96 protein-coding genes, 2 tRNA genes, 1 rRNA gene and 1 riboswitch (1 of these 100 running past the window's edge) are annotated in these 115,343 nt (G+C 60.3%); of the genes, 48 read left to right on the forward strand and 51 right to left on the reverse strand.

Annotated features, from left to right (window positions below; translation table 11 throughout):
* Positions 1-62: 62 nt before the first annotated feature.
* From MMS95_RS01360 to aceK, 6 genes are all read left to right on the forward strand, one after another.
* Positions 63-138 (forward strand) — tRNA-Thr (locus tag MMS95_RS01360).
* A 45-nt stretch (positions 139-183) separates the two neighbouring features.
* Positions 184-299 (forward strand): 5S ribosomal RNA (gene rrf / locus MMS95_RS01365).
* 381 nt (positions 300-680) lie between these two features.
* Positions 681-1,610, forward strand: a complete 930-nt coding sequence (metA, locus tag MMS95_RS01370; protein WP_004936623.1) for a homoserine O-succinyltransferase — start codon at positions 681-683, stop codon at positions 1,608-1,610.
* Between the two features lie 374 nt (positions 1,611-1,984).
* A complete protein-coding gene (aceB, locus tag MMS95_RS01375; RefSeq protein ID WP_015379256.1) occupies positions 1,985-3,583 on the forward strand; it encodes a malate synthase A in 1,599 nt (532 codons plus the stop codon).
* 41 nt (positions 3,584-3,624) lie between these two features.
* Entirely contained in the window at positions 3,625-4,932 is a 1,308-nt protein-coding gene (aceA, locus tag MMS95_RS01380; protein WP_004936630.1) for an isocitrate lyase, read from the forward strand.
* A gap of 69 nt (positions 4,933-5,001) precedes the next feature.
* Positions 5,002-6,756 (forward strand): bifunctional isocitrate dehydrogenase kinase/phosphatase, encoded by a 1,755-nt coding sequence (gene aceK, locus MMS95_RS01385; RefSeq protein ID WP_033631950.1) that lies wholly within the window; start codon positions 5,002-5,004, stop codon positions 6,754-6,756.
* Position 6,757: 1 nt separating this feature from the next.
* Here the strand turns inward: aceK and MMS95_RS01390 are convergent, their stop codons facing one another.
* The 5 genes from MMS95_RS01390 to iclR all read right to left on the reverse strand — a co-directional run bounded on the left by MMS95_RS01390 (position 6,758) and on the right by iclR (position 12,323).
* Positions 6,758-7,399: a bifunctional 4-hydroxy-2-oxoglutarate aldolase/2-dehydro-3-deoxy-phosphogluconate aldolase gene (locus MMS95_RS01390; RefSeq protein ID WP_004936635.1), complete on the reverse strand. Its 642-nt coding sequence runs from the start codon at positions 7,397-7,399 to the stop codon at positions 6,758-6,760.
* A 54-nt stretch (positions 7,400-7,453) separates the two neighbouring features.
* The gene (gene edd / locus MMS95_RS01395) at positions 7,454-9,268 is read right to left on the reverse strand and encodes a phosphogluconate dehydratase (RefSeq protein WP_015379254.1); all 1,815 of its coding nucleotides are present in this window, start codon (positions 9,266-9,268) and stop codon (positions 7,454-7,456) included.
* Positions 9,269-9,366: 98 nt separating this feature from the next.
* The gene (gntU, locus tag MMS95_RS01400; protein WP_015379253.1) at positions 9,367-10,704 is read right to left on the reverse strand and encodes a gluconate transporter; all 1,338 of its coding nucleotides are present in this window, start codon (positions 10,702-10,704) and stop codon (positions 9,367-9,369) included.
* Entirely contained in the window at positions 10,701-11,240 is a 540-nt protein-coding gene (gntK, locus tag MMS95_RS01405; protein ID WP_004936645.1) for a gluconokinase, read from the reverse strand. Before gntK ends, gntU begins: the two co-directional genes overlap by 4 nt.
* A 252-nt stretch (positions 11,241-11,492) precedes the next feature.
* Positions 11,493-12,323, reverse strand: a complete 831-nt coding sequence (gene iclR / locus MMS95_RS01410) for a glyoxylate bypass operon transcriptional repressor IclR (RefSeq protein ID WP_021505158.1) — start codon at positions 12,321-12,323, stop codon at positions 11,493-11,495.
* A gap of 196 nt (positions 12,324-12,519) precedes the next feature.
* On the opposite strand from iclR, the gene metH reads away from it, so the two are divergent.
* Positions 12,520-16,215, forward strand: coding sequence for a methionine synthase (gene metH / locus MMS95_RS01415; protein WP_242141334.1), 3,696 nt, complete (start codon positions 12,520-12,522; stop codon positions 16,213-16,215).
* Positions 16,216-16,253: 38 nt separating this feature from the next.
* Here the strand turns inward: metH and MMS95_RS01420 are convergent, their stop codons facing one another.
* The gene (locus tag MMS95_RS01420; RefSeq protein ID WP_015379250.1) at positions 16,254-16,964 is read right to left on the reverse strand and encodes a UTRA domain-containing protein; all 711 of its coding nucleotides are present in this window, start codon (positions 16,962-16,964) and stop codon (positions 16,254-16,256) included.
* 193 nt (positions 16,965-17,157) lie between these two features.
* Here MMS95_RS01420 and MMS95_RS01425 point away from each other — a divergent pair, with 193 nt between their 5' ends.
* From MMS95_RS01425 to MMS95_RS01450, 6 genes are all read left to right on the forward strand, one after another.
* On the forward strand, positions 17,158-18,219 hold the full coding sequence (locus MMS95_RS01425) for an ABC transporter substrate-binding protein (RefSeq protein WP_033631954.1): 1,062 nt from the start codon (positions 17,158-17,160) through the stop codon (positions 18,217-18,219).
* Between the two features lie 11 nt (positions 18,220-18,230).
* The gene (locus MMS95_RS01430) at positions 18,231-19,040 is read left to right on the forward strand and encodes an alkaline phosphatase family protein (protein ID WP_044030312.1); all 810 of its coding nucleotides are present in this window, start codon (positions 18,231-18,233) and stop codon (positions 19,038-19,040) included.
* Complete coding sequence (locus MMS95_RS01435; RefSeq protein ID WP_004936665.1) at positions 19,037-19,882, forward strand: ABC transporter permease subunit; 846 nt, start codon at positions 19,037-19,039, stop codon at positions 19,880-19,882. The genes MMS95_RS01430 and MMS95_RS01435 overlap by 4 nt, the downstream gene beginning before the upstream one ends.
* Positions 19,883-19,899: 17 nt before the next feature.
* Positions 19,900-20,685 carry an ABC transporter permease gene (locus MMS95_RS01440; RefSeq protein ID WP_015379246.1) on the forward strand — a complete coding sequence of 262 codons (786 nt, stop codon included), beginning with the start codon at positions 19,900-19,902 and terminating at the stop codon, positions 20,683-20,685.
* Between the two features lie 4 nt (positions 20,686-20,689).
* On the forward strand, positions 20,690-21,682 hold the full coding sequence (locus MMS95_RS01445) for an ABC transporter ATP-binding protein (RefSeq protein ID WP_033631956.1): 993 nt from the start codon (positions 20,690-20,692) through the stop codon (positions 21,680-21,682).
* A 207-nt stretch (positions 21,683-21,889) separates the two neighbouring features.
* Complete coding sequence (locus MMS95_RS01450) at positions 21,890-23,539, forward strand: Na/Pi cotransporter family protein (protein ID WP_004936675.1); 1,650 nt, start codon at positions 21,890-21,892, stop codon at positions 23,537-23,539.
* A 45-nt stretch (positions 23,540-23,584) separates the two neighbouring features.
* Here MMS95_RS01450 and MMS95_RS01455 read toward each other — a convergent pair whose 3' ends face one another.
* The 5 genes from MMS95_RS01455 to MMS95_RS01475 all read right to left on the reverse strand — a co-directional run bounded on the left by MMS95_RS01455 (position 23,585) and on the right by MMS95_RS01475 (position 35,111).
* Entirely contained in the window at positions 23,585-28,408 is a 4,824-nt protein-coding gene (locus MMS95_RS01455; protein ID WP_242141335.1) for a hemagglutinin repeat-containing protein, read from the reverse strand.
* 45 nt (positions 28,409-28,453) lie between these two features.
* A complete protein-coding gene (locus MMS95_RS01460) occupies positions 28,454-30,133 on the reverse strand; it encodes a ShlB/FhaC/HecB family hemolysin secretion/activation protein (RefSeq protein ID WP_242141336.1) in 1,680 nt (559 codons plus the stop codon).
* 385 nt (positions 30,134-30,518) lie between these two features.
* Positions 30,519-31,436 (reverse strand): ketopantoate/pantoate/pantothenate transporter PanS, encoded by a 918-nt coding sequence (panS, locus tag MMS95_RS01465; RefSeq protein ID WP_033631960.1) that lies wholly within the window; start codon positions 31,434-31,436, stop codon positions 30,519-30,521.
* 144 nt (positions 31,437-31,580) lie between these two features.
* Positions 31,581-32,948, reverse strand: coding sequence for a lysine-sensitive aspartokinase 3 (gene lysC / locus MMS95_RS01470; RefSeq protein WP_004936686.1), 1,368 nt, complete (start codon positions 32,946-32,948; stop codon positions 31,581-31,583).
* Positions 32,949-33,055: 107 nt separating this feature from the next.
* Positions 33,056-33,250, reverse strand: a riboswitch (Lysine riboswitch).
* A 52-nt stretch (positions 33,251-33,302) separates the two neighbouring features.
* Positions 33,303-35,111, reverse strand: a complete 1,809-nt coding sequence (locus MMS95_RS01475; RefSeq protein WP_004936687.1) for a sodium:proton antiporter — start codon at positions 35,109-35,111, stop codon at positions 33,303-33,305.
* 229 nt (positions 35,112-35,340) lie between these two features.
* Between MMS95_RS01475 and pgi the strand changes: the two genes are divergently transcribed.
* Positions 35,341-36,987: a glucose-6-phosphate isomerase gene (gene pgi, locus MMS95_RS01480; RefSeq protein ID WP_004936690.1), complete on the forward strand. Its 1,647-nt coding sequence runs from the start codon at positions 35,341-35,343 to the stop codon at positions 36,985-36,987.
* Positions 36,988-37,048: 61 nt separating this feature from the next.
* Here pgi and MMS95_RS01485 read toward each other — a convergent pair whose 3' ends face one another.
* Positions 37,049-38,485: a capsule assembly Wzi family protein gene (locus tag MMS95_RS01485; RefSeq protein ID WP_033631963.1), complete on the reverse strand. Its 1,437-nt coding sequence runs from the start codon at positions 38,483-38,485 to the stop codon at positions 37,049-37,051.
* Between the two features lie 224 nt (positions 38,486-38,709).
* Between MMS95_RS01485 and psiE the strand changes: the two genes are divergently transcribed.
* Positions 38,710-39,117 carry a phosphate-starvation-inducible protein PsiE gene (psiE, locus tag MMS95_RS01490; protein ID WP_015379238.1) on the forward strand — a complete coding sequence of 136 codons (408 nt, stop codon included), beginning with the start codon at positions 38,710-38,712 and terminating at the stop codon, positions 39,115-39,117.
* A gap of 211 nt (positions 39,118-39,328) precedes the next feature.
* Here psiE and malG read toward each other — a convergent pair whose 3' ends face one another.
* From malG to malE, 3 genes are read right to left on the reverse strand one after another with little or no spacing between them, the layout of a single operon-like run.
* Positions 39,329-40,219: a maltose ABC transporter permease MalG gene (malG, locus tag MMS95_RS01495; protein WP_118891639.1), complete on the reverse strand. Its 891-nt coding sequence runs from the start codon at positions 40,217-40,219 to the stop codon at positions 39,329-39,331.
* An 11-nt stretch (positions 40,220-40,230) separates the two neighbouring features.
* On the reverse strand, positions 40,231-41,808 hold the full coding sequence (gene malF / locus MMS95_RS01500; protein WP_242141337.1) for a maltose ABC transporter permease MalF: 1,578 nt from the start codon (positions 41,806-41,808) through the stop codon (positions 40,231-40,233).
* A 57-nt stretch (positions 41,809-41,865) separates the two neighbouring features.
* The gene (gene malE, locus MMS95_RS01505) at positions 41,866-43,059 is read right to left on the reverse strand and encodes a maltose/maltodextrin ABC transporter substrate-binding protein MalE (protein WP_016930286.1); all 1,194 of its coding nucleotides are present in this window, start codon (positions 43,057-43,059) and stop codon (positions 41,866-41,868) included.
* A gap of 358 nt (positions 43,060-43,417) precedes the next feature.
* Between malE and MMS95_RS24260 the strand changes: the two genes are divergently transcribed.
* The 4 genes from MMS95_RS24260 (at position 43,418) to malM (ending at position 47,816) form a co-directional block, all read left to right on the forward strand.
* Positions 43,418-44,389: a hypothetical protein gene (locus MMS95_RS24260; protein WP_015379234.1), complete on the forward strand. Its 972-nt coding sequence runs from the start codon at positions 43,418-43,420 to the stop codon at positions 44,387-44,389.
* Positions 44,382-45,491 carry a maltose/maltodextrin ABC transporter ATP-binding protein MalK gene (malK, locus tag MMS95_RS01515; RefSeq protein WP_049241402.1) on the forward strand — a complete coding sequence of 370 codons (1,110 nt, stop codon included), beginning with the start codon at positions 44,382-44,384 and terminating at the stop codon, positions 45,489-45,491. The genes MMS95_RS24260 and malK overlap by 8 nt, the downstream gene beginning before the upstream one ends.
* Positions 45,492-45,523: 32 nt before the next feature.
* Complete coding sequence (locus MMS95_RS01520; protein ID WP_277951776.1) at positions 45,524-46,813, forward strand: maltoporin; 1,290 nt, start codon at positions 45,524-45,526, stop codon at positions 46,811-46,813.
* Between the two features lie 97 nt (positions 46,814-46,910).
* Entirely contained in the window at positions 46,911-47,816 is a 906-nt protein-coding gene (gene malM, locus MMS95_RS01525; RefSeq protein ID WP_242141339.1) for a maltose operon protein MalM, read from the forward strand.
* A 55-nt stretch (positions 47,817-47,871) separates the two neighbouring features.
* Here malM and MMS95_RS01530 read toward each other — a convergent pair whose 3' ends face one another.
* Genes MMS95_RS01530 through MMS95_RS01540 form a run of 3 tightly spaced genes read right to left on the reverse strand, consistent with a single transcriptional unit; the run spans position 47,872 to position 51,286 of the window.
* Positions 47,872-48,855, reverse strand: a complete 984-nt coding sequence (locus MMS95_RS01530) for a nucleoside hydrolase (RefSeq protein ID WP_242141340.1) — start codon at positions 48,853-48,855, stop codon at positions 47,872-47,874.
* Between the two features lie 22 nt (positions 48,856-48,877).
* Positions 48,878-49,879 carry a LacI family DNA-binding transcriptional regulator gene (locus MMS95_RS01535; protein ID WP_154871706.1) on the reverse strand — a complete coding sequence of 334 codons (1,002 nt, stop codon included), beginning with the start codon at positions 49,877-49,879 and terminating at the stop codon, positions 48,878-48,880.
* 24 nt (positions 49,880-49,903) lie between these two features.
* On the reverse strand, positions 49,904-51,286 hold the full coding sequence (locus MMS95_RS01540) for an MFS transporter (protein ID WP_016930279.1): 1,383 nt from the start codon (positions 51,284-51,286) through the stop codon (positions 49,904-49,906).
* A gap of 392 nt (positions 51,287-51,678) precedes the next feature.
* Between MMS95_RS01540 and ubiC the strand changes: the two genes are divergently transcribed.
* Together ubiC and ubiA are read left to right on the forward strand one after the other, a co-directional pair.
* Entirely contained in the window at positions 51,679-52,194 is a 516-nt protein-coding gene (ubiC, locus tag MMS95_RS01545) for a chorismate lyase (protein WP_015379228.1), read from the forward strand.
* A gap of 17 nt (positions 52,195-52,211) precedes the next feature.
* Positions 52,212-53,084, forward strand: a complete 873-nt coding sequence (gene ubiA / locus MMS95_RS01550) for a 4-hydroxybenzoate octaprenyltransferase (protein WP_015379227.1) — start codon at positions 52,212-52,214, stop codon at positions 53,082-53,084.
* A 66-nt stretch (positions 53,085-53,150) separates the two neighbouring features.
* Here ubiA and plsB read toward each other — a convergent pair whose 3' ends face one another.
* Positions 53,151-55,616 carry a glycerol-3-phosphate 1-O-acyltransferase PlsB gene (gene plsB / locus MMS95_RS01555; RefSeq protein WP_015379226.1) on the reverse strand — a complete coding sequence of 822 codons (2,466 nt, stop codon included), beginning with the start codon at positions 55,614-55,616 and terminating at the stop codon, positions 53,151-53,153.
* A gap of 148 nt (positions 55,617-55,764) precedes the next feature.
* Between plsB and MMS95_RS01560 the strand changes: the two genes are divergently transcribed.
* The 4 genes from MMS95_RS01560 (at position 55,765) to MMS95_RS01575 (ending at position 58,810) form a co-directional block, all read left to right on the forward strand.
* Positions 55,765-56,133: a diacylglycerol kinase gene (locus MMS95_RS01560; RefSeq protein ID WP_015379225.1), complete on the forward strand. Its 369-nt coding sequence runs from the start codon at positions 55,765-55,767 to the stop codon at positions 56,131-56,133.
* A 102-nt stretch (positions 56,134-56,235) separates the two neighbouring features.
* Positions 56,236-56,844 carry a transcriptional repressor LexA gene (gene lexA / locus MMS95_RS01565; RefSeq protein ID WP_004936736.1) on the forward strand — a complete coding sequence of 203 codons (609 nt, stop codon included), beginning with the start codon at positions 56,236-56,238 and terminating at the stop codon, positions 56,842-56,844.
* Positions 56,845-56,947: 103 nt separating this feature from the next.
* The gene (dinF, locus tag MMS95_RS01570; RefSeq protein WP_242141341.1) at positions 56,948-58,285 is read left to right on the forward strand and encodes an MATE family efflux transporter DinF; all 1,338 of its coding nucleotides are present in this window, start codon (positions 56,948-56,950) and stop codon (positions 58,283-58,285) included.
* 315 nt (positions 58,286-58,600) lie between these two features.
* The gene (locus MMS95_RS01575) at positions 58,601-58,810 is read left to right on the forward strand and encodes a CsbD family protein (RefSeq protein WP_004936743.1); all 210 of its coding nucleotides are present in this window, start codon (positions 58,601-58,603) and stop codon (positions 58,808-58,810) included.
* 102 nt (positions 58,811-58,912) lie between these two features.
* Here MMS95_RS01575 and zur read toward each other — a convergent pair whose 3' ends face one another.
* Positions 58,913-59,425 carry a zinc uptake transcriptional repressor Zur gene (gene zur / locus MMS95_RS01580; protein ID WP_015379223.1) on the reverse strand — a complete coding sequence of 171 codons (513 nt, stop codon included), beginning with the start codon at positions 59,423-59,425 and terminating at the stop codon, positions 58,913-58,915.
* 245 nt (positions 59,426-59,670) lie between these two features.
* Between zur and MMS95_RS01585 the strand changes: the two genes are divergently transcribed.
* Positions 59,671-60,243, forward strand: a complete 573-nt coding sequence (locus MMS95_RS01585; protein ID WP_004936750.1) for a sugar O-acetyltransferase — start codon at positions 59,671-59,673, stop codon at positions 60,241-60,243.
* 30 nt (positions 60,244-60,273) lie between these two features.
* Here MMS95_RS01585 and MMS95_RS01590 read toward each other — a convergent pair whose 3' ends face one another.
* Together MMS95_RS01590 and MMS95_RS01595 are read right to left on the reverse strand one after the other, a co-directional pair.
* Positions 60,274-60,819, reverse strand: a complete 546-nt coding sequence (locus MMS95_RS01590) for an RNA polymerase sigma factor (protein ID WP_021505140.1) — start codon at positions 60,817-60,819, stop codon at positions 60,274-60,276.
* Positions 60,820-60,837: 18 nt separating this feature from the next.
* Positions 60,838-61,371, reverse strand: a complete 534-nt coding sequence (locus tag MMS95_RS01595; RefSeq protein WP_049278424.1) for a tetratricopeptide repeat protein — start codon at positions 61,369-61,371, stop codon at positions 60,838-60,840.
* Between the two features lie 202 nt (positions 61,372-61,573).
* On the opposite strand from MMS95_RS01595, the gene dusA reads away from it, so the two are divergent.
* Positions 61,574-62,584, forward strand: coding sequence for a tRNA dihydrouridine(20/20a) synthase DusA (dusA, locus tag MMS95_RS01600; RefSeq protein WP_019453217.1), 1,011 nt, complete (start codon positions 61,574-61,576; stop codon positions 62,582-62,584).
* A 155-nt stretch (positions 62,585-62,739) separates the two neighbouring features.
* Complete coding sequence (gene pspG, locus MMS95_RS01605; RefSeq protein WP_242141342.1) at positions 62,740-62,958, forward strand: envelope stress response protein PspG; 219 nt, start codon at positions 62,740-62,742, stop codon at positions 62,956-62,958.
* Between the two features lie 299 nt (positions 62,959-63,257).
* Here pspG and MMS95_RS01610 read toward each other — a convergent pair whose 3' ends face one another.
* Positions 63,258-64,241: a quinone oxidoreductase gene (locus tag MMS95_RS01610; RefSeq protein WP_015379219.1), complete on the reverse strand. Its 984-nt coding sequence runs from the start codon at positions 64,239-64,241 to the stop codon at positions 63,258-63,260.
* A 167-nt stretch (positions 64,242-64,408) separates the two neighbouring features.
* Between MMS95_RS01610 and dnaB the strand changes: the two genes are divergently transcribed.
* Together dnaB and alr are read left to right on the forward strand one after the other, a co-directional pair.
* Positions 64,409-65,833 carry a replicative DNA helicase gene (dnaB, locus tag MMS95_RS01615; protein WP_025160134.1) on the forward strand — a complete coding sequence of 475 codons (1,425 nt, stop codon included), beginning with the start codon at positions 64,409-64,411 and terminating at the stop codon, positions 65,831-65,833.
* Between the two features lie 17 nt (positions 65,834-65,850).
* On the forward strand, positions 65,851-66,930 hold the full coding sequence (gene alr, locus MMS95_RS01620; protein WP_164095428.1) for an alanine racemase: 1,080 nt from the start codon (positions 65,851-65,853) through the stop codon (positions 66,928-66,930).
* Between the two features lie 44 nt (positions 66,931-66,974).
* Here alr and MMS95_RS01625 read toward each other — a convergent pair whose 3' ends face one another.
* Positions 66,975-67,742, reverse strand: coding sequence for a transporter substrate-binding domain-containing protein (locus MMS95_RS01625; RefSeq protein ID WP_242141343.1), 768 nt, complete (start codon positions 67,740-67,742; stop codon positions 66,975-66,977).
* A 215-nt stretch (positions 67,743-67,957) separates the two neighbouring features.
* On the opposite strand from MMS95_RS01625, the gene MMS95_RS01630 reads away from it, so the two are divergent.
* The 5 genes from MMS95_RS01630 (at position 67,958) to maa (ending at position 71,304) form a co-directional block, all read left to right on the forward strand.
* On the forward strand, positions 67,958-68,425 hold the full coding sequence (locus MMS95_RS01630; RefSeq protein ID WP_004936775.1) for an Lrp/AsnC family transcriptional regulator: 468 nt from the start codon (positions 67,958-67,960) through the stop codon (positions 68,423-68,425).
* 83 nt (positions 68,426-68,508) lie between these two features.
* Positions 68,509-69,702, forward strand: coding sequence for an amino acid aminotransferase (locus MMS95_RS01635; protein WP_041922290.1), 1,194 nt, complete (start codon positions 68,509-68,511; stop codon positions 69,700-69,702).
* A gap of 125 nt (positions 69,703-69,827) precedes the next feature.
* The gene (locus MMS95_RS01640) at positions 69,828-70,244 is read left to right on the forward strand and encodes a secondary thiamine-phosphate synthase enzyme YjbQ (RefSeq protein WP_004936779.1); all 417 of its coding nucleotides are present in this window, start codon (positions 69,828-69,830) and stop codon (positions 70,242-70,244) included.
* Between the two features lie 4 nt (positions 70,245-70,248).
* Entirely contained in the window at positions 70,249-70,602 is a 354-nt protein-coding gene (locus MMS95_RS01645; RefSeq protein WP_004936783.1) for an MmcQ/YjbR family DNA-binding protein, read from the forward strand.
* Between the two features lie 144 nt (positions 70,603-70,746).
* The gene (gene maa / locus MMS95_RS01650) at positions 70,747-71,304 is read left to right on the forward strand and encodes a maltose O-acetyltransferase (RefSeq protein WP_044030338.1); all 558 of its coding nucleotides are present in this window, start codon (positions 70,747-70,749) and stop codon (positions 71,302-71,304) included.
* 30 nt (positions 71,305-71,334) lie between these two features.
* Here the strand turns inward: maa and MMS95_RS01655 are convergent, their stop codons facing one another.
* Positions 71,335-72,387: an NAD(P)-dependent alcohol dehydrogenase gene (locus MMS95_RS01655; protein WP_004936787.1), complete on the reverse strand. Its 1,053-nt coding sequence runs from the start codon at positions 72,385-72,387 to the stop codon at positions 71,335-71,337.
* A gap of 229 nt (positions 72,388-72,616) precedes the next feature.
* Positions 72,617-75,445, reverse strand: coding sequence for an excinuclease ABC subunit UvrA (gene uvrA / locus MMS95_RS01660; protein WP_015379213.1), 2,829 nt, complete (start codon positions 75,443-75,445; stop codon positions 72,617-72,619).
* 277 nt (positions 75,446-75,722) lie between these two features.
* Between uvrA and ssb1 the strand changes: the two genes are divergently transcribed.
* A complete protein-coding gene (ssb1, locus tag MMS95_RS01665) occupies positions 75,723-76,253 on the forward strand; it encodes a single-stranded DNA-binding protein SSB1 (RefSeq protein WP_004936793.1) in 531 nt (176 codons plus the stop codon).
* Between the two features lie 85 nt (positions 76,254-76,338).
* Here the strand turns inward: ssb1 and MMS95_RS01670 are convergent, their stop codons facing one another.
* From MMS95_RS01670 to MMS95_RS01680, 3 genes are all read right to left on the reverse strand, one after another.
* Complete coding sequence (locus tag MMS95_RS01670; protein ID WP_049189118.1) at positions 76,339-77,295, reverse strand: cyclase family protein; 957 nt, start codon at positions 77,293-77,295, stop codon at positions 76,339-76,341.
* A 219-nt stretch (positions 77,296-77,514) separates the two neighbouring features.
* A complete protein-coding gene (locus MMS95_RS01675; RefSeq protein ID WP_004936800.1) occupies positions 77,515-77,727 on the reverse strand; it encodes a DUF1471 domain-containing protein in 213 nt (70 codons plus the stop codon).
* A gap of 234 nt (positions 77,728-77,961) precedes the next feature.
* Positions 77,962-78,711, reverse strand: a complete 750-nt coding sequence (locus MMS95_RS01680) for a 3-oxoacyl-ACP reductase family protein (protein ID WP_088381956.1) — start codon at positions 78,709-78,711, stop codon at positions 77,962-77,964.
* Between the two features lie 127 nt (positions 78,712-78,838).
* On the opposite strand from MMS95_RS01680, the gene MMS95_RS01685 reads away from it, so the two are divergent.
* Positions 78,839-79,756, forward strand: coding sequence for a LysR family transcriptional regulator (locus MMS95_RS01685; RefSeq protein ID WP_099982348.1), 918 nt, complete (start codon positions 78,839-78,841; stop codon positions 79,754-79,756).
* A gap of 55 nt (positions 79,757-79,811) precedes the next feature.
* On the opposite strand, the gene MMS95_RS01690 is transcribed toward MMS95_RS01685, so the two are convergent.
* Positions 79,812-80,072 (reverse strand): YdgH/BhsA/McbA-like domain containing protein, encoded by a 261-nt coding sequence (locus tag MMS95_RS01690; RefSeq protein WP_004936809.1) that lies wholly within the window; start codon positions 80,070-80,072, stop codon positions 79,812-79,814.
* A gap of 195 nt (positions 80,073-80,267) precedes the next feature.
* Between MMS95_RS01690 and MMS95_RS01695 the strand changes: the two genes are divergently transcribed.
* The 5 genes from MMS95_RS01695 to MMS95_RS01715 all read left to right on the forward strand — a co-directional run bounded on the left by MMS95_RS01695 (position 80,268) and on the right by MMS95_RS01715 (position 85,373).
* Positions 80,268-80,711, forward strand: a complete 444-nt coding sequence (locus MMS95_RS01695) for a lipocalin-like domain-containing protein (RefSeq protein WP_015379208.1) — start codon at positions 80,268-80,270, stop codon at positions 80,709-80,711.
* The gene (locus tag MMS95_RS01700) at positions 80,708-81,376 is read left to right on the forward strand and encodes a glutathione S-transferase (protein WP_004936814.1); all 669 of its coding nucleotides are present in this window, start codon (positions 80,708-80,710) and stop codon (positions 81,374-81,376) included. Before MMS95_RS01695 ends, MMS95_RS01700 begins: the two co-directional genes overlap by 4 nt.
* Before the next feature lie 47 nt (positions 81,377-81,423).
* Positions 81,424-81,831 carry a glyoxalase/bleomycin resistance/extradiol dioxygenase family protein gene (locus tag MMS95_RS01705; protein ID WP_015379207.1) on the forward strand — a complete coding sequence of 136 codons (408 nt, stop codon included), beginning with the start codon at positions 81,424-81,426 and terminating at the stop codon, positions 81,829-81,831.
* Between the two features lie 333 nt (positions 81,832-82,164).
* Complete coding sequence (locus tag MMS95_RS01710) at positions 82,165-83,526, forward strand: NCS2 family permease (protein WP_004936819.1); 1,362 nt, start codon at positions 82,165-82,167, stop codon at positions 83,524-83,526.
* A gap of 197 nt (positions 83,527-83,723) precedes the next feature.
* Positions 83,724-85,373 (forward strand): Na+/H+ antiporter, encoded by a 1,650-nt coding sequence (locus MMS95_RS01715; RefSeq protein WP_004936822.1) that lies wholly within the window; start codon positions 83,724-83,726, stop codon positions 85,371-85,373.
* A gap of 73 nt (positions 85,374-85,446) precedes the next feature.
* On the opposite strand, the gene MMS95_RS01720 is transcribed toward MMS95_RS01715, so the two are convergent.
* A complete protein-coding gene (locus MMS95_RS01720; RefSeq protein ID WP_004936826.1) occupies positions 85,447-86,334 on the reverse strand; it encodes a LysR family transcriptional regulator in 888 nt (295 codons plus the stop codon).
* A gap of 139 nt (positions 86,335-86,473) precedes the next feature.
* On the opposite strand from MMS95_RS01720, the gene MMS95_RS01725 reads away from it, so the two are divergent.
* On the forward strand, positions 86,474-86,896 hold the full coding sequence (locus tag MMS95_RS01725; protein WP_004936830.1) for a CidA/LrgA family protein: 423 nt from the start codon (positions 86,474-86,476) through the stop codon (positions 86,894-86,896).
* On the forward strand, positions 86,889-87,578 hold the full coding sequence (locus MMS95_RS01730) for an LrgB family protein (protein WP_004936833.1): 690 nt from the start codon (positions 86,889-86,891) through the stop codon (positions 87,576-87,578). Before MMS95_RS01725 ends, MMS95_RS01730 begins: the two co-directional genes overlap by 8 nt.
* A 41-nt stretch (positions 87,579-87,619) precedes the next feature.
* On the opposite strand, the gene MMS95_RS01735 is transcribed toward MMS95_RS01730, so the two are convergent.
* From MMS95_RS01735 to lpxO, 4 genes are all read right to left on the reverse strand, one after another.
* Complete coding sequence (locus tag MMS95_RS01735) at positions 87,620-91,558, reverse strand: amino acid adenylation domain-containing protein (RefSeq protein ID WP_242141344.1); 3,939 nt, start codon at positions 91,556-91,558, stop codon at positions 87,620-87,622.
* Between the two features lie 702 nt (positions 91,559-92,260).
* Positions 92,261-92,956, reverse strand: a complete 696-nt coding sequence (locus MMS95_RS01740) for a CTP synthase (RefSeq protein WP_171404461.1) — start codon at positions 92,954-92,956, stop codon at positions 92,261-92,263.
* A gap of 115 nt (positions 92,957-93,071) precedes the next feature.
* The gene (gene lpxP / locus MMS95_RS01745; protein WP_242141345.1) at positions 93,072-93,992 is read right to left on the reverse strand and encodes a kdo(2)-lipid IV(A) palmitoleoyltransferase; all 921 of its coding nucleotides are present in this window, start codon (positions 93,990-93,992) and stop codon (positions 93,072-93,074) included.
* A 299-nt stretch (positions 93,993-94,291) separates the two neighbouring features.
* Complete coding sequence (lpxO, locus tag MMS95_RS01750) at positions 94,292-95,197, reverse strand: lipid A hydroxylase LpxO (protein WP_004936848.1); 906 nt, start codon at positions 95,195-95,197, stop codon at positions 94,292-94,294.
* Positions 95,198-95,445: 248 nt separating this feature from the next.
* Between lpxO and MMS95_RS01755 the strand changes: the two genes are divergently transcribed.
* Both MMS95_RS01755 and MMS95_RS01760 read left to right on the forward strand, forming a co-directional pair.
* Positions 95,446-95,787, forward strand: coding sequence for a hypothetical protein (locus MMS95_RS01755; RefSeq protein WP_004936850.1), 342 nt, complete (start codon positions 95,446-95,448; stop codon positions 95,785-95,787).
* Positions 95,788-95,939: 152 nt separating this feature from the next.
* Positions 95,940-96,170, forward strand: coding sequence for a hypothetical protein (locus tag MMS95_RS01760; protein WP_131165448.1), 231 nt, complete (start codon positions 95,940-95,942; stop codon positions 96,168-96,170).
* A 74-nt stretch (positions 96,171-96,244) separates the two neighbouring features.
* Here MMS95_RS01760 and fis read toward each other — a convergent pair whose 3' ends face one another.
* The 16 genes from fis to MMS95_RS01840 all read right to left on the reverse strand — a co-directional run bounded on the left by fis (position 96,245) and on the right by MMS95_RS01840 (position 112,272).
* Positions 96,245-96,541: a DNA-binding transcriptional regulator Fis gene (gene fis / locus MMS95_RS01765; protein ID WP_000462905.1), complete on the reverse strand. Its 297-nt coding sequence runs from the start codon at positions 96,539-96,541 to the stop codon at positions 96,245-96,247.
* Positions 96,523-97,527, reverse strand: coding sequence for a tRNA dihydrouridine synthase DusB (dusB, locus tag MMS95_RS01770; RefSeq protein ID WP_004936856.1), 1,005 nt, complete (start codon positions 97,525-97,527; stop codon positions 96,523-96,525). Before dusB ends, fis begins: the two co-directional genes overlap by 19 nt.
* A gap of 393 nt (positions 97,528-97,920) precedes the next feature.
* Complete coding sequence (prmA, locus tag MMS95_RS01775) at positions 97,921-98,802, reverse strand: 50S ribosomal protein L11 methyltransferase (protein ID WP_242141346.1); 882 nt, start codon at positions 98,800-98,802, stop codon at positions 97,921-97,923.
* Positions 98,803-98,813: 11 nt separating this feature from the next.
* The gene (gene panF, locus MMS95_RS01780; protein WP_004936863.1) at positions 98,814-100,259 is read right to left on the reverse strand and encodes a sodium/pantothenate symporter; all 1,446 of its coding nucleotides are present in this window, start codon (positions 100,257-100,259) and stop codon (positions 98,814-98,816) included.
* Positions 100,249-100,491: a YhdT family protein gene (locus MMS95_RS01785; RefSeq protein ID WP_004936865.1), complete on the reverse strand. Its 243-nt coding sequence runs from the start codon at positions 100,489-100,491 to the stop codon at positions 100,249-100,251. The genes panF and MMS95_RS01785 overlap by 11 nt, the downstream gene beginning before the upstream one ends.
* A 219-nt stretch (positions 100,492-100,710) precedes the next feature.
* Positions 100,711-100,787: transfer RNA gene (locus MMS95_RS01790), tRNA-OTHER, on the reverse strand.
* A gap of 197 nt (positions 100,788-100,984) precedes the next feature.
* Positions 100,985-102,190 (reverse strand): MFS transporter, encoded by a 1,206-nt coding sequence (locus MMS95_RS01795; protein WP_085337195.1) that lies wholly within the window; start codon positions 102,188-102,190, stop codon positions 100,985-100,987.
* Between the two features lie 47 nt (positions 102,191-102,237).
* A complete protein-coding gene (locus tag MMS95_RS01800) occupies positions 102,238-104,469 on the reverse strand; it encodes a hypothetical protein (RefSeq protein ID WP_242141347.1) in 2,232 nt (743 codons plus the stop codon).
* Positions 104,469-105,422: a hypothetical protein gene (locus MMS95_RS01805; protein WP_015379200.1), complete on the reverse strand. Its 954-nt coding sequence runs from the start codon at positions 105,420-105,422 to the stop codon at positions 104,469-104,471. The genes MMS95_RS01800 and MMS95_RS01805 overlap by 1 nt, the downstream gene beginning before the upstream one ends.
* A 25-nt stretch (positions 105,423-105,447) precedes the next feature.
* Positions 105,448-106,530, reverse strand: a complete 1,083-nt coding sequence (locus MMS95_RS01810) for a cupin domain-containing protein (RefSeq protein WP_238545836.1) — start codon at positions 106,528-106,530, stop codon at positions 105,448-105,450.
* Between the two features lie 404 nt (positions 106,531-106,934).
* On the reverse strand, positions 106,935-108,284 hold the full coding sequence (accC, locus tag MMS95_RS01815) for an acetyl-CoA carboxylase biotin carboxylase subunit (RefSeq protein WP_004936886.1): 1,350 nt from the start codon (positions 108,282-108,284) through the stop codon (positions 106,935-106,937).
* A 12-nt stretch (positions 108,285-108,296) separates the two neighbouring features.
* Positions 108,297-108,764, reverse strand: a complete 468-nt coding sequence (gene accB, locus MMS95_RS01820) for an acetyl-CoA carboxylase biotin carboxyl carrier protein (protein WP_004936889.1) — start codon at positions 108,762-108,764, stop codon at positions 108,297-108,299.
* Between the two features lie 32 nt (positions 108,765-108,796).
* Positions 108,797-109,249 (reverse strand): type II 3-dehydroquinate dehydratase, encoded by a 453-nt coding sequence (gene aroQ / locus MMS95_RS01825; protein WP_004936891.1) that lies wholly within the window; start codon positions 109,247-109,249, stop codon positions 108,797-108,799.
* Between the two features lie 287 nt (positions 109,250-109,536).
* Positions 109,537-110,136 carry a protein-methionine-sulfoxide reductase heme-binding subunit MsrQ gene (gene msrQ / locus MMS95_RS01830; RefSeq protein WP_048325609.1) on the reverse strand — a complete coding sequence of 200 codons (600 nt, stop codon included), beginning with the start codon at positions 110,134-110,136 and terminating at the stop codon, positions 109,537-109,539.
* Positions 110,137-111,138 (reverse strand): protein-methionine-sulfoxide reductase catalytic subunit MsrP, encoded by a 1,002-nt coding sequence (msrP, locus tag MMS95_RS01835; RefSeq protein WP_049278415.1) that lies wholly within the window; start codon positions 111,136-111,138, stop codon positions 110,137-110,139. It abuts the gene before it with no gap.
* A gap of 156 nt (positions 111,139-111,294) precedes the next feature.
* Positions 111,295-112,272, reverse strand: a complete 978-nt coding sequence (locus MMS95_RS01840; RefSeq protein WP_242141348.1) for an MDR family oxidoreductase — start codon at positions 112,270-112,272, stop codon at positions 111,295-111,297.
* Positions 112,273-112,475: 203 nt separating this feature from the next.
* Here MMS95_RS01840 and csrD point away from each other — a divergent pair, with 203 nt between their 5' ends.
* Both csrD and mreB read left to right on the forward strand, forming a co-directional pair.
* Positions 112,476-114,410: an RNase E specificity factor CsrD gene (gene csrD, locus MMS95_RS01845; RefSeq protein ID WP_015379197.1), complete on the forward strand. Its 1,935-nt coding sequence runs from the start codon at positions 112,476-112,478 to the stop codon at positions 114,408-114,410.
* A gap of 413 nt (positions 114,411-114,823) precedes the next feature.
* On the forward strand, positions 114,824-115,343 hold the 5' portion of the coding sequence (gene mreB / locus MMS95_RS01850) for a rod shape-determining protein MreB (RefSeq protein WP_003855260.1). The gene runs 524 nt beyond the window's last position; only the first 520 of its 1,044 coding nucleotides appear in the window; its start codon is at positions 114,824-114,826; the stop codon falls past the right edge of the window.

A 115,343-nucleotide genomic window follows, 5' to 3' on the forward strand; every position in this document is an offset into this window, starting at 1 on the left:
CGATGGTAGTGTGGGGTCTCCCCATGCGAGAGTAGGACACTGCCAGGCATCAAATTAAGCGTGCTGATATGGCTCAGTTGGTAGAGCGCACCCTTGGTAAGGGTGAGGTCCCCAGTTCGACTCTGGGTATCAGCACCACTTTATTTAAAGTGGGTTTAGAAGTTCGGCAGAAAAAAGAATTTGCCTGGCGGCAATAGCGCGGTGGTCCCACCTGACCCCATGCCGAACTCAGAAGTGAAACGCCGTAGCGCCGATGGTAGTGTGGGGTCTCCCCATGCGAGAGTAGGACACTGCCAAGCATCAAATAAAACAACAAGCCTCATGCGAAAGCATGGGGCTTTTTGTTTTGTCTGTTATTTGGTGTTCTGCTCGAGCATGGGCATGCGAAAGGCCCGTCGGGAACGGGCCTTAACGCCGCTTGCGGCGGCCCCGCAGGGGAGAGTCTCAGGATGAGACGAATACTGTAGGACACTGCCAAGCATCAAATAAGCCAAGAGGCCATCCGAAAGGATGGCCTTTTTGCTTTTAGAGCTTCTCATCTCCCGCGCCGATATCCTGGTGATCCTCGCGCAATGAAACATTTTCACCTTTCCGCTGAATGCTCGACAGCGACGAAAAAAAACGCTATCTTCGGGCATCTAGAAGTCTAAACGTATAAATGGATGTGTGAGGGTTAAGCAATGCCGATTCGTGTTCCTGATGAGTTACCTGCGGTCAATTTCTTGCGCGGTGAGAATGTCTTCGTGATGACATCCTCGCGGGCAAAAACACAGGAAATCAGGCCACTGAAAGTGCTGATCCTCAACCTGATGCCAAAGAAGATCGAAACGGAAAACCAGTTTCTGCGTCTGTTGTCCAACTCGCCGCTGCAGATTGATATCCAGCTGCTGCGCATCGACAGCCGCGAATCGAAGAACACGCCGGCCGAGCATCTGAACAACTTCTACTGCGACTTCGAGGATATCCAGAATGAGAACTTCGATGGCCTGATTGTCACCGGCGCGCCGCTGGGGCTGGTTGATTTCTGCGATGTTGCCTATTGGCCGCAGATCGAACGGGTGATTGACTGGGCCAAAAACCACGTCACCTCCACGCTGTTCGTGTGTTGGGCGGTACAAGCGGCGTTGAACATCCTGTACGGTATTCCCAAGATGACGCGCGAAGTGAAGCTCTCCGGCGTTTATCCGCACCAAACGCTGCAGCAGCATGCGTTGCTGACGCGCGGCTTCGACGAAAGCTTCCTGGCGCCGCACTCACGCTATGCCGATTTCCCGACCGAGGTGATTCGCCAATATACCGACCTGGATATTCTGGCCGAATCCGAGCAGGCCGGCGCCTACCTGTTCGCCAGCAGGGATAAGCGCCTGGCGTTTGTCACCGGCCATCCTGAGTATGATGCCCTGACCCTGGCCGGGGAGTATTGTCGCGACAACGAAGCTGGCCTCGATCCTGCCGTACCGCTCAACTACTTCCCCGATGACAACCCCGCACTGACACCGAAAGCCACCTGGCGCAGCCATGGCCACCTGCTGTTTTCCAATTGGCTCAACTATTACGTCTACCAGATCACGCCTTACGATCTGCGCCATATGAATCCGACTCTCGACTGATCTTTTCTGCCTGCCGGCGGCTGAATCGAGGCCGCCGCGCTGTTGATCCTCCGCACGATCCCCTTTTTACCGGTCACTTTCCCCAAAAAACCATTGGCCAACAACGCGTTAGCCTATCTTTGCGATTCTATTGGAACCAATTTCCTTACCTGTTGGTTATGTTATTTGTTCTAACTAATTGATAATAAAGTGTTAATAAAATATTTAATAATAAAATGGAAATGGTTTTTGATTTTTATTTTTTGTTGAGTATTCTTAGAGCTATCGGGATGAGATCTGACCAGTTTAGGATCGTTTCATCCGCCCTGATCCACAGTGATTTCTGATGAAAATGCGCCGGTCGCTCGGGCGCAATGATGGGAAGGAGCAAGGTCATGACGCAACAGATAGCAGGCACGGAGTTAAGGTTTACCCAGGGTTTCGCCGCTGCGGAGCGCCAGGTATTAACGGATGAAGCGGTTGAATTCCTGGCGGAACTGGTGGGGAAATTCACGCCGCGGCGCAATGAGCTGCTGGCGGCGCGTGCCCGCTGGCAGCAAAATATCGATCGCGGCGAGCTGCCTGGATTTATTTCGGAAACCAATTCCATTCGTGAGGGCGACTGGCAGATCCGCGGCATCCCGCAAGACCTGCGCGATCGCCGGGTCGAGATCACCGGGCCGGTAGAACGCAAGATGGTGATCAATGCGTTGAACGCCAACGTAAAAGTATTTATGGCGGACTTCGAAGACTCCCTGGCGCCAAGCTGGGACAAAGTCATCGATGGTCAAATCAACCTGCACGATGCGGTTAACGGCACCATCTCCTACACCAACGAAGCCGGCAAGATCTACCAACTGAAACCGAATCCGGCGGTGTTGATCGCTCGCGTGCGCGGCTTGCACCTGCCGGAGAAACACGTCTTGTGGCGTGATGAAGCCATCCCCGGCGGCCTGTTCGATTTCGCGCTGTACTTCTACCACAACTATCGTCAGCTGTTGGCCAAGGGCAGCGGCCCGTATTTCTACCTGCCGAAAACCCAGTCCTGGGAGGAAGCGGCCTGGTGGAGCGATGTCTTCAGCTTTACCGAGGATCGTTTCGATCTGCCACGTGGCACCATCAAGGCGACCGTGCTGATCGAAACCCTGCCGGCGGTGTTCCAGATGGACGAGATCCTCTATCACCTGCGCGATCACATCGTCGGCCTGAACTGTGGCCGCTGGGATTACATCTTCAGCTACATCAAAACGCTGAAGAATCACGGCGATCGCGTGCTGCCGGATCGTCAGTCGGTGACCATGGAGAAACCTTTCCTCAGCGCCTATTCACGTCTGTTGATCAAAACCTGTCATAAGCGCGGCGCCTTCGCCATGGGCGGCATGGCGGCGTTTATCCCGAGCAAAGACGCTGAGAAAAACGCCTGGGTGCTGAACAAGGTGCGGGCGGATAAAGAGCTGGAGGCCAACAATGGCCACGATGGCACCTGGGTGGCGCACCCAGGGCTGGCGGACACGGTGATGGAGGTGTTCGGCAAGGCATTGGGCGATCGCCAGAATCAGCTGGACGTGATGCGTGAGCAGGATGCGCCAATCAGCGCCGCGCAGCTGTTGGAACCATGCGACGGCGAACGCACCGAAGCGGGGATGCGCGCCAATATCCGCGTGGCGGTGCAGTACATCGAAGCCTGGATCTCCGGCAACGGCTGCGTGCCTATCTATGGGTTGATGGAAGATGCCGCGACGGCGGAGATCTCCCGTACCTCTATCTGGCAGTGGATCCACCACGAGAAGAGCCTGAACGACGGGCGCCCGGTCACCAAGGCGCTGTTCCGCCAGATGTTGCAAGAAGAGATGTTGGTGGTGCGTGAAGAAGTAGGGGAAGCGCGCTTTAACGCCGGCCGGTTCGAAGAGGCGGCGCGCCTGATGGAGCGCATCACCACGCAAGATGAATTAATCGATTTCCTGACGTTGCCCGGCTATGAGCTGCTGGCCTGAACTTTCCCAATCAACCCTACATGACTGAAAGGATAAAAATTATGTCTACCTCTCGCTCTCAACAGATCCAGCAGCTGGAACAGGAATGGAAATCGGCCCGTTGGGAAGGCATCACCCGCCCTTACAGCGCCGAAGACGTGATCAACCTGCGCGGTTCGGTCAACCCGGAATGTACCCTGGCGCAAAACGGCGCCGCCAAACTGTGGGCGTTGCTGAACGGCAAGGCGCGCAAAGGCTACGTGAACTGCCTGGGCGCGCTGACCGGTGGCCAGGCGCTGCAGCAGGCTAAAGCCGGCGTCGAGGCTATCTACCTGTCCGGCTGGCAGGTGGCGGCCGACGCCAACAGCGCGGCGGCCATGTACCCTGACCAGTCGTTGTATCCGGTGGACTCGGTGCCGAAGGTGGTCGAGCGCATCAACAACACCTTCCGCCGCGCCGATCAGATCCAGTGGGCGAACCAGATTGAGCCGGGCAGCAAAGGCTACACCGATTACTTCCTGCCGATTGTCGCCGATGCGGAAGCCGGCTTCGGCGGCGTGCTGAACGCCTTCGAGCTGATGAAAGCGATGATCACCGCCGGCGCCGCCGGGGTGCACTTCGAAGACCAGTTGGCGGCGGTGAAGAAATGCGGCCATATGGGCGGCAAAGTGCTGGTGCCGACGCAAGAAGCGATCCAGAAGCTGGTCGCCGCGCGCCTGGCGGCCGACGTGCTCGGCGTGCCGACGCTGGTGATCGCCCGTACCGACGCCGATGCGGCCGACCTGCTGACGTCCGATTGCGATCCGTATGACAGCGCCTTCGTCACCGGCGAGCGCACGGCAGAAGGCTTCTTCCGCACCCATGCAGGCGTCGAGCAGGCGATCAGCCGCGGCCTGGCCTATGCCCCTTACGCCGATATGGTGTGGTGCGAAACCTCAACGCCGGATCTGGATGCCGCTCAGCGCTTCGCCGACGCCATTCACGCCAAATACCCGGGCAAGCTGCTGGCCTACAACTGCTCGCCGTCGTTCAACTGGAAGAAGAACCTCGACGATCAGACCATCGCGCGCTTCCAGCAGGCGCTGTCGGACATGGGCTACAAGTATCAGTTCATCACGCTGGCGGGCATCCACAGCATGTGGTTCAACATGTTCGACCTGGCGCACGCCTATGCGCAGGGCGAGGGCATGAAACACTACGTCGAGAAGGTGCAGCAGGCGGAGTTCGCCGCGGTGGATCGCGGTTACACCTTTGCGTCGCATCAGCAGGAGGTGGGCACCGGCTACTTCGACAAGGTCACCACCATCATTCAGGGCGGCGCCTCTTCGGTCACCGCGCTGACCGGTTCGACGGAAGAACAGCAGTTCTGATGCGGCAAGCTTGAAGACGTTTCACCCGGAGCCTGCATGCGCAGGCTTCTTTTTCTGGCGGGGGTAAGGATGGCGGCAAAACTGGAGTTGTTGATCGCACAGACGATCCTGCAGGGCTTCGATGCGCAGTACGGCCGCTTTTTGGAGGTGACCGCCGGCGCGCAGCAGCGCTTCGAGCAGGCGGACTGGCCGGCGGTGCAGCAGGCGATGAAAAAGCGCATCCATCTGTATGACCATCACGTCGGCCTGGTGGTGGAGCAGCTCAAATGCATCACCGGACAGAAATATTTCGACGCCGACTTCCCCAGCCGGGTCAAAGCGGTTTATATCGATCTGCTGCCGGACTACCCGCGTTTCGAGATAGCCGAAAGCTTTTTTAACTCGGTCTACTGCCGGCTGTTCAAGCATCGCGATCTGACGCCGGACAAGCTGTTCGTGTTCAGTTCGCAGCCGGAACGGCGCTTTCGCGACATTCCGCGTCCGCTGGCGCGCGATTTCACCTCCAATGGCGATCTGCCGGCGATGCTGCGCAGCGTGCTGAGCGATCTGCCGCTGCGGTTGCCGTGGGAAGATTTGACGCGCGATATTCGCTACATCACTCAGGCGCTGCAGCGGGCCTTCAGTCCGCAGCAACTGGCGGGGGCCACCTTTCAGATCGCCAACGAACTGTTCTATCGCAACAAGGCCGCCTGGCTGGTCGGCAAGCTGCGCCTGGCTGACGGCGTTTATCCGTTCTTGCTGCCGATCCACCACAGCGAGTCGGGCGCGCTGTTTATCGATGCCTGCCTGACCGGTAAGGCCGAGGCCAGCATCGTCTTCGGCTTCGCCCGCTCTTATTTCATGGTCTACGCGCCGCTGCCGGCGGCGATGGTCGAGTGGCTGCGCGAGATCCTGCCGGGCAAGACCACCGCCGAGCTGTACATGGCGATCGGCTGCCAGAAGCACGGCAAAACTGAATGCTACCGCGAATACCTGACCTTTATGGCGCAGTCGCAGGAGCAGTTCATCATCGCGCCGGGGGTGAAGGGCATGGTGATGCTGGTGTTTACCCTGCCGTCCTTCGATCGGGTGTTTAAAGTGATCAAGGACGAATTCGCCCCGCAAAAAGAGGTGACGCAGGCGCAGGTGATGGCCTGCTATCAGCTGGTGAAAGAGCACGATCGCGTCGGGCGTATGGCGGATACCCAAGAGTACGAAAATTTCGTCGTCGACAAGGCGCGCCTCAGCCCGGAACTGTTGGCGGAGCTGCGGCGCGAAGTGCCGGGCAAACTGGAAGATCTCGGCGATCGCATTGTGATTAAGCACCTGTATATGGAACGGCGCATGACGCCGCTGAATCTGTATCTGGAGCAGGCCAACGACCAGCAGATGCGCGATGCGATTGAAGAGTACGGCAACGCGATCAAGCAGTTAGCCGCCGCCAATATCTTCCCCGGCGACATGCTGTTCAAGAACTTTGGCGTGACGCGCCACGGGCGGGTGGTGTTCTATGACTACGACGAGATTTGCTACATGACCGAGGTCAACTTCCGCGATATCCCGCCGCCGCGTTATCCGGAAGATGAGTTGGCCAGCGAGCCGTGGTACAGCATCGCGCCCAACGACGTGTTCCCGGAAGAGTTCCGCCACTTTCTGTGCGGCGATCGGCGCATTCGGCAGGTGTTTGAAGAGCTGCACAGCGATCTGTTTACCGCGGAGTATTGGCGCGGGTTGCAGCAGCGCATCCGCGAAGGGCATGTGGAAGACGTATTTGCTTATCGCAAGAAGCAGCGGTTCAGCCAGCGCAGCGGGGCGGCGCTGCCGGCCGCCACCGCTGCGATGTAAATCAGGCCTCGGCGCCCGCGACGGCGGCGCGCGCCAGTTCAGTGATGCGCGCGTAGTCGCCGCTTTCGAGCGCGTCCGCCGGCACCAGCCAGGAGCCGCCGATGCACAGCACGCTTTTCAGCGCCAGATAGCTGCGGTAGTTGTCCGGTGAGATGCCGCCGGTCGGGCAGAAGCGCACCTGCGGGAACGGGCCGCCGATCGCCTGCAGCGCTTTTACGCCGCCGTTGGCTTCCGCCGGGAAGAATTTAAACTCGCGCAGGCCGTAATCCATGCCCTGCATCAGTTCGGAAACGGTGCTGATGCCCGGGATCAAGGGAATGGAACCTGCGGTGGCGGCTTTGAGCAGCTCGTCGGTCAGGCCTGGGCTGATGGCGAACTGCGCACCGGCTTCGGTCACTTCCCGCAGCTGCTGCGGATTGATCACCGTACCGGCGCCGATGATCGCTTCCGGCACCTCTTGGGCGATGGCGCGAATGGCGTCCATGGCGCAGGCGGTGCGCAGCGTCACCTCCAGCACCCGCACGCCGCCGGCGACCAGCGCTTTCGCCAACGGCACCGCATGTTCCAGCTTGTTGATCACGATGACCGGCACCACCGGCCCCGCCGTCAGGATCTGCTCGGCGCTTGTTGTCCACTTGTTCATGCTGACGTTCTCCTCTGTGGCCGCCGCCAGGCGGCGATGCGGCCAGGCTATCGATTAAAATTTGATACAGCAGGCGCCCTGCTCGGCGCCGGACAGCTGGCTGCGCAGCGCGCCGAACAGCTCGCGGCCGCAGCCGATGTGTTCCGCGCTCAGATCGGGTTGGCATGGCGTGCGCCGGGCCAGTTCGTCGGCGTCGACCAGCACCTGCAGCTCGCCGCTGCGGCCGTTGACGCGGATCGGATCGCCGTCGCGCACTTTCGCCAGCAGGCCGCCGGTATAGGCTTCCGGGGTGACGTGGATGGCGGAAGGCACCTTGCCGGAGGCGCCGGACAGGCGGCCGTCGGTCACCAGCGCCACTTTGAAGCCGCGATCCATCAGCACGCCCAGCGGCGGCATCAGCTTGTGCAGCTCCGGCATGCCGTTGGCCTGCGGCCCCTGGAAGCGCACCACCACCACGCAATCGCGATCCAGCTTGCCGGCTTCGAACGCCGGCACGATGTCGTGCTGGCTGTCGAACACTACCGCCGGCGCTTCGATGATCTGGTTGTCGGCGGGCACCGCCGAGGTTTTCATCACCGCGCGGCCCAGATTGCCGGCCATCACTTTGGTGCCGCCGTGATGTTCGAACGGCTGGGCCACGCTGGCGATCACGCTGGCGTCGAGCGAGCCGGCCACGCCTTCGCGCCACACCAGTTGGCCGTTGTCCAGCCACGGTTCCTGGGTGTAGCGGCGCAGGCCGAAACCGGCCACGGTATGCACGTCTTCGTGCAGCAGGCCGTGTTGCAGCAGCTCGCGCACCACCAGCGGCACGCCGCCGGCGGCCTGGAACTGGTTGATGTCGGCCGGGCCGTTCGGATAGATACGGCACAGCAGCGGCACCGCCTCCGACAGCTCCGAGAAATCGTCCCAGGTAATGATGATGCCCGCCGCCCGCGCCATCGCTACCAGATGCATGGTCAGGTTGGTTGAGCCGCCGGTCGCCAGCAGCGAGACGATGCCGTTCACCACCACTTTCTCGTCCACCAGGCGGCCGATCGGCAGGTAGTTGCCGGCGGTGTCGGTCAGTCGGGTCACCTGGCGCGCGGCGGCGTCGTTCAGCGCGTCGCGCAGCGGCGTGTCCGGATGAACGAAGGAGGCGCCCGGCAGATGCAGACCCATCACTTCCATCACCATCTGGTTGGTGTTGGCGGTGCCGTAGAAGGTGCAGGTGCCGATGCCGTGATAAGAGGCAGCCTCGGCCTCCAGCAACGCTAGGCGGTCGGCCTTGCCCTCGGCGTACAGCTGGCGCACGCGCACTTTTTCCTTGTTCGGCAGGCCGCTGCTCATCGGGCCGGCCGGCACGAACAGCGCGGGCAGGTGGCCGAAGGAGAGGGCGGCCATCACCAGCCCCGGCACGATCTTGTCGCAGATGCCGAGGAACAGCGCGCCGTCGAACATATTGTGCGACAGGCCGACGGCGGCCGACATGGCGATCACGTCACGGCTCATCAGCGAAAGCTCCATGCCGTCCTGCCCCTGCGTCACGCCGTCGCACATCGCCGGCACGCCGCCGGCCACCTGGCCCACGGCGCCCACCGCCTTCAGCGCCTGTTTCAGCCGCTGTGGGTAATGTTCGTACGGCTGGTGGGCCGACAGCATGTCGTTGTAGGCGGTGATGATGGCGATATCGCTGCGCACCATGTTTTTCAGCGACGCCTTGTCATCGGGCTGACAGGCGGCGAAACCGTGGGCCAGGTTGCCGCAGGCGAGCTGCGCGCGGTGGACGGTTTGGGAGCGGGCCGCCTCGATACGCGCCAGATAGGCGGCGCGGCTGGCCTGGGAACGGTCGATGATGCGCTGTGTGACACGGGACAAGGTTGGATTAATCATGCCTTCCTCACATTGCTGTTGTTATAGTCGCCGCCTGTGGCGGTGCCCCCGGGGGTGATTTGCAGCCCTGGTGTGCAAGGCCGGGGGCGATTTGGGATTTAAAACATCGTGAATGCAATCATGCCGATGGCGCCGCCGACGCTGCCCAGAATGGTTTCCATCACCGTCCAGGTTTTCAGCGTTTGCAGTTCGTTGGCGCCGGTGAATTTGCCGAACAGCCAGAAGCCGGCGTCGTTGACGTGGCTCAGCACGATGGAGCCGCCGGCGATGCAGATGGCCAGCGCGGCCAGTTGCCCGCCGCTGAGCCCGAGCTGGCTGGTGACCGGCAGCACCAGGCCGACGGTGGTCAGGCAGGCGACGGTGGCCGAGCCCTGGATCACCCGCACCATGGCGGAGAGCGCAAAGGCGGCCACGGCGATCGGCAGGCCGGCGCCGATCATGGCGTCACCCAGCGCCGGCCCGACGCCGGAATCCACCAGGATCTGCTTGAACACCCCGCCGGCGCCGGTCATCAGCAGGATGATCCCGGCCGGCTGCACCGCGGCGGAGCAGATGGCCAGCGTCTGTTCGTTGCTCATGCCGCGCGGCTTCGCCAGACCGTAAATCACGATCAGGCAGGCCAGCAGGATGGCGGTGAACGGGTGGCCGATAAACTCCAGCCACTGCTGCAGCTGCGAGCCGGGGGTGACCAGCCGCGCGCCGATGGTTTTCATGCCGACCAGCACCAGCGGGCACAGCACCAGCGCCAGGCTGAAGCCGAACGACGGCAGATTGCCCTTGGTCAGCGTCGGCTCATTCTCTTCCGGCGGCATAGGCCAGTTGACGAAACGGCTGATAAAGCTGCCGTACAGCGGGCCGGCGATCAGCATGCCGATCACCGCCGCTACCAGGCCGATGGCGATCATCCAGCCGAAATCGGCCTTCATCTGCGACGCCAGCAGCATAGGCACCGGCCCCGGCAGCAGGAAGGAGGCGGCGGCGGCCACGCCGGCGAACAGCGGAATAGCCAGCTTGACGATATTGCCGTCGGTGCGGCGCGCCACGGCGAACACGATGCCGATCAGCAGCACCACCGCCACGTCGAAGAACAGCGGCAGCGCGCAGATCAGCCCGGCGATGCCGAGCGCGTAGTGCGCCTTGCTTTGTCCGAATCGTTTCAGCAATTGCGCCGCAATTTGGTCGAGCGCGCCGACCTCATGCAGGATCTTGCCGAACATCGCCCCCAGCGCCACCACGATCGCCAGGAAGCCCAGCGTGTCGCCCATGCCTTTTTGCATGGTGTCGGCGATGTGTTCCAGCGGCATGCCGGAGAAAATGCCGGCGGCGATGGACACCAGCATCAGCGCGACGAAGGCGTGCATGCGCGCCTTCATCACCAGGAATAACAGCAGTAAAACCGAGCCGACTGCGGTACCGACCAGCGTTACGGTACTCACGCGCACACGTCCTGCGGCAGGAAGCTCTGGATATGGCGCACGGTATCGGCGATCACCGCGTCCAGCGGCTGATTGATGTCGATCGCCATCACGTCGTTCTCGTCGGCGCCCGGCTGCTCCAGCGCGGCGAACTGGGTGACCAGCATCTGCGGCTTGAAGAAGTGGCCGTTGCGCGCCGCCAGGCGGGATTCGATCACCGGGAACTCGCCGTGCAGATAGATGAACGACAGGTTGCCGTTGCCGGCGCGCAGGCGGTCGCGATACTGCTTTTTCAACGCCGAGCAGACGATGATCGACACGTTGTTGGTGCGCTGCATGGCGAAGGCGGCGTCGTTGAGCGCGGCCAGCCACGGCGCGCGATCGTCGTCGTTCAACGCCTCGCCGGCGGCCATCTTCAGGATGTTGCTGCGCGGGTGCAGGAAGTCGCCGTCGAGGAAGCCGGCGGAGAGTTGGCGGGCCGCGGCGGCGGCGACGGCGGACTTGCCGCTGCCGGAAACGCCCATAACGACGTAAATGCGATTTTGATTGTTGGTCATGGCTTGGCTCCAAAACACCGGGTGACGTTACCTTCGTTCATCTTGATTGTTACCGGTAACATGTTATCGGTAACATTGTCGAAGGAAGTTTGAGCGGTTGCAATGGGCTTTCGCCGTGAGGATCGTTAACTGTGATCGGCTTCAAGCTTTTTTCCTGTGCGCTAAACAGGATGCCGACAGCCTGTTACATGCTGACAACAGAACAGAGCGGGGGAACAAGGGCGCGCTGCGGCGCCCCTCGGATGGACAGGATTAGCGCACGCCGCCGTAGGCCAGGCTGATCTCTTTCGACGCGTGGATCACCAGCGCGCCCAGCTCGATCACGCGATCGTCAGTGATGCGCGACACCGGGCCGGAGATGGAAATGGCGGCGAAGGCTTCGCGGTGTTCGTCGAAGATGCAGGCCGCCACGCAGCGCAGGCCGAGCGCGTGCTCTTCGTCGTCAAAGGAGAAGCCCTGTTTGCGGATCTGCGCCAGCCCCTCTTTCAGGTTGTGCGGCGTCAGGGTATGCGGCGTGTAGGTGTGCATGCCTTTCTTATGCAGCAGTTTGGTCACCTGATCGTCCGGCAGGGTGGCGAGGAACGCTTTGCCGGCGCCGGAGGCGTGCATCGGCAGTTTGCCGCCGATCGGCGCCGACATGCGCATCAGCGCCGTGCACTGCACCTGATCGATGATGATCGCCTGGTACTCGCTGGTATCCAGCACCGCCAGGTTGACGGTTTCGCCGGACTCCTCCATCAGGCGGCGCAGCGTCGGATGCACCATCGCCAGCAGGTTGCGGCTTTGCAGGAAGCTGCTGCCGACCACAAAGGCGTGCGAGCCGATGGTCCACAGGCCGAGATCGCCGACCTGGCGCACGAATCCCTGCTGCTGCATGGTGGTGAGCAGGCGGTGAGTGGTGGAGTTCGGCAGGCCGGCCTGCTGGGCCAGATCGGTCAGCGCCACGTTGCCCTGGGCTTCCGAAATGTATTCCAACAGTTTCAGGCCACGGGTCAACGATTGTACCTGACCGGTCGCCGCACTGGCGGCGGGGGCTGCTGCGCGGGGCTTCTTGCCGCGCTTGGCGGGAGCAGGGGTGGCCATGGGTGAGATTCCTTTTTCCGTATGATGGAATTCATTTTCGTTTTTTGTCGATGAATTGCAAGCCGCCGTCAGCTCATCGGAGGTGTTGGCGCACAACCTGAAAAACTCTCAATTGTCGCCTGGCCCTTTGTCCTTACAAGCTGTGCTAGGATGACTCGTTGGTGTTTGCGGCAGTTGAGCAATGGGCTGGATGGCAATGGAAGGGGTTACAGTGACGAATCGAGTAGAACAACTGCGCCGCCAGTTAGCGCAGCGCATTTTGGTGTTGGACGGCGGCATGGGCACCATGATCCAGAGCTATCGCTTGGACGAGCGCGATTTCCGCGGTGAGCGTTTCGCCGATTGGCGCAGCGATCTGAAAGGCAATAACGATCTGCTGGTGCTGACCAAGCCGGAAGTGATCACCGCCATTCATTACGCCTATCTCGAGGCGGGCGCCGATATCCTTGAGACCAATACCTTCAACGCCACCTCCATCGCCATGGCCGACTACCATATGGAGTCGCTGTCCGCCGAGATTAACTATCAGGCCGCCTGCCTGGCGCGCGCCTGCGCCGACGAATGGACGGCGCGCACGCCGGAAAAACCGCGCTACGTCGCCGGGGTGCTGGGGCCGACCAACCGCACCGCGTCCATCTCGCCGAACGTCAACGATCCGGCGTTCCGCAACATCTCGTTCGATGAACTGGTGGCGGCTTACCGCGAATCGACCCGCGCGCTGGTGGAAGGCGGCGTCGATCTGATCATGATCGAGACCATCTTCGACACCCTCAACGCCAAGGCCGCCGCTTTTGCGGTGGAAACCGAATTCGAAGCGCTGGGGGTGGAACTGCCGATCATGATTTCCGGCACCATCACCGACGCCTCCGGCCGCACCCTGTCCGGCCAGACCACCGAAGCGTTTTACAATTCGCTGCGCCACGTCAAGCCGCTGACCTTCGGCCTGAACTGCGCCCTGGGGCCGGATGAGCTGCGTCAGTACGTCGCCGAGCTGGCGCGCATCTCGGAGACCTACGTCACCGCGCACCCGAACGCCGGTTTGCCGAACGCCTTCGGCGAGTACGATCTGGATGCGGCCGAGATGGCGCGCCAGGTTGGGGAGTGGGCGCAGGCCGGCTTCCTCAATATCATCGGCGGCTGCTGCGGCACCACGCCGGAACACATCGCCGCGATGGCCAAGGCGGTTGAGGGCGTGCCGCCGCGCCGGCTGCCGGAGATCCCGGTCGCCTGCCGTCTGGCCGGTCTTGAGCCGTTAACCATCGACGCCAACACCCTGTTCGTTAACGTCGGCGAGCGCACCAACGTCACCGGTTCGGCGCGTTTCAAACGCCTGATCAAAGAAGAGAAATACAACGAAGCGCTCGACGTGGCGCGCCAGCAGGTGGAGAGCGGCGCGCAGATCATCGACATCAACATGGACGAGGGGATGCTCGATGCCGAGGCGGCGATGGTGCGCTTCCTCAATCTGATCGCCGGCGAGCCGGATATCGCTCGGGTGCCGATCATGATCGACTCCTCCAAGTGGTCCGTTATCGAGAAAGGCCTGAAATGCATTCAGGGCAAGGGCATCGTCAACTCGATCTCGATGAAGGAGGGCGAAGAGGCCTTTATCCACCACGCCCGGCTGGTGCGCCGCTATGGCGCCGCGGTGGTGGTGATGGCGTTCGACGAAGTGGGCCAGGCGGACACCCGCGAGCGCAAGTTCGAGATCTGTCGCCGCGCCTATAAAATTTTGACCGAACGCGTCGGTTTCCCGCCGGAAGACATTATTTTCGACCCGAACATCTTCGCCGTCGCCACCGGCATCGAAGAGCACAACAACTACGCCGTCGACTTTATCGAAGCCTGCGCCGACATCAAAACCCACCTGCCGCACGCGATGATCTCCGGCGGCGTGTCCAACGTGTCGTTCTCGTTCCGCGGCAACGATCCGGTGCGTGAAGCGATCCACGCGGTGTTCCTGTATCACGCCATTCGCAACGGCATGGACATGGGCATCGTCAACGCCGGGCAGCTGGCGATTTACGACGATCTGCCTGGCGAGCTGCGCGAGGCGGTAGAGGACGTGATCCTCAACCGTCGCGAGGACGGCACCGAACGCCTGCTGGAGCTGGCGGAAAAGTACCGCGGCAGCAAAGACGGCGAAGCGGCGGTGCAGCAGGCGGAGTGGCGCGGCTGGCCGGTGGAGAAACGGCTGGAGTATTCGCTGGTGAAGGGCATCACCGAGTTTATCGAGTTGGACACCGAAGAGGCGCGGCAGCAGGCCGAACGGCCGATCGAAGTGATTGAAGGGCCGCTGATGGCGGGGATGAACGTGGTCGGCGATCTGTTCGGCGAGGGCAAGATGTTCCTGCCGCAGGTGGTGAAATCCGCCCGCGTGATGAAGCAGGCGGTGGCCTACCTGGAACCGTACATCGAGGCCAGCAAGCAGCAGGGCACCTCCGCGGGGAAAATCCTGCTGGCGACGGTGAAGGGCGACGTGCACGACATCGGCAAGAACATCGTCGGCGTGGTGCTGCAGTGCAACAACTATGAAATCGTCGATCTTGGCGTGATGGTGCCGACGGAGAAAATCCTGCGCACCGCGCGCGAGGAGAACGTCGACATCATCGGCCTGTCGGGGCTGATCACGCCGTCGCTCGACGAGATGGTCAACGTGGCCAAAGAGATGGAGCGCCAGGGCTTTACGCTGCCGCTGCTGATCGGCGGCGCCACCACCTCCAAGGCGCACACCGCGGTGAAAATCGAGCAGAACTACAGCGGCCCGACCACCTACGTGCAAAACGCCTCGCGCACCGTGGGCGTGGTGTCGGCGCTGCTGTCCGCCACCCAGCGCGATGAGTTTGTGGCGCGCACCCGCAAAGAGTATGAAACGGTGCGCATTCAGCACGCGCGCAAAAAACCGCGCACGCCGCCGGTCGATTTGCACAAGGCGCGCGCCAACGCCATGGCGCTGGACTGGGCCGACTATCAGCCGCCGGCGCCACGGCAGCTTGGCGTATTCCCGGTGTCGGCCGGCATCGAGACGCTGCGCCACTATATCGACTGGACGCCGTTCTTCATGACCTGGTCGCTGGCGGGCAAATACCCGCGCATCCTGGAAGACGAGGTGGTGGGGGAAGAGGCCAAGCGCCTGTTCCACGACGCCAATCAGATGCTGGATCGGCTGGCCGCCGAGCGCAGCCTCAACCCGCGCGGCGTTTACGGCCTGTTCCCGGCCAACCGCGTCGGCGACGACGTGGAAGTGTACCGCGACGAACAGCGCAGCGAGGTGCTGGCGGTGAGCTGCCATCTGCGTCAGCAGACGGAAAAAACCGACTTCCCGAACTACTGCCTGGCGGACTTCGTGGCGCCGAAAAGCAGCGGCAAGGCCGACTACTTCGGTGCCTTCGCGGTGACCGGCGGGCTGGAGGAGGACGCGCTGGCGGCGGCGTACGACGCACAGCACGACGATTACAACAAAATCATGGTCAAGGCGCTGGCGGATCGTCTGGCGGAGGCTTTCGCCGAATACCTGCACGAACAGGTGCGCAAGTTGCACTGGGGTTATGCCGCCGACGAGAACCTGAGCAACGAAGAACTGATCCGCGAAAACTATCAGGGCATCCGGCCGGCGCCGGGCTACCCGGCCTGCCCGGAGCACACCGAAAAAGCGACCATTTGGCAGCTGCTGGACGTCAATCGCCACACCGGCATGGAACTGACGGAGTCCTTCGCCATGTGGCCGGGGGCGGCGGTGTCCGGCTGGTACTTCAGCCATCCTGAGAGCAAGTACTTCGCGGTGGCGCAGATCCAGCGCGATCAGGTGGAAGACTATGCGGCGCGTAAAGGGATGAGCGTGAGCGAGGTCGAACGCTGGCTGGCGCCAAACCTCGGCTACGACGCCGACTGACTTTCCTCTTTAAGGGCGCAGCGATGCGCCCTTGTCATTTACAGCGCTTCCACATCGATGTGCAGCGCGTCGTACCGCCAATACTCCAGGTCGCAATCGATCACCCGGTCATGTTGATCGCGATTCACCCGCGTAATGAACAGCGCCGGGCTGCCGTAGGTCACCTTCAGCATGGCGGCGGCCTGCTGCGGCAGCAGGGTGGGCAGCATGTCGAAACGTACCCGGCCGTAGTGAATGCCGTAGCGTGCGGCGTACAGCGCGGTCAGCGACTGGGTCAGATCTTCGTCCAGAATACCGGGGAAATAGGCCGGATTGAGGTAGTGCTCGCAGTACAGCACCGCGCGCCCGTCGATGTAGCGCAGCCGGCGAATGCGATAGGCCTGCGCGCCGGGAGGCAGCGCCAGGCGGCCGGCCAGCGGCGCGTCGAGCGTGACGACCGCGCTGTCGATCGCTTCGGTATGCGCGGCGCGCCCCTGCTGCTGCGCCATGGCGTGAAAATGGCTGCGCTGCAACGGGTTGTAGATCAAACGTGGAGGCGAGATAAACCAGCCGCGCCGCACCTGGCGGTAGATGACGCCCTGCGCCTCCAGCTGGCCGAGCGCCTCCTGCAAGGTAATGCGGGTGGTGGCGAACTGTTCGCTCAGGGCGCGCTCGGAGGGCAGCTTGCCGCCCGCGGCGAACTCGCCGGCGGTGATGCGGGCGCTCAGCGTTTGGCAGATGGTGGCGACGGTCGTCGGTGCTTCACTCATACAGCGGGTGTCCCGTTTAAGTGCGTTTGGCCTTCCTTAAGGTAGACCAGCGTCGCGTTTTCGCCGTTGCAATGGGTGATAAAACTGTCGCTTTTTTAAGCTGACATATAATTATCACATTCGTCCGTTAGATTGGTTTGGTCCTTGCTGGACTAGTCCAGCCATCCCCACACTACCACTTGGAGCATCAGTTATGAAACGTTTGTGCGCTTCTGTGTTAACCAGTGCCATCGTGTTATCCAGCCAGATGAGCTGGGCCGCGGATACCGATCTGGCGGCGCTGGAGCAGGCCGCGAAGAAAGAAGGCGAAGTCAACAGCGTCGGCATGCCGGACAGCTGGGCCAACTGGAAAGGCACCTGGCAAGATCTGTTGAGCAAGTACGGCCTGAAGCATGTCGATACCGACATGAGCTCCGCACAGGAGATCGCCAAATTCGATGCGGAAAAGAACAACGCCACGGCGGACATCGGTGACGTCGGCGCGGCCTTCGGCCCGGTGGCGGTGCAGAAGGGCGTAACGCAGCCGTACAAACCGTCTACCTGGGATCAGGTGCCGGAGTGGGCGAAAGACAAAGACGGCCACTGGGCGCTGGCTTACACCGGCACCATCGCCTTCATCATCAACAAGCAGCAGGTGAAAGACATCCCGCACAGCTGGGCCGATCTGCTCAAGGGCAGCTATCAGGTCACCATCGGCGACGTCGGCACCGCGTCGCAGGCGGCCAGCGGCGTGCTGGCGGCCACCTACGCCATGGGCGGCAACGAGAAAAATCTCAAGCCGGGCCTGGAATTCTTCGGCAAGCTGGCCAAGGCCGGCCGCCTGAGCCTGAGTAACCCGGTGATCGCATCGCTGGAGAAAGGGGAAGTGCAGGTTGGCGTGGTGTGGGACTTCAACGGCCTGAACTACCGCGATCAGATCGACAAAACCCGTTTTGAAGTGCTGATCCCGTCGGACGGCTCGATCACCTCCGGCTACACCACCATCATCAACAAATACGCCAAGCACCCGAATGCCGCCAAGCTGGCGCGCGAATACATCTTCTCCGACGCCGGTCAGATCAATCTGGCGCGCGGCTATGCCCGCCCGATCCGCGCCGAACATCTGACGCTGCCGGACGACGTCAAGGCCAAGCTGCTGCCGGCCGAGCAGTACAAGAATGCGCACCCGATCGCCGATCCGGCGGCCTGGGAACAGAGCGCCAAAGCGCTGCCGCGCCTGTGGCAGGAAAACGTCATTATGTTTATGCAGCAGTGAGTTAACGCACCATGAAAACGATCCTCGTGCTGCTGGACGGCCTCAACTACCGGGTGGCGCACGACGCTATGGGGTATCTGCAGGCCGAATGCGCGGCGGGACGCGGGCGGTTGTACCTGCTGGAGAGCGAGTTGCCCTCGCTCTCCCGGCCGCTGTATGAATGCATTCTCACCGGCGTCACGCCGGTGGAGAGCGGCGTGGTGCACAATCACGTCTCGCGCCTTTCTCATCAACAAAGCGTGTTTCATTATGCGCGCGCCGCCGGGCTGAGCACCGCCGCCGCCGCTTACCACTGGTTCAGCGAATTGTATAACCGCACGCCGTTCGACGCCGCGCGCGACCGCCATACCGACGCCCCCGAGCTGCCGATTCAACACGGGCATTTCTATTACGACGACGGCTATCCCGACAGCCATCTGTTCGACGACGCCGAAAGCCTGCGCCAACGTCATCAGCCGGATTTCCTGCTGATCCACCCGATGAACATCGACGACGCCGGGCACCGCTTCGGTCTCTCTTCGCCGCAGTACCGCAACGCGGCGCGGCGCGCCGACGGCTCGTTGTCGCGCTATCTGCCCGAGTGGCTGGCGGCCGGTTATCAGGTGCTGGTCACCGCCGACCACGGCATGAACGACGATCGCAGCCACGGCGGGGTGTTGCCGGAAGAGCGCCAGGTGCCGCTGTTCGTGTTCGGTGCGGGCTTCAGCCTGGATGACGCCGATCCGCAGCAAACCGAGCTGTGCGGCACGATCTGCGATCTGCTGCAGGCGCCGCACGACAAGCCGCGCTGCCGGGCGTTGCTGGCGCAGGATGCGCGATGAACAGCAAAACCAAATGGATCGCCGCACTGTGCCTGCTGCCGTTTATCGTGCTGTTCGGCGCGTTTCAGATCGCCCCGCTGGTGTGGATCGCCATTCACAGCTTTTTCAGCGAGACCAGCGGCTGGGGCTGGGGCAACTATGTCGATATCCTCACCTCGCCGTTCTACCTGCAGGCGTTTCAGTTCTCGCTGGAGATCTCGCTATGGTCGAGCGTCTACGGCTTGCTGATCGCATTAGTTGGCAGTTACTCACTGCGCCAGCTCGGCCAGACCCGGTTTCATGACTTCGTGATGTCGTTCACCAACATGACCAGCAACTTCGCCGGGGTGCCGCTGGCGTTCGCCTTCGTCATTCTGCTGGGGCTGAACGGTTGCCTGACGTTGCTGCTGCGCAAATACGGCCTGATGGAGAGCTTCAACCTCTATTCGAAGAGCGGCCTGATCGTGCTGTATACCTACTTCCAGATCCCGCTCGGGGTGCTGCTGCTGTATCCGGCATTCGACGCGCTGCGCGCCGACTGGCGCGAATCGGCGGCGCTGCTCGGCGCCGGCCCCTGGCGCTACTGGCGGCATATTGGCCTGCCGGTGCTGGCGCCGGCGCTGATGGGCACCTTCGTCATCCTGCTGGCCAACGCGCTGGGCGCCTACGCCACGGTGTATGCGCTGACCACCGGCAACTTCAACGTGATCCCGATCCGCATCTCGGCGCTGGTGGCGGGGGACATCTCCCTCGATCCGAACCTGGCCAGCGCGCTGGCGATGCTGCTGGTGGTGATGATGGCGTTTATCACGGTGATCCACCAATGGATGCTGCGCAGGAGCTACCTCAATGCGCGCTCATAACCGGCTGGAGAATGCTCATGTCGCGTGTTGAACGCTTGTACCACCGCACGGTGACCGGCCTGCTGCTGTTGATCCTGCTGCTGCCGCTGGCGGCGACGCTGATTTACGCGCTGGCTACCCAGTGGGGCGCCACCATTTTGCCGGACGGTTTTACCCTGAAGTGGCTGACGGCGCTGTGGAGCGACCCGCGCTTTTTGCAGGCGCTGTGGCACTCGCTGCTGATCTGCTTCGGCACGCTGCTGCTGTCGGTGGTGGTGATCCTGCCGGCGATGTTTGTGATCGCTTACTACTTCCCCAAGCTGGACGCGGTAATGAACGTGCTGATTCTGCTGCCGTTCGCCGTGCCGCCGGTGGTGTCGGCGGTGGGGCTGATGCAGCTGTTCGCCGCCGATCCGCTGCCGCTGCTCGGCACCCCCTGGATTTTGGTGGGCTGCTATTTCACCATCGCGCTGCCGTTTATCTACCGCGCCATCAGCAACAACATGCAGGCGATCAACCTGCGCGATCTGATGGACGCCGCGCACTTGCTCGGCGCCAGCACCTGGCGGGCGGCGCTGTGGGTGGTGCTGCCAAATTTGCGCAAGGGCGGAACGATCGCCGTGTTGCTGTCGTTCTCGTTCCTGATCGGCGAGTTCGTGTTCGCCAACCTGCTGGTGGGCAGCCAGTATGAAACGCTGCAGGTCTACCTGTTCAACATGCGCAACGGCAGCGGGCATTTCACCAGCGCGCTGGTCATCTCCTATTTCGCCGTGGTGCTGCTCGTCACCTGGCTGGCGAACCTGCTGAATAAAAACAAGGGTTAACCCGATGGCTTATCTCAACGTCACCCGCCTGAACAAACACTATGGCCAAACCCAGGTGTTTCAGGATATCGATTTCACCGCCGAAGAGGGGGAGTTCGTCACCCTGCTCGGGCCAAGCGGCTGCGGCAAGTCGACGCTGTTGCGCTGTCTGGCCGGCCTGACTCCGGTCGACAGCGGGCAAATTTTACTGCAGGGCCAGGATCTGGTGCCGCTGGCGCCGCAAAAGCGCGGCATCGGCATGGTGTTCCAAAGCTATGCGCTGTTTCCCAATATGACGGTGGAAGGCAACGTGGCCTTCGGCCTGAAAATGCAGAAGCTGGCGGCCGGGCAGATCGGCCAGCGGGTGCAGGAGGTGCTGGCGCTGGTGGAGCTGAGCGATCTGGCGAAGCGCTATCCGCACCAGCTGTCGGGCGGCCAGTGTCAGCGCGTGGCGCTGGCGCGATCGCTGGTCACGCGCCCGCGTCTGCTGCTGCTCGACGAACCGCTGTCGGCGCTGGACGCGCGCATCCGCAAACATCTGCGCGAGCAGATCCGGCGCATTCAACGCGAGCTGAACCTGACGGCGATCTTCGTCACCCACGATCAGGAAGAGGCGCTGACCCTGTCGGATCGCATCGTACTGATGAACAAGGGGCAGATCGTGCAGAGCGGTGATGCGGAAACCCTGTATACCCAGCCGGCGGACGCCTTCGCCGCCGGTTTTATCGGCAACTATAACCTGCTGAGCGCCGAACAGGCCGGCCGGCTGACCGGGCGCAGCTATGCCGGCAAGGTGGCGATCCGCCCAGAGTCTATCGGGCTGTTGCCGGCCGGACAGGGGATCGGCGGGGTGATCCTTGGCCACAGTTTGCTCGGGAATGTGGTACGCTATCGGATTCAGGTTCGCGAGGTAGAGTTGCTGGTTGACGTGCTCAACCGTTCAGTGGCCGATCTGCGGCCCGACGGCGCGGAAATTGGGCTACACTTGGAACCTGTTGTATTGCGGGAAGTTGCATGACTTCGCAGCGCGGCGCCGGGGCTCTCCCACCGCCGCCTTAACCCTTCTCTTCTGCGGTCTGCCGCCCGCCCGCTGTCCTGCCAGACCCACGCCCGGCAGGCGGGACCGCGCGCTGTACCCGTCATCCTTTGGCTCGCCTCTCTGCGTCGCGTGACAGGCATCGGGTATCAGCCTCCTTTGGCCGGGCGTTAATGGAGCGTATCTTCCGTGCTGACCCTTCTTCACCTGCTTTCGTCCGTGGCGCTGTTGGTGTGGGGCACCCACATCGTGCGCACCGGGATCATGCGGGTTTACGGCGCCAATCTGCGGCGCGTGTTGAGCGACAGCGTTGAGAAAAAACCGCTGGCGTTCGTTTCCGGCATCGGCGTGACCGCGCTGGTGCAAAGCAGCAACGCCACCGCGCTGCTGGTGACCTCTTTCGTCGCGCAGGGGCTGGTGGGGCTGGCGCCTGCGCTGGTGATCATGCTGGGCGCCGACGTCGGCACCGCGCTGATGGCGCGCGTGCTGACCTTCGATCTTTCCTGGCTGTCGCCGCTGCTGATCCTGGTCGGTGTCTTCCTGTTCCTCAGCCGCAAACAGATGCGGATCGGCCAGATCGGACGCGTTCTGATCGGTCTGGGGCTGATCGTGCTGGCGCTGGAACTGATCGTGGCCGCCGCCACGCCGATCACCCAGGCGGCCGGGGTGAAAGTGCTGTTCTCGTCGCTGACCGGCGATGTGATGCTGGACGCCCTGACCGGCGCGCTGTTCGCCATCGTCAGCTATTCCAGCCTGGCCGCGGTGCTGCTGACCGCCACCCTGACCGCCACCGGCGTGATTTCGCTGAAGGTGGCGCTCTGTCTGGTGATCGGCGCCAACCTCGGCAGCGGCCTGCTGGCGATGATCAACGCCAGCGGCCAGAACGCCGCCGGGCGGCGCGTGGCGCTCGGCAGCCTGCTGTTCAAATTGGTGGGCTGCATCCTGGTGTTGCCGTTCGTCTCCTATCTGGCGGATGTGATGGCTCAACTGCCGGGCGGCAGCGAAGAGCTGGTGATCTATTTCCACGTGTTCTACAACCTGATCCGTTGTCTGGTGATGATCCCGCTGGCCGGGCCGATGGCGACGCTGTGCGAACGGCTGATCGTCGACGTGGCGGCCGACGACCCGCGCATGCGGCCGCGTCATCTGGACGCCAGTGCGCTGGATACGCCGACGCTGGCGTTGGCCAACGCGGCGCGCGAAACGCTGCGCATGGGCGACGTGGTGGAACACATGATGATCCTGCAGCGCGAAGTGCTGCACGGTAAGCAAGGCGTGGATAAAGAGGTGCGGCGACTCGACGATGACGTCGACGTGCTGTACACCGCCATCAAGCTGTATCTGGCGCAGATCCAGAAGGAGGATCTGGGCGAGGAAGACTCGCGCCGCTGGGCGGAAATCATCGAAATGGCGCTCAATCTGGAACAGGCGGGCGACATCATCGAGCGCATGGCCGGCGATGTGGGCGCCAAATCGCACGCCGCGCGCCGCGCCTTCTCGGCGGAAGGATTGGCGGAACTGGACGGGTTGCACGAACGGCTGATCGGCAACCTGCGTCTGGGGCTGTCGGTGTTCCTGTCCGGCGACGTCACCAGCGCCAAGCGCCTGCGCCGTTCCAAGCACCGTTTCCGCATTCTGGATCGCCGCTACGCGCACGCGCACGTCGATCGTTTGCACCAGCAAAACGTGCAGAGCATCGAGACCAGTTCGCTGCATTTGGGATTGTTGGGGGACATGAAGCGCCTGAACTCGCTGTTCTGCGCCGTGGCCTACAACGTGTTGGATCAGGATGCCAAGGACGACGATCGCGACTGGGAAGACACCCCAAGCACGCTGTAAAAAAACGCCCCCGGAAAACCGGGGGCGTTGCGTAGGGGAGGCGCGTTATTTGCCGCTGAACACGCCGGCTTTGGCGTCCGCCTGCTGAGTTGAGGCATGGCCGCTGGCGAACGGCACGTTGCCGTCGACGCTTTGCTTCGCCGCGCCGCCTAACAGTCCACCTACCGTGGCCGCCGCATCGACGCGGCCGCCGCCCTGATAGCGCAGGCCGCTGACGTCCTGCTGGCTGACCTGGCTACCGCCCAGTTCCACCTTGCCCTGCTGGCTGCGGATTTCGCCGCCGGTCAGTTGGGTTTGGCCGCCGACCTGCAGCGCCACGCCGTGCTTACCGGCAATCGCCGATTGCTCGCCGACCGCATTGTTGTTCACCACGTCGGCATTGACCTTGAGCTGCCCCTGGCGACCCGCCGGCCCGGTGATGCTGTCTTTCACCGCGCCGCCGACGGTGCGTGCGCCGCGATCCCACAGTGGGCCCTGCGGTTTTTCGCCGGCCGGCGTTTCCGGCAGCGTGACTTTGCCGTCAGCCTTGCTGAAGCTGACTGCACCGGTGGTATCCTGCTGCGGATCGAGGCGACGCGCCACGCTGTTGTACTTGTCGGTGGTGGCGTCGGCCACTTTGTTCACCCCGGCTTCCAGTTTCTCTTTCACTTTACCGGCGTAGCGCGGCGTGCCGACCTTCGACAGCTTGGAGGTGATGCTGCTGCCCGGATCGTTGCTGTGGCTCAGACCGGCATCCACATCCACCTTCACGCCTGTCTCGACGTCTTTGCGGCTTTCAACGCGCAGATCGCCGCCCACCTTGCCCTGTACGCTGTCGGCGTCGACGCGCGCGCCGGCAAGGCGGGTGTCTTTGCCGCTGTTGAGCGCCACGTCGCCCGCGGTGATGCCGGTGTTGGCGTGGGTGGTTTTATCCTGCTGCTCCACGCCGACTTTCAGACCTGCGCCCAGCGTGTGGGTGTCTTTGCCGGTGTTCGGATCGACCTTGCCGCCGGCGTCCTTGTTGAAGGTTTGACCGCCTCTGGCGTTGGCTTTGATGCCCAGATTCCAGTTGTCCTTATGCTGCTCGTTCTTGGCGGACTCCAGCAGGATGCCGCCGTTTTTCGCTTCGAGCGCGGCGCTGCCGCCGCTGACTTTGGCCCCCTGCAGATGCAGCGCGTCATCGCCTTTGCCGTTGGCGGACAGGGTGACCTTGCCGTCTGAGGCGATAGTGACGCCCTGGCGTTCTGTCGTGGACTCATTGACCTTGGCGATGTCGAAGGCGCCGCCGGCGGAGAGGCTGCCGCCGGTTTTTTCCTTGCTGTCGCTGCTGCCGGCGCCCAGATCGATATTGCCGGACAGCTTGCTTTCCTTACGCGTTTGGGTCGATTCCGCCGCCTGCAGCGCGACCTTGTTGCCCGCGTTCAGGCTGACGTCGCCCTGGCTCTTGACGTTGGTGCCCTGCAGCGTCAGATCGCGGCCCGCCTTCAGCGCCACGCCCTGGCCGCTGACGTTGCCGACCTGCGCCGTGCTGCTGCTGCTTTCACCGTTGTTGGTGCCGCCGCCGAAACCGGCGCCGAAGTTTTTGCTGTCGGCGGTGAAGCCACCTTTGGCGGACGCTTTGACGTTAAAGCCGCTGTGGTTCTCGCTCTGTTTGTCGCTGGCCTGATCGAAGCGGATATCGCCGCCGGCGTTGACGGCGGTTTTACCGCTGCCGCCGTTCAGCGCGGTACCCTGATAGACCGCGTCTTTTTTCACGTTGACGTTGATGCCGTTGGCCGCGTCGATCGAGCCGGTCACCGCCTGGCTGGCGCTGCTGTTGCTGCGCTGGGTGCCGCCTTCGCCCTTGGCGTCCACGGTCAGATCGCTGCCGGTGGTGGTGTAGACGCGCACGCCGGCACTGCCGCGGGTGTCGCGGCTCTGCTCGTCCTGACGGTTTGCCGCGGTTTCGCTGCGGTGGCTGTCCGCCGTCAGGTTGACCGCGCCTTTGCTCGCCTGGTACTGCGTGCCCTGATCGCGCACTTCGCCTTTGGCATTGATGTCGATGCTGCCGGCTTTCACCGAGCTGACCACCGCCTGCGAGCTGCTGCTGTGTTTTTCGCTGCCGCCGCCCTGTGCGCCGATATCCAGGCCGACGTTAGGCGCGCCGATGCCGCCGATGTCGTTGATAACGCCGGTAGCGTCCAGCTTGGCTGCCTTGCCGACCGCGCGCTCGACCGGACGGGTCACGGCGCTGTAATCGACGTTGGCGCCGATGTTCACGCCGACGTCGGTTTTGGTGGTGGTGGTGCTGGCGGTGTCGGCAGCGGCAAGGTGATCGACGCCGGCGGCGTTTTCTTGATAGGCGCCGCCGACGCTGTGCTGCGCGCCTTGCTGGGTCAGCTTGTCGCGGGCGTTGATCGTCAGGTTGCCTTTGACGTCGCTGCCGGAGGTGATCGCCTTGCTGCTTTGCGTCTGGGTTTTGCTGTTCTCGTAGCCGGCTTCCACGCCGCTGCCGAGTTTGTCGATGCCGCCGGTGTAATAGAAACCGCCGCCGATCTTGGTTTGCTCGGTGTTTGAGACCGTTTTGTCGTCGGCCGCCAGGAACGAAACCTTGTTGCCGCTGACGCTGGCGTCGCCTTTGTCGGCGACCAATTGAGAACCGCTGAAGGTCACGTCCTTCTCCGCCTTGAGCTTCACGCTGCCGCCGCTGAGGCTTGAGGCGCTATTCTCGGTGCGGGTGGTTTTCTCGCTGTCGCGGGTGTGCTCGATGCGCAAACCGGCGCGGTACTGCTTGTCACCGGCTTCTTTGGCGTAGCCGTTAACGGTGAGCGCGGTCTTTTGCTCGTCGATGTTCTGCTGCCGCTCGGCCGCCTTGACGTTGATGTTGCCGGTCTTCGACTCGACGCTCAGCTCACCGCCGCTGGCGACCTGGCTGCCGATCACGTCGGCATCCTTGTGGCTGACCAGCGTCAGGTTGGTGTCGGACTTCAGCTCGCTGGCGGTGCTGCTCTGGTAGCTGTTGTCGGCCTTGTGCGAACTGCTGGTGATGTTGAAGGCGGTGCCGGTGCGCGCGTCGATTTTGTCCACGGTGGTGCTCAGCGCGTTGTCGATGCGCAGGCCGCCGTGGGTGGCGGTGACTTCGCCGCCTTTCTGGCCGCGCGCCTTGCTGCCGGTAATGGTGACGCCTTGCTGGCCGTTCAGGCGCAGGGTGCCGCCGCTGGTCAGCTCGGAAGCGTGGCTGATCTCGCGGCGATTGCTGTTGTTTTTGTTGTCGCCGCCGCCGATGCCGCCCCAGGAGGTTTTGTCATCGCGTACCGCTTTGGCGTTGGCGGTTTTCTGCACCCCGACCTGGATCTGGCTGTCTGCATCGATCGTCAGATCGCGCTGGGCATGGATCTTGGCGCCCTGAGTCGATACATTGCGACCGGCTTTCAACGTCAGTTCGCCCTGGCTGCGCAGTTCGCTGGCCTTCAGGCTTTCGCTTTCGTCGCTGCTGCTCCATCTGCCGGTGCGCAGGCTGGAGGTGTGATTGCGCTGGTAGCCGCGCTCGCTGGATTTATCCTTCTCCACCAGCCCGGCAAGGTGTACGTCGCGCGCCGCTTTGACGCTCAGCGCACGGTCGGCGCTGACATTGGCGCCCAGCAGCTTCACGTCTTCCTGGGTGCTGATGAGTTTGGCGCTGCCGCTGGCGGCGACGGTGCTGCCCGCCTGCTGCAGCTGCTCGCGTTCGCGGGTGACGTCGTATTGCCAGGAGTAGAACCAGCGATCGTCGGTATGGCCTTGCGTCTGCTTCAGCTGCTGGCCGTCGAGCGTCAGCTTACCGCCCTGCAGCGTAATGTCTTCGCCGCGGATATCGGTGGCGGTGAGGTGCGCATGATTATCCGCCACCAGGCTGATGTTCTTGCCTTTCAGCTCGGTGCGGGTCAGCTTCTGGCTGCTGCTGCGATCGTTGACGTAGATGCCGCCACGGTAATTTTGATAGTTATCGCCGCCGTTTTTGTTGCTGCTGGCGTCGTCGACGCGGCTTTCGCTGCGGATATCATAGGCTTTCACCTTGAGTTCATCGCCGGCGTTCAACGAGCCGGCCAGTTTCACGCCGCTGCCCTGCGCGGTGTTGATGATGTTGATGCGCCCGGCCTGCATGCTGCCGAGGTAGTAGCTGTCCAGCGCGGTCGGCGTCTGTTGGCTGGCCTGCACCGTGCCGTCGCGCGCTACCCGGTTAAGGCCGCTGATGGCGTTGATCGTCGCCGAGGTCACTTTACCATTCGAATGTTTGAAATCTTGCACGATCACTTCGCCGCGGCTGTCGATCTTCGGCGCGATCAGATCCAGTACGCCGCCGGCGTTCAGGGTGCCATTGAGGCTCAGCGTGTTGCGGTTGCCGAAGGTGCTGTAACCCTGCAGCACGCCGTTTTCCACCAGCGGGTTGCCGACCACCAGTGAGGAATGGCTGGTATTGATGAATCCGCAGCCCTGACAGCTGATGCCGTTCGGGTTGGCCAGCACGTAGTCGGCCGCCATGCCGAAGATCTCTTGCTGGCCATGCAGTAGCGACGGGTTACGGCCGATCACCTCGTTGAGGATCACGCTGGCTTCGCGTCCGCCCAGATTGGGGTTGGCGCCCAGTTGGCCGGCCAGCTGCGACAGCCCCGCCTCGCGGGAGTTGTTCAGCACCGCGCCGGGCTGGTTGACGTTGAAGTCCTGATATTGGTTGTGCGACAGCCCGTTGCCGTTCGGCGCGACGATATCGACCACCTGTGCGCCGGTGGCGGCGGTGGAGACGCCGGGGCCGTTGGCGCCGTTGGCCGCGACGATCTCTGCGGCGTAGGCGCCGGCGGAAGCGGCGAGAATAATCGCCAGCGCGGCGGCCAGTTTGCCTGCCGCCGAAAGTCTGAAGTTATTATTTTTCATCCATGTATCTCCGTATATTGCCGTGGGGTCCTGCAAAACTGTTGATTAAAAGGTGTAAGAAAAGCGGGCCAACACCTGAACGGGATCTTCAGGCGTGGCGTGGTTAGACAAAATCCAGCCGCGGCTGACCTCCAGATCGACCAGCGCCTGCCGGTAGCGTAACGTGGCACCGCTGCTCACCCCGGCGCTGCTGCGCCAGCCCGAGTTGTCCTGACGCGGCAGAATGCGGCCAACGTCGGCGCCAAGGCGCGGCGTCAGCGTGGTGGCGCCCAGATTGAAACTGCGGGACAGCGTATTTTGCAGATACCAGCCGTTGTCGCCGGACTGGGTGCTGCGGCTAAAGCCGCGTACGGCGCTGCGATCGGTGAGGCTAAGCCACTCCACGCCGGGCAGCGGGTCGCGGCTGTACTGGCCGTAGAACAGATTGTTGAGCTGATAGGTGGCGCCACCCAGCTGGAGGCGCTGGCTCAGGTTGGCGAACAGCTTGCCCTTGGTGAACTGGCTGTCGAGGTGCACCGAACTCGGGTGGCGATCGGCGCCCAGCCAGGGCAGGCCCTGCTCGACGCTGAGGTTGGCGCTGAACACGCCATTGGGCAGAATTTGCAGGTGGCTGGCGCTCAGCTCGGCCAGGGTCAGCGTTGGGCTGCTGACCTCAAGACGCACGCTTTCGAAGTAGTTGTCGATGCGTTTGTAGGTCAACTGGCCGCTCAAGCTGTCTATCTGATCGTGGTCGCGATAAAACACGTAGTCGCTGCGCAGCCCGTACTGTTGGGTCTGACCGTGCAGTTTGACCACGTTGTGCGGCAGCTGCTGGTGGTTCTCATAGGACGAGAAGCTGGCGAACCCGCTGAAGGTGAACGCGCCGTACGGCAGCGAATAGAGCAGGGTGTAGGCGCGATTGTAGCGGTGAGCCGGGTTTTCCAGCGTGCTGTTGGCGTTCAGGCTGACAAAGTCCGACAGGCCAAACGGGCTGTCCAACGTGGCAGTGGCGCGCGCCAGCCACCGGCCGGTGCTTTTTTGGCCGTAATTATCCGTGCCGGCGGTAATCAGCCAGGGCTTGGCATGCTGATTGCGCAAACGAATAACCGAACCGCCAACCTGGCGGCCGGGCAATATATCCAGCTTGGTGGTATTCGATTGCAAACGATTGGCCTGATCCAATCCCTGATCGAGCTCGGTTAATTTCAACGGCTTGCCTTCCAGCCCCGGAAATAATAAACGGCTGTTGACCCAGCGATCGCCGCCTTCTATTTTCTCGATAAATCCTTCCGTCACGCTTAACCCCAATTCTCCTTGTGAATTAGGGCGAACAATTTGCACGCGCGCGGTGATATAGCCCTTTTGCACATAAAGACGCGTTAATTCACGGGTCAGGCGATTGATATCGTTGCTGCTGATGCACTGTTCCGGCAGCGCGCTCAGGGCCGACAAATCGGCCGGCGAGAGTAGGGTGACTCCCTGCAGATAAACGCCGGCGATCGGCAGGCACTGCGCGGACTGCGGCAGTGCGGGCGCGGCCGGTTCCGGTTCCGCCAGCAGGCGCTGTTGCTTCAGCTGCTGGTAGCGGCGTTGCTCAATCAACTGGTTGACTTCACGCGTGCTGTCTTGCAACGCGCGGCGCGACTCCCCCATCGACATATCCCGCATCATGTGGGAGTCCGGCAGGGTTTCGGCGGAAAGGGCCGTGCTGACCAGCAGCGTCAAGGCGGTGATTTTTTTTATCATTGTAATCCATTCTGAGAGGCCGCCGGGGCAGCCAGCCCAATCCATGAGGTTAACCACGGGCGGCCGACGGCCGGCCCGAAATAATGAGCGACATGCACATTGCGAGGTATCTTGATTTGCCGCAGCAAATAAGACGGTGGGTATATATCTAAATAATAATTAGGCTGCTTCTTTTATGGCGGGCAACCCTGGTGACTTAATTAATTAAAAAAAGTGGAGCGTCTCTTCCTCTTGCCAACATTATCGGCATGGATAGGAAGAATCTGAATTTTTATTTTTCACGGATGATAGGGGATGAGGGGAATTATGACAATCCGACCAGTGGGAAATACGAAATTTCGCAGGAAAGAAAAGGGACGCAATTGTTTGCGTCCCTACAGGCGGTTTATTTCTTCTTGATAGGGCGGCCGGACCAATAACCCGCCAGCAGTGAACCGGAGAGGTTGTGCCAGACCGAGAACAGCGCGCCTGGCAGCGCGGCCAGCGGCGAGAAGTAAATTTTGCCCAGCGTGGCCGCCAACCCGGAGTTCTGCATGCCCACTTCGATCGCCAGCGTGCGGCAGGTGGACTCGTCGAAGCCGAACAGTTTGCCGCCCCAATAGCCGCTCAGCAGACCGATGCCGTTGTGCAGGATCACCGCGATGATAACGACCAGGCCGACCGAAGCGATATGGCTTTGGCTGCCCGCCACCACCGCGCTGATGATCGCCAGAATGCACACCATCGACAACGCCGGCAACAGTGGCTCGATGCGCTTCACCACCTTGGTCAGGGTATGGTGGACGATCAGGCCCAGGCCGATCGGGATCACCACAATCTGCAGAATGCTCAACAGCATGCCCATGATATCGACGCTGATCTCGGCGTCGACGTACAGACGGGTCAGCAGCGGCGTGGCGAACACGCCCACCAGCGTCGAGACCGCCGAGATGGTCACCGACAGCGCCACGTCACCCTTGGCCAGATAGATCATCACGTTGGAGGCGGTGCCGCTGGCCACGCTGCCCACCAGCACCATGCCGGCGGACAGATCCGGCGGCATGCGGAACAGCATCGCCAGGATCCAGGCCGCCAGCGGCATGATCAGATAATGCAGGAAGATGCCTGCCGCCACCGGGCCGGGGCGCGCCAGCACGCGTTTGAAGTCGTCGAGCCGCAGCGTGACGCCCATGGCGAACATGATCAGCATCAGCAGCGGGCTGACGTAGGGGCCGATAGCGGTAAAGGTGGTCGGCGTGTAATAAGCGGCGACGGACAGCAGTATCGCCCACAGGGGAAATAAGCGCGTGAGTAGTGCCAGCATGCAGGTTTTCCTTAGCCAGATTGAGAACGGTGGATGTGGTTGTGTTTTTATTGCGGGCTCAACATGCTGAACCCCTGCAGGTTTTGAACGGATTTTTTAGACGCAGGGGCGCAGCATGCTGCGCCCGCAATCAGGGATAATGACTTATTCGAACAGGTTGTGATGCAGGGTACGCACCACCTGCTCGGCTTCTTCGCCCGGCACCAGGAAGCACAGGTTATAGCTGCTGGCGCCGTAGCAGATCAGGCGGATATTGAACGGATCGAGCACGCCGAACACCTCTTTGCCCACGCCGCAGGCGCGCGACAGCTGGTTGCCGATGATCGCCACCAGCGCCAGGTTTTCTTCCACTTCCACCCGGCACAGCGACGACAGTTCGGTCAGCAGTGAGGTGGTCAGCAGGCTGCCGCCGACGGAGGTGGCGCCGGTGGTGTCCATGGTCAGTGCGATGCTGACTTCCGAAGTGGTGATCAGATCGACGGAGACATTATGGCGCGCCAGGATGTTGAACACCTCGGCCAGGAAACCGCGCGCGTGCAGCATGTTCAGGCTGTGCAGCGTCAGCAGCGTTTGCTTGCGGCGCAGCGCCAGCGCGCGGAACAGCGGCGGGTTCTCGGTGGTGTTGCACACCAGCGTGCCACCGGCCGCCGGATCCTTGCTGGAGCCGACGAACACCGGAATATCGCTGCGCACCGCCGGCAACAGGGTGGCCGGATGCAGCACTTTAGCGCCGAAGGTGGCCATTTCCGCCGCCTCTTCGAAACCGATTTTGTCGATGCGCTTGGCCGCCGGCACCACGCGCGGATCGGTGGTGTAGATGCCCGGCACGTCGGTCCAGATATCCACCCGGCCGACGCCGAGCGCTTCGCCGAGCAGCGCGGCGGTATAGTCGCTGCCGCCGCGGCCGAGCGTGGTGGTGCGGCCCTTCGGCTCGCTGCCGATAAAGCCCTGGGTGACCACCAGCGCTTCCTGCAGGCGCGGCTGCAATTGCGCCCGGGCCAGTTCGCTGAGCGCGGCGCTGTCCGGCACGGCGCGGCCGAAGTGATCGTCGGTGCGCATCACTTTGCGCACGTCGAACCATTCGGCCTGCACGTTGCGGGCGCGCAGGATTTCAACGAACAACAGGGTGGACATCAGCTCCCCATGGCTGACCAGTTCGTCGGTCAACGCCGTCGAGGTGGCCAGCGACGCGGCTTCCGACAGCATGGCGATGTTTTCCAGCAGGCGGTCTATTTCGTCGCGGATCACCGCCGGCGCCGCGAGGCGATCGAGGATGGCGTACTGGATACGCCGGATTTCATCAAGCTGGTAATTGCGTTTGTCGGCCTCGCAACCCTCGGCCAGGGCGACCAACAGGTTGGTGACGCCCGCCGAAGCGGACAACACCACCAGGCGGACCTGCGGGTTGGCCAGCACGACGTCGGCGCTGCGGTTCATGGCTTCAAAGTCGGCGACGCTGGTGCCGCCGAACTTGGCTACCACGGTGGAATTCTGGGGTGCTGCTTGGTTCATCTAGAAACCTCGTGTCAGGGATGCCCGTTTGGGGCACTGTAATTCCATAGCCTTGGCACAAGGGGAGAGCGGTAAACAGGGGGCAGGCGTAGAGGTCAGGCTACGATACACCCAGAAGCGCCCCACCTTGTCGATCGCCCTGCGGGCGATCCCCTGGTGACAACCCAGGGGATTCAGCCCCTGTAGTCGATACGATAATGGCCGGCCATTACCCTACCTCGGCGTCGCTCCCCCTCGGGTGCCGTCAACGGAGAAACGGCTCCTCTGACACTCTACCTGGGCGACGCGCCTCTTCTGGCTTGCGCACCGGGTGCGCAAGTAGGCTGTTAGGAATAGCCGGTTATCACCATTCTGTCAACGTACAGACGGTGAGGGATTTTCATCTTGCACCAGCGCGATAAGCGTACAGGGCATCGCGGGCGTGGAACCGGCGCCAATCGGTTGCAGAGAACCGTCTTCCTTTTGGCTGAATAGCGGAATAACGCCCTGATGTTTCTCCAAATACTCCAGCCAACCGAAATTTTCGTTCAATTTGGTCGCTTTGATGGTGGCCCCTCTGGCGAGCAGGCTGCTCAGGCGGCCGTAGGTGGCTTCCTGATTAAATAAAATTTCATGCCGGCGGAAACGCGAACTTTCCGCGCTGGCGCCGCGCCCTTTCAACGGCGCCCCCGAACGGATGGCGAACACGTGATCTTCGCCGAAGAGGTGACCGAAGTGATAAACCGCCAGCGCGTTCTGGTGGCGATTGGGCGACAGCGCCAGCACCTGGGCGATATTGCTCAGATCGAGGTAGTTCTCGGCGTGTTCGGAGTAGGCGTGGCCATAGTAGGCCGGAATGCCGTCCATGCGCGCCTGACGGTAGTATTCCCAGCTGCTGTCGGTGACGATCACCGGCACGTTCAGCTTGATCAGCGCCTGCGCCAGCATGCGCGCCACGCTGTTGGCGCCGACGATCAGCACGCCGCGCGGTTTCTGCTGTTGCACCCGCAGCCAGCGCGCCATCATGCCGCTGGTCAGGCTTTGCAACACCACGGTGCCGATGATGATGGCGAACACCACGGTCACCAGCCGGTCGGCGCCCTGATAGCCGCTGCGCTGCAGCGTCAGCGCGAACAGCGAACTGACCGCCGCGGCCACGATGCCGCGCGGGGCGATCCAGCACAGCAGCAGCCGATCGCGCCAGTGCAGGGAAGAGCGCCAGGTCGAGACCGCGATGCACAGCGGCCGGGCGATGAACTGCACCGCCAGCAGCAGCAGGAGCAGCGGCCAGCCCATGTTCCACAGCGCCTGGATGTCGAGCCGCGCCGCCAGAATGATGAACAGCGCCGAGATCAGGATCGCCGACAGCTCCTCTTTGAACGCCAGAATATCGCTGGTGTCCACGTCGCGCATGTTGGCCAGCCAGATGCCCATCACCGTGACGGTCAGCAGGCCGGATTCGTCGGCGATGGCGTTGGAGACGCCGAAGGCGGTCAGCATAATAGCCAGCACCGCCAGGTTCTGCAGGTAGCGCGGCAGCCAAACGCGGCGCAGCGCCAGGCCGAGCAGGTAGCCGAACAGCGCGCCGGCGATCAGGCCGACGGCGGCGGTCACGCCCAGCGTCCAAAACAGGTGGGTATAGGACTCCGCATTCTGCTTCAGCACGATAAACTCGAACACCAGCAGGGTGAAGATGGCGCCGACCGGATCGATGACGATCCCTTCCCAGCGCAACACCTGGTTAATGTTGGCGTTCGGCCGCACCACGCGCATCAGCGGGGCGATCACCGTCGGCCCGGTCACCACCGTCACCGCGCCGATCAACGCCGCCAGCTCCGGCGGGAAATCCAGCAGCCACCAACTGGCGAGGCTGATGACCAGAAAGGTGACCAGCATGCCGACGGTGACCAGGTTGCGCACCACGCCGCCGAGGCCGCGTATCTCCTCGAAACGCAGCGTCAGCGCCCCCTCGAACAGGATGATCGCCACCGACAGCGACACCAGCGGAAACAGCAGATCGCCGAACAGCAGATCCGGCTGCACCAGATGCACCGTCGGGCCGAGCACGATGCCGAACAGCAGCAGCGGCAAGATGGCCGGCAGGCGCAGCAACCAGGCCAGCCACTGCGCCAGCAGCGACGCCAGGCCGATAAGCACCAACATGAGCGGGGCGGATAATTCCATAAGCGAGATCCCTTTCAAATGACGAAATAAACGACGATGACACAGCCTGATGACAATTCGGCAACTCCGATAACAGGCCGTTAGCCAAAAGTATAGAGTGAAAGCTGAAACGAGGCGGCAATGCGTTGACAGTTAGCGCCTATCGCAAGAAAAGCGATCATAATCACAGTCGAACAGGCTACAATCGGACAAACGCGTCATTTTTATTCTCAAGCCTAAGAGTGTTGCTATGAAAAATATCAATCCTAGTCAAACCGCTGCTTGGCAAGCCCTGCAGCAACATTATGCACAGATGAAAGACGTACGGATCGCTGACCTGTTCGCCGAGGACAGCGATCGTTTCTCCAGGTTCTCCGCGACCTTCAATGACCAAATGTTGGTGGACTATTCCAAGAACCGCATCACGCAGGAAACTCTGGAGAAGCTGCAGGCGCTGGCGAAAGAAACCGATCTGCAAGGCGCCATCAAATCGATGTTCGCCGGTGAGAAGATCAACCGCACCGAAGATCGCGCGGTGCTGCATATTGCCCTGCGCAACCGCAGCAACAGCCCGATTCTGGTCGACGGCAAAGACGTGATGCCGGAAGTGAACGCGGTATTGGCCAAGATCAAACAGTTCTGCGCGCGCGTCATCGGCGGCGAGTGGAAAGGCTACACCGGCAAGCCGATCACCGACGTGGTGAACATCGGCATCGGCGGTTCGGATCTCGGCCCTTACATGGTGACCGAAGCGCTGCGCCCTTATAAAAACCACCTGAACATGCACTTCGTCTCCAACGTCGACGGCACCCACATCGCCGAAACGCTGCAGCCGCTGAATCCGGAAACCACGCTGTTCCTGGTGGCCTCCAAAACCTTCACCACTCAGGAAACCATGACCAACGCCCACAGCGCGCGTGACTGGTTCCTGAGCAGCGCCGCCGATCAACAGCACGTGGCCAAGCACTTCGCCGCGCTGTCCACCAACGGCAAAGCGGTAGCCGAGTTCGGCATCGATACCGACAACATGTTCGAATTCTGGGACTGGGTCGGTGGCCGTTACTCCCTGTGGTCGGCGATCGGCCTGTCGATCGCGCTGTCCATCGGTTATGACAATTTCGAGCAGCTGTTGAGCGGCGCGCACGCTATGGACAAGCACTTCGCCGAAACGCCGGCGGAGAAAAACCTGCCGGTGCTGCTGGCGCTGATCGGTATTTGGTACAACAACTTCTTCGGCGCCGAAACCGAAGCCATTCTGCCGTACGATCAGTACATGCACCGTTTTGCCGCTTACTTCCAGCAGGGCAACATGGAATCCAACGGCAAGTACGTCGATCGCAACGGCAACCCGGTGGATTACCAGACCGGCCCGATCATCTGGGGCGAGCCGGGCACCAACGGCCAGCACGCGTTCTACCAGCTGATCCACCAGGGCACCAAGCTGGTGCCGTGCGATTTCATCGCGCCGGCCATCAGCCATAACCCGCTGGGCGATCATCACGCCAAACTGCTGTCCAACTTCTTCGCTCAGACTGAAGCGCTGGCGTTTGGCAAGTCGCTGGAAGTGGTGGAAGCCGAGTTCGCGGCGCAGGGCAAAACCCCTGAGCAGGTCAAGCACGTGGCGCCGTTCAAGGTGTTTGAAGGCAACCGGCCGACCAACTCGATCCTGCTGCGTGAAATCACCCCGTTCAGCCTGGGCAGCCTGATCGCGCTGTACGAGCACAAGATCTTCACCCAGGGCGCGATCCTGAACATCTTCACCTTCGATCAGTGGGGCGTGGAGCTGGGCAAACAGCTGGCTAACCGCATCCTGCCGGAGCTGGCGGGCAGCGAGAAAATCAGCAGTCACGACAGCTCGACCAATGCGCTGATCAACCGCTTCAAGGAATGGCGCTAAGCGTCTGAGCTGAAGCCAATAAAAAACCCGCCGCGGCGGGTTTTTTTACGTCTGCAAAAAATTACAGGTTGATCGGCACTTCGAAGCTGACGCCAGCGCCCACGTCGTCGGCGGTGCTGTGATCGTTGTCGGTGTACCACAGGCTGGTATCGAACTTAACCTGGGACGGGAAGGTGTAACCCCAACCGACCTGGACGCCCTTCAGCGTATCGGATTTCGGGAACGCCTGGTTGATGCTTTGGCTCAGCGGGTTCACCTTGGCGTATACCAGACGGGTGCTCCAGCGCTGACTGTCGTCCAGCACCAGCTCGACGCGGCCGGACAGCATCTGGCCGTCGCCGCCCATCGCGTGACCCAGCGGGTAGCCCTGCTGATAGTAGCCGCCTTTGTAGATGTAGTGGTTGTACACGTAGTTTTTACGGCTCATATCCGAACGGGTATCGGAACCTTCAATATACCAGTTGATGGTGGTCGGGCCCCATTCCGGGTGACCTTCCAGACCGAGCAGATAGGTGTTTTTCGACGGCAACATGCCGGCTTCATCTTCGCCGACCAACTGGCCATAGAGGCTGACCGGCAGGCCGATCAGCGGCTGCATTTTCAGCTTGAAGTCGAAACCGGCGAGCTGGTTGCCCGGATCGTTGCCCTGACCTGAGTCATCGTTATCGTTACCGCTAAAGGCATCCCAGAATGAACTCCATGACTGCGGACGGCCTTTCCCCCCCCACTGCATGATGCGCGATGCGCCCAGCTCGACGAAGTCGGTAGGCATCATGGTGAAACGGCCGCCGATCAGTTTGGTGTGCGGTACAGAACTGTACTGCGACAGCTGGCCGGCGGACAGCTGGTATTGCCAGCGGCCGATCCACGACAGCCACGGGGTTTCAAACGGCGATTGGTCGGCGCGCTGCAGCATAAAGCCGGCGACCGGGCGCGCGGCGTCGGAGCGGATCAGGCTGCCGTCGTAACCCGGGCCCCACCACTGGGAAACCTCGCCGAAGGAGAGCCATTGGTTCCAGATCTTCACCGCGCCGTAGGAGCCGTTCATGTTGAATTTGGAACCGTCGCTGACACGCTGATCGCCTTCCACCGAGCCCTGCAGACGCACGTCCCAGAACTCGCCGTTGGCGCCGGCGCCGATGGTCAGGCGATCGTCGGCGTACTCGTTTTGGCCGAAGCCCTGCGGGGTGCCGGGTTTATCGGTCGAGGCGTAACCGCTGACGCGGATGTTGGCTTTCAGGGCGTCAACGCGGCGTTGCACGCGGTCGATGACGTTTTTCTCGGTGTTGGTCACCGGTTTGGCCTGCGCGATAACGGAACTGATCTCTTCCTGACTCAGCGGCCAGGTGGACAGGCTGACGTTGATGACGCCGCGGTCAGACAACCAGGCGAGATCGTTACGCAGATCGTTGTCAGGGGCTACCAGGCCGGCGGCGTGGCCGGACAATGCACAGGTAAACAGGCCTGCAGCGACCAGTCCGTTAAGTTTAGCGCGCATAAAGAATTCCCTTGTTAATTCGAGGTTATTGGTTTTATGTAAAGATCTCTGTGACCCATGATAGTTGACATTTCGATTTGCTACAAATCTATAAGCCAGAAACATCTTATTATAACGTGATGAATTAAATGGGGTTTAAAGTGCTTTCGCGAAGGGCGGAATTTTTAGGACAATGCCTATATTGGCACGGTTGAATCATATAAGCGGTATTCAGGAGAGGTTTTATGGCAAAAACGTCGCGTTCGATCATGATAGCGAAGGGGCTGCAGCGGGTGCTGAACGTGGGCTTGTTGCTGCTGGCGGCAATTCTGGTGGTGTTTCTGGTCAAGGAGACCATCCATCTGGCGAAGGTGTTATTTATTAACAGCGAAGAGTCGTCCTCTTACCTGTTGATTGAAGGCATCGTGATTTATTTTCTGTACTTTGAATTTATCGCCTTGATCGTCAAGTATTTTGAGTCGGGTTATCATTTCCCGCTGCGCTATTTTATTTATATCGGCATTACCGCGATTATTCGTTTGATTATCGTGGATCACAAAAATCCCATCGACACCCTGATCTACGCCGCGGCGATATTGGTGCTGGTGGTGACGCTCTATCTGGCCAACACCGACCGGCTGAAACGGGAGTAGCTGAGATAAAAATGGCGGCCAAAGGCCGCCAAAGACACAGGATATAATTACCCGTCATCTTTCAAGCGACAGCGTTGTTGACTGCACTCGCTAACCCCAGTTACTTACTGAAGTAAGCGCCTGGGCTTAGCGAGCTGGTCGCCTAGCTGTAACTTGAAATCCATAGGGTAAAAGATAAGGAAAAACATCAAACGCACTGCAGTGGCACAAATTACCCCTTCACGCCGCCGGCCGTCAGGCCGCCCACCAGCCAGCGCTGCGCCAGCAGGAACACGGCGGTAATCGGTATCGCCGACAGCACCGCAGCAGCGGCGAAGTCGCCCCACAGGTAGTTCTGCGGGTTGAGATATTGCTGCATCCCCACCGCCAGCGTGTAGCTGTTCACATCGCGCAGCAGCAGCGACGCCACCGGCACCTCGGTGATGGCGGCAATAAACGACAGAATGAACACCACCGCCAGAATTGGCACCGACAGCGGCAACAGCACCAGACGGAACGCCTGCCACGGCGTGGCGCCATCCAGCGCCGCCGCTTCTTCCAGCGAATTGTCGATGGTTTCGAAATAGCCTTTGATAGTCCAGACGTGCAGCGCAATGCCGCCCATGTAGGCGAAAATCACGCCGCCGTGGGTGTTCAGGCCGATAAACGGAATGTACTGGCCCAGGCGGTCGAACAGGGCGTACAGCGCCACCAGCGACAGCACCGCCGGGAACATCTGGAAGATCAGCATGCTCTTCAACAGCGCGCTCTTGCCGCGAAAACGCATGCGGGCGAAGGCGTAGGCGCAGGTGGTGGACAGCGTCACGATGCCGATGGCGGTGATCGCCGCGATCTTGACTGAGTTCCACAGCCACAGCAGCACCGGGAACGGCGGCGGCGTCACGCTGCCGTCGGCGTGGGTGACGCTGAAGCCGAGCGCCAGCCGCCAGTGATCCCAAGAGAGGGTTTCCGGTATCAAGCTGCCGGTGGCGAAGTTGCCGGCGCGCAGCGAGATGGCCACCACCATCAGCAGCGGGAACATGATCAGGGCGATAAAGCACAGCATCAAGATATGGGTGATCCACAGGCGCAAGCGCTGGGATTTGGGTTGAACCATGGCCATCGTTATTCTCCCTAATCGAAGTTCATCTTGCTGGCTTTCAAATTCAGGATCGCCAGCGCGCCCACCAGCAGGAAGATCAGCGTGGCGATGGCGGCCGCCAGGCCGAAGTCTTGCCCGCCGCCGCCTTCGAAGGCGATGCGGTAGGTGTAGCTGACCAGCAGATCGGTATAGCCGGCCGGCGTGGTGGTGCCGATCATGTCCGGGCCGCCGTTGGTCAGCAGCTGGATCAGCACGAAGTTGTTAAAGTTGAAGGCGAAGCTGGCGATCATCAGCGGCGTCAGCGGCTTGATCAGCAGCGGCAAGGTGATGCGGAAGAAGTTTTGCCACGGGTTGGCGCCATCCATCGCCGAGGCCTCGTACAGATCGTCCGGGATCGCTTTCAGCAGCCCCATGCACAGGATCATCATGTACGGGTAGCCGAGCCAGGTATTGACGATCAGGATCATGCTCTTGGCGGTGAGCGGATCGCTGAACCAGGCGGGTTTGATGCCGAACAGATGGCTGAGCATCATGTTGATTTCGCCGAAGCTCTGGTTGAACAACCCTTTGAAGATCAGGATCGAGATGAACGACGGCACCGCATAGGGCAGGATCAGCAGCACGCGGTAGATCGCCTTGCCTTTCAGCGCCTCCCACTGCACCACGCAGGCCAACACCATGCCGACCGCCACGGTGAGGATCACCGTCATTACCGAGAACACGATGGTCCAGATGAAGATCGACACGAACGGTTTCTTGATGCCTTCGTCCTGCAGCACCCGCAGGAAGTTTTTCCAGCCGGTGGTGACGGTATAGCCGGGGCTCAGGGTTTCCTGCGCCCAGCCGCCGTCGGCGTTGATCGCCTGATAGAAGCCGATGTCGCCGTTCGGCCGATAGCGCACCTGGGTCTGGTTATTGGTCAGCGTGCTGCCGTCTTGGTCCAACGCATACAGCGGGCGGGTGCCGGAGAATTGGCGAAGAGAGCTCATGCGCAATTCACCGCCGTCGGGCAGTTGCGCCACCAGCTGGCTCAGCGCTTGCCGGTTTTGGGTGATCACTCGCAGCGTGGCGCGTTCGCCCTGCGGCGCGGCGCTCTGCGTGGTCAATGTCAGGGTTTGCGGCGCAGCGGCGTCGAGGCGGAAAGGCTCGGAAATCAACGGCTGTTCACTGTCCGGCGAGGTTAATTGCAGGCGCCATTGCTGATTTTCCGCCGGGTAGAGGCCGAAGGTGAAGGTTTTGCCGCTCTGGAACTGGCGTTGCATCAGCACCGATTGCGCGCGCTCAAAGGTCAGCTGGTTGGTGCTGCTGTAGTTGGTAAAGGCGATGGCGATGGTGCAGATCAGCGGGAACAGGACGAACAGTCCCATGCCGGCGACGCCGGGATACACATAGCGCCAGGCGTAGGCGCGGCGGTTGGCGAAGACGTAAAGTCCGGCGCTGACCAGGATCAGCGTCAGGATGGCGAACAGGTATTCACCCTGTGCATACATCAACACAATCAGGTAGCAGGTCACCAGGCTGAACAGGCCGACCACCAGCCATTTCAGCGCGTCGCTTTGCCACCACTTCGATTTTTTACGCGCAGGCGTCCCGGCGTGAGCGAATTGCATAGGGCGTTCCTTTCTGTGAAGCAATGGCGGGGCGCCACGGCGCCCCGCACGACGTCGTTACTTGGTGATGCGGGTCTGCACGTCGTCCAGCGCGGCTTTCACCGTCTGACGGCCGCTGACGGCGTTGATCACTGCACTGCGTTCGGCGTACCAGAAGGCGCTCATCTGCGGGATGTTCGGCATGATTTCCCCATTTTGCGAGTTCTGCATGGTGGCGGCGATCTTCGGATCTTTGGCCAGCGCCTCCTGGTAGGATTTCAGCGCCACCGCGCCCAGCGGTTTGTCTTTGTTGACGTCCGCCAGCCCTTCGTTGGTCAGCAGGTAGTTTTCGAGGAACTCGGTCGCCAGCTCCTTATTCGGGCTGGCGGCGTTGATGCCGGCGGTCAGCACGCCGACGAACGGCTTGGACGGTTTGCCTTTGAAGGTCGGCAGCAGCGTCACGCCGTAGTTGATTTTACTCTGCTCGATGTTGTTCCAGGCCCATGGCCCGTTGATGGTCATCGCGGTCTGGCCTTTGTTGAACGCGGCCTCGGCGATCGAGTAATCGGTATCGGCGTTGATGTGTTTGTTTTTCACCAGATCGACGATGAACTGCAGGCCGGCCTGTGAACCGGCGTTGGCGACGCCGACATCCTTGATGTTGTATTTGCCGTTTTCATACTTGAAGGCATAACCGCCGTCGGCGGCGATGATAGGCCAGGTGAAGTAAGGTTCCTGCAGGTTCCACATGATGGCGCTCTTGCCGCCGGCGCGCAGCTGTTTGTCCAGCGCCGGGATCTCTTCCCAGGTCTTCGGCGGCTGTTTGACCAAGTCCTTGTTGTAAATCAGCGACAGCGCTTCGACGGCGATCGGGTAGCCGATCAGCTTGCCGTCATAGCGCACGGCGTCCCAGGTGAACGGGAACAGCTTGTCCTGGAAGGCTTTGGACGGGTGGATTTCGGCCAACAGGCCGGACTGCGCATAGCCGCCGAAGCGGTCGTGGGCCCAGAAAATGATGTCAGGACCGTCGCCGGTGGCGGCCACCTGCGGGTATTTTTCTTCCAGTTTGTCCGGGTGCTCGACGGTGACCTTGATGCCGGTGTCTTTTTCGAATTTCTTGCCGACTTCCGCCAGGCCGTTATAGCCCTTGTCGCCGTTGATCCAGATAACCAGTTTGCCTTCCTCAATCTTGGCGAAGGCGGAAGAAGAGAGCACCAGGGTGGCCAGTGCCGAGAGCGCCAGCGTGCGGGCGAGGGTAATGCTGCGAGTCATAATCCAGTCCTTCTTTTTGTGGGCACATAAATCAAGGAGAGACGTTTCGCGGTAATAGTGGGTCACAACGCGACATATTCTCATCCTCCCCCCCTCTACGCCCCTAAGATGAGGAGTGTGATCCAGTTAACGTTGTGCTCTATTCTGTGGCGTCAGGCACAAAATAGGGGGGCGATTTTTGCCAGCCGGATCACAGATTTGCCTTAAGCGCGGAACTTCTCATCGCCGCGGTCGTTCTCTCATCCTCCCGCCTCCTCCCCCATGAAAAATCCTGTTACGGATGATTACCCTTTCCGGTGACTCCCGCACTATCGGCACATCGATTTTTAACGCCACGCGCAGCAGGGATACCGGATTTATGTCGTCAATGCCTATCGCCACTCAGCCCACCCTGTACCGGATCCATCCGGCCAGTTTCCGTGACGGAAACGGGGACGGCGTGGGCGACGCACACGGCATGCTTGCGGCGCTGCCGTACCTGAAAGCGCTGTCGATCGACGGCCTGCTGCTGCCGCAGACGCTGGCGCCGGAGGCCGAGGCGACGGTGACGGGCGAAGGGCTGACGCTGTGGTACGGCGATGAAGCCAACCGCGTTCGCAATGCCGTCGCGCCGCAGCGGTTCGCCCACGGCGCGCTGGCGCTGGACGTGATGCCGTTCAGCGCGGAGAAGCTGGCGGCGGTGTTGCACGCCCGCCGCGCCACGTTAGCGGACAGCCTGTGGAGCACCGGGGACGCCGAGCAGCCAAGAGTGGTCAGCCGCTGGGGGCAAGGCGATTTGCGTTCCGCCGCCGCCTTTTTGACGCTGTTGGCGATGTTGCCGGCGCCGATCTGCCTGTATCAGGGCGAAGAGCTGGGGCTGCCGCATGCCGCCGGCCTGCAGGATCCGCGCGGCGCGCAAACGCCGATGCCGTGGCATGAAGCCCCCGAACAGGTCACCGCCGGGGAGATCAGCTGGTATCAGCAGGTGGCGATCGAACACCGCGCATTGGCCATCAGCCGCCAACAGCACGACAGCCACTCCACCTTACGTTACTGCCAGGCGCTGTTGGCCCTGCGCCGTTCGCCGCTCATCCAGCGCGGCGAGCTGAACGCGGTCAGCCAGCGGGACGGCGTGGTGCGCTTACTTATTACCCATCAGGATCAATGCCTTGAAGCGCTGATAAACCTGCAGCCTTATACTCAGGCGGCCGCGCCGTCTGAGGCGACCTTGCCGTTGGCATGGCAGCACGGCGCGCAGCAAGAGGGTCATCAATGGGTTTTGGCGGGCTTTGCCTCCGCCATTTTCACACGACATGTTAACTGCGAAAGCAGGGGAGTAACGCATGGCTAGCGTGACACTGCGCAGCGTTTATAAGGCCTTCGGTGAGGCCGTGATTTCCAAAGACGTCAATCTGACCATCGAAGACGGCGAGTTTGTGGTGTTTGTCGGGCCGTCGGGCTGCGGCAAATCGACGCTGCTGCGCATGATCGCCGGGCTGGAGGACATCACCTCCGGCGACCTGCTGATCGGCGAGAAACGGATGAATGAGGTGCCGCCTTCCGAGCGCGGCATCGGCATGGTGTTCCAGTCCTACGCGCTGTATCCGCACCTGTCGGTGGCGGACAACATGTCGTTCGGCCTGAAGCTGGCCGGCGCCAGGAAAGCGGAAATCAATCAACGGGTGAACCAGGTCTCCGAGGTGCTGCAGCTGGCGCACCTGCTCGATCGGCGGCCGAAGGCGCTGTCCGGCGGGCAGCGTCAGCGCGTGGCGATCGGCCGCACGCTGGTGGCCGAGCCGGACGTGTTTCTGCTCGACGAACCGCTGTCCAACCTCGATGCCGCGCTGCGGGTGCAGATGCGCATCGAGATCTCCCGTCTGCACAAGCGCCTGCAGCGCACCATGATTTACGTCACTCACGATCAGGTCGAAGCGATGACGCTGGCCGACAAGATCGTGGTGCTCGACGCCGGTCGCGTGGCGCAGGTCGGCAAGCCGCTGGAACTGTACCACTACCCGGCCAACCGCTTCGTCGCCGGGTTTATCGGCTCGCCGAAGATGAACTTCCTGCCGGTCAAGGTGACCGCTGCGCAGGCGCAACAGGTGCAGGTCGAACTGCCCAACCGTCAACTGGTCTGGCTGCCGGTGGAAGGCGCGGGCGTTCAGCCCGGCGCCAATCTGTCACTGGGCATTCGCCCCGAACATTTGCTGCCCGGCGAAGCCTCTGAAGTGCGGCTTACCGGCGACGTACAGGTGGTGGAGCAGCTCGGCAACGAGACGCAAATCCACATCCAAATCCCGGCCATCCGTCAAAACCTGGTGTACCGCCAGAACGACGTGGTGCTGGTAGAAGAAGGTGCCACATTCGCCATCGGCCTGCCGCCTCATCGTTGCCACCTGTTCCGTGAAGACGGTACGGCATGTAAACGGCTGCACCAGGAGCCGGGCGTTTAAAGCATCAAAGTCGGTATAACAGGAGAATAATGATGACTACTCTGCGCAAACTTCCTCTGGCACTGGCTGTCGCCGCCGGTGTTCTCTCTACTCAGGCGCTGGCCGTGGATTTTCACGGTTACGCCCGTTCCGGCATCGGCTGGACCGGCAGCGGCGGTGAGCAACAGTGCTTCAAGGCCACCGGCGCCGCGAGCAAATACCGTCTCGGCAACGAATGTGAAACCTACGCCGAACTGAAACTGGGGCAGGAAGTGTGGAAAGAAGGCGACAAGAGCTTCTATTTCGACACCAACCTGGCCTATTCGGTCTCGCAACGTTCCGACTGGGAAGACGTGACGCCGGGCTTCCGCGAAGTGAACGTGCAGGGTAAAAACCTGATCGACTGGCTGCCGGGCTCCACGCTGTGGGCCGGTAAGCGTTTCTATCAGCGTCATGACGTTCACATGATCGACTTCTACTACTGGGATATCTCCGGCCCGGGCGCCGGTCTGGAAAACATCGATCTGGGCTTCGGCAAGCTGTCCGCCGCCGTGACCCGCAACTCCGAATCCGGCGGCTCTTACGGCTATCTGGATAACGAATGGAAACAGCGTCCGACCGTCAACGACACTTTCGACCTGCGTCTGGCCGGCCTGGAGCTGAACCAGGGCGGCACCCTGGAGCTGGGCGTGGACTACGGCCGCGCCAATGCGCAGGATAACTACCGCCTGGCGGACGGTGCCAGCAAAGACGGCTGGATGTTCACCGCCGAACACACGCAAAGCATCCTGAACGGTTACAACAAATTCGTGCTGCAGTACGCCACCGACTCGATGACCTCGCAGAACAACGGCCGCAACGAAGGCGCCACCATCGATAACAACGGCAAGATGATCCGCGTGCTGGATCACGGCGCCATCGACTTCAACGATCAGTGGGCGCTGATGTACGTCGCCATGTTCCAGGACATCGACCGCGACAACAACAACGGCACCACCTGGTACACCGTGGGCGTGCGCCCGATGTACAAATGGACGCCGATCATGAGCACCTTGCTGGAAGCCGGCTATGACAACGTCAAATCCCAGCGCACCGGCGATCGCAACGGCCAGTATAAAGTGACCCTGGCGCAGCAATGGCAGGCGGGCAACAGCATCTGGTCGCGTCCGGCCATCCGCCTGTTCGCCACCTACGCCAAGTGGGATGAGAAGTGGGGCTACGCCACCGGCGATGATACCGGGTATAACGCCGGCACCGCTTACAACGACACCAGCATGCATACCTTCAGCCGCGGCAAGGATGACGAAGTCACCTTCGGCGCCCAGATGGAAATTTGGTGGTAACGACAGGACGGGGAGGGCCGCAGGCTCTCCCCCAATCGCATTCGCCGCGGCCGGATCTCTTGCCTGAACCATCGCGGCGCTGAAAGAGGATATAACGATGAAAAAGAATCTGCTGTCACTCTGCCTGTCGCTGGCGCTGACCGTCGGCGCGCCTTTGGCGGCCAATGCCGATACGCCGGCCAACGTTTCCGTCGCGCCGGCCATCAGCGCCGCCACGCTGCAAAGCCTGCCGTGGCAGCCGTTGCAGCCGCCGGTGTCGCAAGAGGTGAAGCTCGACGCCGTCAGCCCGCAGCTCAATCAGGGCGAGATCCAGGGGGCGATCGCCGCCTATACGTTGCCGGCCGATCGCGGTTCGCTGGAAGTGACGCTGAGCAGCCTCGCCAAAAACAATTCGCTGTACGCGCCGAGCGTGCTGGTGCTGGACGAGCATCTGCGCCCGGCGGCGTATTACCCGAGCAGCTATTTCCCTTACCAGCCGCCGGGGGCGATGTCCTCCGATCGTCTCGAAGGCACGCTGAAGCTGACGCCGGCGCTCGGTCAAAAACAGATTTACCTGCTGGTGTACACCACCCGTCAGGATTTGGCGAAAACCACGCAGCTGACTAACCCGGCCAAGGCCTACGCGCAGGGCGTGGGTAATGCGGTGCCGGATATCCCGGATCCGATCGCCGGCCACGCGACGACCGGCACGCTGAAGCTCAAGGTGACCGCGGAACAGGGCACCGGCAACGTGATGATCGGCATGCTGCAGCCTGCGCCGACCGTGGCGCCGGTGGTGGTGGGATCAAGCGCACCGGCCGCCGTGTCGGCGCCTGCGCCGACGCCGGAGAAACCGGCGGAGCCGATGCTCAACGACACCGAAAGCTACTTCAATAACGGCATCAAGCAGGCGGTGAAGGCGGGCGATATCGACAAGGCGCTGAAGCTGATGAATGAGGCCGAGAAGTTGGGCTCTACCACTGCGCGTAAAACGTTTATCAGCAGCGTTAAAGGCAAGGGGTAACACCCGGCGCTGCCGATGCTGGCTCGATGATTGGTGCGCCTTGGCGCACCTTTTTTCATCCGCGCGCCAGCGTTGCGCCGATCAACGCCAGCAGACGGGCGTTGTCCACCTGCTGCATGATGCGCACCGGCTTGCCCTGCGGCGGCGGCATACCGACCGTCAGGCGCAGGCCGCCCGGCCGCCAACGGCGTGAGCTGCCGCGCGTCAACGCCCCTTCCAGCGCCACATCCACATGGAACATTTCGGTCGTGACCAACTGCGGTTCCAGCAGCCAGGCGATCACCAGCGCATCATGGATCCAGCAGCCCGGCAGGTGCCGCGTATGGCGCGAATAGTCGATCCACGGCTGCGTGGTGGCGCGCAAATAACGGCACAGTGGGGTATCCGGCTGGGTCAGCGCGGCCAGATCCGCCTGGGTCAGCATGGTCTGGGTGGTGACGTCCAGCGGCGCCAGCGTGATATTGGCGCCGCTGTTTAACACCAGCCGCGCCGCTTCCGGATCCAAACCAAAATTGGTGTCCTTGATGTATCCTTCGACGTTGAACACGCCGCCCATGATCACGATCTCTTTCACCGCCTGCGCCATCTGCGGGTACAGCTGCATGGCGTGCGCAACGTTGGTCAGCGGGCCGATCGCCGCCAGCGTGATCTCGCCGGGATGCCGGCAGATCAGTTCGCCGATGGCGATGGCGGCGTCCGGTGCGGGCGCGTTGGCCAGCGAGGGGGCGGGCAAGTCGCGCCACAGCGCCGCCAGCTGAGGATCGGCGATCGGGCGGTCCAGATGGGCGCGCCACGGCTCCGGCGGCTCGCTCAGGGCGCGCGCCGCGCCGAGGGCGACCGGTACCCGGTAGCCGCTCTGCGCCAGCAGATCGGAGGCGACGGCGAAGCCCACTTCACGCGGGGTATTGCCGGCCACGATGCTGATCAGCTCCAGTTGCAGCTGCGGTTTGGCCGCCAGCGCCAGGGCCAGCGCCAGACCGTCATCGACGTTGGCGCCGGGAACGCCGTTGCCGGGATCGCAATCAATGATTAAACGCATAGTAAGGTGTCCTGAAAAACCGCTAACAGCCGCATGAGTGGCGGATGCGCAGTTGAAAAGCGAATTCATGCAGCTCGGCGGGCGCGGCGCCGGCGGCCAGCATGGCGATGGCCCGCTTGGCCATGGCGTCGATCGGCTGCTCGACCGCGCTGAGCGGCGGCACGCTGAATTCGGATTGCTGCGTGCCGTTAAAACAGATCAGCGCCAGATCGTCCGGCGCGCGCAGCCCATGCTCCGCCAGCGCCGACAGGCAGCCGAGCGCCTGCTGTTCATTAGAGGTGAAAATGGCGCGTGGACGCGGGCCTCGCACCAGGCGTTGTGTGGCCTGGTAACCGCCCTGGCGGGTGTAGGGCACCTCGAAAATCCACTCGTCGCGCGGCGCGATGCCCGCCTCCAGCAGCGCATCGCGCCAGCCGTTCAGGCGATCCTGCGCGTTGAGCATGGTCAGCGGGCCGATAAAAATGCCGATGTCGCGATAGCCGTGCTGCAGCAGATGGCGGGTCGCCTGGCAGGCGGCGTCGCGCTCGTCGACGCGAATGGCGCAGACCCCGGCCTGGCTGTCGATGGTATCTATCATCACGCAGGGCGTGCCGGAGGCGCGGATCAGATCGAACCACGGATGGCGATCGACGCTGGTGTACAGCAGGCCGTCGACCTGGCGGCGCAGCAGGTTGTTGATCAGCTCATATTCGCGCTGCCGGTCGTCGCCGGCGTCGCCCAGCAGCAGCACGCGGCCACGGCTGAAGGCTTCCTGCTGCAGCGCCCGCGCCAGCGTGGCGAAGAACGGGTTGGAAATATCCGGCACCACCAGCCCGTAGGTTTGCGTGCTGCCGGAGGCCAGCGCTCGCGCGATGTCGTTCGGCCGGTAGCCGGTCTGCTCGATCGCCGCCAGCACGCGCAGCCGGGTGGCTTCCGCCACCGGGCGCGGGCCGTTGTTGATCACGTAGCTGACCACGGCGACGGAGGTGCCCGCTATGCGAGCCACGTCGGCGCGGGTAACGCGGCGCGCGGAGTGATTATCCAAATTGAGGTCCTGTTCGCCTTCCCGCTACGCGGCATCCTGCGGCAGGTTGAGATCGCGGCCGCGGGTTTCGGGAGCAAAGAAGGTGGTGATTAAGCCGATGGCCGCCATTACAACAAAATAGCAGGCGACAGGCCACCAGTGACCGAAACCGGACAGCAGCGCGGTGGCGATCAGCGGCGCGGTGCCGCCGGAGAGGATCGACCCAAGCTCCTTGGCGAACGCCATTTTGGAGTAGCGGTTCTTCACGCCGAACAGTTCGACGCCATAGGCCGCCTGCACGCCGAAGATCCCCAGCGATGCGATGCACATGCCGACCACGATCACCGAGATGACGATCGCCGGCTCACGGCTGTCGAGCAGCCAGAACGCCGGGAAAGCGTACAGCACCAGCAGCAGGCAGAACCACCGGTAGGTGATGCGGCGGCCGAAGCGATCGGAGAGCCAGCCGGCCAGCGGGATCACCAGAAAACCGCACAGTGAGGCGATCAGCACCGCCAGCGCTGGCACTGATTTATCGACCATCAGCACCTTGGCGACATAGCCGACGATAAAGCCCTGGCACAGGTAGGAGGGGCCGTTTTCGCCGATGCGCAGGCCGAGCATCACCCAGAACGCCTTGGTGCGTTGCAGGTAGCTGCGTGAGTCCGGCGCGGCCTGGGCGGCGTCGAGCATGCGCTGGTGGTTTTGCTGCAGCTCGCGTTCGAACACTGGCGTTTCCCGCACGTGGCGGCGCAGGTACAGCGCCGCGCCGGCGATCAGAATGCTGGCGAGGAACGGAATGCGCCAGCCCCAGCTCATCAGGTCTTCCTTGTCCAGCTGCAGCACCAGCAGCCATACCAGCGACGCCAGCAGGGTGCCGCTGTTGGAGCCGATGGCGATGATCGACGCGACCAGCCCGCGCCGCTTGGCCGGCGCGTATTCCGCCAGCATCACCGCCCCGCCGGACAGCTCCGCACCGGCGCCGAACCCCTGCGCGAAGCGCAGGATCACCAGGCAGGCGGGCGCCCAGACGCCGATTTGCGCATAGGACGGGATCAGACCGATCAATGTGGTGGAGAGGCCCATCAGCGCCACGGTGGTGATCAGCACCACGCGGCGGCCTTTGCGGTCGCCGATCCAGCCGAACACCAGCGCGCCGATCGGCCGCGCGACGAAGCCGACGGAGTAGGTGGCGAAACTGGCCAGCAGCGCCACCAGCGGCGTGGCTTCGGGGAAGAACACGTCGCCGAACACCATGCCGGCCGCCAGGCCGTACAGCGCGAAGTCGACGTATTCCATGGCGGTGCCGAGCCAGCAGGAGAAGGTGGCGCGCCAAAATTGGCTGCGCCCCTCTTTGGTTGCCAGGCGTTCATCGGCCGCCAGCGCGGCGTCGGCGGTCTGTGAAGGGGCAAGCGTTGTTTCGCTCATGGCAGTGCTATCCTCTTTTGTTCTGCGCCTGGAGGAGCGCGGTTAAAGATGGTTTCCCTGGTGCCGGCAACAAAGGTGTGCCGACAAATCATGTCGGACGCATGGCGATTCAACGCTGCCGTATCAGGGTATCTACGCGCGTAGATAACACAACGCGAGGAAGCTGAAACTTTGCGGGCGATCACAGAATCGTCAGCGCGCCGGGAAATGAAGATAGAGAATGCGGATGGCAAAAAGATGACAGAACCCCGGTTTTTCCGGCCGACAGACCTGCCGTTTTCGCCACGAATCAGCCTGCCGCTTTCGCATTTCTGCGCTACAATGGGGGCCTGTTAACAGTTTGTATCGTCTGGCGCGCCGTACCGGCTGCGGTTCAGGCGAGGAGTAAAGCAATGTCTGGCATCAGGGATTCCATCCTGCCGCCGCTGGAGTGGTTATCCGAACAGGATCCTCCGGCGCCCGCCGCCGTCAGCGACTGGCTGATGGAGTTAGGCTCCATGACCCGCCGATTTGAACGCCATTGCGCCCAGGTGCGCGTTGAACCGCAGCGCGAATGCTTCGTCACGCGCGAGGCGCTGGGCGACGAGGCGAACCACCTGCCCGATAGCCCGCGCTACTGGCTGCGCGAAGTGGTGCTGCTGGGCGACGGCCAGCCCTGGCTGCTGGGGCGCACGGTGATCCCGGAACATACGCTGACCGGCCCCGACCAGGCGCTGGTGGATCTGGGGACGCTGCCGCTGGGGCGCTATTTGTTCAGCAGTGGCGATCTGACCCGCGACTATATCCATATCGGCCGACAGGATGCGCTGTGGGCGCGTCGTTCACGGTTGCGGCTGGCGGGCAAGCCGCTGCTGCTGACCGAACTGTTTTTACCGGCTTCGCCGCTGTATTCAGCGGTCCCCGCATAAGAGAGGAGAGCAAGACGTTGGAGGGAAGCGTGACTCAAAGTAAATGGCGGGCTTACAGCCATTTGATGCGCATTGATAAACCGATTGGCACGCTGTTGCTGTTGTGGCCGACGCTGTGGGCACTGTGGCTGGCCGGAAAAGGCGTGCCGCCGCTGTCGATTCTGGTGGTGTTCGTGCTCGGCGTGTTCCTGATGCGCGCCGCCGGCTGCGTGGTGAATGACTACGCCGATCGCGCGGTGGACGGCTACGTGAAACGCACCGCCGGGCGGCCGATGCCGAGCGGCCGGGTGAGCGCGAAAGAGGCCAAGGTGCTGTTCGTGGTGCTGGTGCTGATCTCGTTCTGCCTGGTGTTGACGCTGAATGCGATGACCATCTGGCTGTCGCTGGCGGCGCTGGCGCTGGCCTGGGTGTATCCGTTTATGAAGCGGGTGACCAACTTGCCGCAGTTCGTGCTGGGCGCCGCGTTCGGCTGGGGCATTCCGATGGGCTATGCGGCGGTCAGCGAATCGCTGCCGCTCAGCTGCTGGCTGCTGCTGCTGGCGAACATCTGCTGGACGGTGGCCTATGACACGCTGTATGCGATGGTCGATCGCGATGATGATCTGAAAATCGGCATCAAGTCCACCGCTATCCTGTTCGGGCGTTATGACAAGCTGATCGTCGGGCTGTTGCAGTTCGCGACGTTGTTGCTGCTGGTGTGGGTCGGTTATCTGGCGCAGCTCGGCGGCGCGTTTTACTGGTCGCTGCTGCTGGCGGGCGCACTGTTCATTCACCAGCAGAAGCAGATCGCCGGGCGCGAGCGCGACGCCTGCTTCAAGGCCTTTCTGCAGAACAACTATGTCGGGCTGGTGGTGTTTATCGGCATCGCGCTGAGCTATCTGCCGGCGTAACGGTTTCCTGCAGCAAGAAAAAAGGCACCCCAAGGGGTGCCTTTTGTGTTTCCGCGCCGGGCGAAATCACTCGTCTTTCTCTTCTTCCGCATCGGTTTTCGGCAGAGCGTTGGTCTCTTCCGGCATGTTGACGCTTTCGATGGTCAGCTTGATTTCCGGCGTGATCAGATCGCTCAGCATGCTGTACACCTCGAGGGTGTGCTCGCGGATCGCATCGCCGCTGTCGTTGATGTAGCCTTCTTCACGCAGCGTCGCCACCAGGGTGGAGAACACCGCCTTGTCGAAGAACTCCGGCGCATTGATGCCGTGCAGCACCGACAGACGTTGCGCCATGATGCGGCTCTCTTTCTCCAGCGCGCCGCGGTTGATGCTCGGGTTGGCGCTGAGGATCGACATGGTGATGGCGTAGCGTTGCAGGGTTTCGCGCACCCCGGCGGCCAGCAGCTGCAGCGGGCGAATGCGCGCCGGGTTGAGCACCAGATCGTCGCCTTTGTCGCAGATCAGCTGTTGACGGATCAGCTCGTCGATCATCGGCCGCAGCACCTCCGGCAGCTGTTCCTTGTCGTTATGCAGGAACAGCTCGGCTTTCAGCATCGGGTAGATCATGCCGATCTGGCGCAGCAGCTCGGCGCGCGACACCCGGCGATGATGCATCACGATGCTGGCGATCAGCGACGGCAACACCAGCAGATGGTGGATGTTGTTGCGGTAATAGGTCATCAGCACCGCCTGCTCGCGCGGCAGGATGATGATGTCGCCGATGCTGTCCTTCTCCACCTCGAACTTGTTCATGTTCAGCGCGTGATCCAGCAGCTCATCCGGCGTTTGCGTCGGCACGGTGACGTCACGCGCGTAAGGCGCGTTGCGCATCAGCTGCAGGTAGCACTCGAGCTGCTCGACCAGCTGCTCGCGGGTCAGCGAACGCTGACGCGAGGCCAGCAGCGCGGTGGAACACAGGTTCATGGCGTTGGCTGCGGCGGCATTGTTGATGCGCACCATGATCTGGCCGGCCAGATCGTTGACCGTCGGCGTCAGCCAGCTTGGACGCTGAGCCTCGATCGGATCGATCGATTCGCGCCACTGCGGCACGTTCTGGTTGAGGTAAGCCGTCAATGGCAGCGGTTCGCCGAAGTTGACGTATCCCTGGCCCAGGTTGCGCAGCTTGCGCAGGCCGCGCAGCATCTGCGGCAGGCTCTCTTTTTCCTTGGTGGCGCCGCGCAGCTCTTTGGCGTAGGTACCCACTTCCATCACGTGTTCGTAACCGATGTAAATCGGCACCAGCGTGATCGGACGGGTGCCGCCGCGCAGCATCGCCTGGATGGTCATCGACAGGGTGCCGGTCTTCGGCTCCAGCAAACGCCCGGTGCGGGAACGGCCGCCTTCCACGAAATATTCCACCGAGTAACCGCGGGTGAACAGCTCGCCGAGGTATTCACGGAACACCGTCGAATACAGCTTGTTGCCTTTAAAGGTGCGGCGGATGAAGAACGCGCCCAGGCGACGGAAGATCGGGCCCGCCGGCCAGAAGTTGAGGTTGATGCCCGCAGCGATGTGCGGCGGCACCAGGCCCTGGTGATACAGCACGTACGACAGCAGCAGATAGTCCATGTGGCTGCGGTGGCAGGGCACGTAGACGATCTCGTGGCCGTCCTGCGCCAGCTGGCGCACGCGCTCGGCGTTGGTGACGTTGATGCCCTGATACAGCCGGTTCCAGGTCCAGCTCAGCACGCGGTCGGACAGGCGCACGGTTTCGTAGGAGAAGTCGGCGGCGATCTCTTCCATCAGCGCGATGGCGTTCTGCTGGGCCTTCTCGTGCGAGATCTTCTTGCTGCGCGCTTCGTCCTCGACCGCTTTTTCGATCGCTTTGGACGCCAACAGCTTGTTGAACAGATCCTGACGGGCCGGCAGACTCGGGCCCACCGCGGCCAGGCGCTGACGCGAGAAGTGCATGCGCGCCACGCGCGCCAGTTTCTGCGCGATGGTTTTATCCGTGCCGTGTTCGGTAGCCATGCGGCGCAGCGACACGGTGTTGGAGAAACGCACGAAGCTGTCGCGGCCGAGCCACAGCACGGCGAAGAATTTCTGCACGCCGTTCAACAGACGCAGGTGCGGCGTGCCGTGGCCTTCGCGGCCCGGCGAACGGCCGAACATCACCGAAACCGGCAGCATCTGAATGTCGAGATCCGGGTTGCTGCGATGCAGATCCAGATAGTCGTGGAACAGCTTTACCGACTCTTCTTTTGGGGTGTAATAGCGGAATACGCGCGGGCCGTCGTGAATGAACACGTAGCTCGGCAGCACGGTGCCGTCGATCTCCAGCGAGTTGAGCGGATCGGGCAGATCCTGCGCCAGGCACTGGGTGCGCAGCGTCAGCAAATCCGCCTTGGAATTGTAAGGTAAAACATACAAAATCGGCCGTGAGGGATCCAACCCTAGCTCGGTAACCGGATCTGAAGGGATGACCTTACTTCTTACCAACAATTTAAGTGGTAAATTCAATATTTTATAATAAATTTTACGCCAACCTGACATAACAACGTGAAGCCTCTTGTTAGCAATGCGCCGCAAGCATACCAGAAACCGGGTAGCAGATCTGTGGTGTTCGAAAACCGAGAGCCGTCAGCGCGGACTGTTCTAGACTCTTTTTATTATGACCGACCTCTGAGAAAGGCACGAAAACATGGCAAACCAAGCAACCGGACTGACCCGCATCATCAAGGCAGCCGGCTATTCTTATAAAGGGCTATCCGCCGCCTGGCAGCACGAAGCGGCTTTCCGCCAGGAACTGGTGGTCACCCTTCTGGCTATCATACTGGCTGTCTGGCTGGATGTGGGTGCGATAGCGCGCATTTTATTGATCGGATCGGTAGCGCTGGTGATGATCGTCGAGATCCTGAACAGCGCGATCGAGGCGGTGGTGGATCGCATCGGCAGCGAACATCACGAGCTGTCCGGGCGGGCCAAGGACATGGGATCGGCGGCGGTGTCGCTGGCGATCGTGCTGGCGCTGTTCGTTTGGGGCACGGTCTTATGGCAGCATTTCGGCTGACGAAAAGCGCCTACTGACTGATTTTTATTTATTCTTCGGTTCCCAATCCGCGCTTACCTGTATATACTCACAGCAAGACTGTATAAACAAACAGGGGGCGGAATGAAAGCACTAACTACCAGACAGCAAGAGGTCTACGATCTGATTCGCGAGCACATTTCGCAAACGGGCATGCCGCCAACGCGTGCCGAGATCGCGATGCGTCTGGGGTTCCGTTCGCCTAACGCCGCCGAAGAGCACCTGAAGGCGCTGGCACGCAAAGGCGTGATCGAAATCGTCTCCGGTGCCTCGCGCGGTATCCGTCTGCTGATGGAAGAAGAAGAAGGGCTGCCGCTGATCGGCCGCGTCGCCGCCGGCGAGCCGCTGCTGGCGCAGCAGCACATCGAAGGGCACTACCAGGTGGATCCTTCCCTGTTTAAACCGAGCGCCGATTTCCTGCTGCGGGTGAACGGCATGTCAATGCGCGACATCGGCATTCTGGACGGCGATCTGCTGGCGGTGCACAAAACGCAAGACGTGCGCAACGGCCAGGTCGTGGTCGCGCGGATCGAAGACGAAGTGACGGTCAAGCGCTTGAAAAAGCACGGCAACGTGGTTGAACTGCTGCCGGAGAACAACGAATTCCAACCGATCGTGGTCGATCTGCGTCAGCAGAATTTCACTATCGAAGGGCTGGCGGTCGGCGTGATCCGCAACGGCGACTGGATTTAATCGCCGCGCCATCACCGCCGCTCCCTGTATCAATCGCCCCTGTTTTGGGGCGTTTTTGTTTCTGACTTCGCCCTTTGTCACTCAGTCACAGGAACATCCCATCATGCGCCTGATTTCCGCTTTCACCAGCGACACCGATAAAGCCCTGTGGCGCCTCGCCCTGCCGATGATCTTCTCCAATATTACCGTGCCGCTGCTCGGGCTGGTGGACACCGCGGTGATCGGCCACCTCGACAGCCCGATCTACCTGGGGGGCGTGGCGATCGGGGCGGTGGCGACCAGCTTCCTGTTCATGCTGCTGTTATTCCTGCGCATGAGCACCACCGGCCTGGCGGCGCAAGCGCTGGGGGCACAGAACCCGCAAGCGCTGGCGCGCGCCTTTATGCAACCGCTGCTGCTGGCGCTGTTGGGCGGCGCGGCGATCGTCCTGCTGCGTTATCCGCTGATCGAACTGGCGCTGCGGATCGTCGGTGGCGATGGCGAGGTGCTGGAACAGGCGCGGCGTTTTCTTGAGATCCGCTGGTTAAGCGCCCCGGCGGCGCTGGCCAATTTGGTGCTGCTGGGCTGGCTGCTTGGCGTACAGTACGTGCGGGCGCCGGTAATCCTGCTGATCGTCGGCAACCTGCTGAACATCGTGCTGGATATCTGGCTGGTGATGGGCCTGGGCTGGAACGTGCGGGGGGCGGCGGCGGCAACCGCCATCGCCGAATACGCTACGCTGCTGCTCGGCCTGTGGTTGGCGTGGCGGGTGATGCGCCTGCGCGGTATTACCCTGCAGATGCTGCGCCAGGCCTGGCGTGGCGATCTGCGTCGCCTGCTGGCGCTCAACCGCGACATCATGCTGCGCTCATTGTTGCTGCAACTGTGCTTTGCGTCGTTGACCATTTTCGGCGCTCGCCTGGGAAGCGAGGTGGTGGCGGTCAATGCGGTATTGATGAATCTGCTGACGTTCACCGCCTATGCGCTCGACGGTTTCGCTTATGCGGTGGAGGCTCATTCGGGCCACGCCTACGGCGCTCGGGACGACAGCCAACTGCGCAAAGTGTGGCACGCGGCCTGCAGGCAGGCAGGGCTGGTCGCGTTGGCCTTCGGCCTGGCGTATGCCGTTACCGGCCAGCAGATCGTGGCAGCCTTGACCTCTTTGCCGGAACTGCGTGCGTTGGCCGCCCATTATTTACCCTGGCAGGTCATTCTGCCGCTGGTTGGGGTGTGGTGCTATTTGCTGGACGGCATGTTTATCGGCGCCACGCGCGGCGCCGAGATGCGCAACAGCATGGCGGTGGCTGCTGCGGGATACGGTTTGGCGCTGTTCAGCGTGCCACTGCTTGGCAACCACGGCCTCTGGCTGGCGCTGGCGGTGTTTCTGGCGCTGCGCGGTCTGGCGTTGGGCTGGATTTGGCACCGTCACCAGGTGCGCGGCAGCTGGTTTACTACCCATTAAACCGGACGTCTTGTTGGGGTAATGATTAGTTTTTTTTATGAATTTGATCATGTTTGCTTACATGTTTTCAGCCTTGGTCTGTTCGCGTTAGTTCGTTGTTTGTTAGCGTTTTTTGTTTTTATCTTGTTTGTTAATGGTTTTTTATCCTGTGTTTTGGCTTTTTTATTTCCATGTTTAACTAGAATGAATCATGTGGCTGGTAAATGAAGGGGAGCGGTGCTTCTTAAGGTGAAGGGAGCATCAGCCAGAAAAACTTCTGGTTAACCCCGGCCGGCGACAGGGATCACTGATTCACCACAGGTTAACGGAGAGACTATGAATAAAGATCAAGCCGACGGTAACTGGAAGCAGCTGAAAGGCAAAGTGAAAGAGAAATGGGGCAAGCTGACCGATGACGATCTGACGGTCATCGAAGGGAAACGCGAACAGCTGGTCGGCAAAATTCAGGAGCGCTACGGTTACCAGAAAGAGGCGGCCGAAAAAGAGGTGAAGGCCTGGGAAGATCACACCAAACACCGCTGGTAACACGCAGGGCCGCCACTGACGGCGGCCGGCAACAGCGCAGGCCGGCGTCGCTCCATCCTCTGGCGCCCCGGCCGCAGGTACAGGGAAGTACCTGACTTCGTCTTACTTCTTCTTGATGGCGATGCTGTGATCGTGTTCGGCGCAGTCATGCTTGCTGTCACAAGCTTCAACTTCAACGCAACCGGCGCACAGGCCGTGCGCTTCCACCACGCTGTGCCGCAGCGCAAATCCGGCTTCCTGCGCCAGCTTCTGCAGCGTCTCCTCCACGCCTTCGGTGGTGCGTTCGGTCACCTGGCCGCAGCGATCGCAGATAAACAGCGCGGACGTATGCATCGGCTGTTCGAAGTGGTGGCACAGCACGTAGCTGTTGGCGGACTCCACCCTATGGATAAACCCTTGCTCCAGCAGAAAATCCAGCGCGCGGTAGACCGTCGGCGGCTTGGCCTGCGGTTCGGCGACGCGCAGCAGATCGAGCAGGTCATAAGCGCTGATTGCACCGGGTTGCTGAGTCATCAGACGCAGCACTTCCAGCCGTTGCGGCGTCAATCGCACATTGCGTTGCTGGCAGAGGCGTTCCGCCTGCGCCAGCAGCTTTTCCTGGGTGGTTGAGTTCATCGCAAATATCCCGGTACGTAAAAAAGCCGATTTTACCATGATTACGGCGAATCGCCGATAGTTGCCCCCTTTTCCCCTGAGGATAGCGCAGAGAAAGGCGCGCTGAGTGCGCTAAAAGAGAGATGCATCACAACTTTTCCCCTCCGCCGGGCGGTAGATCAACGTTGCCGGTTTTAGCGCTGGAGAGCAGCGGGCGAGAGCGGTATAACGCCTTTCACCCGCGTGATGAGCAGGAGCCCTGTGTGATGACGGAAAGAGAGAAGCTGTTAAGCGGCCTGGAATACAACAGCCGCGATGAAGAACTGATCGCCCTGTACCATCGGGCGAGGGCGTTGACCAAAAGCCTGGGGGCGCTGGACTCGCATCAGGCGGACGAGAAAAATCGCCTGCTCGGCGAGCTGTTCGGCAACTGGGGTGAGGCGAGCTGGATCGAAACGCCATTCTGGTGCGACTACGGGCAGCATGTCCGCATCGGTAAAAACTGTTTTATCAACGTCAATGCGGTGTTCCTCGACTGCAACACCATCACCATCGGCGACAACACGCTGATCGGCCCCAACGTACAAATCTACACGCCGAGTCATCCGCTGAAGGCCGGTGAACGCTTTACCGGTGACCCGGCTTTTCCTTTCCGCACCTCGGCGCAGCCGGTGTCTATCGGCAGCAACGTCTGGATCGGCGGCAACGTGGTGATCCTGCCGGGAGTGACCATCGGCGATGGCACGACTATCGGTGCGGGCAGCATCGTCACCGGCGACATTCCGGCCAATGTGCTGGCGCTGGGGCAGCCGTGCCGGGTTATCCGCGCGTTGGAATAGGCCGCTTAACACGAATCGGCGGCCAGCGGTTTATCGGCGAGTGCGGGGCAAGGGCGGAGGAGGGGGCTTCTTACGGTGCGAATCGTCGTTTGGCAACTGGCGGTCATCGGCCAAGGCCAGGCGTGCGGCCGCCAGGCGGCTCATGACGGTGCCGATTGGCACCGCCAGCACTTTCGCCGCTTCCCGGTAGGACAGCCCTTCGACATACACCAGAAACAGCGCGTTGCGCTGGGCCGCCGGCAATCGGCTTACGCGCCGCATCACTTCATTGAGCCAGACCGGCTGTTCACCGTTGTCCGCATCACCAAGCTCTTCCGCCGCCATGCAGCCTTGCCCCTGACGACGATGCTGGGCGCGAACTTCATTGAGCCAAATAGAGTGCAAGATGGCAAACAACCAGCGATCCAGGTGTGAACCGGGGGTGAATTGCGCGGCGCGCTCCAGCGCACGCACGCAGGTTGCCTGCACCAGATCGTCGGCGACATCCCGCCGGTGCGAAAGCACCAGCGCATAGCGCCACAGGCGGGAGAGATAGTGGCCGAGTTCATCGCGTATCGCATCGCCGCTGATAGTCACCTCCGCAGGCGCGTCGGATCAAGATTCCGGGTGGCGGTCGATGGCAGCCGCCAAATCTCGGTACTCTTCGCACCCGGTGCCGCACAGCGACTGGATCACCTGCAGCTGTTGGCGCGCCAGGTCGGGCCGCCCTTTCAGCATATAGGCTTCTCCCAGGTACTCGCGCACTTTGGGGTATTTCGGATCGAGGGCCACTGATTTTAAATAATAGCCGATACCTTCATCGGTGCGGCCCAGTTTGCGCGTGGCGTAGCCGCGATAATTCAGTGCGACGGCGGTGTTGGGATTTTTCAGCGTGTTGAGCATATCGATCGCTTCCTGATAGCGGCCGCTTTTCGCCAGTGCATAGGCATAGTTAGTGCGGTCGGCGTCGTCGACTTTGCTGCCTTTATCCACCGTGCAGGTCTGGGTTTTACTGTCATAGACCTGGCCTTTCGGACAGGTCGGCGGGGTTTGGCCGCTGCCGTCGCCGCCCATCGCCAGCGCCCCGCCGGAAAACAGCAGGCAGCCGGCAATGGCCGATGCCAGCAGGCGTTTAATGAAGCTGTTCATGGTTGTGTCCTCAAGGCAGAGGCGCCGTGCGCGCCCGTAATGAGATAACACCTGAACGAGTGAATTTATTCGCCTTACTCCCGCTTATTTACGCCACCGGCAAGGCGGTTTTCCCAACGGCGTCGATTGTCGTTATAATAGCCGTTTGCGGCCGCGCGCCGTTCGTTGAACCCAGACAGACTCAGGTAGCCAGTAACTCAGCATGACGAAAGACAACCACGCCCCAACCTACGCCGCCAATCGCTTCTCCATCGCGCCAATGCTCGACTGGACCGATCGTCATTGCCGTTACTTCCACCGCCTGCTGACCAAGGAAACGCTGCTGTACACCGAGATGGTGACCACCGGCGCGATCATCCACGGCAAGGGTGACTACCTGGCCTACAGCGAAGAAGAGCACCCGGTGGCGCTGCAGCTGGGCGGCAGCGATCCGGCCGCGCTGGCGCACTGCGCCAAACTGGCGGAGCAGCGCGGTTATGACGAGATTAACCTCAACGTCGGCTGTCCATCTGATCGGGTGCAAAACGGTATGTTCGGCGCCTGCCTGATGGGGCAGGCGACGCTGGTCGCCGATTGCATCAAGGCGATGCGCGACGTCGTATCGATTCCGGTGACGGTGAAGACCCGCATCGGCATCGACGATCAGGACAGCTACGCTTTCCTGTGCGACTTTATCCAGACCGTCGCCGGGCGCGGCGAGTGCGACATGTTCACCATCCACGCTCGCAAAGCCTGGCTCTCCGGCCTCAGCCCGAAAGAGAACCGCGAAGTGCCGCCGCTGGACTACCCGCGCGTTTATCAGCTGAAGCGGGATTTCCCGGCGCTGACCATCGCCATCAACGGCGGGGTGAAAACGCTGGAAGAGGCGCAGCAGCATCTGCAGCATCTGGACGGCGTGATGATGGGGCGCGAGGCGTACCAGAATCCGGGCATCCTGGCGCGGGTCGACAGCGAACTGTTCGGTGCGCAGACCGCGGTGCCGGACAGCGTGGCGATCGTCGAAGCGCTGTATCCGTATATCGAGCGCGAGCTGTCTAACGGCACCTATCTCGGCCACATCACCCGCCACATCCTCGGTTTGTTCCAGGGTGTGCCGGGCGCGCGCCAGTGGCGTCGCCATCTGAGCGAGAACGCCCACAAGCCGGGCGCCGATGCGCGGGTGGTGGAGCAGGCGCTGGCGTTGGTGCGCCAGCCGCGTGTCGAAATGGCGTAGCCGAAAAAATTTGACCAACAGTTAGTCTTTTTCACCAGGCATTCGGCGCACTGCCGGATGCCTTCCCCGTTTTTTCAATAGGTTAGCCCTTCCGCCATTCTGGCACGCTTCTTGTAATTCACTCTGCAGATACGTTGCATTGCAAAGGAGCAATCATGTTGGAAATTTTCTTTCTCATTGGCTTTGTGGTGATGCTGATGGTGACCGGCATCTCGCTGCTGGGGATCTTCGCTGCGCTGTTGGCGGCGGCGGCGTTCATGTTGTTGGGCGGGTTATTCGCGGTGGTCATCAAGCTGCTGCCGTGGCTGATTTTGGCGGTGGTTGGGGTATGGATTTACCGTTCGATGCAGAAACTCCAGGTCAGGCGTTACTGATTTTTTGCTGAATAATCAGTCAGTCGCGATGAAACTTGCATAACTGCCTGCCACGCTAATGCGGCAGCGATCACAGCTTGGCAGTTTTCCTCTGCAATGTGGCACATAAAGCGTGTTTTTTGCCGGACGGGGCTGTTAGGATGTTGATCGATGCAGTGATGCGACCCATTTCATCACCGTGAGAGACACCTAAAATTCGTGTTGCTAAAGCAACCCCTGTCTCTGGCGGACTCTGCTCTACCCCTACAAAACGCAGTAACAGAAAGGGCTCCGCAAGGAGCCCTTTTCTTTGGTTGCTATCAGGGGATCAGCAGGCTGGAACCGCTGGTGCTGCGGCTTTCCAGTACCTGGTGCGCACGCTGGGCGTCGGCCAGCGCGAATTTCTGCTCGTCTCTCACCTCCACCCGAATGGCGCCGCTGCCGATCAGCGAGAACAGCTCATTGCTGGCGTACTGCAGCTCGGCGCGGTTGGTGATGTAACCGTTTAGGGAAGGGCGGGTGACGTACAGCGAGCCCTTCTGATTCAGCAGCGCCAGATCGACTCCCGTCACCGGGCCGGAGGCGTTGCCGAAGCTGACCATCAGGCCGCGCCGCTTCAGGCTGTTGAGCGAGGCCTGCCAGGTGCTTTGCCCCACCGAATCGTACACCACGCCAACCTTCTCGCCGTGCGTCAGCTCGGCCACCCGCTGGGCGATATCCTCTTTGTGGTAGTTGATGGTGGCCCAGGCGCCGGCCTGTTTCGCCAGCGCGGCCTTCTCGTCGGAGCCGACACTGCCGATCAGGCGTGCGCCCAGCGCTTTGGCCCATTGGCAGGCGATCAGCCCGACGCCGCCGGCGGCGGCATGGAACAGGAACACTTCACCCGGTTGCACGTCGTGGGTCTGGCGCAGCAGGTAATGCACCGTCAGCCCTTTGAGGAAAGAAGCGGCACCCTGCTCAAAGCTGAGGTTGTGCGGCAGCAGCGCCACTTTTTCTTCCGGCACATTGTGGACTTCGCTGTAGGCGCCGAGCGACGACTGCGCATACACCACCCGGTCGCCCGGTTTGATCGCGCTGACTCCGGCGCCAACCTTGACCACCACGCCGGCCGCCTCGGTGCCGAGGCCGCTCGGCAGGCTGGCCGGCGCGTACAGCCCGCTGCGCACATAGGTGTCGATGTAGTTGATGCCGATCGCTTTGTTCTCGATCTGCACTTCGCCAGCGGCGGGGTCGAGCGGTGTAAAATCAACGTATTGCAAGACTTCCGGCCCGCCGGTGGCGGAAAACTGAATGCGCTTGGCCATATCGTTACCTCGTTTGAGTGTCTGATTTCACCCTATTCTTTTTAGTATCGGAGATCCAGTTCACCCGTGCGGGATTCAATACCTTTTTTGCATCGGTTATGACGCAAAAATCACGTATACTCTCGCGTCAAGATCCTTCATTCGCAACCGGATAAAGACTACGTTTCATGGCAGGAAAAAAACCAACCAACAAAACAAACGCGGACGAAACCAGAGAGCGTTCCAGAGATCGTCAGATGGAAGGGCTGAAGATGCCGCCGCACTCGCTGGAGGCCGAGCAGTCGGTGTTGGGCGGTTTGATGCTGGATAACGAGCGTTGGGACAACGTGGCGGAGCGCGTGGTCGCCAACGACTTCTTCAGCCGCCCGCATCGCCTGATCTTTACCGAGATGCAGCGTCTGCTGGAGATGAGCAAGCCTATCGACCTCATCACCCTGTCCGAATCGCTGGAGCAGAAGGGCGAGCTGGACTCGGTGGGGGGCTTCGCCTACCTGGCCGAGCTGTCGAAAAACACCCCGAGCGCCGCCAACATCGGCGCCTACGCCGACATCGTGCGCGAGCGCGCGGTGGTGCGCGAGATGATCTCGGTGGCTAACGAGATCGCCGACGCCGGCTACGATCCGCAGGGGCGCAGCAGCGAAGACCTGCTCGATCTGGCGGAATCCCGCGTATTCCAAATCGCCGAGAACCGCGCCAGCAAAGACGAGGGCCCGAAGGGCATCGAGCGCATCCTGGAAGACACCGTGTCGCGCATCGAGCAGCTGTATCAGCAGCCGCACGACGGCGTGACCGGGGTCGATACCGGCTATCAGGACCTCAACAAGAAAACCGCGGGCATGCAAAAGTCCGATCTGATCATCGTCGCCGCCCGTCCTTCGATGGGGAAAACCACCTTCGCCATGAACCTGTGCGAAAACGCCGCGATGACCCAGGAAAAACCGGTGCTGATCTTCAGCCTGGAGATGCCCGGCGAACAGATCATGATGCGTATGCTGGCGTCGCTGTCGCGTGTGGATCAGACGCGCATCCGTACCGGCCAGCTCGACGATGAGGACTGGGCGCGCATTTCCAGCACCATGGGCATCCTGCTGGAGAAGCGCAACATGTACATCGACGACTCCTCCGGCCTGACGCCGACCGAAGTGCGCTCGCGCGCGCGGCGCATTTTCCGCGAGCACGACGGGCTTAGCCTGATCATGATCGACTACCTGCAGCTGATGCGCGTGCCGGCCCTGTCCGACAACCGTACGCTGGAGATCGCCGAGATTTCGCGCTCGCTGAAGGCGCTGGCGAAAGAGCTGCAGGTGCCGGTGGTGGCGCTGTCGCAGCTGAACCGCAGCCTGGAGCAGCGCGCCGACAAACGCCCGGTCAACTCCGATCTGCGTGAATCCGGCTCCATCGAGCAGGACGCCGACCTGATTATGTTCATCTATCGTGATGAGGTGTATCACGAGAACAGCGATCTGAAAGGGATCGCGGAAATTATTATCGGTAAGCAGCGTAACGGCCCGATCGGCACCGTGCGCCTTACCTTTAACGGCCAGTGGTCGCGTTTCGATAACTACGCGGGGCCACAATACGATGACGAATAATCAGCTAAGGAACTGAAATGAAAGCGGCAACCGCTGTAATCGACCGCCGCGCTCTGCGACATAATCTGCAACAGGTGCGCCGCCAGGCGCCGCAAAGCCGCCTGATTGCCGTTGTGAAAGCAAACGCTTATGGACATGGCCTGCTGGAAACAGCACACACCCTGCAAGACGCCGACTGCTACGGCGTGGCGCGCATCGGCGAGGCGCTGATGCTGCGCTCCGGCGGCATCGTCAAACCGATCCTGCTGCTGGAAGGCTTCTTCTGTGCCGAAGACCTGCCGGTGCTGGTGGCGAACAACATCGAAACCGCAGTGCACTGCATCGAACAGCTCGAAGCGCTGGAGCAGGCCGAACTGGCGCGCCCGGTGCCGGTGTGGATGAAGCTCGATACCGGCATGCATCGGCTGGGGGTGCGCCCCGAGCAGGCGGAGGCGTTTTATCAGCGCCTGTGCGCCTGCCGCAACGTGGCGCAGCCGGTCAATATCATGAGCCACTTCAGCCGCGCCGATGAGCCGGAGTCCGACGCCACCCTGAAACAGATCGCCTGCTTTGAGCAGTTCGCGCTAGGCAAACCGGGCCAGCGCTCGGTCGCCGCCTCCGGCGGCACGCTGCTGTGGCCGGATGCTCACAACGAGTGGGTGCGTCCCGGCATCATTCTGTACGGCGTCTCGCCGCTGGATAACGGCAGCGGCGCCGGGCATGGCCTGCTGCCGGCGATGACGCTGAAATCCAGCCTGATCGCGGTGCGCGAGCACAAGGCCGGTGAAGCGGTGGGCTATGGCGGCACCTGGGTCAGCCCGCGCGATACTCGCCTTGGCGTGGTGGCGATGGGATACGGCGACGGTTACCCGCGCAGCGCGCCGACCGGCACGCCGATCCTGATTAACGGCCGCGAAGTGCCGATCGTCGGCCGGGTGTCGATGGACATGATTTCGGTCGATCTCGGGCCGGACGCCGCCGATAAGGTGGGGGATGAAGCGGTGCTGTGGGGGCCGGCGTTGCCGGTCGAGCGCATCGCCGCCTGTACCGGCATCAGCGCTTATGAACTGATCACCAAGCTCACGCAGCGCGTGGCGATGGAATACATCGGCGACTGATACGCCGCAGGGGCCGACGCGCGTCGGCCCCGTTCTTCAACGCGTTACTTCTTTACCGCTAACCACTTGTCGATAATTTTCTGATACTCGCCGGTCGCCTTGGCCAGGTGCAGCCACTGATCCACATACAGTTTCCAGCTCAGATCGTCGCGCGGCAGCATGTAAGCCTTTTCGCCGTACTGCATCGGTTTGGTCGGATTCACCGCGCACAGCTTCGGATAGCGCTTCTGCTGGTACAGCGCCTCGGAGGCGTCGGTGATCATCACGTCCGCCTTGCGATCCACCAGCTGCTGGAAAATGCTCATGTTGTCGTGCGTCAGCGTCAGCTTGGCCTTCGGCAAATAGGCGTGCACGAAGGCTTCGTTGGTGCCGCCCGCCGGTTCCAGCAGACGCACCGACGGTTTGTTGATCTGTTCTATCGTGCGGTATTTCTTCACGTCGGTGCAGCGCACCAGCGGAATTTTGCCGTCGGTATCCAGCTTGTCGGCGAAGAACACCTGTTTTTGTCGCTCCAGCGTGACGGAGATGCCGCCCATGGCGATGTCGCACTTGCCGGAGACGAAGTCCGGCGTCAGGGTTTTCCAGCTGGTTTTCACCCACTTCACCTTGGCGCCCAGGCTCTTCGCCAGCGATTCCGCCATGTCGATATCGATGCCTTCATAGCCGCCGTCTTCCTTGAGGAAGGTGTAGGGCTTGTAGTCGCCGGTGGTGCAGACCTCCAGGGTCTTTTGCTGCAGCACTTTGTCCAGGTGGGATTGCGCGCCGGCGCTGCCGGCGGCGAGCAGCAGCACGAGAGGGAGTAACTTTTTCATCTGGCGTCCTTTTTATACATTCGTGGTTTTATGCGTTACTTCGCCGTTAATTGTCGTTTGCCTGCATGAGTTAGCCGTTTTTTATGCCGCTTACCGGCGAAAACGCCGGGCGTTGCTGCTGTACGCGATTTAAGCGCCAGGGTGTGACGTCGGCAACGGTAAAAAAACTGGTAGGCTGTAACGTCAACATTTATTAACACAGTTTACAGGTGGCTATGTACAACATTGACGATTTTGATATGAAAATCCTGACGCTGTTACAGGCCAACGGCCGTCTGACCAATCAGGAGCTGAGCGAGCTGGTGGGGCTCTCCGCCTCCCAATGTTCGCGGCGGCGCATCAGCCTGGAGCAGGCGCAGCTGATCCGCGGCTACCACGCGCGGCTGGCGCCGGAGGCGGTCGGCCTGGGGCTGGTGGGGCTGATCGAAGTCAGTCTGATCACGCACGCGCAGGAGCAGATCGACAGCTTTCATCAGATGCTGGAGGAAGTGGACGCGATCCTTGACGCTTACAAGACCACCGGCGACGCCGATTACCTGCTCAAAGTGGCGGTGGCGGACCTGCCGGCGCTGAGCGAGTTCATCAGCCAGACGCTGTCGCCGCACAAAAGCGTGGCGCATATCAAAACGGCGGTGGTGCTCAATCGCATCAAGGAAAACGGTTTATTGCCGGTGGCGAGATAAAGCTAAAACCGAACGCGGTTTTCCGTCTATATTAGGAACGTAACGCTGTGCCCAAAACCACAATAAACCAGGAGAAAAACCCCGTGTTCCAGAACGTTGACGCCTATGCCGGCGATCCCATTCTGTCGCTGATGGAAAAATTCAAACAAGACCCGCGCGCGCACAAGGTGAACCTGAGCATCGGCCTGTACTACGATGCGCAGGGCATCATCCCGCAGATGCGGGCGGTCGCCGCGGCGCAAGCGCAGTTGAACAGCGTCGAGCATGGCGCCTCGGTATACCTGCCGATGGAAGGGCTGCAGTCTTACCGTTCCGCCATTCAGCAACTGCTGTTCGGCGCGCAGCACCCGATGCTGCAGCAGGGGCGCATCGCCACCATTCAGACCGTCGGCGGTTCCGGCGCACTGAAAGTGGGTGCCGATTTCCTGAAAAGCTACTTCCCGGATTCGCAGGTGTGGGTCAGCGATCCTACCTGGGAAAACCACGTCGCCATCTTCAGCGGCGCCGGTTTCAAAGTGAATACCTATCCGTATTTCGACAGCGAAAGCCTGGGCGTGAAGTTCGACGCCATGCTCGCCGCGCTGAAACAGCTGCCGAAGCACAGCATCGCGCTGCTGCACCCATGCTGCCACAACCCGACCGGTTCCGACCTGACCCCCGCCCAGTGGGATGAAGTGGTCAAGGTGATCGCCGAACGTGAAATCATTCCGTTCCTCGACATCGCCTATCAGGGCTTCGGCGGCGGCATGGAGCAGGATGCTTACGCTATTCGCGCCATCGCGGCGGCCGGTTTACCGTGCCTGGTGAGCAACTCGTTCTCGAAGATCTTCTCGCTGTACGGCGAGCGCGTCGGCGGCCTGTCGGTGGTGTGCGAAAGCGAAGAGGCGGCCGGGCGCGTGCTGGGCCAGCTGAAGGCCACCGTGCGCCGCAACTACTCAAGCCCGCCAAACTTCGGCGCGCAGCTGGTGGCCAAGGTGCTGAACGACGCCCAGCTCAAAACCCAGTGGCTGGACGAGGTGGAGAGCATGCGCACCCGCATTCTCGAGATGCGTCACGCGCTGGTGGACACCCTGAAGAGCGCGCTGCCGCAGCGCAACTTTGATTACCTGTTGGCGCAGCGCGGCATGTTCAGCTACACCGGCTTCAGCGCGGCGCAGGTCGATCGCTTGCGTGAAGAGTTCGGCGTCTACCTGATCCACAGCGGCCGCATGTGCGTGGCCGGCCTGAACCACAACAACGTGCGCCAGGTGGCCGAGGCGTTTGCCGCGGTGCAGTAACGCCTGTTAGTCTGAACGGACGTTCATCGGGAGCGATAGCGATATCGCTCCTTTTTTATTGCCGGCGCGCCGCCGAAGTTGCCGCAAACCGGAGAGAGAATATACTGATTGAGGGGCGCTCACTCATGTGGCATCAGCAAACGCTAATCCTCAGCGCAAAAGCGCGTGGCTTTCATCTGGTTACCGACGAGATAGTCAACCAGTTAACCCACTTACACCGCCTGCAAACCGGCCTGCTGCATCTGTTGCTGCAGCATACCTCGGCCTCGCTGACGCTCAACGAGAACTGCGATCCCACGGTGCGAGCCGATATGGAGCAGCATTTCCTGCGTCAGGTGCCGGAAAACGCACCCTATCAGCATGACTACGAAGGGCCGGACGACATGCCGGCGCACATCAAATCCTCGCTGCTGGGCGCTTCCTTGACGCTGCCCGTCAGGCACGGGCGGCTGATGTTGGGCACATGGCAGGGCATCTGGCTGGGAGAGCACCGCATCCACGGCGGAGCACGCCGTATTGTGGCCACGTTACAGGGGGAATAACCCAATGAATAACAGCGCATTGCTGGAGTACTGCATGGCGAAGCCGGGCGCGGAGCAGAGCGACCAGAACCAGTGGCAGGCCAGCCAAATCAAGGTGGGCGACGTGATGTTCGCCATGGTGTGCGAGGTCGAAGGGCGGCCGGCGCTGGCGGTCAAGTCCAGCCCGGAGCTGGCGGAAAGCCTGCGCGAACACCATCCGGAGATCGTCGCCTGTGACGGCCTGAACAAGGCGCACTGGAATACGGTGTTTCTCGACGGCAACCTGCCGAACTCGCAGTTTTACACCCTGATCGACAGCTCCTATCAGCTGGTGGTGGACGGCCTGCCCGAACACGTGCGCCAGGAGCTGCGCGCCTGATTGCCGGGCGGCGGCGCCCGTTTTTCTTCTGTTTTTTCATGTTAAAGCGTGATCGCGGCCTGGATTTGGGAACGTTCCCTTTTTGTTGCGGCACTAAAACAGCTACGCTTGGGCATTCAAGACACGCGGATGAAGGAGGCCGACATGGCCATGAGCGAAGAAAAGCGCAAGATGATCGCCGGGGAACTGTACGACGCCGGCGATGAACTGCTGCGCAGCGAACGCCGGCGCGCACGCCAGCTAACGCATCGCTATAACCACTCTTCGCCGGAAGAGGGCGAGCTGCGCAAACAATGGCTGGGTGAGCTGCTGGGCCGCTATCAGGGCGGCACCATCGAGCCGACCTTCCGCTGCGACTACGGCTATAACATCTATCTCGGCAAGAACTTCTACGCCAACTTCGACTGCGTGATCCTCGACGTATGCGAGGTGCATATCGGCGACAACTGCCTGCTGGCGCCGGGCGTGCATATCTATACCGCCACCCATCCGCTGGACGCCGAGACTCGCGTCGGCGGGGCGGAGTTCGGTAAGAGTGTCAGGATTGGCGACAACGTGTGGATCGGCGGGCGGGCGGTGATCAATCCGGGAGTGACCATCGGCGATAATGCGGTCGTGGCCTCCGGCGCGGTGGTGACCAAAGACGTGCCGGCCAATTGCGTGGTGGGTGGCAACCCGGCCAGGATCATCAAGCAGCTATAAAAAACGGGCGCCGCCGGGCGCCCGCCGTCATCAGGCGCGCAGCGAGTCGATATCCACCACGAAGCGGTACTTCACGTCGCTTTTCAGCATGCGTTCATAGGCCTCATTAATTTGCTGCATCGGGATCAGCTCGATATCCGACGTGATGCCGTGCTGCCCGCAGAAGTCCAGCATCTCTTGCGTTTCCGCGATGCCGCCGATCAGCGAACCGGCGATGCGGCGGCGCTTCATGATCAGGTTGAACACCTGCGGTGACGGATGATCGTGCTCCGGCGCGCCGACCAGCGTCAGGGTGCCGTCGCGGCGCAGCAAGTTGAGGAACGGGTTCAGATCGTGCTGAGCCGCTACCGTGTTGAGGATGAAGTCGAAGCTGTTGACGTGCTGCGCCATCTCATCCGGGTTGCGCGAAATCACCACTTCATGGGCGCCGAGGCGCTTGGCGTCTTCGATTTTCGACGGCGAGGTGGTGAACAGCACCACATGCGCGCCCATCGCCCGCGCCAGTTTGACGCCCATGTGCCCCAGCCCGCCGAGCCCGACGATGCCGACCTTTTTGCCTGGCCCCGCGCCCCACTGGCGCAGCGGCGAATAGGTGGTGATGCCGGCGCACAGCAGCGGCGCGACGCCGGCCGGATCGAGGTTTTCCGGCACGCGCAGCACGAAGTCCTGATCCACCACCAGATTGGTGGAGTAGCCGCCGTAGGTCACGGCGCCGGTGTGGCGATCCTGGCCGTTATAGGTGCCGGTAAAACCGTTCTCGCAATACTGTTCCAGCCCCTCATCGCAGCTCGGGCAGCTGCGGCAGGAATCCACCATGCAACCGACGCCGACCAGATCGCCGATCCGGTAACGCGAGACATGGTCGCCGACGGCGCTAACGCGGCCGACGATTTCGTGGCCCGGCACCACCGGGTAAATCGTATTGCTCCATTCATTGCGCGCCTGGTGCAGATCCGAGTGGCAGACGCCGCAGAACAACACCTGAATCTGCACATCGTGGTCGCGCAGGGCGCGCGGCTGGTAATCGAAAGGCACCAGCGCAGACTTCGCGTCATGCGCGGCATAGGCATGGGTAATGTTCATGGTCGCTCCAGTTATCAATGTAGGGGGGACAACGTTTGACCGGCAGCGAAGTGCTGGCGAGACGCGGCCTGAATCAGACAGGGCGGCCGCCGAGGGAACATTGATGATAGAAGCGGTGAGCGCGGAGGGAAATGCCTGAAAATGTCGAAATCTTGCCTGTTTCTGTTCGATTGCGGGGAAACGGGGCAGCGTGCGGACCGCCTGAACGACGGCCCGCACGCCGGCGACATTACTGGTTCAACAGCGGCTTCAGGAAGCGTGCAGTGTGCGATTTCTCGCAGTCGGCGACCGTTTCCGGCGTGCCGGCGACCAGGATCTCGCCGCCGCCGCTGCCGCCTTCCGGCCCCAGATCGACGATCCAGTCGGCGGTCTTGATCACATCCAGGTTATGCTCGATGACCACGATGGTGTTGCCCTGATCGCGCAACTGGTGCAGCACCGCCAACAGCTGTTGGATATCGGCGAAGTGCAGACCGGTGGTCGGTTCGTCGAGGATATACAGCGTCTGGCCGGTGCCGCGTTTAGACAGCTCGCGCGCCAGCTTGACGCGCTGTGCCTCCCCGCCGGAGAGCGTGGTGGCCGACTGGCCGAGGCGGATGTAGGACAGGCCGACATCCATCAGGGTCTGCAGCTTGCGCGCCAGCGCCGGCACCGCGTCGAAGAAATCGCGCGCTTCTTCGATGGTCATCTCCAGCACTTCGTGGATGCTCTTGCCCTTGTACTTCACTTCCAGCGTTTCGCGGTTATAACGCTTGCCCTTGCACTGGTCGCACGGCACGTAGATGTCCGGCAGGAAGTGCATCTCGACCTTGATCACCCCGTCGCCCTGGCAGGCTTCACAGCGCCCGCCCTTGACGTTGAAGCTGAAGCGACCCGGCGTGTAACCGCGGCTGCGCGATTCCGGCACGCCGGCGAACAGCTCGCGCACCGGGGTGAAGATGCCGGTGTAGGTGGCCGGGTTGGAGCGCGGTGTGCGGCCGATCGGGCTCTGATCGATGTCGATCACCTTGTCGAAATGCTCCAGGCCGGTCACTTCGCGGAACGGCGCCGGTTCGGCGATGGTGGCGCCGTTGAGCTGGCGCTGGGCTATCGGGAACAGCGTATCGTTGATCAGCGTCGATTTGCCGGAGCCGGACACGCCGGTGATGCAGGTAAACAGACCGACCGGCAGCGTCAGCGTCACGTCTTTCAGGTTGTTGCCGCGCGCGCCGCTCAGCTTCAGCACCTTGGTCGGATCGGCCTGCACGCGCTGCGCCGGAATGGCGATCTCGCGTTTACCGCTGAGGAACTGGCCGGTCAGCGATTCCGGCTGCGCCATGATGTCGTCGACGGTGCCTTCCGCCACCACCTGGCCGCCGTGCACGCCGGCGCCGGGGCCGATGTCGATCACATGGTCGGCGGCGCGGATGGCGTCTTCGTCATGCTCCACCACGATCACCGTGTTGCCGAGGTTGCGCAGGTGGATCAGCGTTTCCAGCAGGCGTTCGTTGTCGCGTTGGTGCAGGCCGATCGACGGCTCATCCAGTACGTACATCACGCCCACCAGGCCGGCGCCGATCTGGCTGGCGAGGCGGATACGCTGCGCTTCGCCGCCGGAGAGCGTTTCCGCCGAGCGAGACAGTGACAGGTAGTTCAGGCCGACGTTCACCAGGAATTTCAGGCGGTCGCCGATCTCTTTCAGCACTTTCTCGGCGATTTTGGCGCGCTGGCCGCTGAGCTTCATGTTCTGGAAGAAGGTCATCGCATGGCCGATGCTCAGATCGGAGATCTCCGGCAGCGTGGTGTCTTCGACAAACACGTTGCGCGCTTCTTCACGCAGGCGAGTGCCGTGGCACGAGGCGCAAGGGCGGTTGCTGATGAACTTCGCCAGCTCTTCGCGCACCGCGCTGGACTCGGTCTCTTTATAGCGGCGCTCCATGTTGTGCAGCACGCCTTCGAACGGATGGCGGCGCACGGTGGTATCACCGCGATCGTTGATGTATTTGAACTCGATAGACTCTTTGCCGGAGCCGCTCAGCACCGCCTTCTGCACGTTGGCGCTCAGGGTGTTGAATGGTGCTTCGACGTCGAACTCATAGTGCTCCGCCAGCGAGCGCAGCATCTGGAAGTAATAGAAGTTGCGGCGATCCCAGCCGCGGATCGCGCCGCCGGCCAGCGACAGCTCGGGGTTCTGCACCACGCGATCCGGATCGAAGAACTGCTGCACGCCCAGGCCGTCGCAGGTCGGGCAGGCGCCGGCCGGGTTGTTGAAGGAAAACAGGCGCGGTTCCAGCTCGCGCATGCTGTAGCCGCAGATCGGGCAGGCGAAGTTGGCGGAGAACAGCAGCTCGTCCGCTTTTTCGTCGTCCATATCCGCCACCACTGCGGTGCCGCCGGACAGCTCCAGCGCGGTTTCGAACGATTCGGCCAGGCGCTGCGCCATGTCGTCGCGCACCTTGAAGCGATCGACCACCACTTCGATGGTGTGTTTCTTCTGCAGCTCCAGCTTCGGCGGATCGGACAGATCGCACACTTCGCCGTCGATGCGCGCGCGGATATAGCCCTGGGCGGCCAGGTTTTCCAGCGTTTTGGTGTGCTCGCCCTTGCGGTCTTTCACCACCGGCGCCAGCAGCATCAGGCGCTTGCCTTCCGGCTGGCTCAGCACGTTGTCGACCATCTGGCTGACGGTCTGCGCCGCCAGCGGAACATGGTGATCCGGGCAGCGCGGCTCGCCGACGCGGGCGAACAGCAGGCGCAGGTAGTCGTGGATCTCGGTAATGGTGCCGACCGTGGAGCGCGGGTTGTGCGAGGTGGATTTCTGCTCGATGGAGATCGCCGGCGACAGGCCTTCGATATGATCGACGTCCGGTTTTTCCATCAGCGACAGGAACTGGCGCGCATAGGCAGAGAGTGATTCGACATAGCGCCGCTGCCCTTCGGCATACAGCGTATCGAAAGCCAGCGAAGACTTGCCGGAACCGGACAGGCCGGTGACGACGATCAGTTTGTCACGCGGGATGATCAGGTTGATGTTTTTCAGATTATGGGTTCGAGCACCACGAACTTCGATATTGTCCATTTACACTTCCCGTCTTGATGATACACCGCGCCTGTCGCGATTTTTGCGGGGGATTTTGTGATGGATCTCGCAAAAAACCGGCACAGCCTGGTCGAAACGCATAATTATGACACAAAAAAACCTGAATGAATATCCAGTATGCGAATGCAACAAGGTCGATCGAAAAGACAATTCTGGAATGCAATTCGCACTTATCAACACGGGTGTGGTTTCGTACTCAGCGTGGTAAACTGACGCGTTTATACTGTGTAGAAATCAATCATCGGGAGAAGTGCTCATGGCCAGCAGAGGCGTAAACAAAGTAATTCTGGTCGGGAATCTGGGTCAGGATCCAGAAGTCCGTTACATGCCGAACGGCGGCGCAGTGGCCAACATTACCCTGGCGACCTCCGAAAGCTGGCGTGACAAGGCGACCGGCGAACAGAAAGAGAAGACCGAGTGGCACCGCGTCGTGCTGTTCGGCAAACTGGCCGAAGTGGCGGGGGAATACCTGCGTAAAGGCTCTCAGGTCTACATCGAAGGCTCCCTGCAGACCCGTAAATGGCAGGATCAGAGCGGCCAGGATCGCTACACCACCGAGATCGTGGTTAACGTCGGCGGCACCATGCAGATGCTGGGCGGCCGTCAGGGCGGCGGCGCACCGGCCGGTCAATCTGCCGGTGGCCAGGGCGGTTGGGGCCAACCTCAGCAGCCACAGGGCGGCAACCAGTTCAGCGGCGGCCAGCAGCAGTCTCGCCCGGCGCAGAACAGCGCACCGGCGACCAGCAACGAACCACCAATGGATTTCGACGACGATATTCCGTTCTAAGCCTGGCGACAGCGCTAAAAAAACCCCGCTCAGGCGGGGTTTTTTGTGTTCGTTAGCCGCTGATTTTCTGCGGCGGTGTCGCCAATCAGTAAATTGCTACCGGGTTGATATTGACCTGGGTTGAACCGACATACAGCGGTTGCCCCAGTACGAACAGGAATTCCCAGGTTTTCGTGCGCACCAGCGGGCGGCTGTCGATCAGCTCCAGGTTATAGACGCCGCGTTTGGCCAGCAGGTACTGGTTGACCGGGAACTCTTCGTCATTTTTCGGGTTAGGGTAAACTTCGGAGGCCCAGGTATCACCGCCGAAGGCCACGATGCCTTGGTCGGCCAACCATTTCGCCGCTTCCATGCCGATGCCCGGTTCAACTTCCAGGAACTTTTTATTGTCTTTGCCAATCAGCTCCAGCCAGCCGGTGTTGAACAAGACAACGTCGCCTTTGCGTAAACTGATGCCCTGCTTTTTAAGCACCGCTTGAATATCCGCAACGGAAAATTCGGTGCCGCCCGGAACGATCGCTTTATTATAATAAGCCGTCATATCGAGTACGACGCCGCGTGTGACCATGGGCGGCACTTTTTCCACGCCCAATTTTTTTACGCCATCTACGGTGACGAAATCCGCCGCCTTATTGCCGTTATAATAAACATTGTCGATGCCGATATGGCCAATGCCATTCAACTGAGTGCCGACGCCGGTCCAGGCATTCACCAATTCATCATTAAAGGTGAATTTATTTGGGCCAAGCGTTTTACCATCCTGTTGACCAGGCTGAATATTATATAAGCGGAAGCTGCGGTGGCGGAACGCTGGGAAATCTTTATCGACGGGCACCGCCAATGGCAATGTCTTGCCTTGTTTTACCAACTGCACGGACTGTAATACGACCTCAGGCGTGAGCAGGTTGGCCGCGCCGATTTCGTCTTTTGCGCCGTAAACGGAAGGATACCAGTCTGACGACTGCGCGGCGGATTCTGCGGCGTGCGTGGGCACTGCGGCCAGCAAGGGCAGCAAGAGGGAGAGGCGATACAATGATTTCATCAGTGACTCATCCTTATAACGGAGTATTGCAGGGCGAATGAAAGTGAGCCTCCGGAAATTGGCGGCGTGAGGCCGCCGAATAATAACCGGTGAGGGAACGGCTCATTTTTTCTGTGTACTGGGTATGCCAGCGTGATTTTTAAAAAGGCGCCCGGCGATGATTTCCTTAATCATGCGGCAATGAATAACGCCGTATGCACGGCGTTATCGCTAAACGCATTATTTTTTCAGTTCTGCACTCATAGTGACGAAATTGCCCATGTAGGCGCTGGTAATTTTGTAGCCGCTTGCGCCGGCTTCTTGCGCTTTTTTAGCGATGAGGGCTTCGGTGGAATCCAGTGTTCTGCCGGTTGCGGTCACGCTTTCTGCCGCGGCGTTAAACGACAGCATGGAAAACAGAGCGAGTGAAATAACGGTGGTCATGGTTTTCATATCTTTATCCTGTGTTCGAAGGTTCGAAAAATAAGGGTGTCCGGTACGACACGATGGAGCGAAGGATAAAGACGTCGGGCTGGTGAATAAATAACAGAATCGTCAATAAACTATTCCATTTTTGCGCATAAACTAATTCTATTATTGTCTTTCAAGGCCGAATATGCCGTGCGAGGTGAGAAGCGGTCGTCGGGGAGCGAATGAAAAAAAAAGCCCCTTGCGGGGCTTTGAGCGCTACGCCGAGAAGCCGCCGTCGATGCTCAGACTGGCGCCGGTGATATAACCCGCCTGCGGGCCCGCCAGGTAGGCGACGAAACCGGCGATTTCTTCATCTTTGCCGTAACGGCCGATCGCCATCAGCTGCTTGAGCTGATCGGCGAACTCGCCGGCGTCCGGGTTCATTTCGGTGTCCACCGGGCCGGGCTGCACGTTATTGACGGTGATGCCGCGTGGGCCGAGATCGCGCGCCATGCCCTTGGTCAACCCGACCAGCGCCGATTTGCTCATCGCGTACACCGCCGCGCCGCCGAACGGCACGCGCTCGGCGTTGGTGCTGCCGATGTGGATGATACGGCCGCCGTCGTTCATGTGGCGCGCCGCCTCCTGGCTGGCGACGAATACGCTGCGTACGTTGACCGCCAGCATGCGATCCAGGTCGTCCAGCGCCAGTTCCTCGGTGCTGCCCAGCGTAAATACCCCGGCGTTGTTCACCAGAATATCCAGGTTGCCGAAGTGACTCACCGCCTGGCGAACCGCCTGCTGCAGCGCCGCAGCATCGGCGCTGTCGGCCTTGATGGCGAGGGCTTTGCCGCCGGCGGCGGTAACGGCGCTCGCCACCGCTTCGGCGCGATCGGCCGAGGCGGCGTAGGTAAAGGCGACGGCGGCGCCCTCGCTCGCCAAGCGTTTCACGATGGCGGCGCCGATGCCGCGGGAACCGCCCTGAACGAATGCGACTTTGCCTTGCAGTGGGAGTGCTGTGGTCATGTTATTTCTCCAGAGTGGATGAGGGTAAAGTGTCGGCATTCAGTATCGGAGATCGCTTGCACGGCCACTAGCCACAAAGAGCTATAATCAGTTAAAACCATTAGTTTAAAATCCATAAGGAAAAAGCATGCTGGGACATCTGGAGTGCTTCGTCAGCAGCGCGGAAAACGGCAGTTTCTCCGCCGCCGGCCGCAAGCTGGGCCTCAGCCCGGCGGCGGTGAGCAAGAATGTCACCCGGCTGGAAGCGGTGGTTGGCGTGCGGCTGTTTCAGCGCAATACCCGCAAGCTGATCCTCACCGAGGCGGGGGAGCGTTTTCTCGGCGAGGTGAGCGGCGGATTGCAATCGATCCAGTGCGCATTGAAAGGGCTGAGCAGCGGCGGCGGCGCGGCGGCCGGCGGGCTGAAGGTCAGTATGGGTACCGCCTTCGGCCTGCACTTCGTGTTGCCGATGCTGCCGATGTTTTTGACGCAGTACCCGGCGATTGTACCGGACTGGCATTTCGACAATCGCCAGGTGGATCTGATCGGTGAGAACTTTGACGCTGCGCTGGGCGGCGGCATCGAGTTGGCGCAGGGGATGATTGCTCGCGAGCTGGCGCCCGCGCATGGCGTATTGGTCGCTTCGGCAGAATACTTGCGGCAGCGGCCGCCGTTGACGGAGCCGGAGCAACTGGCGCAACACGCCGGGATTTTCATCCGTTCGCCGCAGACCGGGCGCATTCGCCACCAGCCGCTGCGAAATGCCCAGAATGAGCAGCGTGCGCCGGGGATGACGGTCAGCATGACGGTCAATGAACCGGAAGCGGCGGCGCGGGCGGCGGAAATGGGATTGGGCATCGCGCTGATCGGCATGCCGAATGCGGCGCCTTATCTGGAAAGCGGCCGTCTGGTGCGGGTTCTGCCGGGCTGGTATGTCGATCGCGGCAGCGTGTATCTCTATTTTCCCACCACCAAATTCTTACCGACCAAAACCCGGGTGTTCGTCGATTTCATCACCGAACAGTTCCGCCTGCAGGAGTTGGCGGCGCGCTTTGACGCCCGCTAAAACGAGAAAAGCCCCTTGCGGGGCTTCTTTCTTCCGTCGGTTGGCTGTCCGACGATCAGTTGAAGATTTCTGCGGTGCCGTACAGTTTGTTCTGACCACCGGCGGCGACGATGCGGTAGGCGCTGGCGCCCGACGCGGCGGCTTTGCTGGCCAGTTCGCTTTCCAGCGCGCTCAGGTTAGCGGCGCCGCTCACGGTGACGACGCCGATCTTCTGGGCGTCTGCAGCAGGTTGGCTGGAAGGCAGGTCAGCGGCGAAGGTAGCGAAAGAAGCGGTAGCCAGCAGCGCAGCGGTAGCAAAAATTTTGACGTTTTTCATGATGCGTTCCTCAGAGTGTTTGTTAGGTGAGAGCCCGTTGTCTCTCGATGTGTTAAATACTAGTGCACCGGATGTGAATAAAAAATCGGAGAGTTTTGAGTATCTCTGTCAAATAAATTGATTATTTTTCATCCGCTGGCGCGGGGCAACAATCGCCACTACCCTTTACAGACGATCCTTAACCGGAGAAGCGTCATGACGATGAATGCGTTTATCGGCAGTTGGGCGTTGGTGTCGTCGGCGTTCAAAAACCAGAACGGCGAGCTCAATTACCCGCTGGGCGAGCAGGTGTTGGGGCGCATCCACTATGAGGCCAACGGCACGATGGCGGCGCAGCTATACAGCGCCGTGCGGCCGCGTTTTGTCGCCGACGATTTGACGCAGGGATCCGAGCGGGAGATCCATGCCGCCTTCATCAATATGATTTGCTACTTCGGCCGTTATCAGGTGGAAGAAAGTGAGCAACGGGTGGTGCATCAGGTTGAAGGCTGCTCGTTCCCCAATTGGATAGGCAGCCGTCAGGTACGTTTTTACGCCTTTAACGCCGATCGGCTGACGTTGCGCACGGTGCCGCTGCAGCTCGGCAACGGCGTGCAGGTTGGCGAACTGGTGTGGCAGCGGACAGGAGCGTCGTCATGATCATCGTTCATCATCTCAATCACTCGCGGTCGCAGCGCATTCTGTGGTTTCTGGAAGAGCTGGGCGTGCCCTATCAGGTGCAACGCTACGAGCGCGATCCCAACACCATGCTGGCGCCGCCGGCGCTGAAAAAGATCCACCCGTTGGGCAAATCGCCGGTGATCGTCGATGGCGATCTGACACTGGCGGAATCCGGCGCCATTATCGAATACTTGCAGGAAGCCTACGACGCACAGGGCATGTTTATGCCAACCGACTTCCACGCGCGTCAGCAATACCGCTACTGGCTGCACTACGCCGAAGGATCGCTGATGCCGCTGTTGGTGATGAAGCTGGTGTTCAGCCGTCTCGGCCAGCCGCCGATCCCCTGGCTGCTGCGGCCGGTGGCCGGCGCGATCGGCAAAGGCGTGCAGCGGGAATACCTCGACAAGCAGATCGCGCCGCACTGCGAATTCCTCGAACAGCACCTGAATAAGGGCAGTTGGTTCGTTGGCAACGACTTCAGCGCGGCGGATATTCAGATGAGCTTCCCGCTGGAGGCGATGGCGGCGCGCGGCGCGTTGGATGATTGCCCGAAACTGCGCGGCTTCCTGCAGCGCATTCACGCCCGGCCCGCCTACCAGCGGGCATTGGAGCAGGGCGGCCCTTACGACCTGCTGAGTTAAGCGGATGGGCTATACTCGATGGGGTCATTCTTCATCGGAGGTAGCCCATGGCTACGCAAATCTTCGTTAACCTGCCCGTACGCGATCTGCCCGCCTCAATGGCGTTTTTCACCCAGCTCGGCTTCAGCTTCAACCCGCAATTTACCGACGATACCGCCGCCTGCATGGTGGTCAGCGACACGATTTACGTGATGCTGCTGACCCACGACAAATTCAGGATGTTTACCCCGAACCCGATCGGCGACGCCAAGCAGGCCACCGAAGTGTTGGTGTGCCTGTCGCAACCCAGCCGGGCGGCGGTGGACGAACTGGTGCGCAAGGCGATCGCCGGCGGCGGCAATACCTATCATCCGCCGCGGGACTATGGCGTGATGTACGGCCACGGATTTCAGGACCTGGACGGCCATATCTGGGAATTGATGTATATGGATCCCGCGGCGGTGCAGGCGCAATAAGCTCGCCGTGAAGCAGGTCGGCAGGGGCGCCGGATCGCCCCGTCTTTTCGCGCAGAAGCCATTCCCGCCGTTTTCTGCATAAATTGCCGCGATCTTTAGTTGATTAGACGCTAGGGAAGGCAGGATAATCGTTTGCCTTGAATAAACCACCATAAATCACCCGTACCGCGCGCTGCGAGTTAAACGTTTGCCTGGGTGCGCATCGCCGTTGGCGGTGTGGCATAAGGGCAGGGATGCGGAACGTGACGTAAACGATTACGTGGCGATCGGGCGCGGGCGAGATTACAGGCCTGCTGTGACGGGCCGATTCATGAAACACAGGGGAAGTAACCTATGTCGAACTCTCAAGCGAACCACGCCGCAAAACCAACCGGCGGGCTTGATGGCTATTTTAAAATTTCCGCGCGCGGCAGCAGCGTGCGTCAGGAGGTGGTGGCGGGGCTGACCACCTTCCTGGCGATGGTGTACTCGGTGATCGTGGTGCCGAGCATGCTGGGCAAAGCGGGTTTCCCGCCGGCGGCGGTGTTTGTCTCCACCTGCCTGGTGGCCGGTCTGGGGTCGCTGTTGATGGGGCTGTGGGCTAACCTGCCGATGGCCATCGGCTGTGCGATCTCGTTGACCGCCTTTACCGCCTTCAGCCTGGTGCTGGGCCAGCACATCAGCATTCCGGTGGCGCTGGGCGCGGTGTTCCTGATGGGCGTGCTGTTTACCATTATCTCGGTCACCGGCATCCGCGCCTGGATCCTGCGCAACCTGCCGATGGGCGTGGCGCACGGCACCGGCATCGGCATCGGGCTGTTTCTGCTGCTGATCGCCGCCAACGGCGTCGGCCTGGTGGTGAAGAACCCGCTGGATGGCTTGCCGGTGGCGCTCGGCGCGTTCACCTCTTTCCCGGTCGTCATGACGCTGGTCGGCCTGGCGGTGATCTTCGGCCTGGAGAAACTGCGCGTGCCCGGCGGCATTCTGCTGGTGATCATCGCCATTTCCATCATCGGCCTGATCTTCGACCCGGCGGTGAAATACCAGGGGCTGTTCGCCATGCCGAGCCTGGCGGACGCTGACGGCAAATCGTTGATCTTCAGCCTGGATATCATGGGCGCATTGCAGCCGGTGGTGTTGCCGAGCGTGCTGGCGCTGGTGATGACCGCGGTGTTCGACGCCACCGGCACCATCCGCGCGGTGGCCGGGCAGGCCAACCTGCTGGATAAAGACGGGCAGATCATCAACGGCGGCAAGGCGCTGACCTCAGATTCCCTGAGCAGCATCTTCTCCGGCCTGGTGGGCGCCGCGCCCGCTGCGGTTTACATCGAGTCCGCCGCCGGCACCGCCGCGGGCGGCAAGACCGGCCTGACCGCCACCGTGGTCGGCATTCTGTTCCTGCTGATCCTGTTCCTGTCGCCGCTGGCCTATCTGGTGCCGGTTTACGCCACCGCGCCGGCGCTGATGTACGTCGGCCTGCTGATGCTGAGCAATGTCACCAAGCTGGACTTCAACGACTTCGTCGACGCGATGGCCGGCCTGCTGTGCGCCGTGTTCATCGTGCTGACCTGCAACATCGTCACCGGCATCATGCTGGGCTTCAGCTCGCTGGTCATCGGCCGCATCTTCTCCGGCGAATGGCGCAAGCTGAACATTGGCACCGTGCTGATCGCCGTGGCGCTGGTGGCGTTCTACGCCGGCGGCTGGGCGATTTAAGCCGCTTGGGTTTCCCTCGCCCGCCGGGCGGGGGAGCCTGTTACGGCAATTCCCTTCTTAAGATAAGTCTTCTTCTGCTCTGCACCGCGTTTTGAAAGGCACAACAAGCTTTAACGGCTGTAAAAAAAGTGATCTACTATCGTGACCAACGCAGGCCCTGAGCCGATGTCGTCTGAATCGTAGAGTCTAAGGAAAGCATGGAAATCTTTTTTACAATCCTCATTTTGATCCTGGTGGTCTCCCTGTCCGGGGTGGTGACGCGCATGTTGCCGTTCCAGGTGCCGCTGCCGCTGATGCAAATCGCCATCGGGGCCCTGCTGGCCTGGCCGCATTTCGGGCTGCACGTCGACTTTGATCCCGAACTGTTCCTGGTGCTGTTCATCCCGCCGCTGCTGTTTGCCGACGGCTGGAAAACGCCGACGCGCGAATTCCTGCATCACGGGCGTGAAATTCTCGGCCTGGCGCTGGTGCTGGTGCTGATCACCGTGGTCGGCGTCGGTTATCTGATCTACGCCATGGTGCCGGGCATTCCGCTGGTGGCGGCCTTCGCTCTGGCGGCGGTGCTGTCGCCGACGGATGCCGTGGCGCTGTCCGGCATCGTCGGCAAAGGGCGGATCCCCAAGCCGATCATGGGCGTGCTCGAGGGCGAGGCGCTGATGAACGACGCCTCCGGCCTGGTGTCGCTCAAGTTCGCCATCGCGGTGGCGATGGGCACCATGGTGTTCACCGTGGGCGGCGCGACCCTTGAATTCCTCAAAGTGGCGATCGGCGGCCTGCTGGCCGGCGTGGCGGTCACCTGGACCTACAGTAAATCGCTGCGGGTGATGAGCCGCTGGAGCGGCGACGATCCGGCGACCCAGATCGTGTTCCTGCTGCTGCTGCCGTTCGCGTCCTACCTGATCGCCGAACATATCGGCGTTTCCGGCATCCTGGCGGCGGTGGCGGCGGGGATGACCATCAGCCAGTCCGGCGTGATCCGCAACGCGCCGCTGGCGATGCGCCTGCGCGCCAACAGCGTCTGGGCGATGCTGGAATTCGTGTTCAACGGCATGGTGTTCATCATGTTGGGCCTGCAGCTGCCGGGCATTCTTGAAACCTCCATCCTGCAGGCGGAGCTGGATCCGACCATCCAGACCTGGTACCTGTTCGCCGACGTGGCCACCATCTACGCCGCGCTGTTGGTGCTGCGTTTCACCTGGCTGTGGGTGATGAAGAAGGCCAGCAACCGCTTTATGAAAAAGCGTCCGCTGCAGTTCGGCGATTACAGCACGCGTGAGCTGTGGGTGGCGTCGTTCGCCGGGGTGCGCGGGGCGATTACCCTGGCCGGTGTGCTGTCTATACCGCTGTTGCTGAGCGACGGCACCGCCTTCCCGGCGCGCTATCAGCTGGTGTTTATCGCCGCCGGGGTGATCCTGCTGTCGTTGATCGTCGGCGTGCTGGCGTTGCCGCTGCTGCTGCGCGGCGTGCAGGTCACCGACAAGAGCGCCAGCAAGCAGGAAGAGCGCATGGCGATCGCCATGGCGGCTGAAGTGGCGATTGAGAGCGTGAATAAAATGGAAGAGCGCCTGGTTGCCGATACCGAAGAAAACCTCGATCCGCAGGTGTTGAAAGAGGTCAGCTCGCGGGTGACGGGCATGCTGCGGCGGCGCATCGCGTCGAAAGACGATATCGAGAATGCGCTGGCGATGGAAAACCTCGAGCGACGTTTCCGCCTGACGGCGCTGCGCGCCGAGCGCGGCGAGCTGTATCACCTGCGCGCCACGCAGAAAATCAGCAACGAGACGCTGCAAAAACTGCTGCACGATCTCGACCTGCTCGAAGCGCTGCTGATCGAACGCGAAGGGTAAATCTCAGAAGAGGAATAAACGTTTTCCTCTTTATTTCTGTCCTGAAGGGCCGCCTGTGCGGCCCTTTTTTTGGTTACTTGAGCGGCGGCCAGTAGTCGCGGCAGCAGGCGATCCAGGCCTGCGCGCTGTGCGACAGGTAGCTGCCCTGGCGCCAGATCAGGCCGATTTTCCACTCCATGCGCGGCTCCAGCGGCAGCCAGACCAGGTTTTCCTTGTCCAGCCAGCGACAAACCGGCTCCGGCAGCATGGCGATGCCCACGCCGGCCTGCACCATCGAGGCGAGAAAGTCCCATTGGCCGCTGCGCACCGCGATTTGCGGTTCAAAGCCGGCCAGGCGAAACGCCTTCATCAGCATCTTGTACAGCGCAAAGTCTTCGTTATAAATCAGGATCGGGCTGTCGGCCAATTCGGCGATATTGATGCTGGTGCGGTTGAGCCACTGCGGCGTGCGCGGCGCCACCACGCACATCGGATGGCCCAGCAGCGGCAGAAAGGTCAGCGGCTGCGCCGAATCGAAGGGCAGCACCGTCATCGCCAGATCCAGTTCGCCGGACATCACCGCCTGTTCGACCGACAGCCCGCCCAGCTCGGAAATCTTTAATTCGATGCCGGGGTAGGTCTGGCGAAAGCGGCGGATCAGATCGGCGATCTGCCTGCCGACCATCGGCGGAATGCCCAGCCGCAGCACGCCCTTTTTCACCGAGCTGATGTCTTCCAGCTCCGCCTCCAACTGGCGGAACTCGTCGAGGATCGTCAGGCCGCGCTGGTACACCGCCTGGCCGCTGTCGGTCAGGCGCAGCTTGCGGCCTTCGCGGATCAGCAGCGTGCATTCCAGCTCTTCCTCCAGATGCCGCAGCATTTTGCTGATGGTGGGCTGGGTGACGAACAGTTTTTCCGCCGCGCGGGTGAAGCTTTGCTGGCGCACCACTTCAACGAAGTAGCGCAGGGTGCGGACATCCACGTTAGGGTTCTCCTTGGGGACGCTACCGGCGAGAAACTATTCCCGGACGGCATGATGTCGATAATTTTAATTCATTTCAGGCGTGGTTTCCCGGCTGCGTATACTGTAGGCCGTCAATTATTGTTTGAGGTCATCTTTCATGTCTCTGGCGTTACGCCGCGTTGCCCCCTCCCTGCTGACCCGTTTGCAGGTGCCGATTCAGGTGGCGTTGTATGCGGCGCTGTTCCTGATCGCCGATCGCCTGGTGCAACAATTCCACCTGCCGCTCCCCGCCAATATCGTCGGCATGCTGATGCTACTGGCGCTGATCCTGCTGCGCATTCTGCCGCTGAGCTGGGTCAAGGCCGGCTCCCGCTGGCTGCTGGCGGAAATGCTGCTGTTTTTCGTGCCGGCGGTGGTGGCGGTGGTCAACTATGCCCAGCTGCTGATGGTCGAGGGCTGGAAGATCTTTCTGGTGATCGCGGTCAGCACCATGCTGACGCTGGGCGCCACCGGGCTGGTGGTGGACAGGGTGTATCGGCTGGAGATTTGGCTGCAGCGGCGGAAGCAGCGCCATGAATGATTTTATCCTTAGCCTGGCCTGTTTTCTGGCGACGCTGGCGCTCTATTTCGCCAACAAAAAACTCTATCGCCGCCGCCGCACGTTGCTGCTGATGCCGCTGGTGCTGACGCCGATGATTCTGGTGTTGCTGCTGGTGGTCACCCACATCTCCTATCAGGACTACATCGGTGAAACCCACTGGCTGCTGTGGCTGCTGGGGCCGGCGACCATCGCCTTCGCGGTGCCGGTGTACGAGAACCTGCATATCATCCGTCGCCACTGGCTGTCGCTGACCGCCGGGGTAACGACCGCAGTGCTGGTGGCGGTGTACAGCTCGGTGTGGCTGGCGCGCCTGCTGACGCTGCCGGAAGAGGTGCAGCGCAGCCTGGCGGTGCGGTCGATCACCACGCCGTTCGCGCTGGAGGCCGCCAAGCAGATGGGGGGCCAACCGGACCTGGTGGCGTTGTTCGTGGTGATCACCGGGGTGTTCGGCATGGCGGTGGGAGACATTCTGTTTTTGCGGCTGGCTGTACGCAGCCGCCTGGCGAAAGGGGCCGGATTTGGCGCATCGTCGCACGGCGCCGGCACCGCCCGCGCCTATGAACTGGGGCCGCAGGAAGGCGTAGTGTCGAGTCTGGTGATGATGTTGGCCGGCATTATCACGGTGGTGGCCGCGCCACTGATCGGCCGGCTGATGTGGTAAGGAGGCGGTCTGCGGCGAACTGCGCCGCAGACCGTAGAGCGTCAAGGAAGGTTGCCTAGCATCGCCGGCGTGCGCGATGACTGTCGCAAGGCGCGTCCTATCTCCTCGTGGCTGAAGATAATGGAGTGATGATTGCAGGGCAACGGATGCACCTGCAGATGTTGACCGATTGCCGACAGGCCATTGTCGGCAATCGCCAGCAGTTCCCGCTCATCGCCCAGGCCGGTGATATTCAGATTTGCATCTTCGGTCGCCTTGAACAGCGTGATGCGTGCATGTTGCAACGGTGCGCTGAGCGTTTGTTTTGCCAATGCCAGCTCCGTCGGCTCTGCCTTTAAGGCCCGGTCGGCGGCCTCGCCGTCAATACCCAACATGGCCAGCATCGCCGCCAGCATGCCCGGCTCGCTGCGGATCTGGAATGGGGTTCGGTAGAAGGTATCAAGCAGGAACAGTTGGATATCGCGATAGCCCTGGCTTTCCAGTTGAGCGGCCATCTCCAGCGCGATCAGGCCCCCTAGCGACCAACCCAACAGACGGACGGGGCGCGCCGGCGACAGCCGCATATGGCCGAGATAATACGCCGCCAGCTCGCGTAGCGAAGTGATGTGCGGCTGTTGGAACAGGTTGTAATTGTTGATGCCTAACACATTGAAATCTTTCTCTAAGTAGTTCGCCAGATCGCGATAAACATCGCAACCGGTGACGGCAGGATGGACCATCCAAACGCTGTCGGGGGTGATGGCGTGGTTCAGGCGCTCTACCTGTTTAAAGGTAAAACTGGCCTGATTCAGACGGGTCAACAGCTGCTGCAGGGGTTCGGAGGTGGCTGGAGCCGTTGCGGGCACGCCGTCGGTGAGAATACGGGCCTGGCCGCGCAGCGTCGAGTGAGCAAACAGCGTTTTAATGCCTAACGAATGCCCGTGTCGCTTCAGTTTAACCAGCAGTTGAATGGCGTGCAGCGAATGGCCGCCCAGCGCGAAGAAATCATCGTCGCGGCCAATGCGCGTTGTGCCCAGCAGTTCGCTCCACAGTTCGGCCAACTGCTGTTCCTGCTCGCCTTGCGGGGCTTCATAAGCAGCGGTTTCCTGCATGTTGGCTGGTGCCGGTAACGCTTTGCGATCCAGCTTGCCGTTGGGCGACAGCGGAAAAGCATCCAGCCGGATAAAACAAGACGGCACCATAAAGTCCGGCAGGTGTTGCTGCAATTGCCGACGCCATTCGGCGGCGTCGGCCGTTTGCTCTGGGGCGATGACATAGGCGACCAGGCGCTTGCCGCCGCTTTCGTCTTCCCGTGCCAGAATGGCGGCGTCTTCAACCCCTGAACACTGTCTGAGCTGTTGCTCGATCTCGCCTAATTCAATGCGCAGGCCGTGGATTTTGACCTGGAAATCGTTTCTGCCCAGATACTCAATGTTGCCATCCGGCAGCCAGCGGGCCAGATCGCCGGTTTTATACAGGCGAGCCTGCGGCTCGGCGCTGAAAGGATCGGCGATAAATCGCTCGGCGCTCAGCGCCGCGCGGTTCAGATAACCACGGGCAACCTGAATACCACCGATATGCAATTCGCCGGCGATGCCAGGCGGTAACGGTTGCAGTTGGTCATCCAGAATATGGAGCTGGGTATTGGCGATCGGTTTACCGATCGGTACCAGTGGGCGAGGATCATCGGGCAGGCATTGCCAGCTGGAAACGTCTACGGCGGCTTCCGTCGGGCCGTAGAGATTGTGCAGTTCCGCCTGCGGCAACTGCTGCAGGCAGCGTTGTACCGTCGCGAGCGGCAATGCCTCGCCGCTGCACATAATGCGTTTCAGAGAGGCACACTGCGCCATATCGCCGTGGCGCAGAAACAGTTGCAGCATCGAGGGGACGAAATGCAGTGTGGTCACGCCGTGCTGCGCGATGCAGGCGCTGAGATAATCCGGTTCCTGGTGACCGCCCGGTTTGGCGATGGCCAGCCGGGCGCCGACCATCATCGGCCAGAAAAACTCCCAGACAGAGACGTCGAAGCTGAACGGCGTTTTCTGCAGCACGACATCATCCGGCGTCAGTGTATAAGCCTTTTGCATCCACAGGAGTCGGTTGATCACCCCGCGGTGTTCGTTCATTACCCCTTTGGGTTTCCCCGTCGAGCCGGAGGTGTAAATCACATAAGCCAGGCTGTGCTGTGGATCGGCGGCCAGCGGCGGCGGGTTGCCATCCGGCGCTTGCCGCCACAGATGGCTCTCACGCTGAAGATGCAATCGCGGCACGGCGATATCGCGCAGCGGGTGCAGCGCGTGTTCGCCGCCATCGTCGATCAGAACGAATCTGGCGCCGCAATCTTGCAGCATGTGGCGCAGGCGGTCTTGTGGATAGTCGGGATCGAGCGGTACATAGGCGGCGCCCGCCTTCAGGATGGCGTACAGGGCAATCACCATATCCGGGCTGCGGTTGACGCATACCGCGATGCGATCGTCAGGCTGTAATCCCTGCAGCCTGAGAAAGGCAGCCAATCGATTCGCCCGCAGATTCAGCTGTTGATAACTGATCTCGTGGTCCTCGTAGCACAGCGCCGGCGCTTCTGGCGTCAGCGCGGCCTGCCGTTCCAGGAATTGATGTACGCCTTGCGGCATGTCTGCCCATGTTTGTCGGGTTTCATTCCATTGATGGAAGATTTGCTGTCTTTCCTGCGGCAACAGCAGCGGTAACTGCCCCAGCGGCAGCGCCGGATCGCCGTCCAGTAGCGTGTTCAGCAGGTGCAGCATGCGGGCGGCGATGCGCTCACCGTCTTCCTGACTGAACCAGGCCTGATTGAGGTTGAACTCCAACAGCGGGTCGTCGCCCGGATGGTAATGGCGCAGGTAGACGCCGAGGGGCAGCTGTTCCTGACCGTGGTGCAGGTTTTCCACCTTGAACTGGCTGCCTTCCAGTTCGATGTCGGTCGGAAAAACCTCCAGAGAAAAGCTGATGTCGAACAGCTGGCGCCGCTCCTGCTGATGCAGGTTCAACTGGCGGTTGAGTTCGGCAATGGGAAAACGCTGGTGACGATAACACTGGCGCAGCTCGCTGCCGATTTGCCGCAGTAAGTGGCCGAAGGATTGCTGTGAATCGACCGTGATGCGCAGTGGGATCATCGAGGAAAACATGCCCAATGTTTGCTTATGTTCGGCGGTACTGCGGTTATGTACCGGCACGCCCAGCGTGAATTGATCGGTTTGCCAAATCCGGGCGAACCAGGTGGCCAGCAAAGCGCTAAAAAAATGCATTGCAGAACCGCCCTGCGCGGCGGCGTATTGTTCCAACTGTAGGAAACGCTCGCGTGGCAACCGCTTGATTATCTGATGGCTGGGGTAGGTTTGTTGCCCACAGTGATTTTGGCGGCGTTCCAGCATGGAGGGGGGCGCGTCGATGAAACGCTTCAACCAGAAATCACGATCGCGCTCGTAGCGTGGAGACTGCTGATAGGTGCGATCGCTGATGACGAAGTCTTGGTAACGCGAGTGGGGGGCTTCGTTTTTTATCCCTGCTTTTAATTGTTTATAGCGCTCCATGATCATTTTGCTCAGCAGGGAAATTGAGGTGCCGTCCGCGATCAGGTGATGGGAAGCAAGCAGCCATAGCGTGCTGGATCCGCTGACTTTGGCCAGGTGGCAGCGCCAAAGCAGGCTGTCATACAGTGAATAAGGCTGCAGGAATTGAGAACGAAGGTGTGTTTCTGCCAGGCTGATGGCATCTTGTCTGTGCGAAAAATCGTGGTAATGCAGGTCGATATAGGCCCGGTCGCAGGTTTCCTGGGTAATGCCTTGCGGCGTTTCTTTCAGCGTGGTTTGCAACGCATCATGTTGTTGCTGTATTTGCCGTATGGCTTCTTGAAACAGCGGTAGCGAAATCTCGCGCTCTACGCGCCATAAACACCCAACGTTATATAAGGGGATATCGGGGTTTAAAGATTGGTCTAGCCACACGGCTTGTTGCACGGTCGTCAGGGAATAAGCGGACACGGAACCACCTCCACAAATAAGGAATGAATCGAATTAAATAAAGTGAGTCGCAGCCAAGCACTCGAACATTATAAAAGGTGATTATTAAGTTGGCCTGTTTTCACATTAAATATTTTTAATGGTTTTATTTTATTATAATAAATGCAATGATTTTAGCGTTAATGATTTGTATTTTATTTATTTTTAAACTGGTTTTTTGCCATTGCTTTTGTGGCGTGTTAATCACGATTGACTGGCTTTTATTCGTGATATTAGTAAACGAAATCATGTAATTTATTGTTTTATTTGTGATTTTTTATTTTTGGCAAAAGGGGGGCGGAGCTGAGGCGGTTCGTAAGCGATAACGGAGTGGTATCTCAGCGGGCAAGTTCGGTTGCTTCTCTGCAAGAGATAACAGGCTGAATCATAAAAAATTATAAAGAATCTCTTATGTTGTATTATTATAAAAGAAATAATAATGAATAATAAGAAGTGAAGCTTATTGTGATTTCATGCATTTCTTTATTCGTAATTCTGCTGTTAACTTTCATAGGAGTATGACGTTTCAATTAAACTGCGATGAATGATCCGTTATTGGGCAATTAATGGATTAACTTTAATGAGATAATAAATGTGAAACGTTGATGCCGAGTGATACCCGAAATGAAAGACGCAACGAGAACCCTGTCTCGCTGCGGCTCGATCCTACGGGGAGGTAGCAGGTTAGCAGACGGCGGCTTTGACGAGTTCCACCACCAGCGGCGAAAGCTCGCCGCGCAGTGCAGCGCGTTCTGATTGGAACAGCGTGGCGACGTAAAAACGCCGCTCCGGCAGTTCGATGGCGCGCACGTCGCCTTCGGCATCGTGGCCGCTGATAATCAGCGGGAAGCGCTCAAGGTCGGCGACGAAGTCCGGAGCCACGCCAAAGTTGCAGTGGTAGCCTTCATGGGTGCTCAGGCTGCCGTAGGCCTGCGCGACGCGGGTGTCAGGCTGAAAAACGATGTCGCCGGTTTTTTCCACCAGCGAGCAGCTCAGCGGGGCGATCACCAACCGGCCACCGCTGTCGGTTTCCGCATGGCCGGCGTCGTGCCAGCCCATCACGTTGCGGGCGTACTCGATGATGGCGTACTGAAAGCCGCCGCAGGAACCGAGGAACGGCACGTCGTTTTCCCGCGCATGCCTGATCGCCATAAAGGCGCCGTCGTCGTGACAATATGGGCTGCCTGGCACCACCCAGATGGCATCGAAATCTTGCAGGACATCGGGGGAGGTCAGGGTTTCGGTCGGTAGCCACTGGGGCTGCACGTCGATGTCGAGATGGGCGGCGGTGAGCTGGAGCGCCACGGGGATGGCCTGATGGGCCACGGCTTGCGGGTTGTAATCACCGACCAGAGCAATGCGGACTTGAGCTTTCATCATTTCCTTTCCTGTGCGGGTAAAGAAGGAGATTACAGGAAAGCGACATGTTGAGCCGCAGATTTTTTAAACGCGGCGCACAAAAAAGCCCGGCGTCGGCCGGGCTGGAAAACGGGGCTCAGTACAGCGACGGCGCGCCGACTGGCCGGGTTTTGAAGCGGCGATGTAGCCACAGATATTGCTCCGGCGCCCGCATGATCTCTTTCTCGATCACTTTGTTCATATAAGCCGCCGCCGCCTGTTCGTCGCTGAGCGGGTAGTCTTCCAGGGCCGGCTGGATCAGCAGGTCGTAGCCGCGGCCGCCTTCACGGCGGATCAGCACCACCGGCACCAGCGCCGGGTTGGCCATGCGCGCCAGCATGAAGGTGCCGCTGGTGGTGGCGGCCTGATCGACGGCGAACAGCGGCGCGAATACGCTGCCGCGCGGGCCGTAATCTTGATCCGGCGCGAACCAGACCGCCTCACCGCGCTTGAGTGCGTGCACCATGCCGCGCAGATCCTTGCGATCGATCATCGCCTTGTTGGAGCGCATGCGGCCCTTGGTTTGCGCCCACTCCATCGCCTTGTTGTTGTGCGGGCGGTACATCGCCATCATCGGCTGGCACAGGCCCATTGCCCGGCCGCCCAGCTCAAGCGACATAAAGTGCACGCCGATCACCAGCACGCCGCGGTCGTCACGCTGCGCCATTTTGAGGTGGTTGATGCCGGAGACGTTAAACCAGCGCTTAACGCGTTTATCCGACCAGAACCAGGCCATGCCGGTTTCCAGCAGGCCCATGCCGAGGGACTCAAAGTTGCCCACTACTTTACGCTCGCGCTGCGCTTCGCCCATCTCGGGGAAGCACAGTTCGAGGTTGCGGCGGGTGATGGCGACGCGACGCTTAAGAAAGCGCATCGAGGTGCGCCCCATCCATACGCCAAGGCGGTTAAGCAGCGGGTAGGGGAGTTGCACCAGCAGGAACAACAGGGCCAGACCGAACCAGGTCAGCCAGTAGCGCGGGTGCAGCAAGGAAAGTTGAAATCTCTTTTGGCGTTTCATAGCAGCTCGTTTATGCGTTAGGGGGGTAGCAACCTGTAGCGCATAAAGGATCCACTCGATAGCGATACAACGACTCAGACACCCGGGGACGGCCAGGGTTTAGTCAGAATTCCATAATTGACTAAACATTTACATTCGAAGGGCGGTTTGCGCTGCTATCAGGCTTCGGAGGGATAGCTGTTGGCCAGCGGAGGCGGCTCTAGGAATGCGTATGTTAACACAGGGTACGGGGTTCAGAGGAAGAGAGGCATGCGAATATTCTCATTCGCATTGCCTCTGGATTGACGATTGGCGACGGTTTACAGGCTGGGGAGGATGATGGCGGCGAAAATGGCGGCGATCACCAGCCATTTCAGCAGGTAGTAACCGCGGCGATTACGCGCCTTCAGGCGCTGGCCGGCGTCGCGCACCGCGTTGACGTATTTGAAGATGCGGTTGATGCCGCCGGTGCGGTCCTGATCGTCGTTCGGCGAACTGGCCGCCGACATCAGCGTAGCGCCGACCCAGTGGTTGACCGCCTGCGCCCAGCGCCATTTCATTGGCCGCTCGACGTCGCAAAACAGAATGATGCGCGTCTGGTCGGTGGCGTTTTGCGCCCAGTGCACGTAGGTTTCGTCGAAGATCACCGCTTGGCCGTCGCGCCAGCTGTGCTGCTCGCCGTCCACTTCGATGAAGCAGCGATCGTCGTTAGGCGTCATCAGCCCCAGGTGGTAGCGCACCGAGCCGGCGTAAGGATCGCGGTGTTTACCCAAATGGCTGCCGGGCGGCAGCTCGGCGAACATCGCCGCCTTGACCGATGGGATGCGGTTGAGCAGCTCGACGGTTTTCGGGCACAGCGTTTGCGCCGAAGGGTGGCTGTCGCTGTACCATTTCAGATAGAAACGTTTCCAGCCGCGTTTGAAGAAGGTGTTGAAGCCGGCGTCGTTGTGCGACTGCGCCTTTTTGATGTGATCCTGCAAACGCACGGCTTCCTCGCGGATCACCTGCCAGTTGTCGGTCAGCGTTTGCAGCTCCGGGAAGCCTTTTTCGTCGAAATAGGGCTGTTTGGCGGGCAAACGCGAGAAACCGGTCATAAACATGTTGATCGGCCCCATAAACGTGGAGTGATCGAACAGCTGACGGGTAAGCTTTTGTTTCTCTTTGCCGCGGGAGTGTGCGTAGAGGAAGCTGATGATAAAAATGCCGATAATGATCGCGGCAACCATAGAATCCATCCCTGTTGGAGCTTGTTAAAAATTCGTACAAATTATAGTTTTATGACAGGAAAAATTTAACTTTTTCGTGCGCTTTCCCTGCGTGTGCTGCTTGTTGGCATAAAAAATCAATAAAATGATTTGTAATGAAATTTTATATCGATTTTTTTGGTTTTAGTCCTATTCTTAAATCGTTCAAGGGGTGTTTCATGCCATCTTGTTTCATGACGAATGGCACGTATCTGAGAAAAGAGGGACTTATGAAAAAATCAATCATTGCCTTGTCTGCACTGCTGCTCGCCTCCCCGGTGTTCGCTGCTGAAACCGCGACCGACACCGCCGCTCACGCCAGCAACGAAGTTGTCGCCGAGGCGCACAAAGGGGCGGATACCGCCAAAGAAAAGCTGCACCAGTCTCAGGACAAGGGTGAAGAGCTGAAGCTGAAAGCCAAGCATGCCGCCGAAGGCAAGAGCGACAGCGTCGGCAGCAAAGTGAGCGAAGGTTCGCAAAAGGCCTGGCACTCCACCAAACAGGGATCGGAGAAGGCTTGGGACAAGACCAAGCAAGGGGCGGAAAGCCTCAAGAACAAAGTGACCGAGTAAGGTCTCCGCTTTACCCCAAGGGCCGCGCTGCGGCCTTTTTTATTGCCTGCAATCCAGAGCCGATGCCCCGCTTTGTCGCCCCGATTAAAACGTGAGAGTATTCTCCATCTATTGGCTATTGGCGGCTCAATCGTAAGCAAGAAGGAAGCGCTATGAAATCCCACTGGATAAGGCGTTTATTGACACCCCCACCAGCCTGGACAGGCAGAGCATCGGTTATCTTGGGCCTGCTGGTGTTTGTGGTGTTGAGCGGGCTGGATAGCCTGGGCGTGGATTTGGACGGGTGGAAACGCTACGTGATGATCGCGGGCGTGGCGGGTATTTGCTATTTCTTTGCCGGATATATTGATAAGCGCATTCCGCGCAAATCCTCGCCAATGTAGGCACAAGTCAGAAAAAGAAAAAGGCGCTTATCAAATGAGATAAAGCGCCTTTTCAACACGTTAACTGACTAGTATCAGTTCATGCCGTATTTTTTCAGCTTCTTGCGCAGCGTGCCGCGGTTGATGCCCATCATCAGGGCTGCGCGGGTCTGGTTGCCACGGGTGTATTGCATCACCATGTCCAACAGTGGCTGTTCAACTTCAGCCAGTACCAGCTCATACAGGTCATTTACGTCTTGACCGTTCAGTTGAGCAAAATAGTTCTTCAGTGCTTGTTTAACCGAGTCACGCAGAGGCTTTTGAGTCACCTGATCTTGTGAGTTAACGGTAGAAACGGTCAGTACGTCAGAATTTACGCGTTGTTCGAACATAGTTCTGTCAGCTCTTTTTTTACGCTAAGATTTTCGAAATATGCCTCCAACGCCTCCAGCTGTTCGCTGGCATCCTCTATGGCGTTGAATGTGCGCCGAAACTGGTCATTCGGAGCGTGTTCCTGGAGATACCAGGACACGTGCTTACGAGCAATCCGGAATCCCTTGCCTTGGCCATAGAAGCCGTGCAATTCCCGAATGTGCCCAATCAACAAGCGCTTCACCTCGCCAAGCGGCAGCGGCGGCAGCAACTCCCCAGTGTCCAGATAATGCTGGATTTCCCGGAAGATCCAGGGTCTCCCCTGAGCAGCGCGGCCTATCATCAGGGCATCAGCCCCGGTGTAGTCGAGCACTGCTCTGGCTTTATGCGGGTCAGTAATATCCCCATTCGCGATAATCGGAATGGAAACACTCTGCTTAACTGCCCGAATGCTGTCGTATTCCGCGTCGCCGTTAAACAGACAGGCGCGGGTTCGGCCGTGAATCGTCAGGGCCTGAATACCACAGTCTTCGGCCAGTTGGGCAATCTCTACACAGTTACGGTGCTCTGGCGCCCAGCCGGTGCGAATCTTCAGCGTTACCGGCACATCCACTGCGTCAACCACCGCGTGGAGGATCCGTTTTACCAGATCCGGGTACTGCAACAAGGCGGACCCGGCAAGCTTCCGGTTCACTTTTTTGGCCGGGCATCCCATATTGATGTCGATGATCTGCGCGCCGCTGGCCACGTTGATACGCGCGGCGGCGGCCATATCATCAGGATCGCATCCGGCAATCTGCACGGAGCGGATCCCTGGTTCATCGCTATGCACCATACGCAGACGCGACTTATCCGTCCGCCACACCTCCGGGTTGGAGGAGAGCATTTCGGATACAGCCATCCCAGCACCCATTGCATGACAGAGGGTTCTGAACGGGCGATCTGTAATACCGGCCATCGGGGCCGCAATCAGGCAATTAGTAAGCTGGTGGTGTCCAATGCGCATAGACAAAGAGTGACCATACTGTGTCCGCAAGGGCGCGTATATTACGCATTTTTGCGCCGAGATGAAAGGCCAAACTTTAACCAATTGGCTCGCTATTAGGGCAAAAAATGCGCTGCACAGTGATTCATAAAAATATTGTATATATTTTACAATGAGTTGACGAAAAGTGCTTATTTTGTGTGCGGTAAAATATTCGCCTTTGCGCAGGATATTATCTGCATTCGCCCGCTATTTTTGCCGGGATAACCTGCCTGGAAGGCGCATTGTCAGGGCGATCCATCGTTGAAAGGCAAAAAATTGCATAAAATTTTGTCTTGCCCGTGGGGCGATCGCCGGACAAAAAAAATCCACCGGCGCGGGGCCGGTGGATGAGGGAGCAATATACCGTGACGCTTACTTACGGCGGCCGGTGATGCGGCACCACTCTTCACGCTCGGCGACCGGATCGAGCGTGAACTTCTCTTCGTAGGCTTGTGCAACGCTGCTCGCCTGGCTGGCCAGCACGCCGGACAGCCCCAAATGACCGCCGGCCTTCGGCAGGCAACCGATCAGCGGCGCCAGTTCGCGCAGCGGGCCGGCGAGGATGTTGGCGACCACCACGTCCGCCAGCAGGTCCGCCGGCTGGTCTTTCGGCAGATACAGCTCCAGACGCTCTGAGACGCCGTTACGCTGCGCGTTGTCGCGGCTGGCCTGAATGGCCTGGGGATCGATGTCGATGCCGATAGCGCGCGCCGCACCCAGCTTCAGCGCGGCGATCGCCAGGATGCCTGAACCGCAGCCGAAATCGATGACGGTTTTGCCGGCCAGATCGAGGCCGTCCAGCCACTGCAGACACAGCGCGGTGGTCGGGTGGGTGCCGGTGCCGAACGCCAGGCCCGGATCGAGCATCACGTTGACCGCGTCGGGATCCGGCACGTCGCGCCAGCTCGGGCAGATCCACAAGCGCTCGCCGAAGCGCATCGGGTGGAAGTTGTCCATCCATTCGCGCTCCCAGTCCTTGTCTTCCAGCTGCTCTATCTTGTGGCGGAAACCGGCGCCCAGCAGCGGGTGCTGTTCCAGCATCGCCACCACCTCGGTCATATCGGTTTCCGCGTCGTACAGGCCGATCACATCGGTATCGCCCCACAGCAGGGTTTCACCCGGCAGCGGCTCGAACACCGGGTTATCGTGGGTGTCCTGGAAGGTCACCGACACGGCGCTGCTTTCCACCAGCGCGTCGCTCAGGTCTTCCGCCTGGCTGCCGGTGGTGTTCAGTTTGAGTTGGATCCAAGGCATAGCAATTCTCTTCAAGAGGGTAATGATGACGCCGCCCGGCGCTTTTCGCCGACGACGTTACCGAGATAAAACGCCAACAGGCTGAGCAACAGCGAAGGCACGATAGGATGCAGCCCCGCCGGTTGCAGGTTGAAGCTGGCCAATAGCGTATAGCATACCGCACCCGACACCATTGAGCTAAGCGCTCCCTGAGCATTGGCGCGTTCCCAATACAGGCCCAGCACCAGCGGCCACAGGAAGACCGCCTCCAGCCCGCCGAAAGCCAGCAGGTTGAGCCAGATGATCATCTCCGGCGGGCGCCAGGCCGCCAGCAGCACCAGCAGGCCGAGGATCAGCGTGGTCAGGCTGGAGAAGCGCTTGATCAGCCGCTCGTTGTGGATCTGCTGCGGCCGCACGCCAAGGTAGAGATCCTTGATGATGGTGGCGGAGGATTGCAGCAACTGGGCGTTGATGGTCGACATGATCGCCGCCATCGGCGCCGCCAAAAAGATCCCGGCGGCGTACGGCGGCAGCACGGTGATCATCAGCGTCGGGATCACCTGGTCGGGGATCTTGAGATCCGGCAACACCGCGCGGCCGAGCGCGCCGGCCAGGTGCATGCCGAACATCAGCACCGCCACCACCACGGTGCCGAGCAGAATGCCGCGATGCACCGCCTTGCTGTCCTTGTAGGAGATGCAGCGCACGGCGGTGTGCGGCAGGCCGATCACCCCGAAGCACACCAGGATCCAGAATGACGCCATAAACGGCAGGCTGAGGATCTGATCGCCGCCCTGCGGCGACACCAGCGCCGGATCGATCTGCTGCAGTTTGCTCACTGCGCTGTCCAGTCCGCCAGCGGCATGGATCACGGCCACCAGCAGCAGCACGGTGCCGAGCAGCATCACCAGCCCCTGCATGGCGTCGTTCAGCACGCTGGCGCGGAAGCCGCCGAAGGCGGTGTACAGCGCGATGCTGATGCCGAAGATCAACAGGCCGGTGTCGTAAGGAATGCCGGCGGCGGTCTCCAGCAGGCGTGCGCCGCCGATGAACTGCACCGTCATGGCGCCGAGGAACGCCACCAGCAGGCTGAGGCTGGCCAGCCACACCAGCAGGCGGCTTTGGTAGCGGCCATACAGCATGTCATTGAGAGTAATGGCGTTGTAGCGCCGCGCCAGGATGGCGAATTTCTTGCCCAGCACGCCGAGCGACAGCCACACCGCCGGCAGTTGGATCATCGCCAGCAGCACCCAGCCCAGGCCGTATTTGTAGGCGGCGCCGGGCCCGCCGATAAACGAACTGGCGCTGATGTAGGTGGCGGTCAGGGTCATCGCCAGCACAAAGCCGCCCATCGAGCGGTTGCCGAGGAAATATTCGCTGAGGAAGTTTCCGTTCTGGCGGCGTCGATAGGCGTACACCGACAGGCCGAACACCAGCAACAGGTAGGCGACCAGCGGCAGGATCACTTCAGTTTGCATCGCGGTCCTCCAGCGAAATGTCGCGGAACACCGTGCGCACCATCAGCCAGCACAGGCCGATGAACAGCAGCGGCACCAGCAGGCAGGCCATTTCGAACCAGTGCGGCAGGCCGGTGACGCCGATGGCGCTGTCCGGCAGGTAGGCCGCCAGCCCCCAGGCCAGCAGGTAGAGCAGCGTCAGCCCCAGCGCCCAGCGCGCTTCGCGGTGCGCCTGAATAAAGCGTTTGTCCATCAGTGTCCCCCATAGGTTTACGATGATGGCTTGTGACAAGAACAGATGAAGGAACAGGATTGTACGGAATGTGCGGCGTTTGGCTAATAAATTATTTACCTTTCCGGTGAACGCAACGGGGCGATGGAAAGAAAAGAGGGGGGTAAATATATAAATTTTTACCGGTTTACTTCGATAAGAAAATAATTAAAGAGAATGGGAAAGGAATGGGTTTTATATTGGTTGGCGCAACCGGAATCGAACCAGGTGACCTCTGTGAAGTATGACACAGCGCTCTACCACTGAGCTACACGCCTGCAATAAACAAATTTATAACATCTCCTAATCATTCATGTAAATAGATTTCTTTTATTTTTTTGGCATTAAATAAATCGTTCGATTAAATAATGACCCGCATATCCTTCGCTATTTATTTACTGTGATTAATATCACGATAAAGCCGCCCCGTTAATACGTTTAAACAAGGGCGGCGTTAATTAGCGGGTTAACAATATCACGCGGTTATCGTTCTTTTCTCAGATATTCTTTCCGAAATAGTATAAAGAACGATGACGCCGATGCATAAAAAGAACATCACGGCATACAGGGCGCCACCGCCACCTTGTTTTAACAGCAAACCGCCGACAAAAGGGGCGAGCGCCAGGCCAAATTCGTAAAACGTGGCGGCACCGAAGTAAGCCCCTTTTAGGTTAGCCGGCGCCATACGATCAATTTGTATATTGAGCGTAGGGAACAGGATGACTTCGCCGAGGCTGAGCAGGAACATGGCGACCAACCACAGCACCCAGCTTTCACTGGAAACCAGCAGGAAGACAATTTGTGAAAGCGCGAGAAAGAACACGCCCAGGCTGGTTTTCAGTGCCAATGACATGCGACGGGTAAAGCGCTCGGTGAAATACTGCAGCGTTATCACCGTGGCTGCATTGATGAATATCAGCACGCTGAGCAGGTATTCGGGGTTGTACACCTGGCTGATCATGAGGTATTGCGGCAGCGTCACGTCGATCTGCCCGTAGACCAGCATCACCAAAATGTTGGCGACTACCAACACCTTGAACGCCTGATCGTTCCAGATAATCCGCAAAGAGCCAATGAACGAGAAGGTGGCGTTGCGCGTTTCTTTATCGTGCCCCGCTTTGAATACCGCGAGCACCAGCAGCAAATAGCAAAGGAACGACAATGCGGTGACGAAGAAGGTGGCTTTCTGCGCCGTCAGCCCGAGAGCGACACCCACTAATGGGCCTACGGCTGCGCCCACGTTCATCAGGAAGTAGCGGATGTTCAACGCGCGTTCTCGCTCTTGCCTGTCATGGAGAATATCGCCGATCACCGCTTTGCTGGCGGGTTCGATCAATGAGCGCGAAATGCCATTGAGTAAAATACCGACAAAATACCACGCCGGTGAGTTGGCCAACGCAAGTACGCTAAATGAAATGATAGCGGCAATTGCACCGAGAATAATCAACGTGCGACGGCCATATTTGTCTGATGCGCCACCGAAGAGATAGCCGAAAGAAATAGACACGATAAGTGATACGCTCATCATGACGCCGATTTCCACCGGCGTCATCGCGTAGTTATTTCTCATGAGAATGGTAATGAATGGCCAAATCATGAAAAAGCAGGCGCGCGTCAAAAACGTCCCGATAAAGATAACCCATATTTCTTTTGGGAAATAAGGGATGAATGTTGACCTCAAGGCGGTTTCTCCTTAAATGTTGCTCGTCGTCTGTTGAACCGAGTGTATTACACCTTTTCCAAACTTTCCTTTTCCCATCGGTTAGCCAGAGTGAGTAACGGCGTCACTCCGGTTTCTCTAATCCTCGCGATGAGATTTTTCCGCTGCTCGAAGATAACCGGATGCGGGCTGATGCCTTGAATAATCGCGGCGACAGTCGCCGAGACTGGCGCGCTATGCGCCAGCGTTGGAATCGCCAGAACGTTCATGCAGTATTCGAACATGGAATCGACGGAGTTCAATTTACCCAACATCAAGAACGTCATTTCATCTCCGACGAGGGTAGCGCCAAGGCTGTCGAATATCATTTTGACTTGCGCCACGGGCTTCTCTTTCAGATGGAAACTGAGCAGTGCGCGGAACTGGTCGCGATTCAGACGGCCCTGTTTCATCTCGTCATTCAGCATGGCGAGTGCCTGGCGTACATAATTTTCCTCTTCGTTGAACAGATCTGCCGAAGCGCAGCGGAAATGCTGTTTGAGGAAATACCAGTGAAAGACATATTTGCCGTCGAATTCAAGGCGAACAACGTTGGTGAAGTCTTCCAGATCGTGCCGTTCCGGGTGGAAGTCGCTGAGATCGCAACGAATATCGATGCCGGAAGAGGAGGCGATTCGGCGGCAAATGGTGGTGATATCAGCTTCGCCCAATAGCGCTTGCAGCATATGCTGCATGTTGTTGCCGCCGGCGGCCAACTCGCAATAGGCGTCTTTACCTGGCGTCAGGTATTTGATTCGGTTGTCGCGCGCATTGAGTGATGAGGCAATTTCAGCCCACTGGTTATGTACTTCCTGGCTTCTGATCGTTTCCAAACGAGGGTTTTTTTCATAGAACGCGATGACGCGCGGATCGACAGCCAGGCCGCTGCGTTTGAGTATTCCGGCGTCAAGCTGCGCGCTTGCTTGGTTTTTCACCAGGACATTGATGAAGTTGCGCAGCGAACTCTCCCCGCAATCTGAGAACGAGACGTCAGAATCCGGCGCGGGGCGGCAGGTTTTGGTGATGCACAGCGGCGGAAAATAGCGGCCGTACACTTCGCGATCGTAATAGTCATGGCAGCGATCGGGGAAGTGCGTCTCGCCCGTCGCCGTTTCGCCGAACAGCTCCCCGCTCAGTTCCCGCAGTTGCTGCATGTAGGCGGTCAATTTGCCGAAGTTACCCTTGCATTTCAGCCACAGCGCCGCGTTGAGCAAATGAAACACCTCTCTGTCGTGCTCGGCGGTGCGGCTGGCCGCGATCAGTAAACGACATAAATTGTGCAACTCGGCCAGCAAGCTGTCGCGATCGGCACAGTGGATACCGACGTAATCCTGCACACGTCGCGGCAGATAGCGGTGATACTTGTTGAAAGGCAGATGCAATGCAATGAAGTCAGCGCTGAATCCCTCGGTTTGCAGCCGTGCGACGGTGCTTTCGGTAAAATTTTCCGCCAGCATGCTGGCGCGCAAGGTGGCTTCATCTTTTTGCTGGCGGGCATGTTCGACGGCGGCCTGCGCGTTTTGCCAGGCGGGGAACAGGCCGGCTTGATGCACGGCTTCTTGCTGCGCCGCATTCAGGTGTGCTTCCAGCTCGGTGATTTCGGCATTGAGCGCCAGCAGCTGCGCCTCTTTATTCTCAGCAGCGCTCTTGCCCAGCGTTTTTTTGCCGGCTTTGAGCGCGGCGATCGCGGCTCGACATTGTTGGATCGGCACCTGCTGCGCTTTAACGGCGTTTTCCGCCTGTTGCAGGATCTGATTCAGCGCTTTTTCTTGCGCTTTCAAATGGGCGCCGAGGGAGAGCGCTTCGCGTTCTGCGGCTGCGATCTGCGCTTTTGTGTCCTCGAACTGTTGCAGTACGCTGTCGCAAAGCCGGCGTATTTGCACAGAAAGCCGATGTTGCTGCTCAATGGCAGCGTGAAAGTCCGTTTCATCTCGTACATGCTGATATAACGAGGCGATATCATTGTCGGTGAAACGCGGGCTGCTCATGAAAGCCACCAGCCGTGCAAGGGTAGAGGGGGAAAACCAGGTGAACGGATTCTTCACCTCTTTGCTTACGTCAAACTCGACCAGGTCAGTACGGTAGAACAACGCGCGCGCCACCTGGCCGATCGGGTGTTCGGCGCCAAGAAAACGGTAATACTTTTCCGCGAGTTCGTTGTTGCACCAGAGCACCCCGTACAGTGGCGAAAGAAAACGATACTCAGGGCGTAACGGCATGTAGAGATCGCGGAAAATCTGTCTGGTTTGATCGGTCGTCATCAGCTAAAACCTTGGATGATGTTTTTTAACTTGAGCGCTGCCTGGTGGATTTGTTGTTGCTCATCCTGATTGGGCATCAGCGACAGCGGCGTAAAGACGCCGTCGCGCAGAGCCAGCGGCCAGGACATGAACACGCCCAGTTCCGGCAGCCAGACCGAACCGCAGCAGGGGGTTTCGTCCCGTTGGATGATGCGCTCAAGCAAGATAAGAATGGAGGCGGCCGGGCCATATTTAGGAGGGCGCCGCATTTTGTGAAATATGTCCAACCCTTGATTGCGGGTATCGGTGACGATTTGCGCCAGCGCCTGCGCCGAAAGTAGCTGGTTCAGCGGTCCCTCGTCGGTTGTTACCTGGCTGAGCAAGGGCACCAGCCCGGCGCCGTGCTCGCCGCAGACTGTCAGGCTACGCGCGTCGATGCGCTGCATGTCGATCCCGGAAATGCGGCAGATGCTTTTCAGCAGCCTGGCGGTGTTGTGCGCGGCGCCGATGCCTATCACCCGGCAGCGAGAATCGAGCAGGATTTTATCGATGTAATAGCTGATGCTATCCACCGGATTGACCGCATTGATGATGTGACAGCCGGGAGCAATGAAGGGTTTGGCTCGGCTAAAAATGGCCTCACTGAGCCGTACGTGATCGTCCAGCAACGCCTGGCGATCATGCATCGGAAAGGTTGAAGGCACGCCATAGCAACAGAGGATCACGTCAGCCCCGTCGATGTGGCGGTAGTCATCCGTCACAACAATCTTGGGTAAAGACGTTCGGTTATGGCGTGAGAAGAGCGCTTCCGCCAGCAGGCCATCAAGAATATCTTCGCAAACGGCTGAATACTTTTCGGTATTTCGGCAGATGATCACGACTTCATTGACGCTGCCACGTCGCTCGGTCGTACTTAACAGCGCGTTTAGCGTCTCTTGCCCAATGCCGCCGAATCCCAATAAAACAATTTTCATGACCGCTCCTGATGACCTGCCCGGCTTATGCTTCGATCAGTTCGGCCAGTCTTGCATACTGCTTCTCAACCATACTCCACCCTTTATCGAGTACGGCTTTGACACGCTGGAATTGTTCTTCGGTCATCCCCTTGAAGAACGCTTTATCCACTTCCTGATGATCGCCATCGAATTCGGAGTGATCCTCGAAATGGTTCTGTTTGCTCGGATCGAACACGTGTTTGATGTTGTTATAGAACACGAAAGCCGAACCTTCGATGACAAAGTGCACCAGGATAGCCTGTTCCAGATTATCCAGCGTGATCATCTGGTGGTTGAACCAGATGCACAGCGCTTCAAAGATCGCGTCTTCGCGAACCTGGAGGTTGTCGCGGCTGTTGCGCAGCACCTCGTCATGGCCGAATTCTTCTTTCAGATGTTCACTGAAGAAACGCGAGAAGCGAACGTCTTCACACAGTGCGCTACGCAGCAGCACCATTTTTTGGAACTGATCGGACAGGATCTGCAGGTAGTCCAGGAACAAGGATTTTTTCGCCTCGGAGAACGTTTTATCCTTGGCGAATGCGGTAAAGATCGGGTTGTCCTGGTAGCGCTCGATGTAGCGGGCGTTATGCGCTTTAAGCTGATGGTAGTAAGCGTAGGGATCTTGATCGAAAGTCACCAGCGGCTTGCTGGGATCTTCATAGAGCCCGCGCTCCTCAAACTGGATTGACAACCCCCAGTAGCCGTTGTCGCCCGCGCCGATGAAGCCGTGATCCGCGCCTGGCGGAATGCAGATGACATCGCCTGGAACGGCCCGGCGGTCAACGCCGTCTCCCAGCAGGATCGCTTCCCCTTCACAAATGATATACAGCGAAGATATTGGATGAACATGCACATCCAGCTTTTCGTTTTTCGCCAGACGCACCCAGCTTACAGCCAGGCGTGCCCGTTCGGGAATAAAGCGGTTCATTTCCTCATTGGCGCGGAAATTCTTCACTTCGCCCAAAAGCTTCTCAATCCCGTTTTCCTTAATGCTTTTTATGGTTTCCATGTCAGCACGGTGGTACAGGGAAAACACGGGCTTACGGTCGTATTCAGTTACATGGCTCATTAAGACATTACTCATCTAAGTCAATAAAAAGGATAAATAAAAAGAGAAAAAGAGCGCGCTGCATTCGATCGACGGCGACAATAGCACGGGCTATCACTGAGCGGATGTGATCGGGGTCAAGCTTTGTAATTAATACGTTAATTTTGTTAAAGTTTATGATGTGTGAAAATGCGATGGATTGAGTTTTTTCCTTGCTAATATTTATTTTTAATCTATGAGTTAAATATTTTTTGTTTAAAAACAAATTGTTATTTTTTGCATGGTGATGTGGGTGGAAGGCTGGATGAATGTGAAGAGAAAGTTATCTATGAAGATTTGATTCTATTTTGCGCGGTTGAACGAAAAAATCAGGCGGGCGCGAGAAAAGAAAAAGGCCGGTGATTAACCGGCCTTTCGTCAGACGATGCTGCGTGGCTGCCTTAGGTTTCCTGCAGACCCAGCTTCTTCTCCAGATAGTGGATGTTGGTGCCACCGTGCTGGAAGTTTTCGTCGTTCATGATCTTCTGCTGCAGCTCAACGTTGGTTTTGATGCCATCGATGATCAGTTCAGCCAGGGCGTTTTTCATGCGGGCGATCGCCACGTCACGGTTTTCGCCGAAGGTGATCAGTTTGCCGATCATGGAGTCATAGTACGGCGGTACGGTATAACCGGCGTAGATATGAGATTCCCAACGCACGCCGAAACCGCCTGGCGCGTGGAAGCGGGTGATCTTGCCCGGGCTCGGCAGGAAGGTGTTCGGATCTTCGGCGTTGATGCGGCATTCTACCGCGTGGCCGTGGATCTTCACTTCTTCCTGTTTGATCGACAGCGGCTGACCGGCAGCGATGCGCAGCTGCTCTTTGATCAGATCCACGCCGGTGATCATTTCGGTAACCGGATGCTCTACCTGAATACGGGTGTTCATTTCGATGAAATAGAACTCGCCGTTTTCATACAGGAACTCGAAGGTGCCCGCACCGCGGTAGCCGATTTCCACGCAGGCTTTCGAGCAGCGCTCGCCGATGTAGCGGCGCATTTCGCTGGTGATGCCCGGTGCCGGCGCTTCTTCGACCACTTTCTGGTGGCGGCGCTGCATGGAGCAGTCGCGCTCGGCCAGATAGATGGCGTTGCCCTGGCCGTCGGCCAATACCTGAATCTCGATGTGACGCGGATTCTCCAGGTATTTTTCCATGTACACCATGTCGTTGTTGAAAGCCGCTTTGGCTTCCGCTTTCGTCATGTTGATGGACTGCTCAAGGTCTTTGTCGCTGCGCACCACGCGCATGCCGCGACCGCCGCCGCCGCCGGAGGCCTTGATGATCACCGGATAACCGATGCGCTTGGCGAAGGCACGGTTTTTATCCATGTCGTCGGTCAGCGGGCCGTCGGAGCCCGGCACGCATGGCACGCCGGCTTTTTTCATGGCGTTGATCGCGGAAACCTTGTCGCCCATCAGGCGGATGGTTTCGGCTTTCGGGCCGATGAAGATGAAACCGGAGCGTTCAACCTGCTCGGCGAAGTCGGCGTTCTCGGACAGGAAGCCGTAGCCCGGGTGGATCGCCACCGCGCCGGTAATTTCCGCCGCCGAGATGATGGCCGGGATGTTCAGGTAGCTTTTTACCGATGGCGCAGGACCGATGCAGACGGTCTCGTCGGCCAGCAGCACGTGTTTCAGATCGCGGTCGGCCGCGGAGTGAACCGCAACGGTCTTGATGCCCAGTTCTTTACAGGCACGCAGGATGCGAAGCGCGATCTCGCCGCGGTTGGCGATAACAATTTTATCAAGCATGGGGGCGCCTCGTTATTCGATGACGACCAGCGGCTCGTCATATTCGACCGGCTGGCCGTTTTCCACCAGGATGGCTTTCACGACGCCGGACTTGTCCGCTTCGATCTGGTTCATCATTTTCATGGCTTCAACGATGCACAGGGTATCGCCGGCGTTCACTTTCTGACCCACTTCCACGAAGGCTTTCGCGTCCGGGCTTGGGGTGCGGTAGAAGGTGCCTACCATTGGGGAACGAACGACGTGGCCACTCACGGCCGCCGGTGCTGCAGGGGTTTCTGCCGCAGGCGCGGTGGCAACGGCGGTAGCCAGGGCTGGCTGCTGCTGTGCCGGCATCGCGTAAGCCTGCTGCATGACGGGATAAGCCTGCGCCGGTGCGGCACGGCTGATGCGAACCGATTCTTCGCCTTCAGAGATTTCCAGTTCAGAAATGCCTGATTCTTCAACCAGTTCGATCAGTTTCTTGATTTTACGAATATCCATGAGTGTGATTCCGTACTCTTTTTGTGGAGCAATTAGTGGGTTTTCGACAGACGGTTAACCGCTGCCTGTAAAGCGAAAGCGTAGCCATCCGCGCCGAGGCCGCAAATCACGCCTACCGCTACGTCTGAGAGATAAGAGTGATGGCGGAAAGGTTCGCGGGCGTGCACGTTGGACAGGTGGATCTCGATGAACGGGATCTGCACCGCCAGCAACGCATCGCGCAACGCCACGCTGGTGTGCGTGAACGCCGCCGGGTTTATCAGAATGAAATCGGTGTTGCCGCGCGCCTGATGGATGCGATCGATCAGCTGATGCTCGGCGTTGGACTGCAGATGGCTCAGGGTAATATCCAATGCGGATGCCTGGTTTTCCAATCCGTTAACAATCTCTGTCAGCGTCGTGCTGCCGTACTTCTCCGGCTCACGCGTCCCCAGCAGATTGAGATTGGGGCCGTTCAGAAGCAAAATGTGAAACTTATCCGCCATTGTGCTGGTATCTCCGGCAATAAAACCATCATCGTAGAAAATAACCCGATGTTACCGATTTGTCACCTGTTAAGGGGCAAATTCACCCTGAGAACAGAAACAAGGTCGGGCATTATAACGATATCGTAGCAATTCGCAGCTAAATACTGGTCTTATCAGCGAAGATATTCAACCCCAAATCGACCAACTCGGGGTTCCGTGACAGGAATATGAGCGCTGGAACACAGAAAAAGTTCCCGCCGGCGGCGTGCGTTTTTCAACGACAATAACGCGCGCCGCCGCGCGATTCAGCGCCACCAGGCGCGGAATTTCTTGTAGCGCAGGCCCAACAGCGCCACCGCCAGCAGCGCGTAAATGAACGGCTGGGGGGAAAAGGTTTTGACCGACCACAGGTAGTGGATGGGGGCGAGGATCGCCGCCAGATAGACGAAGTTGTGCAACGTTTGCCATTTGGCGCCCAGTTTGCGCATTGCCCACAGCGTCGAGGTGGCCGCCAGCGCCAGCAGGATCAGCCAGGTGAGGATGCCGAGCGTCAGATAAGGACGGTTCACCAGCTCGCTGCCCAGCAGGCCGAGATTGCTCAGCCCCAGCTCCAGCGTGGAGTAGCTTATCAGGTGCAGCGTGCCCCAGGCAAAACACCACAGCCCTACCAGACGGCGGCAGCGGATCAGCAGCGGCTGGCGGGCGTAGCGCGCCAGCGGGGCGATCATCAGCGTGACCAGCAGCAGTTTCAGCGTCATCCTGCCGGTAAAATGCTGGATGTCCTTGGACGGATCGGCGCTGAACCAGCCTTGATCCACTGCCAGTACCAGCCAGAGAAAGGGCAAAAACGCCGCCAGATGCAGGGCGGCTTTCAGCCATTTGATGTGAACAGGCGTCAGGCGCACTTAGAAATTCTCCCGCAGATCCATGCCGCGATACAGCGACGCCACCTGATCGGCATAGCCGTTGAACAGCAGCGTCGGTTGGCGTTTGACGTCGAGAATGCCGCCGGAGCCGATGAAGCGCTCGGTGGCCTGCGACCAGCGCGGATGATCGACGTGCGGATTCACGTTGGCGTAAAAACCGTACTCGTTCGGCGCGGATTGGTTCCAGGTGGTCGGCGGCTGATCGCGCACCAAGCGGATATGCACGATCGATTTGATGCCTTTGAAGCCGTATTTCCACGGCGTGATCAGTCGCAGCGGCGCGCCGTTTTGCGGCGGCAGGGTTTTGCCGTACACGCCGACGGTCAACAGCGCCAGCGGATGCATCGCCTCGTCCAGCCGCAGCCCTTCGACGTAGGGATATTTCAGGCCGCCGCCGATAAAGCGATCTTTCTGGCCGGGCATCTGCTCCGGATCGTACAGCGTCTGGAAGGCTACGTAACGCGCGTTGCTGTTCGGTTCGGCCAGCTTGAGAAGCTTGCCCAGCTCGAAACCGATCCACGGCACCACCATCGACCAGGCCTCGACGCAGCGCATGCGGTAAATGCGCTGCTCCAGCGGGAAACGCTTCATCAGATCGTCGATATCCAGCGTTATCGGTTTCGCCACTTCGCCGTCGATGCGCACTTTCCAGCCTTCGGTTTTCAGCCCGCCGGCGTTGGCGGCCGGATCGGCTTTGTCGAGGCCGAACTCATAGAAGTTGTTGTAGCCGGTCACCTTGTCTTCCGGCGTCATCGCCAGCTGCGCCTGCCAGGCGGCCGGTTTGCTGAATGCCAGCGCTTTGCCCGGCGGCGCCTTGGGGCGATCGTTGCCCTTGAACCACGACAGCAGGTCCGCCCGCGCGCCGGTAGGCAGCGCCAGCGTAGCGGCGCTGATGCCGAGCGCCTGCAGCACCTTGCGCCGCTGGTGGAACACGCTCTCCGGCGTGACGTCGGCCTCGGTTAATTTCGGGTGTTTGTTCATGCTTATGTTCTCCGCGACTGATTCCCGCCGCCTGTAAGCGGCAAACGGGTCTCCATGAAATAAGCATGGCGCTAAAGCCGGCCGGAAGCGAGGGGGCGCGGGAAAATATGAAATTTCGCAGAAGCGGGAACTCCCCCCGTCGCCGAGGGGAGAAGGTCAGCGGATTTTCACCAGAGTGCGGCCGGTGATTTGGTTGTTAAGCAGCGCGGCGGCGGTGGCCGGCGCCTGCTCGAGGGCGATTTCGTGTGTGGCCTGCTGATAGAAGCTGTCCGGCAGAATGCCGGCCAGCCGTTCCCAGGCGGTTTGGCGGCGATGCAGCGGCGTATGCACTGAATCCACGCCCTGCAGGCGCACGTTGCGCAGAATGAACGGCATCACGGTGGTCGGCAACTGATAACCGCCCGCCAGGCCGCAGGCGGCGACGGTGCCGTTATAGTTCATCTGTGCCAGCACCCGCGCCAGCAGTTTGTCGCCGACGGTGTCCACCGCGCCGGCCCACAGCTGTTTCTCCAGCGGACGCGGCGTGTCGATATAGCCATCGCGCGACATCACCTCTTTGGCGCCGAGCGCTTTCAGGTACTCGGTATTGCTGTCGCGGCCGCTGATGGCGGTCACCCGGTAACCCAACGCCGCCAGCAGGGCGATGGCGGTGCTGCCCACGCCGCCGCTGGCGCCGGTGACCAGAATATCGCCGTCGTCCGGGTGCACGCCGCCTTCCTCCAACGCCATGACGCACAGCATGGCGGTAAAGCCGGCGGTGCCGATGATCATCGCCTTGCGCTCATCCAGGCCGTTCGGCAGCGGCACCAGCCACTCACCGGAGACGCGCGCCTGCTCGGCCAGGCCGCCCCAGTGGTGTTCGCCCACGCCCCAGCCGGTGAGCACCACGCTTTGCCCCTCTTTGAAGCGATCGTCGCGGCTGTGGCGCACGGTGCCGGCCAAATCGATGCCCGGCACCATCGGGAAGTTGCGCACGATCTTGCCTTTGCCGGTGATCGCCAGCGCATCCTTATAATTTAGGCTGGACCAGTTGATGTCGACGGTGACATCGCCTTCCGGCAACCGATCGCTGCCGATATCTTTGATATGAGCCAGAGTTTGGTCGTCTTGTTGTTCCAATAACAGTGCACGCATGTCACTCTTCCTCTCGTTTACACTTTTCTATCAATGGCTGAATCACATTTATTTGACTATATGCATAATAAGCGGCCCAAGTCCTGATAAAGGACAAAAACGGCGCTTGCAGGTTTTATTCCTCGGCAAGGCTTGTTAGGGTTGGACGGCTCCTTTTGGCTACAGGGGCACACTCACTTAACCATAGCGGACAAGGCACAGGGATGCGATTTACCACCAAACTCTCTGCATTGATCACTCTGTTGGTCGCACTGGCGATGTTTTTGATGCTGATGGGATGCTCATACAGCTTCTTTTACGTTACCCAGGATCGCCAGGAGCGCCGCTTGGATTCGCTGGTTACCACTCTCGATCAAGCCATGCTGAGCGAGCCGCCGCAGGAGCAGGAGAAATGGTTGCCCATCGTCATGCGCACGCTCGGCATCGTGTCGATCCGCATAGAGGCCGGGACCAGCCAACTGCTCGACTATAAATTGCCGACGGTCAAAAAAGAGCACTGGGATGCGCTGAACGGCTATCGTCAGGTCTCGCGCCCCCTGTTGCAGCACCCGGGCAGCACGCTGTACATCACCTACCTCGATCCCTTCGCCAGCGACGTGCGTACGCTGCAATCCACCGCCGCCGTCACGCTGTCGATTGTCGTCATGGTGGTGATTTTGCTGTTCAGCCTGCGCTGGCTGCGTGAACAGGCCGACGGCGAAGATCGTCTGGAACGCCGCGCGCGGCGCATTCTGAACGGCGAGCGTGAAAACGTCATGCAGGGCGACGTGCGTGAGTGGCCGGCCAACGTCAGCGGCGCGCTCGACCGCCTGCTGGCCGATCTGGCGGAAGCGCGGGAAGAGCGCAGCCGGGTCGATACGCTGATCCGCGCCTTCGCCGCGCAGGACGCCAAAACCGGGCTGAATAATCGCCTGTTCTTCGATAACCAATTGACCACTCAGCTGGAAGATGAAGGCTCGCACGGCATCGTGATGATGGTGCGGCTGCCCGATTTCGAGACCCTGCGCGAGACGCACGGCAGCGTGGCGGTGCAGGAGCTGATGTATTCGCTGGTCAACCTGCTATCTACCTTCGTGATGCGCTACCCGTCGGCGCTGCTGGCGCGCTACTTCCACAGCGATTTTACCGTGCTGTTGCCGCATCGAACCCTGAAGGAGGCCGACGGCATCGCTTCACAGCTGGTCAACGCCATCGATGCATTGCCTTCCACGGCGCTGATCGATCGCGAGGCCTTCCTGCACATCGGCATCGTGGCGTACCGCAGCGGTCAAACCACCGAGCAGGTGATCGACTATGCGGAGCAGGCGACGCGCCACGCTACGCTGCAGGGCGAAAACGGGTGGTATGTGTACGACAGCCAGGTGCCGGAAAAGGGGCGCGGCAGCGTCAAGTGGCGCACGCTGCTGGAACAGGTGCTGGCGCGCGGTGGCCCGCGGCTGTATCAGAAACCGGCGGTGACCGTGGAAGGCGAGGTGCACCATCGCGAGATCATGAGCCGGATCTATGACGGCACCCAGGAATTGCTGCCGGCGGAATATATGCCGCTGGTGCAGCAGCTGGGGTTGGCGGAGAGTTACGATCGCCAACAGGTGAGCCGCATCATTCCCTTGTTGGCGCAGTGGCCCGAGGAAACGCTGGCGTTTCCACTGTGCGTAGACTCGATTTTGCAGCGCTCTTTCCAGCGCTGGCTACGCGATACGCTGTTGCAATGCGAAAAAAGTCAACGTCGGCGAATTCTGATTGAACTTGCGGAGGCAGATGTGTGTCAACATATCGACCGTTTGCGTCCGGTGCTGAGGTTGCTGTCAGGGCTGGGTTGCCGCCTGGCGGTGTCCAAAGCGGGGTTAACCGTGGTCAGTACGTCCTATATCAAGTCGCTGCAGGTGGAGATCGTCAAGCTCCACCCGGGGTTGGTGCGGAGCATCGATAAGCGGGACGAAAACCAGCTGTTCGTGCAGAGTCTGACCGGCGCCTGCGCGGGTACGCGCGCGCAGGTGTTCGCCGCCAGCGTACGCACGCGCAACGAGTGGCAGACGCTGAAAGAGCGTGGGATCCACGGCGGGCAGGGCGACTTTTTCGCGTCGCCGGAACCGATCGACGCGGGGCGTAAAAAATATTCACGTCGTTATCGCGTTTAAGCTGATTGCCGGACAAAAATTGACGTAGAATGAGCGCCGGATCCATCTGGGCCATGTCACCCGTCATTTTGGAGTTTTCTCCAATCTGCCTGCGACAACGACGCCTATTTGAGATAGGCTCTTGTCAGCTTTTATCTGGTTGGCGTTGGTAGGTGCTTACCATCGGCGGCAATCAGGGAATATGTTAGATTTTATGAGCTGTGTTACGCCGTTTCGTGCGTTGACAGGGTGGTAAACTGAGCCTTTGTTCAGGGAATTCAGGCCTCATCCAATTTCCGTGCATTCGAGCAGAAACAATACAGACTATTTTTCACCGAAGTAGAACGTTTTTGCGCCTTGTCGCTGCTTCGTGTGGTTGGTAAAGTAGGCGGATTTTATTTTCCGCCCCCAGCTTGCAGGATTATCCTTTCGTTATGTTTAAGAAATTTCGTGGCATGTTTTCCAACGACTTGTCCATCGACTTGGGTACCGCCAATACCCTGATTTATGTTAAAGGGCAAGGCATCGTACTGAATGAACCTTCGGTGGTTGCCATTCGTCAGGATCGTGCCGGCTCCCCAAAGAGCGTTGCGGCCGTCGGTCATGACGCCAAACAGATGCTGGGCCGCACCCCCGGCAACATCGCGGCTATTCGCCCGATGAAAGACGGCGTGATCGCCGACTTCTTCGTGACCGAAAAAATGCTGCAGCACTTTATCAAACAGGTTCACAGCAACAGCTTCATGCGCCCAAGCCCGCGCGTGCTGGTCTGTGTGCCGGTCGGCGCGACCCAGGTTGAACGCCGCGCTATCCGCGAGTCCGCCCAAGGGGCCGGCGCGCGCGAAGTGTTCCTGATTGAAGAGCCGATGGCGGCGGCGATCGGTGCAGGCTTGCCGGTTTCCGAAGCGACAGGCTCCATGGTGGTGGATATCGGTGGCGGTACCACTGAAGTGG

It is taken from the genome of Serratia sp. PGPR-27 (genome assembly GCF_022678525.1).
Classification (GTDB): Bacteria; Pseudomonadota; Gammaproteobacteria; order Enterobacterales; family Enterobacteriaceae; genus Serratia; species Serratia nematodiphila.

Excerpts from the sequence above, each read along its gene's own strand:
- metA (WP_004936623.1), top strand. The coding sequence starts at position 681 with ATGCCGATTCGTGTTCCTGATGAGTTACCTGCGGTCAATTTCTTGCGC.
- aceB (WP_015379256.1), top strand. The coding sequence starts at position 1,985 with ATGACGCAACAGATAGCAGGCACGGAGTTAAGGTTTACCCAGGGTTTC.
- aceA (WP_004936630.1), top strand. The coding sequence starts at position 3,625 with ATGTCTACCTCTCGCTCTCAACAGATCCAGCAGCTGGAACAGGAATGG.
- aceK (WP_033631950.1), top strand. The coding sequence starts at position 5,002 with ATGGCGGCAAAACTGGAGTTGTTGATCGCACAGACGATCCTGCAGGGC.
- MMS95_RS01390 (WP_004936635.1), bottom strand. The coding sequence starts at position 7,399 with ATGAACAAGTGGACAACAAGCGCCGAGCAGATCCTGACGGCGGGGCCG.
- edd (WP_015379254.1), bottom strand. The coding sequence starts at position 9,268 with ATGATTAATCCAACCTTGTCCCGTGTCACACAGCGCATCATCGACCGT.
- gntK (WP_004936645.1), bottom strand. The coding sequence starts at position 11,240 with ATGACCAACAATCAAAATCGCATTTACGTCGTTATGGGCGTTTCCGGC.
- iclR (WP_021505158.1), bottom strand. The coding sequence starts at position 12,323 with ATGGCCACCCCTGCTCCCGCCAAGCGCGGCAAGAAGCCCCGCGCAGCA.
- metH (WP_242141334.1), top strand. The coding sequence starts at position 12,520 with ATGGAAGGGGTTACAGTGACGAATCGAGTAGAACAACTGCGCCGCCAG.
- MMS95_RS01420 (WP_015379250.1), bottom strand. The coding sequence starts at position 16,964 with ATGAGTGAAGCACCGACGACCGTCGCCACCATCTGCCAAACGCTGAGC.
- MMS95_RS01425 (WP_033631954.1), top strand. The coding sequence starts at position 17,158 with ATGAAACGTTTGTGCGCTTCTGTGTTAACCAGTGCCATCGTGTTATCC.
- MMS95_RS01430 (WP_044030312.1), top strand. The coding sequence starts at position 18,231 with ATGAAAACGATCCTCGTGCTGCTGGACGGCCTCAACTACCGGGTGGCG.
- MMS95_RS01435 (WP_004936665.1), top strand. The coding sequence starts at position 19,037 with ATGAACAGCAAAACCAAATGGATCGCCGCACTGTGCCTGCTGCCGTTT.
- MMS95_RS01440 (WP_015379246.1), top strand. The coding sequence starts at position 19,900 with ATGTCGCGTGTTGAACGCTTGTACCACCGCACGGTGACCGGCCTGCTG.
- MMS95_RS01445 (WP_033631956.1), top strand. The coding sequence starts at position 20,690 with ATGGCTTATCTCAACGTCACCCGCCTGAACAAACACTATGGCCAAACC.
- MMS95_RS01455 (WP_242141335.1), bottom strand. The coding sequence starts at position 28,408 with ATGAAAAATAATAACTTCAGACTTTCGGCGGCAGGCAAACTGGCCGCC.
- MMS95_RS01460 (WP_242141336.1), bottom strand. The coding sequence starts at position 30,133 with ATGATAAAAAAAATCACCGCCTTGACGCTGCTGGTCAGCACGGCCCTT.
- panS (WP_033631960.1), bottom strand. The coding sequence starts at position 31,436 with ATGCTGGCACTACTCACGCGCTTATTTCCCCTGTGGGCGATACTGCTG.
- lysC (WP_004936686.1), bottom strand. The coding sequence starts at position 32,948 with ATGAACCAAGCAGCACCCCAGAATTCCACCGTGGTAGCCAAGTTCGGC.
- MMS95_RS01475 (WP_004936687.1), bottom strand. The coding sequence starts at position 35,111 with ATGGAATTATCCGCCCCGCTCATGTTGGTGCTTATCGGCCTGGCGTCG.
- pgi (WP_004936690.1), top strand. The coding sequence starts at position 35,341 with ATGAAAAATATCAATCCTAGTCAAACCGCTGCTTGGCAAGCCCTGCAG.
- MMS95_RS01485 (WP_033631963.1), bottom strand. The coding sequence starts at position 38,485 with ATGCGCGCTAAACTTAACGGACTGGTCGCTGCAGGCCTGTTTACCTGT.
- psiE (WP_015379238.1), top strand. The coding sequence starts at position 38,710 with ATGGCAAAAACGTCGCGTTCGATCATGATAGCGAAGGGGCTGCAGCGG.
- malG (WP_118891639.1), bottom strand. The coding sequence starts at position 40,219 with ATGGCCATGGTTCAACCCAAATCCCAGCGCTTGCGCCTGTGGATCACC.
- malF (WP_242141337.1), bottom strand. The coding sequence starts at position 41,808 with ATGCAATTCGCTCACGCCGGGACGCCTGCGCGTAAAAAATCGAAGTGG.
- malE (WP_016930286.1), bottom strand. The coding sequence starts at position 43,059 with ATGACTCGCAGCATTACCCTCGCCCGCACGCTGGCGCTCTCGGCACTG.
- MMS95_RS24260 (WP_015379234.1), top strand. The coding sequence starts at position 43,418 with ATGTCGTCAATGCCTATCGCCACTCAGCCCACCCTGTACCGGATCCAT.
- malK (WP_049241402.1), top strand. The coding sequence starts at position 44,382 with ATGGCTAGCGTGACACTGCGCAGCGTTTATAAGGCCTTCGGTGAGGCC.
- MMS95_RS01520 (WP_277951776.1), top strand. The coding sequence starts at position 45,524 with ATGACTACTCTGCGCAAACTTCCTCTGGCACTGGCTGTCGCCGCCGGT.
- malM (WP_242141339.1), top strand. The coding sequence starts at position 46,911 with ATGAAAAAGAATCTGCTGTCACTCTGCCTGTCGCTGGCGCTGACCGTC.
- MMS95_RS01530 (WP_242141340.1), bottom strand. The coding sequence starts at position 48,855 with ATGCGTTTAATCATTGATTGCGATCCCGGCAACGGCGTTCCCGGCGCC.
- MMS95_RS01540 (WP_016930279.1), bottom strand. The coding sequence starts at position 51,286 with ATGAGCGAAACAACGCTTGCCCCTTCACAGACCGCCGACGCCGCGCTG.
- ubiC (WP_015379228.1), top strand. The coding sequence starts at position 51,679 with ATGTCTGGCATCAGGGATTCCATCCTGCCGCCGCTGGAGTGGTTATCC.
- plsB (WP_015379226.1), bottom strand. The coding sequence starts at position 55,616 with ATGTCAGGTTGGCGTAAAATTTATTATAAAATATTGAATTTACCACTT.
- MMS95_RS01560 (WP_015379225.1), top strand. The coding sequence starts at position 55,765 with ATGGCAAACCAAGCAACCGGACTGACCCGCATCATCAAGGCAGCCGGC.
- lexA (WP_004936736.1), top strand. The coding sequence starts at position 56,236 with ATGAAAGCACTAACTACCAGACAGCAAGAGGTCTACGATCTGATTCGC.
- dinF (WP_242141341.1), top strand. The coding sequence starts at position 56,948 with ATGCGCCTGATTTCCGCTTTCACCAGCGACACCGATAAAGCCCTGTGG.
- MMS95_RS01575 (WP_004936743.1), top strand. The coding sequence starts at position 58,601 with ATGAATAAAGATCAAGCCGACGGTAACTGGAAGCAGCTGAAAGGCAAA.
- zur (WP_015379223.1), bottom strand. The coding sequence starts at position 59,425 with ATGAACTCAACCACCCAGGAAAAGCTGCTGGCGCAGGCGGAACGCCTC.
- MMS95_RS01585 (WP_004936750.1), top strand. The coding sequence starts at position 59,671 with ATGACGGAAAGAGAGAAGCTGTTAAGCGGCCTGGAATACAACAGCCGC.
- MMS95_RS01595 (WP_049278424.1), bottom strand. The coding sequence starts at position 61,371 with ATGAACAGCTTCATTAAACGCCTGCTGGCATCGGCCATTGCCGGCTGC.
- dusA (WP_019453217.1), top strand. The coding sequence starts at position 61,574 with ATGACGAAAGACAACCACGCCCCAACCTACGCCGCCAATCGCTTCTCC.
- pspG (WP_242141342.1), top strand. The coding sequence starts at position 62,740 with ATGTTGGAAATTTTCTTTCTCATTGGCTTTGTGGTGATGCTGATGGTG.
- MMS95_RS01610 (WP_015379219.1), bottom strand. The coding sequence starts at position 64,241 with ATGGCCAAGCGCATTCAGTTTTCCGCCACCGGCGGGCCGGAAGTCTTG.
- dnaB (WP_025160134.1), top strand. The coding sequence starts at position 64,409 with ATGGCAGGAAAAAAACCAACCAACAAAACAAACGCGGACGAAACCAGA.
- alr (WP_164095428.1), top strand. The coding sequence starts at position 65,851 with ATGAAAGCGGCAACCGCTGTAATCGACCGCCGCGCTCTGCGACATAAT.
- MMS95_RS01625 (WP_242141343.1), bottom strand. The coding sequence starts at position 67,742 with ATGAAAAAGTTACTCCCTCTCGTGCTGCTGCTCGCCGCCGGCAGCGCC.
- MMS95_RS01630 (WP_004936775.1), top strand. The coding sequence starts at position 67,958 with ATGTACAACATTGACGATTTTGATATGAAAATCCTGACGCTGTTACAG.
- MMS95_RS01640 (WP_004936779.1), top strand. The coding sequence starts at position 69,828 with ATGTGGCATCAGCAAACGCTAATCCTCAGCGCAAAAGCGCGTGGCTTT.
- MMS95_RS01645 (WP_004936783.1), top strand. The coding sequence starts at position 70,249 with ATGAATAACAGCGCATTGCTGGAGTACTGCATGGCGAAGCCGGGCGCG.
- maa (WP_044030338.1), top strand. The coding sequence starts at position 70,747 with ATGGCCATGAGCGAAGAAAAGCGCAAGATGATCGCCGGGGAACTGTAC.
- MMS95_RS01655 (WP_004936787.1), bottom strand. The coding sequence starts at position 72,387 with ATGAACATTACCCATGCCTATGCCGCGCATGACGCGAAGTCTGCGCTG.
- uvrA (WP_015379213.1), bottom strand. The coding sequence starts at position 75,445 with ATGGACAATATCGAAGTTCGTGGTGCTCGAACCCATAATCTGAAAAAC.
- ssb1 (WP_004936793.1), top strand. The coding sequence starts at position 75,723 with ATGGCCAGCAGAGGCGTAAACAAAGTAATTCTGGTCGGGAATCTGGGT.
- MMS95_RS01670 (WP_049189118.1), bottom strand. The coding sequence starts at position 77,295 with ATGAAATCATTGTATCGCCTCTCCCTCTTGCTGCCCTTGCTGGCCGCA.
- MMS95_RS01675 (WP_004936800.1), bottom strand. The coding sequence starts at position 77,727 with ATGAAAACCATGACCACCGTTATTTCACTCGCTCTGTTTTCCATGCTG.
- MMS95_RS01680 (WP_088381956.1), bottom strand. The coding sequence starts at position 78,711 with ATGACCACAGCACTCCCACTGCAAGGCAAAGTCGCATTCGTTCAGGGC.
- MMS95_RS01685 (WP_099982348.1), top strand. The coding sequence starts at position 78,839 with ATGCTGGGACATCTGGAGTGCTTCGTCAGCAGCGCGGAAAACGGCAGT.
- MMS95_RS01690 (WP_004936809.1), bottom strand. The coding sequence starts at position 80,072 with ATGAAAAACGTCAAAATTTTTGCTACCGCTGCGCTGCTGGCTACCGCT.
- MMS95_RS01695 (WP_015379208.1), top strand. The coding sequence starts at position 80,268 with ATGACGATGAATGCGTTTATCGGCAGTTGGGCGTTGGTGTCGTCGGCG.
- MMS95_RS01700 (WP_004936814.1), top strand. The coding sequence starts at position 80,708 with ATGATCATCGTTCATCATCTCAATCACTCGCGGTCGCAGCGCATTCTG.
- MMS95_RS01705 (WP_015379207.1), top strand. The coding sequence starts at position 81,424 with ATGGCTACGCAAATCTTCGTTAACCTGCCCGTACGCGATCTGCCCGCC.
- MMS95_RS01710 (WP_004936819.1), top strand. The coding sequence starts at position 82,165 with ATGTCGAACTCTCAAGCGAACCACGCCGCAAAACCAACCGGCGGGCTT.
- MMS95_RS01715 (WP_004936822.1), top strand. The coding sequence starts at position 83,724 with ATGGAAATCTTTTTTACAATCCTCATTTTGATCCTGGTGGTCTCCCTG.
- MMS95_RS01725 (WP_004936830.1), top strand. The coding sequence starts at position 86,474 with ATGTCTCTGGCGTTACGCCGCGTTGCCCCCTCCCTGCTGACCCGTTTG.
- MMS95_RS01730 (WP_004936833.1), top strand. The coding sequence starts at position 86,889 with ATGAATGATTTTATCCTTAGCCTGGCCTGTTTTCTGGCGACGCTGGCG.
- MMS95_RS01740 (WP_171404461.1), bottom strand. The coding sequence starts at position 92,956 with ATGATGAAAGCTCAAGTCCGCATTGCTCTGGTCGGTGATTACAACCCG.
- lpxP (WP_242141345.1), bottom strand. The coding sequence starts at position 93,992 with ATGAAACGCCAAAAGAGATTTCAACTTTCCTTGCTGCACCCGCGCTAC.
- lpxO (WP_004936848.1), bottom strand. The coding sequence starts at position 95,197 with ATGGTTGCCGCGATCATTATCGGCATTTTTATCATCAGCTTCCTCTAC.
- MMS95_RS01755 (WP_004936850.1), top strand. The coding sequence starts at position 95,446 with ATGAAAAAATCAATCATTGCCTTGTCTGCACTGCTGCTCGCCTCCCCG.
- MMS95_RS01760 (WP_131165448.1), top strand. The coding sequence starts at position 95,940 with ATGAAATCCCACTGGATAAGGCGTTTATTGACACCCCCACCAGCCTGG.
- fis (WP_000462905.1), bottom strand. The coding sequence starts at position 96,541 with ATGTTCGAACAACGCGTAAATTCTGACGTACTGACCGTTTCTACCGTT.
- dusB (WP_004936856.1), bottom strand. The coding sequence starts at position 97,527 with ATGCGCATTGGACACCACCAGCTTACTAATTGCCTGATTGCGGCCCCG.
- prmA (WP_242141346.1), bottom strand. The coding sequence starts at position 98,802 with ATGCCTTGGATCCAACTCAAACTGAACACCACCGGCAGCCAGGCGGAA.
- panF (WP_004936863.1), bottom strand. The coding sequence starts at position 100,259 with ATGCAAACTGAAGTGATCCTGCCGCTGGTCGCCTACCTGTTGCTGGTG.
- MMS95_RS01785 (WP_004936865.1), bottom strand. The coding sequence starts at position 100,491 with ATGGACAAACGCTTTATTCAGGCGCACCGCGAAGCGCGCTGGGCGCTG.
- MMS95_RS01800 (WP_242141347.1), bottom strand. The coding sequence starts at position 104,469 with ATGACGACCGATCAAACCAGACAGATTTTCCGCGATCTCTACATGCCG.
- MMS95_RS01805 (WP_015379200.1), bottom strand. The coding sequence starts at position 105,422 with ATGAAAATTGTTTTATTGGGATTCGGCGGCATTGGGCAAGAGACGCTA.
- MMS95_RS01810 (WP_238545836.1), bottom strand. The coding sequence starts at position 106,530 with ATGAGTAATGTCTTAATGAGCCATGTAACTGAATACGACCGTAAGCCC.
- accC (WP_004936886.1), bottom strand. The coding sequence starts at position 108,284 with ATGCTTGATAAAATTGTTATCGCCAACCGCGGCGAGATCGCGCTTCGC.
- accB (WP_004936889.1), bottom strand. The coding sequence starts at position 108,764 with ATGGATATTCGTAAAATCAAGAAACTGATCGAACTGGTTGAAGAATCA.
- aroQ (WP_004936891.1), bottom strand. The coding sequence starts at position 109,249 with ATGGCGGATAAGTTTCACATTTTGCTTCTGAACGGCCCCAATCTCAAT.
- msrP (WP_049278415.1), bottom strand. The coding sequence starts at position 111,138 with ATGAACAAACACCCGAAATTAACCGAGGCCGACGTCACGCCGGAGAGC.
- MMS95_RS01840 (WP_242141348.1), bottom strand. The coding sequence starts at position 112,272 with ATGCGTGCACTGTTATTGGAACAACAAGACGACCAAACTCTGGCTCAT.
- csrD (WP_015379197.1), top strand. The coding sequence starts at position 112,476 with ATGCGATTTACCACCAAACTCTCTGCATTGATCACTCTGTTGGTCGCA.